This is a genomic window from Comamonas aquatilis (genome assembly GCF_965139575.1).
GTDB classification, from domain to species: domain Bacteria; phylum Pseudomonadota; class Gammaproteobacteria; order Burkholderiales; family Burkholderiaceae_C; genus Comamonas; species Comamonas aquatilis.
The window spans coordinates 131,717-243,883 of sequence record NZ_CBCSIW010000003.1 but is presented as its reverse complement, the minus strand read 5'-3'; the positions used below and the strand labels follow the sequence as shown (position 1 = coordinate 243,883).

At 62.0% G+C, this 112,167-nt stretch carries 102 protein-coding genes, 2 tRNA genes and 1 pseudogene (1 of these 105 running past the window's edge); 46 read left to right on the top strand and 59 right to left on the bottom strand.

The window, feature by feature from the left end:
• Positions 1-25 precede the first annotated feature (25 nt).
• The 8 genes from ACNAZA_RS06175 to ACNAZA_RS06140 form a co-directional block, all read right to left on the bottom strand.
• Positions 26-766, bottom strand: a complete 741-nt coding sequence (locus ACNAZA_RS06175) for a lysophospholipid acyltransferase family protein (protein ID WP_415795589.1) — start codon at positions 764-766, stop codon at positions 26-28.
• A gap of 177 nt (positions 767-943) precedes the next feature.
• A complete protein-coding gene (locus ACNAZA_RS06170; protein ID WP_415795588.1) occupies positions 944-1,519 on the bottom strand; it encodes a D-glycero-alpha-D-manno-heptose-1,7-bisphosphate 7-phosphatase in 576 nt (191 codons plus the stop codon).
• Between the two features lie 153 nt (positions 1,520-1,672).
• Positions 1,673-2,896, bottom strand: a complete 1,224-nt coding sequence (fabB, locus tag ACNAZA_RS06165; protein WP_415795587.1) for a beta-ketoacyl-ACP synthase I — start codon at positions 2,894-2,896, stop codon at positions 1,673-1,675.
• Positions 2,893-3,417, bottom strand: coding sequence for a bifunctional 3-hydroxydecanoyl-ACP dehydratase/trans-2-decenoyl-ACP isomerase (gene fabA / locus ACNAZA_RS06160; RefSeq protein ID WP_120971602.1), 525 nt, complete (start codon positions 3,415-3,417; stop codon positions 2,893-2,895). Before fabA ends, fabB begins: the two co-directional genes overlap by 4 nt.
• A 225-nt stretch (positions 3,418-3,642) precedes the next feature.
• Complete coding sequence (gene lnt, locus ACNAZA_RS06155) at positions 3,643-5,244, bottom strand: apolipoprotein N-acyltransferase (protein WP_415795586.1); 1,602 nt, start codon at positions 5,242-5,244, stop codon at positions 3,643-3,645.
• A gap of 129 nt (positions 5,245-5,373) precedes the next feature.
• On the bottom strand, positions 5,374-6,255 hold the full coding sequence (locus tag ACNAZA_RS06150) for an HlyC/CorC family transporter (protein ID WP_415795585.1): 882 nt from the start codon (positions 6,253-6,255) through the stop codon (positions 5,374-5,376).
• Between the two features lie 181 nt (positions 6,256-6,436).
• Positions 6,437-7,159 (bottom strand): GNAT family N-acetyltransferase, encoded by a 723-nt coding sequence (locus tag ACNAZA_RS06145; RefSeq protein ID WP_415795584.1) that lies wholly within the window; start codon positions 7,157-7,159, stop codon positions 6,437-6,439.
• Positions 7,160-7,299: 140 nt separating this feature from the next.
• Positions 7,300-7,782: an Lrp/AsnC family transcriptional regulator gene (locus tag ACNAZA_RS06140; RefSeq protein ID WP_120971605.1), complete on the bottom strand. Its 483-nt coding sequence runs from the start codon at positions 7,780-7,782 to the stop codon at positions 7,300-7,302.
• A 259-nt stretch (positions 7,783-8,041) separates the two neighbouring features.
• Between ACNAZA_RS06140 and hppD the strand changes: the two genes are divergently transcribed.
• From hppD to ACNAZA_RS06120, 4 genes are all read left to right on the top strand, one after another.
• Positions 8,042-9,157 carry a 4-hydroxyphenylpyruvate dioxygenase gene (gene hppD / locus ACNAZA_RS06135; protein WP_415795583.1) on the top strand — a complete coding sequence of 372 codons (1,116 nt, stop codon included), beginning with the start codon at positions 8,042-8,044 and terminating at the stop codon, positions 9,155-9,157.
• Between the two features lie 113 nt (positions 9,158-9,270).
• Positions 9,271-10,236 (top strand): Bug family tripartite tricarboxylate transporter substrate binding protein, encoded by a 966-nt coding sequence (locus ACNAZA_RS06130; RefSeq protein ID WP_415795582.1) that lies wholly within the window; start codon positions 9,271-9,273, stop codon positions 10,234-10,236.
• 55 nt (positions 10,237-10,291) lie between these two features.
• Positions 10,292-11,143 (top strand): phenylalanine 4-monooxygenase, encoded by an 852-nt coding sequence (phhA, locus tag ACNAZA_RS06125; protein WP_415795754.1) that lies wholly within the window; start codon positions 10,292-10,294, stop codon positions 11,141-11,143.
• Between the two features lie 219 nt (positions 11,144-11,362).
• On the top strand, positions 11,363-13,810 hold the full coding sequence (locus tag ACNAZA_RS06120; RefSeq protein WP_415795581.1) for a DUF3772 domain-containing protein: 2,448 nt from the start codon (positions 11,363-11,365) through the stop codon (positions 13,808-13,810).
• Here the strand turns inward: ACNAZA_RS06120 and ACNAZA_RS06115 are convergent.
• Positions 13,807-14,724 carry an esterase/lipase family protein gene (locus ACNAZA_RS06115; RefSeq protein WP_415795580.1) on the bottom strand — a complete coding sequence of 306 codons (918 nt, stop codon included), beginning with the start codon at positions 14,722-14,724 and terminating at the stop codon, positions 13,807-13,809. The genes ACNAZA_RS06120 and ACNAZA_RS06115 overlap by 4 nt on opposite strands.
• A 212-nt stretch (positions 14,725-14,936) precedes the next feature.
• Here ACNAZA_RS06115 and ACNAZA_RS06110 point away from each other — a divergent pair, with 212 nt between their 5' ends.
• The 3 genes from ACNAZA_RS06110 (at position 14,937) to ACNAZA_RS06100 (ending at position 16,860) form a co-directional block, all read left to right on the top strand.
• Positions 14,937-16,634 carry an AMP-binding protein gene (locus ACNAZA_RS06110; RefSeq protein ID WP_415795578.1) on the top strand — a complete coding sequence of 566 codons (1,698 nt, stop codon included), beginning with the start codon at positions 14,937-14,939 and terminating at the stop codon, positions 16,632-16,634.
• 71 nt (positions 16,635-16,705) lie between these two features.
• Positions 16,706-16,780: transfer RNA gene (locus ACNAZA_RS06105), tRNA-Val, on the top strand.
• 5 nt (positions 16,781-16,785) lie between these two features.
• Positions 16,786-16,860 (top strand) — tRNA-Val (locus ACNAZA_RS06100).
• Positions 16,861-16,903: 43 nt separating this feature from the next.
• Here the strand turns inward: ACNAZA_RS06100 and rrtA are convergent.
• The 9 genes from rrtA to ACNAZA_RS06055 form a co-directional block, all read right to left on the bottom strand.
• On the bottom strand, positions 16,904-17,572 hold the full coding sequence (gene rrtA / locus ACNAZA_RS06095) for a rhombosortase (protein WP_415795577.1): 669 nt from the start codon (positions 17,570-17,572) through the stop codon (positions 16,904-16,906).
• The gene (locus ACNAZA_RS06090) at positions 17,545-17,979 is read right to left on the bottom strand and encodes a YbaN family protein (protein ID WP_415795576.1); all 435 of its coding nucleotides are present in this window, start codon (positions 17,977-17,979) and stop codon (positions 17,545-17,547) included. The genes rrtA and ACNAZA_RS06090 overlap by 28 nt, the downstream gene beginning before the upstream one ends.
• A gap of 3 nt (positions 17,980-17,982) precedes the next feature.
• Positions 17,983-18,822 carry a type II secretion system protein N gene (gene gspN, locus ACNAZA_RS06085; protein WP_415795575.1) on the bottom strand — a complete coding sequence of 280 codons (840 nt, stop codon included), beginning with the start codon at positions 18,820-18,822 and terminating at the stop codon, positions 17,983-17,985.
• A 33-nt stretch (positions 18,823-18,855) separates the two neighbouring features.
• On the bottom strand, positions 18,856-19,503 hold the full coding sequence (locus tag ACNAZA_RS06080; protein ID WP_415795574.1) for a biliverdin-producing heme oxygenase: 648 nt from the start codon (positions 19,501-19,503) through the stop codon (positions 18,856-18,858).
• A gap of 97 nt (positions 19,504-19,600) precedes the next feature.
• Complete coding sequence (locus ACNAZA_RS06075) at positions 19,601-21,493, bottom strand: hypothetical protein (protein WP_415795573.1); 1,893 nt, start codon at positions 21,491-21,493, stop codon at positions 19,601-19,603.
• Positions 21,494-21,537: 44 nt separating this feature from the next.
• Positions 21,538-23,583: a choice-of-anchor tandem repeat GloVer-containing protein gene (locus ACNAZA_RS06070; protein ID WP_415795572.1), complete on the bottom strand. Its 2,046-nt coding sequence runs from the start codon at positions 23,581-23,583 to the stop codon at positions 21,538-21,540.
• A 155-nt stretch (positions 23,584-23,738) separates the two neighbouring features.
• Positions 23,739-26,345, bottom strand: coding sequence for a TonB-dependent receptor (locus ACNAZA_RS06065; RefSeq protein WP_415795571.1), 2,607 nt, complete (start codon positions 26,343-26,345; stop codon positions 23,739-23,741).
• 151 nt (positions 26,346-26,496) lie between these two features.
• Positions 26,497-27,477 carry a FecR domain-containing protein gene (locus ACNAZA_RS06060; protein ID WP_415795570.1) on the bottom strand — a complete coding sequence of 327 codons (981 nt, stop codon included), beginning with the start codon at positions 27,475-27,477 and terminating at the stop codon, positions 26,497-26,499.
• Positions 27,474-27,992, bottom strand: a complete 519-nt coding sequence (locus tag ACNAZA_RS06055) for a sigma-70 family RNA polymerase sigma factor (RefSeq protein WP_415795569.1) — start codon at positions 27,990-27,992, stop codon at positions 27,474-27,476. Before ACNAZA_RS06055 ends, ACNAZA_RS06060 begins: the two co-directional genes overlap by 4 nt.
• A 213-nt stretch (positions 27,993-28,205) precedes the next feature.
• Here ACNAZA_RS06055 and ACNAZA_RS06050 point away from each other — a divergent pair, with 213 nt between their 5' ends.
• Positions 28,206-29,159, top strand: a complete 954-nt coding sequence (locus ACNAZA_RS06050) for an MBL fold metallo-hydrolase (RefSeq protein WP_415795568.1) — start codon at positions 28,206-28,208, stop codon at positions 29,157-29,159.
• 113 nt (positions 29,160-29,272) lie between these two features.
• Here the strand turns inward: ACNAZA_RS06050 and ACNAZA_RS06045 are convergent, their stop codons facing one another.
• On the bottom strand, positions 29,273-30,091 hold the full coding sequence (locus tag ACNAZA_RS06045) for a siderophore-interacting protein (RefSeq protein WP_415795753.1): 819 nt from the start codon (positions 30,089-30,091) through the stop codon (positions 29,273-29,275).
• Between the two features lie 75 nt (positions 30,092-30,166).
• Between ACNAZA_RS06045 and ACNAZA_RS06040 the strand changes: the two genes are divergently transcribed.
• The 3 genes from ACNAZA_RS06040 (at position 30,167) to ACNAZA_RS06030 (ending at position 34,159) form a co-directional block, all read left to right on the top strand.
• On the top strand, positions 30,167-30,625 hold the full coding sequence (locus ACNAZA_RS06040) for a MarR family winged helix-turn-helix transcriptional regulator (RefSeq protein WP_415795567.1): 459 nt from the start codon (positions 30,167-30,169) through the stop codon (positions 30,623-30,625).
• Positions 30,626-30,933: 308 nt separating this feature from the next.
• On the top strand, positions 30,934-33,258 hold the full coding sequence (locus tag ACNAZA_RS06035) for a catecholate siderophore receptor Fiu (protein WP_415795566.1): 2,325 nt from the start codon (positions 30,934-30,936) through the stop codon (positions 33,256-33,258).
• Between the two features lie 208 nt (positions 33,259-33,466).
• Positions 33,467-34,159 carry a Fe2+-dependent dioxygenase gene (locus ACNAZA_RS06030; RefSeq protein WP_415795565.1) on the top strand — a complete coding sequence of 231 codons (693 nt, stop codon included), beginning with the start codon at positions 33,467-33,469 and terminating at the stop codon, positions 34,157-34,159.
• A 138-nt stretch (positions 34,160-34,297) separates the two neighbouring features.
• Here ACNAZA_RS06030 and ACNAZA_RS06025 read toward each other — a convergent pair whose 3' ends face one another.
• Together ACNAZA_RS06025 and ACNAZA_RS06020 are read right to left on the bottom strand one after the other, a co-directional pair.
• Positions 34,298-36,457, bottom strand: coding sequence for a TonB-dependent receptor domain-containing protein (locus ACNAZA_RS06025; RefSeq protein WP_415795564.1), 2,160 nt, complete (start codon positions 36,455-36,457; stop codon positions 34,298-34,300).
• Positions 36,458-36,802: 345 nt separating this feature from the next.
• Positions 36,803-38,782: a lytic transglycosylase domain-containing protein gene (locus tag ACNAZA_RS06020; RefSeq protein ID WP_415795562.1), complete on the bottom strand. Its 1,980-nt coding sequence runs from the start codon at positions 38,780-38,782 to the stop codon at positions 36,803-36,805.
• Between the two features lie 15 nt (positions 38,783-38,797).
• Here ACNAZA_RS06020 and ACNAZA_RS06015 point away from each other — a divergent pair, with 15 nt between their 5' ends.
• Together ACNAZA_RS06015 and ACNAZA_RS06010 are read left to right on the top strand one after the other, a co-directional pair.
• Positions 38,798-39,370, top strand: a complete 573-nt coding sequence (locus tag ACNAZA_RS06015) for a 5-formyltetrahydrofolate cyclo-ligase (protein ID WP_415795561.1) — start codon at positions 38,798-38,800, stop codon at positions 39,368-39,370.
• Positions 39,367-39,654 carry a hypothetical protein gene (locus ACNAZA_RS06010; RefSeq protein WP_415795560.1) on the top strand — a complete coding sequence of 96 codons (288 nt, stop codon included), beginning with the start codon at positions 39,367-39,369 and terminating at the stop codon, positions 39,652-39,654. The genes ACNAZA_RS06015 and ACNAZA_RS06010 overlap by 4 nt, the downstream gene beginning before the upstream one ends.
• Before the next feature lie 118 nt (positions 39,655-39,772).
• Here ACNAZA_RS06010 and queC read toward each other — a convergent pair whose 3' ends face one another.
• Positions 39,773-40,540 (bottom strand): 7-cyano-7-deazaguanine synthase QueC, encoded by a 768-nt coding sequence (gene queC / locus ACNAZA_RS06005; RefSeq protein WP_415795559.1) that lies wholly within the window; start codon positions 40,538-40,540, stop codon positions 39,773-39,775.
• A gap of 121 nt (positions 40,541-40,661) precedes the next feature.
• Between queC and ACNAZA_RS06000 the strand changes: the two genes are divergently transcribed.
• Together ACNAZA_RS06000 and ACNAZA_RS05995 are read left to right on the top strand one after the other, a co-directional pair.
• A complete protein-coding gene (locus ACNAZA_RS06000) occupies positions 40,662-41,345 on the top strand; it encodes a glutathione S-transferase family protein (RefSeq protein WP_415795558.1) in 684 nt (227 codons plus the stop codon).
• A gap of 30 nt (positions 41,346-41,375) precedes the next feature.
• On the top strand, positions 41,376-42,656 hold the full coding sequence (locus ACNAZA_RS05995; RefSeq protein WP_415795556.1) for a multifunctional CCA addition/repair protein: 1,281 nt from the start codon (positions 41,376-41,378) through the stop codon (positions 42,654-42,656).
• 45 nt (positions 42,657-42,701) lie between these two features.
• Here ACNAZA_RS05995 and trxC read toward each other — a convergent pair whose 3' ends face one another.
• The gene (gene trxC / locus ACNAZA_RS05990; protein WP_415795555.1) at positions 42,702-43,136 is read right to left on the bottom strand and encodes a thioredoxin TrxC; all 435 of its coding nucleotides are present in this window, start codon (positions 43,134-43,136) and stop codon (positions 42,702-42,704) included.
• A 106-nt stretch (positions 43,137-43,242) separates the two neighbouring features.
• Positions 43,243-43,443: a DUF2905 domain-containing protein gene (locus ACNAZA_RS05985; RefSeq protein ID WP_415795554.1), complete on the bottom strand. Its 201-nt coding sequence runs from the start codon at positions 43,441-43,443 to the stop codon at positions 43,243-43,245.
• A gap of 294 nt (positions 43,444-43,737) precedes the next feature.
• On the opposite strand from ACNAZA_RS05985, the gene ACNAZA_RS05980 reads away from it, so the two are divergent.
• A complete protein-coding gene (locus ACNAZA_RS05980) occupies positions 43,738-44,730 on the top strand; it encodes a Bug family tripartite tricarboxylate transporter substrate binding protein (RefSeq protein ID WP_415795553.1) in 993 nt (330 codons plus the stop codon).
• Positions 44,731-44,907: 177 nt separating this feature from the next.
• Here ACNAZA_RS05980 and ACNAZA_RS05975 read toward each other — a convergent pair whose 3' ends face one another.
• On the bottom strand, positions 44,908-46,023 hold the full coding sequence (locus ACNAZA_RS05975) for a class I SAM-dependent methyltransferase (RefSeq protein WP_415795552.1): 1,116 nt from the start codon (positions 46,021-46,023) through the stop codon (positions 44,908-44,910).
• 10 nt (positions 46,024-46,033) lie between these two features.
• On the opposite strand from ACNAZA_RS05975, the gene ACNAZA_RS05970 reads away from it, so the two are divergent.
• The 5 genes from ACNAZA_RS05970 (at position 46,034) to ACNAZA_RS05950 (ending at position 49,827) form a co-directional block, all read left to right on the top strand.
• Positions 46,034-46,819, top strand: a complete 786-nt coding sequence (locus ACNAZA_RS05970) for an SDR family oxidoreductase (RefSeq protein WP_415795551.1) — start codon at positions 46,034-46,036, stop codon at positions 46,817-46,819.
• A gap of 30 nt (positions 46,820-46,849) precedes the next feature.
• Complete coding sequence (locus ACNAZA_RS05965; RefSeq protein ID WP_415795550.1) at positions 46,850-47,218, top strand: dihydroneopterin aldolase; 369 nt, start codon at positions 46,850-46,852, stop codon at positions 47,216-47,218.
• Positions 47,212-48,186 (top strand): tRNA 2-thiocytidine(32) synthetase TtcA, encoded by a 975-nt coding sequence (ttcA, locus tag ACNAZA_RS05960; protein WP_415795548.1) that lies wholly within the window; start codon positions 47,212-47,214, stop codon positions 48,184-48,186. Before ACNAZA_RS05965 ends, ttcA begins: the two co-directional genes overlap by 7 nt.
• A 90-nt stretch (positions 48,187-48,276) precedes the next feature.
• Complete coding sequence (locus ACNAZA_RS05955) at positions 48,277-48,951, top strand: DUF4136 domain-containing protein (RefSeq protein ID WP_415795546.1); 675 nt, start codon at positions 48,277-48,279, stop codon at positions 48,949-48,951.
• A gap of 387 nt (positions 48,952-49,338) precedes the next feature.
• Positions 49,339-49,827, top strand: coding sequence for a YjjA family protein (locus ACNAZA_RS05950; protein WP_415795545.1), 489 nt, complete (start codon positions 49,339-49,341; stop codon positions 49,825-49,827).
• A gap of 103 nt (positions 49,828-49,930) precedes the next feature.
• On the opposite strand, the gene ACNAZA_RS05945 is transcribed toward ACNAZA_RS05950, so the two are convergent.
• The 4 genes from ACNAZA_RS05945 to ACNAZA_RS05930 are packed head-to-tail and all read right to left on the bottom strand — an operon-like array spanning position 49,931 to position 55,192.
• Positions 49,931-51,670 carry an ABC transporter ATP-binding protein gene (locus ACNAZA_RS05945; RefSeq protein ID WP_415795544.1) on the bottom strand — a complete coding sequence of 580 codons (1,740 nt, stop codon included), beginning with the start codon at positions 51,668-51,670 and terminating at the stop codon, positions 49,931-49,933.
• Positions 51,671-51,672: 2 nt separating this feature from the next.
• Positions 51,673-52,620, bottom strand: coding sequence for an ABC transporter permease (locus ACNAZA_RS05940; protein ID WP_415795543.1), 948 nt, complete (start codon positions 52,618-52,620; stop codon positions 51,673-51,675).
• Between the two features lie 10 nt (positions 52,621-52,630).
• Entirely contained in the window at positions 52,631-53,596 is a 966-nt protein-coding gene (locus ACNAZA_RS05935) for an ABC transporter permease (protein ID WP_120971637.1), read from the bottom strand.
• Positions 53,597-53,602: 6 nt separating this feature from the next.
• On the bottom strand, positions 53,603-55,192 hold the full coding sequence (locus ACNAZA_RS05930; RefSeq protein WP_415795541.1) for an ABC transporter substrate-binding protein: 1,590 nt from the start codon (positions 55,190-55,192) through the stop codon (positions 53,603-53,605).
• 399 nt (positions 55,193-55,591) lie between these two features.
• Between ACNAZA_RS05930 and ACNAZA_RS05925 the strand changes: the two genes are divergently transcribed.
• Positions 55,592-56,233: a histidine phosphatase family protein gene (locus ACNAZA_RS05925; RefSeq protein WP_415795540.1), complete on the top strand. Its 642-nt coding sequence runs from the start codon at positions 55,592-55,594 to the stop codon at positions 56,231-56,233.
• Positions 56,217-57,401 (top strand): DSD1 family PLP-dependent enzyme, encoded by a 1,185-nt coding sequence (locus ACNAZA_RS05920; protein ID WP_415795539.1) that lies wholly within the window; start codon positions 56,217-56,219, stop codon positions 57,399-57,401. The genes ACNAZA_RS05925 and ACNAZA_RS05920 overlap by 17 nt, the downstream gene beginning before the upstream one ends.
• Positions 57,402-57,538: 137 nt before the next feature.
• Here ACNAZA_RS05920 and ACNAZA_RS05915 read toward each other — a convergent pair whose 3' ends face one another.
• The 9 genes from ACNAZA_RS05915 to ACNAZA_RS05875 form a co-directional block, all read right to left on the bottom strand.
• Entirely contained in the window at positions 57,539-58,912 is a 1,374-nt protein-coding gene (locus ACNAZA_RS05915) for an LLM class flavin-dependent oxidoreductase (protein ID WP_415795538.1), read from the bottom strand.
• Between the two features lie 34 nt (positions 58,913-58,946).
• Positions 58,947-59,807 (bottom strand): ABC transporter ATP-binding protein, encoded by an 861-nt coding sequence (locus tag ACNAZA_RS05910; RefSeq protein WP_415795537.1) that lies wholly within the window; start codon positions 59,805-59,807, stop codon positions 58,947-58,949.
• A 33-nt stretch (positions 59,808-59,840) separates the two neighbouring features.
• On the bottom strand, positions 59,841-60,713 hold the full coding sequence (locus ACNAZA_RS05905) for an ABC transporter permease (RefSeq protein WP_415795536.1): 873 nt from the start codon (positions 60,711-60,713) through the stop codon (positions 59,841-59,843).
• Positions 60,710-61,549: an ABC transporter permease gene (locus ACNAZA_RS05900; RefSeq protein ID WP_415795535.1), complete on the bottom strand. Its 840-nt coding sequence runs from the start codon at positions 61,547-61,549 to the stop codon at positions 60,710-60,712. The genes ACNAZA_RS05905 and ACNAZA_RS05900 overlap by 4 nt, the downstream gene beginning before the upstream one ends.
• Before the next feature lie 5 nt (positions 61,550-61,554).
• Positions 61,555-62,652, bottom strand: coding sequence for an ABC transporter substrate-binding protein (locus tag ACNAZA_RS05895; RefSeq protein WP_415795534.1), 1,098 nt, complete (start codon positions 62,650-62,652; stop codon positions 61,555-61,557).
• 98 nt (positions 62,653-62,750) lie between these two features.
• Positions 62,751-64,259: an amidohydrolase family protein gene (locus tag ACNAZA_RS05890; RefSeq protein ID WP_415795533.1), complete on the bottom strand. Its 1,509-nt coding sequence runs from the start codon at positions 64,257-64,259 to the stop codon at positions 62,751-62,753.
• Positions 64,260-64,618: 359 nt separating this feature from the next.
• On the bottom strand, positions 64,619-65,350 hold the full coding sequence (locus ACNAZA_RS05885) for a phosphoribosyltransferase (protein WP_415795532.1): 732 nt from the start codon (positions 65,348-65,350) through the stop codon (positions 64,619-64,621).
• Positions 65,351-65,358: 8 nt separating this feature from the next.
• Positions 65,359-66,570, bottom strand: a complete 1,212-nt coding sequence (locus tag ACNAZA_RS05880) for a M20 aminoacylase family protein (RefSeq protein ID WP_415795531.1) — start codon at positions 66,568-66,570, stop codon at positions 65,359-65,361.
• A gap of 3 nt (positions 66,571-66,573) precedes the next feature.
• Positions 66,574-67,569, bottom strand: a complete 996-nt coding sequence (locus tag ACNAZA_RS05875) for a Bug family tripartite tricarboxylate transporter substrate binding protein (protein ID WP_415795530.1) — start codon at positions 67,567-67,569, stop codon at positions 66,574-66,576.
• A gap of 296 nt (positions 67,570-67,865) precedes the next feature.
• On the opposite strand from ACNAZA_RS05875, the gene ACNAZA_RS05870 reads away from it, so the two are divergent.
• Positions 67,866-69,671: a lysoplasmalogenase family protein gene (locus ACNAZA_RS05870; RefSeq protein WP_415795529.1), complete on the top strand. Its 1,806-nt coding sequence runs from the start codon at positions 67,866-67,868 to the stop codon at positions 69,669-69,671.
• Between the two features lie 46 nt (positions 69,672-69,717).
• Here the strand turns inward: ACNAZA_RS05870 and ACNAZA_RS05865 are convergent, their stop codons facing one another.
• Entirely contained in the window at positions 69,718-70,059 is a 342-nt protein-coding gene (locus tag ACNAZA_RS05865; RefSeq protein WP_415795528.1) for a hypothetical protein, read from the bottom strand.
• Between the two features lie 35 nt (positions 70,060-70,094).
• Between ACNAZA_RS05865 and ACNAZA_RS05860 the strand changes: the two genes are divergently transcribed.
• The gene (locus tag ACNAZA_RS05860) at positions 70,095-70,310 is read left to right on the top strand and encodes a hypothetical protein (RefSeq protein ID WP_415795527.1); all 216 of its coding nucleotides are present in this window, start codon (positions 70,095-70,097) and stop codon (positions 70,308-70,310) included.
• Positions 70,311-70,530: 220 nt separating this feature from the next.
• Here the strand turns inward: ACNAZA_RS05860 and ACNAZA_RS05855 are convergent, their stop codons facing one another.
• The gene (locus ACNAZA_RS05855; protein WP_415795525.1) at positions 70,531-70,917 is read right to left on the bottom strand and encodes a hypothetical protein; all 387 of its coding nucleotides are present in this window, start codon (positions 70,915-70,917) and stop codon (positions 70,531-70,533) included.
• A gap of 100 nt (positions 70,918-71,017) precedes the next feature.
• Here ACNAZA_RS05855 and ACNAZA_RS05850 point away from each other — a divergent pair, with 100 nt between their 5' ends.
• Entirely contained in the window at positions 71,018-71,737 is a 720-nt protein-coding gene (locus ACNAZA_RS05850; protein WP_415795524.1) for an MgtC/SapB family protein, read from the top strand.
• Positions 71,738-71,746: 9 nt separating this feature from the next.
• Here the strand turns inward: ACNAZA_RS05850 and ruvB are convergent, their stop codons facing one another.
• Positions 71,747-72,853, bottom strand: a complete 1,107-nt coding sequence (ruvB, locus tag ACNAZA_RS05845; protein WP_415795523.1) for a Holliday junction branch migration DNA helicase RuvB — start codon at positions 72,851-72,853, stop codon at positions 71,747-71,749.
• A 130-nt stretch (positions 72,854-72,983) separates the two neighbouring features.
• Here ruvB and ACNAZA_RS05840 point away from each other — a divergent pair, with 130 nt between their 5' ends.
• Positions 72,984-73,523, top strand: a complete 540-nt coding sequence (locus ACNAZA_RS05840) for a peroxiredoxin (RefSeq protein ID WP_415795522.1) — start codon at positions 72,984-72,986, stop codon at positions 73,521-73,523.
• Between the two features lie 23 nt (positions 73,524-73,546).
• On the opposite strand, the gene ACNAZA_RS05835 is transcribed toward ACNAZA_RS05840, so the two are convergent.
• Positions 73,547-75,109: a trypsin-like serine peptidase gene (locus tag ACNAZA_RS05835; protein ID WP_415795520.1), complete on the bottom strand. Its 1,563-nt coding sequence runs from the start codon at positions 75,107-75,109 to the stop codon at positions 73,547-73,549.
• Between the two features lie 49 nt (positions 75,110-75,158).
• Positions 75,159-75,734, bottom strand: coding sequence for a Holliday junction branch migration protein RuvA (ruvA, locus tag ACNAZA_RS05830; RefSeq protein ID WP_415795519.1), 576 nt, complete (start codon positions 75,732-75,734; stop codon positions 75,159-75,161).
• Between the two features lie 50 nt (positions 75,735-75,784).
• Between ruvA and ACNAZA_RS05825 the strand changes: the two genes are divergently transcribed.
• Both ACNAZA_RS05825 and ybeY read left to right on the top strand, forming a co-directional pair.
• Positions 75,785-76,798, top strand: coding sequence for a PhoH family protein (locus ACNAZA_RS05825; protein WP_415795752.1), 1,014 nt, complete (start codon positions 75,785-75,787; stop codon positions 76,796-76,798).
• Positions 76,799-76,847: 49 nt separating this feature from the next.
• Positions 76,848-77,309 (top strand): rRNA maturation RNase YbeY, encoded by a 462-nt coding sequence (ybeY, locus tag ACNAZA_RS05820; protein ID WP_415795518.1) that lies wholly within the window; start codon positions 76,848-76,850, stop codon positions 77,307-77,309.
• Positions 77,310-77,389: 80 nt separating this feature from the next.
• Here the strand turns inward: ybeY and ACNAZA_RS05815 are convergent, their stop codons facing one another.
• From ACNAZA_RS05815 to ACNAZA_RS05805, 3 genes are read right to left on the bottom strand one after another with little or no spacing between them, the layout of a single operon-like run.
• Complete coding sequence (locus ACNAZA_RS05815) at positions 77,390-77,851, bottom strand: DUF6691 family protein (RefSeq protein ID WP_415795517.1); 462 nt, start codon at positions 77,849-77,851, stop codon at positions 77,390-77,392.
• A gap of 2 nt (positions 77,852-77,853) precedes the next feature.
• Positions 77,854-78,300, bottom strand: a complete 447-nt coding sequence (locus ACNAZA_RS05810; protein ID WP_415795751.1) for a YeeE/YedE family protein — start codon at positions 78,298-78,300, stop codon at positions 77,854-77,856.
• A gap of 8 nt (positions 78,301-78,308) precedes the next feature.
• The gene (locus tag ACNAZA_RS05805) at positions 78,309-78,662 is read right to left on the bottom strand and encodes an ArsR/SmtB family transcription factor (protein WP_415795515.1); all 354 of its coding nucleotides are present in this window, start codon (positions 78,660-78,662) and stop codon (positions 78,309-78,311) included.
• A gap of 67 nt (positions 78,663-78,729) precedes the next feature.
• Here ACNAZA_RS05805 and ACNAZA_RS05800 point away from each other — a divergent pair, with 67 nt between their 5' ends.
• The 3 genes from ACNAZA_RS05800 to ACNAZA_RS05790 all read left to right on the top strand — a co-directional run bounded on the left by ACNAZA_RS05800 (position 78,730) and on the right by ACNAZA_RS05790 (position 80,903).
• A complete protein-coding gene (locus tag ACNAZA_RS05800; RefSeq protein ID WP_415795514.1) occupies positions 78,730-79,623 on the top strand; it encodes an MBL fold metallo-hydrolase in 894 nt (297 codons plus the stop codon).
• Between the two features lie 53 nt (positions 79,624-79,676).
• Positions 79,677-79,988 carry a hypothetical protein gene (locus tag ACNAZA_RS05795; RefSeq protein WP_415795512.1) on the top strand — a complete coding sequence of 104 codons (312 nt, stop codon included), beginning with the start codon at positions 79,677-79,679 and terminating at the stop codon, positions 79,986-79,988.
• Positions 79,989-80,114: 126 nt separating this feature from the next.
• The gene (locus ACNAZA_RS05790) at positions 80,115-80,903 is read left to right on the top strand and encodes a sulfite exporter TauE/SafE family protein (RefSeq protein ID WP_415795510.1); all 789 of its coding nucleotides are present in this window, start codon (positions 80,115-80,117) and stop codon (positions 80,901-80,903) included.
• A 100-nt stretch (positions 80,904-81,003) separates the two neighbouring features.
• Here the strand turns inward: ACNAZA_RS05790 and dbpA are convergent, their stop codons facing one another.
• Positions 81,004-82,413, bottom strand: coding sequence for an ATP-dependent RNA helicase DbpA (gene dbpA / locus ACNAZA_RS05785; protein ID WP_415795509.1), 1,410 nt, complete (start codon positions 82,411-82,413; stop codon positions 81,004-81,006).
• Between the two features lie 162 nt (positions 82,414-82,575).
• Here dbpA and ACNAZA_RS05780 point away from each other — a divergent pair, with 162 nt between their 5' ends.
• Positions 82,576-83,901 carry an amidohydrolase gene (locus tag ACNAZA_RS05780; protein ID WP_415795508.1) on the top strand — a complete coding sequence of 442 codons (1,326 nt, stop codon included), beginning with the start codon at positions 82,576-82,578 and terminating at the stop codon, positions 83,899-83,901.
• Positions 83,902-83,931: 30 nt separating this feature from the next.
• Here ACNAZA_RS05780 and ACNAZA_RS05775 read toward each other — a convergent pair whose 3' ends face one another.
• The 3 genes from ACNAZA_RS05775 to ACNAZA_RS05765 form a co-directional block, all read right to left on the bottom strand.
• A complete protein-coding gene (locus tag ACNAZA_RS05775; protein ID WP_415795507.1) occupies positions 83,932-85,713 on the bottom strand; it encodes a dipeptidase in 1,782 nt (593 codons plus the stop codon).
• A gap of 56 nt (positions 85,714-85,769) precedes the next feature.
• On the bottom strand, positions 85,770-86,219 hold the full coding sequence (dtd, locus tag ACNAZA_RS05770; protein ID WP_415795506.1) for a D-aminoacyl-tRNA deacylase: 450 nt from the start codon (positions 86,217-86,219) through the stop codon (positions 85,770-85,772).
• Positions 86,220-86,297: 78 nt separating this feature from the next.
• The gene (locus ACNAZA_RS05765) at positions 86,298-87,251 is read right to left on the bottom strand and encodes a cation diffusion facilitator family transporter (protein ID WP_415795505.1); all 954 of its coding nucleotides are present in this window, start codon (positions 87,249-87,251) and stop codon (positions 86,298-86,300) included.
• 114 nt (positions 87,252-87,365) lie between these two features.
• Here ACNAZA_RS05765 and ACNAZA_RS05760 point away from each other — a divergent pair, with 114 nt between their 5' ends.
• Genes ACNAZA_RS05760 through ACNAZA_RS05750 form a run of 3 tightly spaced genes read left to right on the top strand, consistent with a single transcriptional unit; the run spans position 87,366 to position 92,161 of the window.
• Positions 87,366-89,435 (top strand): putative bifunctional diguanylate cyclase/phosphodiesterase, encoded by a 2,070-nt coding sequence (locus ACNAZA_RS05760; RefSeq protein WP_415795503.1) that lies wholly within the window; start codon positions 87,366-87,368, stop codon positions 89,433-89,435.
• Between the two features lie 12 nt (positions 89,436-89,447).
• Positions 89,448-90,941, top strand: coding sequence for an AMP nucleosidase (locus tag ACNAZA_RS05755; protein ID WP_120971670.1), 1,494 nt, complete (start codon positions 89,448-89,450; stop codon positions 90,939-90,941).
• An 11-nt stretch (positions 90,942-90,952) separates the two neighbouring features.
• Entirely contained in the window at positions 90,953-92,161 is a 1,209-nt protein-coding gene (locus ACNAZA_RS05750) for a GGDEF domain-containing protein (RefSeq protein ID WP_415795502.1), read from the top strand.
• Here ACNAZA_RS05750 and ACNAZA_RS05745 read toward each other — a convergent pair.
• Positions 92,158-93,670 (bottom strand): annotated as a pseudogene (locus ACNAZA_RS05745) (GMC family oxidoreductase). The gene ACNAZA_RS05750 and the pseudogene ACNAZA_RS05745 sit on opposite strands and share 4 nt — an antisense overlap.
• 471 nt (positions 93,671-94,141) lie before the next feature.
• Here ACNAZA_RS05745 and ACNAZA_RS05740 point away from each other — a divergent pair.
• The 5 genes from ACNAZA_RS05740 (at position 94,142) to ACNAZA_RS05720 (ending at position 98,233) form a co-directional block, all read left to right on the top strand.
• Positions 94,142-94,990, top strand: a complete 849-nt coding sequence (locus ACNAZA_RS05740) for a 3-hydroxybutyryl-CoA dehydrogenase (RefSeq protein WP_415795500.1) — start codon at positions 94,142-94,144, stop codon at positions 94,988-94,990.
• A gap of 75 nt (positions 94,991-95,065) precedes the next feature.
• On the top strand, positions 95,066-95,881 hold the full coding sequence (locus tag ACNAZA_RS05735; protein WP_415795499.1) for a crotonase/enoyl-CoA hydratase family protein: 816 nt from the start codon (positions 95,066-95,068) through the stop codon (positions 95,879-95,881).
• A 21-nt stretch (positions 95,882-95,902) separates the two neighbouring features.
• Entirely contained in the window at positions 95,903-97,231 is a 1,329-nt protein-coding gene (locus ACNAZA_RS05730) for a serine hydrolase domain-containing protein (protein WP_415795497.1), read from the top strand.
• Positions 97,232-97,236: 5 nt separating this feature from the next.
• Positions 97,237-97,635 carry a hypothetical protein gene (locus ACNAZA_RS05725; RefSeq protein ID WP_415795496.1) on the top strand — a complete coding sequence of 133 codons (399 nt, stop codon included), beginning with the start codon at positions 97,237-97,239 and terminating at the stop codon, positions 97,633-97,635.
• 181 nt (positions 97,636-97,816) lie between these two features.
• The gene (locus ACNAZA_RS05720; RefSeq protein ID WP_415795495.1) at positions 97,817-98,233 is read left to right on the top strand and encodes an organic hydroperoxide resistance protein; all 417 of its coding nucleotides are present in this window, start codon (positions 97,817-97,819) and stop codon (positions 98,231-98,233) included.
• On the opposite strand, the gene ACNAZA_RS05715 is transcribed toward ACNAZA_RS05720, so the two are convergent.
• Positions 98,182-98,910, bottom strand: a complete 729-nt coding sequence (locus ACNAZA_RS05715) for a 2'-5' RNA ligase family protein (protein WP_415795494.1) — start codon at positions 98,908-98,910, stop codon at positions 98,182-98,184. The two genes, ACNAZA_RS05720 and ACNAZA_RS05715, sit on opposite strands and share 52 nt — an antisense overlap.
• Before the next feature lie 132 nt (positions 98,911-99,042).
• Here ACNAZA_RS05715 and ACNAZA_RS05710 point away from each other — a divergent pair, with 132 nt between their 5' ends.
• Complete coding sequence (locus tag ACNAZA_RS05710) at positions 99,043-100,083, top strand: serine/threonine protein kinase (RefSeq protein WP_415795492.1); 1,041 nt, start codon at positions 99,043-99,045, stop codon at positions 100,081-100,083.
• Between the two features lie 24 nt (positions 100,084-100,107).
• On the opposite strand, the gene ACNAZA_RS05705 is transcribed toward ACNAZA_RS05710, so the two are convergent.
• Positions 100,108-100,581 (bottom strand): hypothetical protein, encoded by a 474-nt coding sequence (locus ACNAZA_RS05705; RefSeq protein WP_415795490.1) that lies wholly within the window; start codon positions 100,579-100,581, stop codon positions 100,108-100,110.
• A gap of 322 nt (positions 100,582-100,903) precedes the next feature.
• Here ACNAZA_RS05705 and ACNAZA_RS05700 point away from each other — a divergent pair, with 322 nt between their 5' ends.
• Positions 100,904-102,115, top strand: a complete 1,212-nt coding sequence (locus ACNAZA_RS05700; RefSeq protein ID WP_462936550.1) for an MFS transporter — start codon at positions 100,904-100,906, stop codon at positions 102,113-102,115.
• Between the two features lie 9 nt (positions 102,116-102,124).
• On the opposite strand, the gene soxR is transcribed toward ACNAZA_RS05700, so the two are convergent.
• Complete coding sequence (soxR, locus tag ACNAZA_RS05695; protein WP_415795489.1) at positions 102,125-102,616, bottom strand: redox-sensitive transcriptional activator SoxR; 492 nt, start codon at positions 102,614-102,616, stop codon at positions 102,125-102,127.
• 152 nt (positions 102,617-102,768) lie between these two features.
• On the opposite strand from soxR, the gene ACNAZA_RS05690 reads away from it, so the two are divergent.
• Together ACNAZA_RS05690 and ACNAZA_RS05685 are read left to right on the top strand one after the other, a co-directional pair.
• Entirely contained in the window at positions 102,769-103,230 is a 462-nt protein-coding gene (locus ACNAZA_RS05690; RefSeq protein ID WP_415795488.1) for a RidA family protein, read from the top strand.
• 82 nt (positions 103,231-103,312) lie between these two features.
• Positions 103,313-104,518, top strand: a complete 1,206-nt coding sequence (locus ACNAZA_RS05685; protein ID WP_415795487.1) for an MFS transporter — start codon at positions 103,313-103,315, stop codon at positions 104,516-104,518.
• A 175-nt stretch (positions 104,519-104,693) separates the two neighbouring features.
• Here the strand turns inward: ACNAZA_RS05685 and ACNAZA_RS05680 are convergent, their stop codons facing one another.
• Complete coding sequence (locus tag ACNAZA_RS05680) at positions 104,694-106,085, bottom strand: aminotransferase-like domain-containing protein (protein ID WP_415795486.1); 1,392 nt, start codon at positions 106,083-106,085, stop codon at positions 104,694-104,696.
• 176 nt (positions 106,086-106,261) lie between these two features.
• Between ACNAZA_RS05680 and ACNAZA_RS05675 the strand changes: the two genes are divergently transcribed.
• Entirely contained in the window at positions 106,262-106,498 is a 237-nt protein-coding gene (locus ACNAZA_RS05675) for a hypothetical protein (RefSeq protein WP_120971685.1), read from the top strand.
• Positions 106,499-106,752: 254 nt separating this feature from the next.
• Here the strand turns inward: ACNAZA_RS05675 and ACNAZA_RS05670 are convergent, their stop codons facing one another.
• The 4 genes from ACNAZA_RS05670 to ACNAZA_RS05655 all read right to left on the bottom strand — a co-directional run.
• A complete protein-coding gene (locus ACNAZA_RS05670; RefSeq protein WP_415795484.1) occupies positions 106,753-107,067 on the bottom strand; it encodes a hypothetical protein in 315 nt (104 codons plus the stop codon).
• A gap of 214 nt (positions 107,068-107,281) precedes the next feature.
• The gene (gene htpG, locus ACNAZA_RS05665) at positions 107,282-109,231 is read right to left on the bottom strand and encodes a molecular chaperone HtpG (protein ID WP_415795483.1); all 1,950 of its coding nucleotides are present in this window, start codon (positions 109,229-109,231) and stop codon (positions 107,282-107,284) included.
• Between the two features lie 204 nt (positions 109,232-109,435).
• On the bottom strand, positions 109,436-111,571 hold the full coding sequence (locus tag ACNAZA_RS05660) for a pseudouridine synthase (RefSeq protein WP_415795482.1): 2,136 nt from the start codon (positions 111,569-111,571) through the stop codon (positions 109,436-109,438).
• 108 nt (positions 111,572-111,679) lie between these two features.
• Positions 111,680-112,167: the 3' portion of a Crp/Fnr family transcriptional regulator gene (locus ACNAZA_RS05655; RefSeq protein WP_415795480.1), read on the bottom strand. 244 nt of this gene lie beyond the right edge of the window; 488 of the gene's 732 nt are visible here — the last part of the coding sequence; its start codon lies beyond the right edge, outside the window; its stop codon occupies positions 111,680-111,682.

The window sequence follows — 112,167 nt, the reverse complement described above, 5'->3', positions numbered from 1 at the left end:
GCTCAATGGCCTGAATCGACTTGGCTTACTTGGAATAAGCCTCGGGATCCAGGCGTCGCATCTCGGCCTCGATCCAGGCTTGCACCTCAGCCATCAGCTCGTCGTGCTTGCGGCCCGCCGAGGGAATGGGCTTGCCCACGGAAACATCCACCACACCGGGAGTCTTGATGAAGGCCTTGCGGGGCCAGCATTTGGCCGAAGTGACGGCCACCGGCACCACAGGCACACCAGACATGATGGCCAGGCGCGTGGCACCCGTCTTGTAGTCGCCTGTTTCGCCACGGGCGATGCGCGTTCCTTCGGGGAACATGATGACCCAGGTACCCTTGTCCAGCAGACGCTTGCCTTGCTCCACCACCTTGTGAAAGGCGCGGGAGCCTTGCGAGCGATCAATATGGATCATGTCCATGGCGCCTATGGACCAACCAAAAAAAGGCACCTTGAGCAGTTCCTTCTTGAACACATAGGCCAGCGGACGCGGCATGATGGCCGGCATGAGGAACGTCTCATAAGTGGACTGATGCTTGACCAGCAACACCACGCCTTGATGTGGATCGGTAGGCAGGTTTTCCATGCCCTGCAAGCGGTACTGAATCCCCAGCAACGGGCGGGCGCTGTCCACGGACAGCTTCAACCAGGAGCGCGCCACCGCATAGACCTTGGCAGGAGAGCCACCCAGCCATTTGGTCAGCAAAACCGCCAGGGTGAAAGGAATCACGGTGATAGCCATCCACAGCATGTGAAGGACGGAGCGAATCAAAGGCATGGCGATCAATCAGGCTAGGCAAGATCCGTGCACACGGCAGCGGATCCAGGGAATGAAAACAAGCAGATGGTGAGAGTCACACCAAATAATAAACATAGCAGCTCGCGCATATTCTGCAGGGGCTTGAGGCTATTTTTGATTGAAATACCGTCCTGTGCAAGCGGCCGAGGCCAGCGCTCAGGGCCGCGCATCCTCGCCCGCCGCCTCAACGTCCCTCAAGGATAGCAAGGCGCTGACCGCTGCTTCCAGGTCGGTAAAGCGCTGGCTGCCTGCGGGCAAGTTCTGCACATCCTGCCCCTCGGGGCGCCCCGAGGACTCGACGAACATCAGATGCGCGCCCAGCGACTGCCCGGCTTGCAAATGCTCCAACCCGCTGCCAATGGCCCAGACTTCAGCCCCTTCGGCGCCATAACGCTCGGCAATCTGCTCGAACAGTGCGGCGCCAGGCTTGCGGCAGCTGCAAACTTCCTCCGGTGCATGAGGACAGTAAAAAACCGCTTCCACCCGCGCCCCGGCCTGCGCCAGTTCGCGGTGCATCTTGGCATGCACGGCATTGAGCTCGATCACGTCAAACAGTCCTCGACCCAGCCCCGGCTGATTGGTGGCAAGCACCACATGCCAGCCGGCACGATTCAGGCGCGAAACCGCCTCGAGTGCGCCCGGCACGGCGACCCAGTCCTGGGGCTGGCCGATAAAGCCCTGGTCAACCCACTGATTCAGAGTGCCATCGCGGTCAAGGATTGCTAGCTTCATGGGGTGGTAGGCAAAAACGGTGAACGAAGTTTGACAGTGTGAGCCTGTCCCTGTGCAGATGTCGTCAGCGCGGCGGCAGCCGCGCTGCAAGCCTGGTCAGCAAAAAGCCCGCGCCTACCCCAAGGTAGCGCGGGCCTGTGGCAAAGCCTGAGCTTACTGGCCTTCCCAGCGCTTGAGCACCAGAGAAGCATTGGTGCCGCCAAAGCCGAAGCTGTTGGAAAGCACGGTCTTCAACTCGGCATCGCGCGTCTGGGTCACCAAAGGCATGTCGCCCAGCAAGGGATCGGGCGTTTGCACGTTGGCCGAACCGGCGATAAAGCCCTTGTTGAGCATGATCAGGCAGTAAATTGCCTCTTGCACGCCGGTGGCACCCAGGGAGTGACCGGTCAGCGACTTGGTCGACGAGAACGGCGGCACCTTGTCACCGAACAGTTCGCGCATGGCTCGCACCTCCTGCATATCGCCCACAGGAGTCGACGTGCCGTGCGTGTTGATGTAGTCGATGGGAGCGTCGATCGTCTCCATGGCCTGCTTCATGCAGGCAATGGCGCCGTCGCCCGAAGGAGCCACCATGTCTTCACCGTCGCTGGTGGCGCCAAAGCCCACCACTTCGGCCAGGATGTTGGCACCGCGAGCCAGAGCATGCTCCAGGCTTTCCAGCACCACGGCGCCGCCGCCGCCGGCGATGACAAAGCCGTCACGGTTGGCGTCATAGGCACGCGAGGCGATTTCCGGCGTCTCGTTATACTTGCTGGACATGGCGCCCATGCCGTCGAACAGCAGCGACATGCCCCAGGACAGCTCTTCGCCGCCGCCGGCAAACATCACATCCTGCATGCCCCAGGCGATCTGCTGGGCCGCAGCGCCAATGCAGTGGGCCGAAGTGGAGCAGGCCGAGGTGATGGAGTAGTTGATGCCCTTGACCTTGAAATTGGTCGCCAGACAGGCCGAGACGGTGGAGCTCATGCAGCGCGTGACCTGGTAAGGCCCCACGCGGCGAATGCCCTTCTCGCGCAGCGTGTCCGCCGCTTCGATCTGGTTGGCAGGCGAGCCGCCGCCAGAGCCCATGATCAGGCCGGTACGCGGGTGGCTGACCTGCTCGGGTGTCAGACCGGCTTGCTTGATGGCGTCTTCCAGCGCGATCTGCGAGTAGGCCGCCGCATCGCCCATGAAGCGCAGTTGCTTGCGGTCAATGCGCGCTTCGATGTCGATCTCCGGCACACCGGCCACCTGGCTGCGCATGCCCAGCTCGGTGAATTTGGGGACGGCCTTGATGCCGGAGCGGCTCGCGCGCAGCGATGCCTCGACCGTATCCAAGTCGTTGCCTATGCACGAGACAATGCCCGCGCCGGTGATGACTACCCGTTTCTTGCTCATGCTGGCTTTCCCTGGCCGTCGCCTTCACGCAGAAACAGACCTACGCGCAGGTCATTGGCCACATAGATTTCCTTGCCATCGGCCAGCAAGCGTGCATCGCCAATGGCCATGTTCAGCTTGCGCTTGATGACTCGCTTGATATCAATTTCATATGTCACCCGTTTGACATCGGGACCGACTTCACCGGTGAACTTGACTTCGCCAGCGCCCAGAGCACGGCCGCGACCGGGCAGACGCAGCCAGGTCAGGTAAAAGCCGATCAGCTGCCACATGGCATCCAGGCCCAGGCAGCCGGGCATGACGGGGTCGCCCTGGAAGTGGCACTTGAAGAACCACAGATCGGGGTTCACATCCAGCTCTGCCACGATCTTGCCCAGTCCATGGGCACCACCGTCTTCAGAGATGTGGGTGATGCGATCGAACATCAGCATGGGAGGCAGGGGCAGACGCCCGCTGTCGGCGCCAAAAAGCTTGCCTTCGCCGGAAGCGATCAGTTGTTCGTAGGAAAAAGAATCGGCCATTATCTAAATTGCTCCACGGCAGCCTGGGCTGCCTGTATCTCTGAAATTCTGGGTCGGTTCAGCCCGCAAGTGGGCCAACAATATAAGCGGGCATTATCAAGGCTGGCGACTGCGCCCCTGCGACAAAAACCCGTAGAAAAACCCCAAACTCTGCCACAAATGCCGCGCCAGCCTGTGCTGGCACAGCTTAATCCTGACCATCTAGTAAGTCACTACCGAAGTATTTCAGGCTTTGCGAGGTGTTCGGCGACCACACCACCAGGCCAAGGCCAACAGGCCAAAACACAGCGCCGCCAACGGCACCAACCCCAGGGCGTGTACCCAGCGGGCATAGGGGGTGAGCCCTTCTCGCCCCTTGACCTCGGCGTGCAAAACAGCACGTTCAAACGGCGCCAGCGCCTTGACCACAGCCCCCTTGTGGTCGATGACCACCGTGGCGCCGGTATTGGTGGCGCGCAGCATGGGGCGCTCGAACTCCAGTGTGCGCATGCGGCTGATGTTCAGGTGCTGGTCGATGGCGATGGAGTTACCAAACCAGCCGATATTGCTGAAATTGACCAGCACCGTAGGTGCTGTGGCCCCATCGCCGAAATTGGCACCCAGCTCCTCGCCAAACAGATCTTCGTAGCAGATATTGGGTGACAGACGCTCGCCGGCCCAGTGCAGCGAGGGCTGCGCCAGGGCACCGCGATTGAAGTCGCCCAGCGGAATATTCATCAAATCGGTAAACCAGCGGAACATGGGCGGAATGAACTCGCCAAAAGGCACCAAATGGTGCTTGTCGTATGCATAGGGCCGGGTCTGGCCGGGCGCCCAGCCTTCCACCGTGTTGGTAAAGCCTTGATCCCAGTTACCCAGGGGAATGCCCACCATGGCGGCCTGCTTGCCGCCTTGCTGCACAAAGGGCTGACGCACAAAGTCCAGATAGCCTTCGGGCAATTGCTGAGGCAGCAACGGAATCGCCGTCTCGGGTGCCACCACCAGTTGCGCCGTGGCGGCATGCAGCTGTCGCGCATACCAGCCCAGGGCCACGGGAATACCTGAGCCCAGTTCGAATTTTTCGTCTTGCGGAATATTGCCCTGCAGCAGCTCCACGCTCATGCCGGGCAGACCGCTGTCGCCACGGGTGCTTGCGTTTTGCAGCCACCACAAACCGCCCCAGCCCAGCAGCAAGGCCAGCGCCGAAGGTACGGCCCATTTCAAGACCGGCAGGGGCTGAGCGTTCTGCCTGCGCCACAGCAGGACTGCCAGCCAGGCCGCCAGCCAGGCCGCCACCCAACCCGTGCCATACACACCCACCCAGCGCGGCAGCACGTCAAGCGGCCCCTCTACATGGGCGTAGCCGCCGGCTCCCCAGGGGAAACCGGTCCACAACCAGCCACGCGCCAATTCCGCCAGCGCCCACAGCGAAGCAAAAACAATAGCTACCTGCGCTTTATCTGTATTGGCTAGGCGTTTAAAACACCATGATACGAAGGCGTAATAGCTACCCAAAAATGCGGCCAGCGCCAGCACGGCCGCCACGGCCAGCGGCGCAGCCAGCCCGCCATAGGTATGCATGGAGATAAACAGCCACCAGAAGGTAGCGGCCAGCCAGGCGGTGGCAAACACCATGGCTTTGCCCGCCGCCGCCAACGGGCTGCGCGCGGCCAGCAGTGCATGGACCAGCACGGCCAGAGAGAGAATTTGCAACCACCACAGTGGGCGGCCATAGCCGCCGACCAGTGTCAGCCAGCCATCGCCCTGACCGCGCGCCCAGGGCCAAGCCAGAGAGAAGGCCTGCAGCCCTCCGGCCACAGCCACCAGCAGCCAGCTTGTCCACCTCATCCGGCCGAAGCGTTGGGTCTTGGAAGCAGAAAGAGCTTGGCTGGCTTGCATTGCTAAGGCGAGAAGTGAGGGGCGCGAACAAAACACCCAACCGATGGGTTGGGTGCAGGAAGGACGGATGACGCAAGCTTAACTGCGCACCACACTGTCTGGCGAGGGATCTCGGACGACCTTGAACCAGCGCACCGCACCGCCCTTGGTGTGCAGCACGGTAAATTCCAAGCCGCCCAGGTGAATCTGCTCGCCACGCTTGGGCACATGGCCTATTTCGTGGGCAATCAAGCCGCCAATGGTGTCGAAGTGCGCCTCATGCACGCTGGTGTGCAGCGTGGTTTCGAACTCTTCGCTCACATGCTCGATGGAGGCATCGCCCGACACGCGGTAGCTGTTGTCGGCCAGGGCAAAGATATCGCCCTCGTCCTCGGGAATATCGAATTCGTCCTCGATCTCACCCACGATTTCCTCCAGCACGTCTTCAATCGTCACCAGGCCGGCCACACGGCCGAACTCGTCAATGACGATAGCCAGGTGATTGCGGTTGGCGCGGAACTCGCGCAGCAAATCATTAAGGTTCTTGCTCTCGGGCACAAACACGGCCGGACGTAACAGGGCGCGCAGATTCAGGCTGGGAGAGCGCTGCAGCTTGAGCAAATCCTTGGCCATGAGAATGCCAATGATGTTCTCGCGCTCGCCCTGGTAGACCGGAAAGCGCGAATGCGCCGTGGTGATCACCTGGTGCAGGATTTCCTCGAAGGGGGCGTCGATATTCAGGAGATCCATGCGTGGCGCAGCCACCATGACTTCGCCGGCGCTCATATCCGCCATGCGGATGACGCGCTCCAGCATGACGCGAGAGTCGGTACCTATGACCTGGTTGTCTTCGGCTTCGGCCAGGGTTTCAATCAGTTCATCGGCGGAATCCGGTCCCGGATGGATGAACTCAGCCACCTTTTGCAGGAAGCTTCGCTTGTCTTCCCTCTCGGAAAGTCGCACTGGATGGGGGTCGGACACTGTCTTGGAGTGCAGGACGTGCGGTAGTCAAACAAGCCTAGAAGAATAGCGGATTGTGTTGACGCACGGCTTTCAGTCCTGAAAAAGCCATGAGCTGCTATCTTGGTGCTGGCAAAATAACTACAAATTCGATAGCGCTAGATGCAATCAAATAAAGCGCTACAAGCCAATCAAGCCGTTATCACTCTGCGGACTTGTGCCGGCCTTCCTGCACACCTTTGCGCACTTCCTGCACGCCGGCAAGAAAAGCCCAGAAGTTGTTGGCCTGCTTTTTGAGCTGGTAATCCACCTCGCCGAGGTGCTCGGTCATCAAGGTGCTGACATGGGTGTCCAGCCCGGCAGGAGGCAGCTCCAGATAGGCTTCGGATTCCGAGCCGTCGCGCTTGACGGTGGCACCGGCCTTACGTGCAATCTTGAGCATGGCCGTGTTCTCGGACAGTGCATGAATGAACATCATCGACACATCCTTGGTACGGGCGTGCAGCACGGCGCGGTCAAACAGCCTTGAGCCCAGCCCCTTGCCGCGGGCGGTCTTGAGCACCGAAACGCCAAACTCCGCGCATTTCTCATGCTCTGGGTGACCGGCAAACGCCAGGTGCGCCATCGCAATCAGCTCCAGACGGCGATTGAAGATGCCGAAGATGTCGTCGCGCGAAAAATCCAGATGCTCAGCATAGCGGCGTACCTGCTCGTCGCTGGCCGCATAGCCGAAGCGCAGATAGCGGTCGCCTGCATCGAGCTTGAGCAAATGCAGGGTTACGCGCTCTCGGTGGCGCTCACTCAGCGTACGAATGGGAACCAAGGACGGCGAGCGACGCTCGGCGTCATGGGACTTGCCCATGCCACGCAGCCAGCTTGCGCCGGCCTGCCAGGGCGATTTCAACCAGTCTTTGGAATCGTTCATAGCTAGAAATATAAGTACAAACCCGAATATCGGCAAGCCCCATGCTGCAATGCAATATTTCCGTAAGGATTTTGCGTTAATTCAACACCTTAGCTCTGTATTTGCACTAGATCATGGTCCAGATGAAGCAGGTAAAAAACCTATAGCGGCACGGCCGTTGTCACCTTGACCCTGTCCATTACAAAGCTGGTCTTGCAATCTTGCACGCTGGGGTGCTTGAGCAGCGTATCCATGATGAAACGGCTGTAATGCTGCATGTCGGCCACCACCACGCGCAGCAGATAATCCATCTCTCCCGTCAGGGACACGCACTCCACCACTTCGGGCCAAGTCTGAACGCTGGCGCGAAACACGTCCATAGGGTTGCGCTTGCTGGTTTCCGTGTATTTTTCCAAACGCACATTGAGGTAAGCCGTCAGGCCCAGACCCACGGATTCGGGCTGCACCAGCGCCACATAGCGGTCGATGACGCCGCCTTCCTCCAGCCGCTTGACGCGGCGCAGCACGGCACTGGGCGACAGGCCGACCTGCTCCCCGATGACGTCATAGGTTTCTCGGCCGTTGGCCTGCAATCGGCGCAAAATCGCCTTGTCCAGTTTGTCGATGGTGTGGGTAACGTTCATGGCGGGGCAGTATAAGAAGCAAGCAATTTTTCTTCCGGGTTAACCCTTGATAACCATTTAAATTGCAAGAAATTAAAGTTTTGCGCAATTTTCATGCAAACAACGTCTTTTGCACACCTCGAATTTGCAAAAACACTGCCATGGGCCTGTCCTACAGTGAGAACAACATCGACACGCTTTCGAAGCGGTTGACACGCGCTTGAAACGAGGCGCTGTGTGAACGGCATGGCTGTCGTGCATTCACTGGCTGGAGAACTCTATGAACGCCCCTCTGCAAAAAGACAACACCACCGGCTTCCAGACCTGGGACAACCCCATGGGCACGGACGGCTTTGAATTCGTCGAGTACGCCGCCCCCGATCCGGTGGCCATGGGCGAGTTGTTCGAACGCATGGGCTTCAGTGCCGTGGCCAAGCACCGCCGCAAGAATGTGACCCTGTACCGCCAAGGCGAGATCAACTTCATCATCAACGCCGAGCCGGACAGCTTTGCCCAGCGCTTTGCCCGCCTGCACGGCCCCAGCGTCTGCGCCATTGCCGTGCGTGTGGACGATGCCAAGTTTGCCTATGAGCGCGCCATCTCCCTCGGAGCCTGGGGCTATGCCCAGCACGCCGCACCTGGCGAGCTGAACATTCCTGCTATCAAAGGCATCGGCGATTCACTGATCTATTTCATCGACAAATGGCGCGGCAAGAACGGTGCCAAGGATGGCGAGCTGGGCAACATCAGCTTCTTCGATGTGGACTTCGAGCCACTGCCCGGCGCCGACCTGCACCCCGCAGGCCTGGGCCTGACCTATATCGACCACCTGACCAACAACGTCTATCGTGGCCGCATGGCGGAGCTGGCCGAGTTCTACGAGCGCATCTTCAATTTCCGTGAAATCCGCTATTTCGACATCGAAGGCCAGTCCACCGGCGTCAAGAGCAAGGCCATGACCAGCCCCTGCGGCAAGATCCGTATCCCCATCAACGAGGAAGGCAATGACAAGGCTGGCCAGATTCAGGAATATCTGGACATGTACAAGGGCGAAGGCATTCAGCACATCGCCCTGGGATCGACCAATCTGTACGACACCGTGGACGGCCTGCAGCTGAACGGCATCAAGCTGCTCAGCACCAGCGAAACCTATTACGAGCTGCTACCCAAGCGCATTCCCGAGCTCAAGGAGCCCATCAGCGAACTGATGGCGCGCAACATCCTGGTGGACGGCCAGCCCGACGAGTTGCTGCTGCAGATCTTCAGCGAAAACCAGCTGGGCCCCATCTTCTTCGAGTTCATTCAGCGCAAGGGCAATAGCGGCTTTGGTGAGGGCAACTTCAAAGCCTTGTTCGAGACCATGGAGTTGGACCAGATGCGCCGCGGCGTACTGTAAGCCAGAGCCCCAGCGCCACAGGGCGGGATTTCTTTCCTGAACTGGATTGGCACGGCAGCCAGGCTTTCTATACTCCCGAGCGCCAGACAACGGCAGACAAACCGGAAACCATTGTGAAACGCTCTCTCGTACTCGCCGCCCTGCTGTGTGGATCGGCTTTTGCCGCCCTGGCGCAAAACGCCAGCCGCCCCCTGTCCTTCGTGGTGCCCTACCCGGCCGGTGGGCCGCTGGATATCTCCGCGCACTTGCTCGCCCAGGGCGCACAGCAGGCGCTGGGGGCCATCACGGTGGCCAACAAGCCCGGCGCCGGCGGGGCGACGGGTGTCGATCTGATTGCCAAGGCCAAGCCTCAGGACAATTTGGTGGTCATGGGCGCCGTGGCGACTCACGCCATCCTGCCCCATCTGGGCACGCCCCTGCCCTATGACGCACAAAAAGATTTCAAGCCGCTGATTCTGGTGGCGAGAGTTCCCAACGTGCTGGTGCTGACCAAGGCCAGAGCCACGGAATTGAAGCTGCAGACCACGGCCAATCTGGTGGCCTTTCTCAAGGCCAATCCCAACGGCCTGAAGATGGGCTCGGCCGGCAACGGCAGCGTGGGCCATATTGCCGGTGAGATGCTCAAGGCGCTGGCCAATCTGCGCATGGTCAACCAGCAATACGCCGGGGCGTCGGCGGCACAAAAAGCCTTGCTCGGCGGCGAGGTGGATCTGGTGTTCGACAACCTGGCCTCGGCTCTTCCGTTGATCCAGTCGGGCGAGCTGCTGGCCCTGTCGGTCACCACGCCGGATCGCAATATCGCGCTGCGCGACGTGCCCAGCATGAACGAAGCGGTTCCCGGCTTTGACGTGGCGACCTGGTTTGGCGTGTTTGCCCCCGTCAGCCTGCCCGACAAGGATGCGCAGAACTATGCAAGGGCTTTTCAGGCCGCACTGGCCGACCCCAAATACAAGGACCAGTACCGCAAGATGGGCATTGCCCCGGAAGATATGCGTCTGCAGGAATTCGCAGACTTTGTGAAACGCGAAAACCGGAAATTTCAGTTTTTGATTAGCGCAACCAAGATCAAGGCCAGCTGAGCCCTTGCAGCGAGCGAGCGGCTTGGCCGGTTTGTGAATGCATCAGGAGAACATGATGGGACAAGCACCCGTGGTTTATGGCCAGTCCGACCGCCCGCCGCGCGGCGATTACAGCCGCGCCAAAGAAGACTACACCTGTGCGCAGGATTACGCGGCCTACACCGAGGCAGATCACGCCACTTATCACCGCCTGTACGAACGCCAGAGTGCGCTGCTGCCCGGCCTGGCCAGCCAGCACTTCATTGACGCCCTGCCGGCGCTGGGCGCCAAGGAGCGCATTCCGCGCTTTGAGGAAGTCAACGAGCGGCTGTACAAGGCCACGGGCTGGGAGATCGTGGGCGTGCCCGGCTTGATTCCCGAAGTGCCGTTCTTCTCGCTGCTGGCCCAGCGCAAGTTCCCGGTCACGGACTGGATTCGACGCCCGGAGGAATTCGAGTACATCGTCGAGCCCGACATCTTTCACGACTTGTTCGGCCATATCCCCCTGCTCTTCAACCCGGTGATTGCCGACTTCGTTCAGGCCTACGGCCAGGGCGGGCTGAAAGCGGCCGAGCTGGGCGCTTGCGAGATGCTCTCGCGCCTGTACTGGTACACCATCGAATTCGGGCTGATTCGTGAAAGCGGCGGCGTGCGCGCCTATGGCGCCGGCATTCTGAGTTCGGCCGGCGAGCTGAACTACAGCGTGACCAGCCCCGAGCCCCATCGCCTGCCACTGGAGCTGGAACGCGCCATGCGCACGCTCTACAAGATCGACACCTACCAGCAGACCTATTTCGTCATCGACGACATGCAGCAGTTGCTGGACCTGGCCAACGCCGACTTTGCCCCGCTGTATGCACAGCTGCGCCAGCAACCCACCATAGGCGCCAAGCAACTGCTAGCGGGCGAGCAATTGATTCCGGTCTGAGCCGCGCACCCGGCGCTGGCGATGGAACTCAAGCAAAATTCGGCTCTAGTGGCTATGAATAAAGCGCATAAAGCTATCAAATAAATAGCTTTTACCGCAAGCCGCCGCCATTGCAACTACGCAGCGCATGGCGCTGTGCTACAGATTGAAACCCTGACGGCCTCACACACCCTATAGTGGCTGTGGCCGCGCCATCAGGCGCTCACTTCTATTTGTCACATGCACCAAAGCCTTACCCGCTTGCTGCGCTGGTTTCTGGCGCTGCATCTCTGTATCGGCATGGCCTTCGCGGCCGAACCCTCTTTGCTGGCCGAAGCTCAGACCGAGCCCTCCGAAAAAATCAGCAGCGCTGTCGCCGCCATGGAGCAGATCCGCAAATCGCTGGATGATGCAGATGCGCCCGAGACACTGCAGGCGCTTTCGGAAAAATCACTCAAGACCAAGCGCGATGCTGATGCTGCCGTGACGGCGCTGGAGCCCTTGCTCAAACAACTGGACGCCCGCATTGCACAGCTGGGCCCGGTGGCCGAGGGAGTGGTGGAGGACAGCGAAATTCGCGTACAGCGCAAGGAGCTGGACGCGTTGCGCAGCGATCTGGACTCCTCCATCAAACGCGGCAAGCTGTTGTCCATAGAAGCGCAGCAGACCTCGGACTCCATAGAGAAAATGCGCACCCAGCAGTTCAATGCGCAAATTGCCCGCAAGGTCGCCTCCCCCTTGTCTCCCTCGCTATGGAAACAGTTTGCCGAACATGTGCCCGTGGACCTGCAGCGCGTCGCCGGCCTGTACCGCCAGGGTCAGACCAGCTTCGCTGCGGCCATCGAAAAACAGGGTTGGTCCACGCCATTGCTGGGCCTGCTGGGTGCCCTGGTGCTGATGTTTCCTCTGCGCATGTGGCTGCGCCATGCCGGGCGTCAGTTTGCGATGTCGGAAAAAGCACCGGACGCCCGTTTGCGCCGCACCGGCCTGGCCGTATGGTTGCTGCTGGTCGGCACGCTGCTGCCCGGTCTGGCCAGTCTGGTGTTCATCGAATGCCTGCGCTCCATTGATGCCATTGCACCGCGCCTGGAAAGCGTGGCGGACGCCTGGATCAAATCCTCGTTTGTGGCGGCCTTCTTCCTCTCCGTCAGCGCCTGCATGCTGACCCCCAAACACCCCTCATGGCGACTGCTCAACATCGACGATGTTGCCGCACCCGCCCTGACCCGCTTTGCCTGGGGTGCAGCCTTTATGACCTGGTTTGCCATGCTGCTCAATGCCCTGAGCATTGCGGCACGTACCAGTGCCGTGACCACGGTAGCCCTGGATGGACTGATTGCCCTGACCTATGTGGCCCTCATCGCGACGGTGCTGGTCACCCTCAAAAAGCAGCGCCAGCGGCACAACGCCATGGCAGAGGAAAAAGCGCAGAACACCGAATCCGGTCACCCCGTGCAGCGTGGCGGCTGGCTGATGCTGGCCTGGCTGGGCGGTCACATCACGGTGCTGGCCGCCCTGATTGCAGCGCTGCTGGGCTATCTGAACTTCTCGGTGTTCGTGGCCACGCAAATGGTGTGGATCACCGTGGTGGTACTGGCCACCACGCTTTTCATGAAGTTTGCCGATGACTTCTTTACCTGGCTGCTTTCGGCGGAGAGCCGCAGCGGACGCGCCATCGCCCAGGGCACGGGCATTCGCGCCGCACGTGTGGAGCAAGCCGGCGTGCTGCTCTCTGCCCTGGTGCGTGTGGCACTGCTGCTGGTCGGCCTTGCAGCACTGACTGCACCGTTTGGCAACTCCAGCAGCTTGCTGAGCATGGGCGACTCCGTGGCCCAAGGCTTGACCATAGGCGGCACCGTGCTCAAGCCTTTTGCCGTGGTACGTGCCATCGTCGTGGCCGTGATCGGCTGGACCATCTTCAGCACCTTGCAGCACTGGCTGGTGGAAACCTACCTGCCCAGGACCGAGCTTGACATAGGCGCACGCAACTCCATCAGCACCGTGGCCCGCTATGTGGGCATCACGCTGGCCGTGCTCTGGACGCTGGCTGCCCTGGGCATAGGCTTTGAAAAACTGGCTCTGGTGGCAAGTGCACTGTCCGTGGGTATCGGTTTTGGTCTGCAGGCGATTACGCAGAACTTTGTCTCCGGCCTCATCTTGCTGGCCGAGCGCCCCGTGAAAATCGGCGACCGCGTGCGAATCGGCGACCAAGTGGGCGATATTCGCCGCATCAGCGTGCGCGCCACCGAGATTCAGACCGATGACAAGTCCACGCTCATCGTGCCCAACTCCGAGCTGATCACCAAGTCCGTGCAGAACCTGACCATGGACGGCGCGCTGGGCCGCATCTCCATGGCATTTTCCGTGCCTTTGAGCACTGACATCGTGCGCCTGAAGTCCATTGTTCTGGGCATTTATGCGGCACACGAAGCCGTGCTGGAGAACCCCGTCCCCGCCATGTATGTGGACTCCATCAACGGCAGCGTGGTGAACATCACCAGCTTTGGCCATGTCTCCAGCCCGCGCAATGTCTACGGCACACGCAGCGATCTGCTGTTCGAATTGCTCAAGCAGACCGCCGAGCAAGGCATTGCCCTGGTGTCTGCCACCGATATCCACCTGATCCGCGATCCGGTTGCGGCAGCCGCTCCTATTTCGGAAGTGCAGACCAAGTCAGATCCTGTTTAAACAGCCTCCTGCAGACACAGCTGCGCATGGGTTTGCAGGCAAGCTCTCCACAGCCGCTCGTCAAATAGCAGCTGCATATGGGCAACATCTTCCAACAGATGCTGCTCGGCACCTGGCAGCAGGGCCAGATCAGGCGGAAAAACAATGTTGTCGCTGCGGCTGGCCCAGCAGCTAAAGCGCACAACGTCCGGCGGCCAGCCCTGCCTGTCGATCCAGTCACTGCCCTCGTGCATATCGCGTGCCGGCAAGCGACGGGCAAAGCGGGCCAGCCATGCGCCCCGATGCGGAGTCGCCACCGTGATCACATGGGCGGCCTGGGCCGCTTGCTGCTCGGCAGTCAAGGTATTGAGCCAGGCCCGCACCACCAAGCCACCCATGCTGTGCGCAACAATCAGCGGCGCTCGGCCGGTGGCCTTCACCATGCGCTGCACGCCGGCCGCCAGATCGGCCACCATGGCATCCATGGGCGCACCCTGCGCTGGCTCCAGCGTCACGGCGGTGCAGGCAATCCCCTGCTTCTTGAGCTTGCGCAGCCACGGAGCCCAGACGGCGCGGTTGCAAAAATAGCCATGCACCAGCACCAGACCGACCGGCTGCTGCGGTCCGCAACTCCAACCATCGGCTTCAGCCTGTACCCTGAACGGCATGCGCCAGCCAAACACCTGCAGCGACAAAAGCCACTCATTCGCCCAGGCGCGCACCAGCACCACAGCGGGTGGCACAAGCAGGCCGCGCTGTGCGCAGACACGGCGCATCAGCAGCATTTGCGAGCCCAGGTGCAGCGCCACGACCACGAACGGCCAGACAAAACCCGCCAGCGCCAAGACTGGCGAGTGCGGCCAGCACCGGAGACTCCATCCCAGAGCCAGCATGGCGTTGCAAAGTACGACGGCTTGCCAGATTCTTGCGTTCACAGATTCCATCTCCTGCTCGCACGCTACCAGAGAGTCGCCCAGGCAGCAGTCCCTAGGACAAGCCCCGGTAGACCCTGAAAAACTCCCTGACAGAATCTGCGCAACAGCTGCATCCACAGGGGCAGCACGCAAATTCAGGGCTCTCTTGCTATCTCTTTGTATGCAATCAGCCAAGCGGTGATTCAGGCCGGGTGGCTTAACCAGGGATCTTTATGGACGCAGCACCGTGGCTCAAGAACTATCCACCCAATGTGCCTCATGAGGTGCATCCGGAGCAGTACCGCTCCCTGGTGCACTTGCTGGAAGACTCTTTTACCCAGCATGCAGAGCGTCCATTCTCTGTCTGCATGGACCGCTGGATGAGCTATGGCGAGCTCAACCAGCTCTCCAACCAGATGGGAGCCTGGCTGCAAAGCCTGGGCCTGGAGCCTGATGCCCGCGTGGCCATCATGCTGCCCAATATTCCACAGTTTGCCGTGAGCATGGCCGGCGTTCTGCGCGCAGGCTTCACCTGCGTGAACGTGAACCCGCTCTACACGGCGCGCGAGCTGGAGCATCAGCTCAAGGACTCGGGTGCCACGGCCATCATCATTCTGGAAAACTTTGCCCACACCCTGGCCGATGTGCTGGAACGCACCTCCATACGCCACATCTGCCTGAGCGCCATGGGCGACCAGCTGGGCGGTGCGTTCGGCAGCTGGATCACCTTTGCCGTGCGCAATCTGGCCAAGATGGTGCCGGCATTTGACCTCCCTTTGGGCAGCGGCCCTAGCAGCCGACAGGTGACCCCGTTCAAGCAGGCACTTGCCCAGGGAGCGCAGCGCACGCTCAAGCCCAGCACCGCCACCCTGGATTCCGTGGCCTTTCTGCAGTACACGGGCGGCACCACAGGCCTGTCCAAAGGTGCGGTGCTCACTCACCGCAACATCGTGGCGGCGGCATTGCAGGCCCATGCCTGGTTCACGCCGGCACTCGACGGCAAGGTCAAGGGCAACGAAACCCACATCATTGCCGCGCTGCCGCTCTATCACATCTTTGCGCTCACCGTCTGTCTGTTTGCCATGCGGCTGGGCGCCAGCCTGAGCCTGGTACCCAACCCGCGCGACATTCCCAAGTTTGTGAAAGTACTGGGAAAGCGCCCCTACCACATACTGCCGGCCGTCAACACCTTGTTCAACGCGCTGCTCAACAATGCGCAGTTCCGCCAGCTCGATTTCTCGCAGCTGCGCATTTCGCAGGCCGGCGGCATGGCCGCATCGGAAGGCACGGCCCGGCAGTGGCAGCAGGTCACCGGCAGCGCCATGATCGAAGGCTGGGGCATGAGCGAGACTTGCGCCATAGGTACCAACAATCCGGTGACCAACGATCACTTCAGCGCCACCATAGGTCTGCCTCTGCCCGGCATTTCCGTGGCCATCAAGGATGACGAGGGCAACAGCCTGCCCATAGGCGAGTCAGGAGAGCTGTGCATCAAGGGGCCGAATGTCATGCGCGGCTACTACAACCAGCCGGTGGAAACGACCAAGGCCTTCACGGCCGACGGCTATATGCGTACCGGCGATATAGGCGTGCTCGATGACGAAGGCTATACCCGCATCATTGACCGCAAGAAAGACATGATGGTGGTCAGCGGCTTCAACGTTTATCCCAACGAGCTGGAGAACGTGATCTCCTTGTGCCCCGGCGTGCTGGAATGCGCGGCCGTGGGCGTGAAGGATGAGCACCAGGGCGAATCCATCAAGGTCTATGTGGTGCGCAGCGATCCGTCCCTCACCGAAGACCGGGTCATGCGCTACTGCCAGGAGCAGCTCACGGGTTACAAGCGCCCCCGCTTCATCGAATTCCGTGACGAGCTGCCCAAGACCAATGTGGGCAAGATCCTGAGACGCGAGCTGCGCGACAAGCCCTGAATTCGGCTTTTTGAGAAAAAACGCGATTTTCCCCAAAGGTCAAAAATAATGCTGCTAGAATAGCGTTCTTCGGGTGATTAGCTCAGCGGTAGAGCACTGCCTTCACACGGCAGGGGTCACATGTTCGATCCATGTATCACCCACCATTTTTGCGCGATTAGCTCAGCGGTAGAGCACTGCCTTCACACGGCAGGGGTCACATGTTCGATCCATGTATCGCGCACCAAATAAAAGCCTCTTGAATCAACGATTCAAGAGGCTTTTTGTTTTTACTTCACCTGAGTTTCATCCGGTGGAGCACCGGCTGAAGACTGTTGCGTCAATTCACGGCCACGCAACTGACGGCTACAGCCTGTCAGCACACCCAAGATGCCGCCAAGAACGCCAAACCAGTGCGCCTGGGTGACGATGTACCCACCGATCAGCCTTTGCTCGCGCAAATCGGGGCCGACCCAGGACTGCCAGCCCAGCCAGCCCATGACAACAAGCAGCACCATGGCGGCCATGCCATCGCGATGCAGCAGCACCGGGGGCAGGAGCATCCAGACAATCAATCCGTAAAGCACGCCGGACAGACCAACATAGTCATTGACCTGGGGCGAAATGGCCCACAGCAACAGTGAGACCAGCGCACCAAGCACTGTCATGCGCATGAGCAATCGCCGCGCCGTCCACGTGGCATCCGCCAGCGAGCAACACAACAACAGGCCGCAGGCATTGATTGCCAGGTGAGCCCAGCTCAGATGCACCCAGTGGGCCGTCAGCATCCTCCACCATTGCCCTAACGCCAGAGCCTGTACCTCATAGCGCAGCAGCTCTCGCCAAGACAGTGGCAAAGCCTGCAACACAGCCATCAACAAACACAGCACCAGCGCGCGCGGCCACAGCGCCGAAGGACCGGGCCTGGGCTTCATGCCTCGGGCTCGGGCCTCAGCCATAGCCAAACCAGCACACAGGCCATGACAGCCAGTGCCAAACCGGTCAGCCATGGTTTTTCGGACAGATGAAAAATCAGCGCAGAGCTGAACAGCATACTGACGCTTGCAGTCCATTTGACACGGCGACTCACCTGCCCTCCCTCATCCCAGTTGCGCAATATGGGGCCAAACGTGGAATGGGCATAAAGCCAGCCATGCAGTCTTGGCGAGCTGCGCATTGCAGCCCATGCCGCCATCAGGATAAAGACGGTTGTGGGCATACCGGGCACCACGGCACCAATCAAGCCCAGCACCACGCACAGCACGGCAAACGCCATCAAAAGGCAGCGCAAAGGCAGAGACAGAGGCCGTGGACTGGCAGCTTTTTCTGCGGATGACGTTTCGGGCGAGGAAGAAGGATCTGTCATGAGTCAAGGAAGCTGAGGGCGCACGATGCTCCACGCAATATCTCCGCCACGGTTTCCTATTAGGTTCAATATATTGGCCAGCGCCGCATCTTGCCCAGGTTCTGCCTGAGCCTGCCCCTGAAAGCGCCAATGACCCGCAAGCTGCTGGCCTTTTCCGCTCAAGCGCAATGCACCTTGCAATGTGTCCAGTTCAAACCCCAGACCCGTTCCAGATTGTGCGCCCTGAGCATCTAGGATCATGCGATAGCTGCCCAAAGGGCGCAGGGTGGAGAGCCGAGACGAAAGCGACAAAGCCTTCAGCTCCAGGCTGCCGCGCATGGACGCCGCATCCAGGCTTCTTGACCATTGAAGAAAAGACGAAGACAGCTGAATACGGCCTTCCAAGCTCAAGGTATTCCAGGGCGTACCCAAGCCCGCAAGAACCTGGGCCGGTAATTGCCAATCCAGAGCCGACAGCTGAAACCGCTGCTGAAAAGGCAGCCAGAACAGCTGTAGCCGCTGCTTCTGGCAGCAGGCATGCTCCACACTGACACCCATACCCCAGCCGCGGCCTTGAGTGCCTGGTACCGCAGCGCTGCGTCCAGCATGCAGTTGCCAGCCCAACCGTCCCGGCAATGCCTGGGCGTCCCGACTACCTGCCCCGCCCGCCAGAACCAGCACCGCAGATCCCTTCCATATCGAGCCGCGCGCGTCCTGCAGCAAGACGTGCCGCCCGCTCGCAGACGCAACGGTACCGGCAATCCAGCGCGCAGGAAAAAACACCAGCAGACACAGCAGCCCGCCAACCAGGGCACCCGCCAGAGCCCAGCGCCAGGGTGCACCGGCTATTGCAGGCTTTGCCATCTCAGTACTGCGCCATCGCATGCCAGCTATGGTCTAGAGTGCTGCTTCATGGGCTTCGCTGAGACCGGCAACCCGGCTTTCGGCAGGAGAAGGAAAGTGCTGCTCTAGCAAGCTGCCAAAACGGTCATAGGCCGCGTTGGCTCCGGCGATCACCCGGTCTTGCGTCGCCGTATCGCTGAGCACCGGCGCATCCAGCGACGCCACAAATGCGCGCCAGGCCATGGCTCTGCCCTGCGGGTAGGCCGCCAAATTGCGAGCACCAAAAGTTTCGGACAGGCCCAATCGTTCCCTGGCCTCCTTGAACAGAAAAGCCGCTCCCAAGGTCGAGCCTTCCGACACATAGAGCCAGCCCAAGGCCTCGGGCATGCCAACGCCTTCACTGGCCAGCGCGCTTTGAGGCACTGCAGCACCCAGATCGGCAAGGTCCGCCAGAGAAGCCTCTTCACGCCCGCGCGCCTCCAGATCGGGAACCGCCTTCTTCACGGCGGCGTCATGAAACAAATACTCCACATCGCGTTGAAACAGATACTGAGCCGCCACAAAGCGTGCATAGCTGCCAAGGTCCGCAAACGGGTTGCCCTGCGCCATCAACTCGTGCATGCGCTCATGCTGCTGCACCGTCTCGGTCTTGAGCCGTTGAGACAGTCTGGATCCACTCACCAGGTCGGTTTGAGCATTCATATGATTTCCTTGCTTCCATTCCATCGATGAAGCGCCCCCAAAACCATTGCAGCTCTATGCAACCGGCAAGGCAAGCGCTGGGCAGATCTACGTCGCCTCAGGTCTGCGACGGCTGCGATGTGCGGCGGCGTGCCCAGGCCAGAGCGGCCAGTGGCGCCAGCAACAGCGCGCTCAACGGCCCGCCACCGCCGCCATTGCTGCCGCCGTCATTGCCGGTATTTCCTGTTCCCGTTTCCGGCTTTGTCACGGCCGTGGCCTGCACGCTGACTTTGCTAGTCACGGGCTGGCCGTCGTTCTGGCTGCTGCAAGTCAGGGTGTAGCTGTTCTCCCCCTCGGCTGCCAGCACCACGGGCACCTTGCTGCCGCTGGTTTGCTGCGCACCACTCCAGGCGCCGCTGGCGCTGCAGCTGCTCGCCTGGCTGGTAGCCCAGCTCAGCTCAATAGTGGAGCCCACGGCAGCCGTCGTCACAGAGGCCGTCAGCGCCTGGCTGAATGCCGCAATGGGCAATGGCACATCTATGGAGAAGATCGTGCCGTTGCCGGGCGCGGTCGTCGTCGTCACTGGCTGACCGTCACCACCGACGTTGGCCGCGCCATAGAGCTTCTGCACACCGCCTGCGACCGCGCCCGCGCTCAGACCGGTCAGAGTTCCGCCTTCGCTACCCATGTCGAAACGGTGTAGAACTTCGTAGCTGTCGTCGGCGTGATCGGCAGCGGCTCCGACCTTGATACGGTACAGCGTGCCCGCGCCATAGGGAGTAGCCAGGCCAGTTGCGGGCTTGCTCATGGTCGAGCCATCAGTGGCCGTTGTGCCGTAGATATTGCCGTCTGCGGCCAGCACCAGCGGGCCGGACGGTGCGCTGCCGTCGGCCAGTGCCGTGCCATCTTTCGCCACGGTGTCGCTGCCGCGGAAGTAGTGCACCACGGCGAAGCTCTTGGGGTCGGACTTCTTCACACGCCAGATCGTTCCGCCGTAACGGTTGTCCATCGTGCTGCCCGCAGTGGGCGCGTTGAATTGCGTCGTGCCGTAGAGCCATTCGCCAACCTCGATCATGCCGACGATGCGCTGCCCCTTGGCAGTGGGCTCGCCGTCGCGCGCACGCATGAAGGTGTGCAACAGCTCGACCTTGGATGCATCGAGCGTGCCGTTATCGGCAACACCTTCCTCGATGGCCGCCTTGCTCAGCTTGACCAGCGTGCCGACCGAACGGCCCTGGTAGTCGGTGGCCAGTGCGCTGTCATAAACGCCCAAGGCCGAAACGCCGGTCAGCACATAGAGCGCCTGGTCGGTATAGCTCCAGACGCTGGCGACGGGCGCTCCGCCCTTGGGATGCAACTGGTTGCTGCCCTGTGCCTGCATGTACTGGCAGAAGTCGACCACCTTGGAATAGGTCTTGTCGACATTCATGCGCCATAGCGTGTTGTTTGCCGTACCCGTGTTGCAGAACGATGCCGATTCGCCCGGACCCATGTAGAGATTGCCGGCAGTATCGAGCGCCATACTACCCAAGGGCTTGAAGCTGGGCGCGGGCAGCGCCACAGCCTTGCCGCCCTTGATACTGAAGACTGCAGCCGCAGTCTCCCAGAAATTTCCCCCCGGGGGAACGGCACCATTGCCAGCCACAAGAAAGCCGCCATCGGCCGTGGGCACCAGCGGAGTCGACCCCTGGTAGATGCTGCCCAGCAGTTCGAAGCGGTGGTTGGCGCCCGTGGTGTCGAGGCCATAGACCGTGCCCTGCCCCCAGAACGCACCAGCACTCGGCGAGGCACCTAGGAAGGTGTGGCCATAGAGACGACCATCAGCAGCCAGCACCGGCGGTACGGCCGGCTTGGCACCTCCCTTGTTCTCGCCACCAAACTTGTGCAGCACCGTGGGCTTGAAGGCGGCTGGCAGCGTCTGAGCCACGGCATGCGCCAAGGATAGAGCCAGTGCCAGAGCGGGAAATGCGACACGTGCAACACGCCGCAGAGCGGGTTGGATTGAATTCATGGCCATTGACCTTCCTGGTGTAAAAAGATGAAAAAAGGACACGCTCATCCGAGCGCCTGGGAGTTGCGTGCTGCGCAGCGCTGTGTGCGACGGCGGTACACCGCCAAGCCCGCCAAGGGGGCCAAAAGCCACAAAGCCAAAGGCCCGCCGCCGCCATTGCCGTAGGACACCTGATTGCCGTCTTCAGCGGTTGCCGGGGTGCTGACATAGACCACCGTGGAGGCGGATACTTGAGCGCCGCTGGCCCCTCCTGCCACATCGCAGGTCAGGGTGTAGCGGTAAGTGCCTCGGGCCGGGCGCAGTTCGACGCTGCCTTGCGCGGGCACGGAGCCCACCCAATCGCCTGCCGTCGATGCAGCCGAGCACTGCTTGGCGTTGTTGGTGATCCAGGTCAAGGAAACGGTTTCACCGGCCTTGATCTCTCCGGCACTGGCCACCAGGCTGGCATCGGCGCTGGGGGTCTCGGCCGAATCCACAGCCAGCTGGAAGACGGTGCCGAAGTCGGTGGCCACGGTAAGCCCCGCACTGTTCAGGTAGTGGCCACCCATTGCCGTCGCGCCATACAAGCGCCCATCGCCACCGGCACGCACACCCACCGGCTTGCGACCGTCCTTGCCGGAGAAGGAGTGCACCAGCTCGAATCCGCTCTGCGTCACCTGACCATCGCCATTCACCACCATGCTTGTCGGCCGGATGCGGTAGATCGCACCGCAGCCGACTTCGGAATTGGCCGCAGCACTGGACGGCGCGCACAGATTGGCACCGCCGGACATGGTCGTGCCGTAGATGGCACCATCGGCCCCAAGCGCCATCGGACCACGCGGTGTGGCGCCGTCGATATTGCTGAAGGTATGGATGATCTGCAAAGGCCCGCCGGCCTTGGCAATGCGATACAGCGCGCCATACGGCTTGGGCCCGTCATAGTAGGGCAGATCCTTGACGTAGCTCAGGGTGGCGCTAGGCGCCCATTTGCGCGATCCGCAGGACGGGTTGTCGCGCGAGACGCTCTTGATCCAGGTACCGGTGATGGTGCTGTTGGCATGTACATAGCAGTCCCCTACCGAGGTCCCGCCGTACAAATAGCCGTCGCCGCCATCGATCAGCGAAGACAGGCTGTGCTCCTGCCCGGAGCCCATGGTCCGGTTGGTCACATCGCCACCCGCCGTCACTCCCGCTTCGTACGGAATTCCGCTGGGATAGAGCACAAAGCCTTCGCTGTTGGCGTTGTCATGGATGTTGATTTCGCCTTCGGCCAGCGTGAAGGTGTGCAGCACGGCAAAGCCCGAGCCATCGGCCGCATTGATGCGGTAGAGCGTTCCCGTCGGCGTGGTCGTGGCGGTCGGAGTCGAAGGTGCCAACGGCAGTCCGCGGTTGTATGCAGTCACGCCGTACAACACGCCATCCTTGCCCAGGATCAGGTCGTTTGCGGTCTGGCGCATGCCCGAGGGGCCGACGGCAAACTCGTGCAACGTGATCACGCTGCCGGAAGCGATGTTGAGCTTGAAAATCCGCCCCTGCCCCTTGGGCCCTTTGTCGATGCCGTACAGATTGTCTTGCGCGTCCATGACCAGTGCGCCGTTGGGCGAGTACAGCTGGCCGCGCGTAGCCTGCACCGGAGCGGAATTGGCACCGTCGTAGTCGGTGCGGACAATGACGCCCTGGCCCACGGCTGGGGAATAGGAGATATCGCTGGGCTTGTTCTTGCCGGCGTTTTTCTCGCCGTTGATGGTCGTCATCACCGCATAGAGACTGCCATCGGACGCTCTCACAGGTGTGCCCGAAATACGCCCATGCAGATCGTTGTCTGCGTTATAGGCCACGCGCTCGTAGACCGAGACCCCGGCCCGCATGGTGTACATGCCGAACGCGGTGTACATCTGTGTGGACAGAACCGATGGCCCGCCACCGTTGAAGCCACCAAACAGATAACCGGCACTCGAACCGGGTCGCACCGCATACAAGGGCGGCGAGGAGGGAAAGCGCGCACCAGGCCATCCAATCGTGCCGTCGGGCGTGGTCACGTCATCCCCTGCTGGTCGCAGCGAGGTTAGCGTGGTCAGCTTGACGTCGCCGACCTTGGTTTGGGCCATGGCCGGCAAAGTGGTGCACAGCGCACTCGCTGCAACACATGCAGCGGCACCCCAATGCCAGGGCGAGCCGTGGGAAATTGAAAAGGACAGCAAGCGGACCTCCAGGAAGCGATGGATGGGTTCGAACGACAGCAGGCGCAGACACGCACCGCGACTCAGAACTGGATGGACAAGGTGGCGGTGGCCGTGCGGCCCGGGCCGATGAAGTAGCTGCCGCCCTGCATTTCGGAGTAGTTCAGGTCGCGCAGGTTGTTGATGGCGAGACGCAAGATGGCGTTCGAGGAAATCTCGTAACTGGCCCACAGGTCGAACAGGCGCCAGGACTTCTGGTTGTAGCGTTCGCCCTGTGCCGTCCAGACACTGCTATTGGTGCTGGGCGACTGAAAACGCATGCGACCGCCCAGCGTGAGCTTTTTGTCGAGCAATCGCACGCCTGCGCTCAGGCTTGCGGTTTTGTTGGGCGGCAGCACATACCAGATGTTGGCATCGCCTGCCTGGCCCAGATTGTTGTTGGGGTAGCCCGTCAGGCTGCCCAAGGGAAAGGAGTCATACCCGCCTTTGCCGGTATTGACGAGCATGTGGGTGTAGTTGAGGCTACCGAAAACGCGACCGTTGTCATAGTCGCCCTGCAGCTCCAGGCCTTTGCTGCGGAACGGGTCCTGCAGATTCACATAGGCGTACGGCCCCAGCAGGCCGCCACCGGCAGTATCTATGGGCGACATGATGCGCGCCAGGGTCACATAGTCATTGACCTTGTTATTGAACCAGGCCACCTTCACGCGCAGCTTGTCGCCTTTACTGAGAACGTCGTCAAACATGCCGTTGGCCCCCACCTCCCAGTTGCGCGAACGCTCGGCGCGCAAATCCGGATTGGGGTAGTAAGGGAAGAGGCTGCCCGTGTGTTGACCCCACATCAGCGCTTCCGTCAACGCCGGCGGACGCATGCCGCGTCCTACGCTAGCAAAAAGCTGCACGGCCTCTATAGGCTTGAGCGCCAGTGCTAGGCGAGGTGCAAAAGCGCCATCGTTGCGGTCAGCCTTGAAGCGTGTGTACAAGGCCGTGGAAGGCGGGCGCACGCCCGGAGGATTGATGAGAGATCCCACACGCATGCGTCCATCGCCCTGCATGCCATACCAGTCGTAACGCAAGCCGCCGGTCAGCTCCAGCCAGTCGCTGTGCATCCAGTTGACTTCACCAAACAGGCTAGCCACGGTGCGCTTGCCTTTGGGGGTAGAGCCCGAATACAAAGCCGTCGTTCCCGCATCTGCGCCCACGGACAAAGCCTGTGCCTGCGGATCGGTCCAGTCATGGAAGAACTCCGCCCCGGTCTTGACCAGGGCCGCATTCTTCGCTCCCCATTGCAGACGTGATGTGTTCTCCAGCGTGCCGCCCACGGTGCTGGTCTGGTATTGCAGGTCGTAGGCATAGGGGTCCAACGTGCCGCCCGCGTAGCGGTGGGCCTGATTGCGCGTGCGGGTGTAGTAGAGGCTGGACTTGAGATCCACCAAGGCGTTTTCAGACGGATTCCAGGCATAGTTGGCCAGCAAGGTGTCGGTGCGTACATGATTAAGAATGCCGCCGCCGCTGGCCGACTGAGGCTTCTCGCCGAACTTGGCATCCATGCCGATATAGCTGAACTTGATCTGCTGTTCGGGCGCAAAGCGCCAGGTGCTCTTGAGCAGGACCGAGGTCTGATCCTGGGAAGTCAGCTGGCTCACGCCATGGGAGCTCCCATCCCTTTGACTCGAAGCCGATTCACGTCGCCCTTTTTCAAATTCGCCCACTTTTTTTCGGCTGACCAGCATCACCATATCGAGGTCTTCGCTGGGCTTGAGACCCAAGGCCGCACTGCCGGCAAAGTGATAGCCGTTGCTGCCGCTGGACAGGTTCAGGCGTGCCCCGCGAGTCTGGCCGTCCTTGACCAGATCGTCGGCCTCCAACGTGCGAAAGTTGACGACCCCGGCAATCATTCCCGCACCGCCCGCCGTCGAGGTCGGACCTTTGGAGATGTCCACGCCGCCCAGCATTTCCGGATCCAGGTACACCGAGCCATTGGAACCGTGGCCGCTTTGCTGGTAGTTCTGGCGCGTGCCGTCAATCATCACGTTGACGCGGCCAAAGTCCTGCATGCCTCGGATATTCACCGAAACGCCAGGGTCCATGCGGCTTTGCGAGGTGTACACCCCGGGCACCTCGGCAAGCACATCGGCGGTGTTGCGCGGCGGCAGCCGGTCTATCTCTTCGCGTGTGACCACAGCCACCGAACCGGCCGTTTCAAACACCTGCTGGCGGGCATCCTTTTTGGCAACCACGGTCACCTCGCCCATGTTGCGCTCCTGTGCTTGGGCTCGAACACCGTCTGGATTTTTCAGCACGCGTGCCGGAGCCGATCGGATGCGCCATGCGCCCTGCCCTTCGCTTTGCGCTTGCAGAGGATGACTCTCCAGCAGCGAATCCAGCACGCCTTGGATCGTGGCCACGCCCTTGAAACCGCGGCTTTGCTTGCCCTGAACCAGTTCGGGGTCGTAGGCAATCATGATCTGCGCCTCGCGAGCCAGCTGGTTCAGCGCAGTCTCCACGGATGCAGCCGGAATCGAGAACGAGCGCAAGGCCTTGTCGGAAGCTTGGGTGGCAGGCTGGGCATTCGCGACCAGCGGCAGCAGCGTGCCCGAAGCCAGGCTGACGGCAGCAGCAGCCATGGCGAGCACGGTGGGGCGCCAATGGGCAGGAGCACGCATGCGCGGCAAGCGACGGGAGGGCATTGACAAGTCCTTTCATGAAAGCCGCCGCATCAGACCGACCGAACGACAAGTCTGTTTTGAGGCGCTACTGTCAACAAGGACGAAGCAATTCGCCAAACCCGTAATGCTTTTATAAAAATTTTTGATGTCAGCTGTACCGAGGCGTACCAAGTCAGCCGCGCGGCATCAGCGTGACCCAGTAGCGCGTGCGTCGGCGCAGCTCTATGGGCCAGGTTTTTTGCAGCAAGTCCAGGCTGCGCTCGGTGTCCTTCAAGCTGAACACTCCGGAAATGCGCAGCTGCGCCACACGCTCATCGCAAGCGAGATGACCGAAGCGGTAGCGCCCCAGTTGCGCCACAAACACCGACAGCGGCATGCTGCGCGCCACCAGCACGCCATCCGTCCAGGCGTCGCCATCGCCATCACTGTCCTGCAGCTCATAAACCTGGCTGGTATCAAACCAGGCTTGTTGGCCCTGGCGCAGAACTCGTACTTCGGCAGAACCATGGGGCCGCAGCTCGACCGCATCGCTTTGCACCTGTACCCGGGTACCGTCTTCCTGAAGATGGGTTTGAAACCGGGTTCCCAGCGCTCGCACCCGGCCATGCGTCGTCTGCACCATCAAAGGCCTGTAATGCTGCGCACCGGCATCAGTACCCGAACTCAGAGCGATCCGCCCCTTGAGCAAGACCAGGCGGCGCTCGTTCTCATCAAAGCGCAGATCCACCGCCGTAGCGGTATCCATCAGCAGCACAGAGCCATCGGCAAGCACCACGCGGCGCACTTCGCCCACACCGGTACGCAAATCGGCAAGCAAGGCGCTGTCGGACCAAGGCTGGCGCAGCAACAACGCCGTACATCCCGTGCCCATGGCAACAGCCAACAGTCCCATGGCCTTGCGTCGCCCCATGTGCTTGCGGGCTGCATCCATGGTTTGCTGCGCCAGGGCTGCCGGCACGGGCGGCATGGAGGCGAAACGGCCTTGAATGCCCTGCAACCGCTCCCAGGCCAGGGCATGCTCGGGCGCGGCCTCTCTCCAGCGCAGGCACTCATCCCAGGCAGTTGGCGAGGCACTGCCGGACTGAAGCCGCACCATCCATGCAATCGCCTGCTGAACGACGGCGGGCGAAGGCTCACGGGCAAAGCCGCTCATGCCACAGCATCCAGATAAACGATGCGATAGCAGTGGGCAAAAGCCGTCGCCATGTATTTTTCGACGGAGCTCAGGGACACACCCAGGCGTGCGGCCACCTCCTTGTAGGTCAGCCCGTCGAGCTGAGCCAACAAAAAGGCACTGCGTGCGCGGGCACCCAGGCCGTCCAACATGCGATCAATCTGCTCCAGGGCCTGCAACACCATGGCGCGCTCCTCGGGCGAAGGGCTCACCGGCTCGGGCATCAGCGCCAGAGTCTCCAGATAGGCACGCTCCAGCGACATGCGTCGGCAATGGTCGATGAGCACGCTGCGCGCCACGGTGGCAAGAAAAGCTCGCGGCTCCTGCAGCTCTGGCGGGCACTGTTTGAGAAGGCGCACAAACGTGTCCTGTGCCAGATCCGATGCTTCCTGCACGCAATGCACACGCCGGTGCAGCCAATGCACCAACCATCCATGGTGGTCGCTATAAAGCGTATGTAAAAGCGAAGAGGAACTAGCTTGCGCACCAGCCATGACTCATGATTTCCGTAGAGCTTTCAGCAACATTACTGAGAATCGTTCTCAATTTTATTTGAATGTTGCCATCCGATACGAGGGCATGACATATCCCTGCGAAAGCTCTGGAAAAGATCGGGCCATGCGCCTGCACCCGCCCGCGACACGGTGTTGGCCGGCGCTCTGCTAGTCTTGCGCCAAACAAGACACAAGAGATGCGAGACAAGTCCCATGCACCCAAGCCCTATCTCTCTGCCTGCAGGCATCACCGTGCTGGAGCGCGGCTGGCTTTCGGCCAACAACATCGTGTTCGCGGCCCAGCCCGGCGATATGGAAGGGGCTGCGGTGGTGGACACGGGCTATGTGGCCCATGCACAGCAAACCGTGGACCTGGTGGCCGCCACTTTGCAAGGCCAGCCGCTGGCCCGCATTCTCAACACCCATTTGCACAGTGATCATTGCGGCGGCAATGCGGCGCTGCAGGCCGCTTATCCACAAGTGCGGACTTTCATAGCGCCCGGACAAGCGGTCCAGGTTCATGACTGGGATGAGGCGGCACTGAGCTACCAGCCCACGGGCCAGGAATGCCCGCGCTTTGCCATCAGCGGCGTGCTGCAGCCGGGCCACACGGTGCGGCTCTCGGGCCTGGATTGGCAGATCCACGCCGCGCCCGGACATGATCCGCATTCCATCGTGTTGTTCGAGCCCGCCAGCCGCACGCTGATCTCGGCCGACGCGCTCTGGGAAAACGGCTTTGGCGTAGTCTTTCCCGAAATCGAAGGGATTGCAGCTTTCGACGAGGTGGCGGCCACGCTGGATGTGATCGAGCAGCTGCAGCCCTTGAACATCGTTCCCGGTCACGGCAGCGTATTCACCGGCGTGGAGGCGGCGCTGGCGCTGGCCCGCAAACGTCTGGATGGCTTTGTGCAATCACCCGAGCGCCATGCCAGCTATGCCGCCAAGGTGTTGCTCAAATACAAGCTGCTGGAGTGGCAAAGCATTGATCTGGACGATCTGCAGACCTGGCTGCAGAACACCGCTTATTTCGGCATGCTGCATCGCCGCTATTTTGGCGTTCAGACCCTGCAGCAATGGCAGCAATCGCTGGTGGAAAGCCTGGTCGCCAGCGGCGCAGCCCACGTACAGACGCTGGCAGAGAATCGCCAGATTCTGCATAACGCCTGATTCATAATTAAATAGCAGCAAGCGCTTTTATTGATTGAGTTGCAGCCGTTTTACACCTAGACCGTGGCGGCAACTAGAGGGAGGCGGCAGCTCTGAGGAAACCTGCCGCGCACTCAGTTGCCTGCGCCCAGTTCCTCGTGATGCCCGGACTCCCCTTGTTTCCAGTACGAAGCAATGCGCATGCGCTTGGGATTGGCGCCGGGCTTGCTCAGCATGCGCTTGCGCAGATCGGCCATGGCGCGGTTCTCGCCCGCCGCCCAGACAAAGCCTTCGCCCTGGGGCAGCTCCAGCGCATCCACGGCATCAGCCAGCGAAGCCACCCATTGCAAATCCAGTGCGGCCTGGCTGCTCCAGGCACGCTGATCGGCGGCATTAGCCAGTTGCACGCGCACAATGGCGCGGCTGCCTGCGGGCAGTTCGGCCAGGCGGCGCTCAATGGCGGGCATGGCGGTTTCGTCGCCCAGCAGCACATGCCAGGGCAGGTCCGCCGCAATCACCAGACTGCCGCGCGGGCCGGCCAGGCCCAGCCACTGGCCCACGGGAGCGTTTTGCGCCCATTCCACCGCCGGGCCGGTGCCGTGGACGGCAAACTCCAGCTGTAGCGTGTTGCGGGCGGCATCAAAGTACAGCGGCGTGTAGTCGCGCATGGTGGGGCGCTCGCCCTCCACATGTGGGCGGCCGTCGACGATTTGGGGCAAGTTGGGTTTTTCCAATCCGGCCTGCGGCAGGATGAGCTTGGTGTGATCGTCAAAACCGGCACTGACAAAGCCTTCCAGCTCAGGACCTCCCAAGGTCAGACGAATAAAGCCGGGGCTAGTCTGCTCGCGCGCCAGCACTTGCACATGGCGGGAACGGAAAGGATGGCGCACGCGCTGCATCACGAAGTCTGTGCCATGGCTGGCGAGGGCGCTGTTTGTCTCGTTGGTGGACATAGGAGTGAGTTTGTTGATAAAGTCCACTAAATATCCAAGATTAAGTTGACTTTGTCAACAATAAATTCCCACACCATGAATTCATCCTTGTCTGCCGACGTGTTTGACGCGCTGCATGAACTGGTTCGCCTGTTTCGTGCGCGCATGCGCAAATCCATGGAATCCGTACACCCGGAGCTGACCTTCAACGAGATTCGCGTGCTGGTCCACACGGGCCGACGCCCGGGCCTGACGCAAAAGGACATGGTGGAACACAGCCATGCCGACAAGGCGCAGATGGCGCGCACCCTGGCCCAGCTAGAGGAAAAAGGCTGGCTGCTGCGCACGGCCAGCGAGAGCGACAAGCGTGTGCGCTGCCTGCAGCTGAGCGAGCAAGGCCAGGCGCTGTACGCCCAGCTGCGCCAGCTGCGCGACGGCGTGGCCAGGGATTTGCTGCAGGACTGCCCAGAGCCTCAGCAAGCCCAGTTGCTGGCCTTGTTGCAACTGGCAGGCGACGATGCCAGACAACGCGATAAAGAATTTCAGCAGCCTTGACAAGACCGCAAATCAACTGAAAAACGATGATCAACTAGTAAGCACTTACGCTTGCCGCTGCGCATTTGATAGCAACCTTATGGGCAACATGAACGCTCACTTGTTGCAGTGCAGCAACAACCCATGAAGCCATGGTAAATATTTGCAAAGAAACAAGTAGGAATCATTATCATTCGCAGCGTTCCGTATCCGCGTACGGCCTCAGCCAGCCATGGACTATGACCTGCACCGAAAGCGTCTGCACACTTTCCGGAGGCAAGCAAAAAGATATTCCTCGCCAGCCAGCAGTCTTCACCCAAGTCTTCATCATGGCGAAACCCAACACATATATTCAAAGCCGTAAACATACCCAGGCGGGCCTGAAATCACCCGTCAGCCTGCTGGCGGCGGCCACCGCTCTGGCGGCCCTGGGCCTTCCGGCCCATGCCCAGTCCACAGACACCGCTCCCGTTCTCAAGGAAGTGAAGGTCGAAAGCGCTGCCGATACGGGCTACACGCCGGGCACGATTTCCTCACCCAAGTTCACCCAGCCCCTGGTCAACACCACGCAGACCGTCTCCGTCATCAAGGAGCAGCTGCTGCAGGAACAAGGCGCCACCACACTAACCGAAGCACTGCGCAACGTGCCCGGCGTCGGCACCTTCTACGCGGGCGAGAACGGCAACACCAGCACGGGCGACGCGGTGTACATGCGCGGCTTTGACAGCTCCAGCAGCATTTATGTGGATGGCGTGCGCGACATAGGCGCCATCTCGCGCGATATGTTCAATATCGAGCAGATCGAAGTCACCAAGGGTCCGGCCGGTACCGACTACGGCCGCAGCGCCCCCACCGGCGCTATCAATCTGGTGAGCAAGCAGGCCAATCTGACCAACAGCTTTGGCGGCTCCCTGGGCTTTGGCTCGGCCAGCTACAAGCGCGGCAATGTGGACCTGAACCGCGTCATCAATGCAGAAACCGGCACGGCCGTGCGCCTGAATGCCATGGTGCAAGACTCCGGCGTGGCCGGTCGCGACCGCGTGGCCAACGACCGCTGGGGCATTGCACCCTCGTTCGCCTTTGGCCTGAACTCTCCCACCCGCGTGTTTGTGAACCTGCTGCACGTCAAGCAAGACAATGTGCCCGATGGCGGCGTGCTGACCATGGGCATGCCCGGCTATAGCTCGCCAGATCCCGTCAATCGCCCTTACCTCACCGGTGCGTCGCGCGTCAACAGCAAGAACTTCTACGGCACGGCCTCCGACCGCGACAACGTGACGGCCGACATGGCCACGCTGCGCGTGGAGCATGATTTCTCTGCCACCACCAAGCTGCGCAACACCACGCGCTGGGGCCAGACCAAGCAGGACTATCTTCTGACGGCCTTCATGGCGGCGGGCACCGGCACCAACAGCATCCAGACACCCAACGCGAATGATCCCTCTACCTGGAGCATGGCGCGCAACATCAATACCAAGGATCAGGTCAACCGCATCCTGACCAACCAGACCAATCTGAACACCAGCTTTGCCACCGGCACGGTACGCCATGATCTGAGCACCGGCCTGGAACTGACGCGCGAGGAACAGACCAATTACGGCCTGGCCACCGCCGGCGTCGTGCCCCGTGTCAGCGTGTACAACCCCGACTCCAGCATCTATCTGCCTGCCTATCTGCGCAACGGCGCGGACAGCAAGGGCACGACAGACACGGTAGCCCTGTATGCCTTCGACACGCTCAAGTTCAACGAGCAATGGCAGGCCAATGTGGGTCTGCGCTGGGATCACTACAAGTCTTCCTACAACGCCAGCGCCGTCTGCACGGCGACTTCCACCACCCAGCCTTGCGGCAGCAATCCTGTAGGCACCGTGGTGCGCACCACTTCGGACGGTCTGTCCAAGACCGGCAATCTGCTGAGCTGGAAGGCCGGCCTGCTGTACAAGCCTGCACCGAACGGCAGCGTGTACCTGAACTACGCCCTGTCGCAACAGCCACCGGGCGGCAACAACTTCACGCTGTCTGCCGTGGCCAATAACTCGGCCAACCCCAATATGGATCCGCAAAAGGCCAAGACCGCCGAAATCGGAACCAAGTGGGAGCTGCTGGACAAGAACCTGCTGCTGACCGGCGCACTGTTCCGCACCGAAGTCACCAATGAAATCGTGACCAACCCCGACGGCAGCGTGAACCAGACCGGCAAGAAGACCGTGCAAGGCCTGGAGCTGGGCGTGATCGGCCAGATCAACAAGGCCTGGGGCATGAGCGCCGGCTACACCGTGCAAAACACCAAGGTGGCCAACGGCGCCAATGTGGCGGCCGATGCCAGCAGCGGCCTGACCTACACCCCCAAGAACGCCTTCAGCCTGTGGAGCACGTACCAGTTGCCCTTTGGCCTGACGATCGGTGGCGGTGCACGCTACTCCGGCGGCCTGAAGCGCGGCACGGACGGTGCCGTGGGCACGCCCAACTTCACCGAGTCGTACTGGGTGGTGGACGCCATGGCCAGCTACCGCGTCAACAAGAACCTGGACATTCAGCTGAACGTCTACAACCTGTTTGACAAGAGCTATGTGGCAGCCATCAACAAGAGCGGCTACCGCTACTTCCCCGGCATTTCGCGCTCGGCACGTCTGACGGCTAACTTCAGGTTCTAAGCGGCGAACACCCCCTGAGCCGCTTTGCGGCTTCCCCCTCTCTCGCTTTGCGGGAGGGGGACGCAGCCTTGCTGCGGGGCGGCCCTTGCTCGGCTGCCCTCACACAGAGCATGCTGCTTCAAGCGTTCCACCTCCGGCCATTTAAGGGGGTCGAACCACATTTCTGCCCCGTATCCGCGGGGCTTTTCCGTTCAAGGAAATTCGCAAAATGATGCTGCATATCCCCAACGTACTCTCACGCGAACAAGTGACCGCCATGCGTGCCGCCATCGATGCGGCCGACTGGGTGGACGGCCGTGCCACTGTGGGCAGCCAGGGAGCCCAGGTCAAGCGCAACCGCCAGCTGCCCGAGGACTCCTCCATCGCCTTGCAGCAGGGCCGCATCATTGAGCAGGCGCTGGCTGCCAACGGCTTGTATTTCAGCGCCGCCCTGCCCGCGCGCACCATGCCGCCGCTGTTCAACCGCTATAGCGACAGCGAAACCTACGGCTTGCATGTGGATGGCGCGGCTCGCCGCGTGGCCGGTGCGACCATGGGCGGACCCCAGTGGCTGCGCACCGATCTGTCCTGCACGCTGTTTCTCTGCGATCCCGAAGACTATGAGGGCGGCGAGCTGGTGGTGGTGGATACCTACGGCACGCACGAAGTCAAGCTGCCTGCTGGCGATCTCATTCTCTACCCCTCGTCCAGCCTGCACCGCGTCGAAGCCGTCACCCGGGGCGAGCGTGTCTGCTCCTTCTTCTGGGCCCAGAGCCTGGTGCGCGACGACAGCCGCCGCGCCCTGCTGTTCGAGATGGACCAGGCCATTACCCGCTTGCGCGCCCAGTTGGGCGAGACGCCGGAAACCGTCAGCCTGACCGGCAACTATCACAACCTGCTGCGCATGTGGGCAGAGACTTAAAGCGCACATAAAAAAGGAGCTGCTTACGTTGGCTCAATCATGGTTTCAAGCCTGAGTTGACTTGAAAGCCCATTATTGAAAGCGTAAGCAGCTCCTGATTCAGAAGCAATCAAGCCTCTGAATCATGCCCAATCAGCATCAGAATTTCAGGTTTGCCGTAATCCAGAAAGTACGACCGGCCTGCGTCACGCCCGAGACGGAAGAGCCGCCCTGGAAGTAGCTGTTGACCCAGGTCGGCGTGCCGTTGATGTTGACCAGGCTGTACTTGCGGAAGTCCTTGTTGAACAGATTGAAGATGTTGGCGTTGATGCTCAGGTTCTTGTTGACCTGGTAGCTGCCGCCCAGATGGAACAGCTGGTAGCTCTTGATATCGCCCACTGCGTCAAACACGGCCTTGTTGGCATTGCTCAGGTTGGCGTAGGAGCCGCTGAAACGCGGGCTCTTGCCGCGCAGCTCGCCGCGCAGCCACAAGCGCCACTGGCTGTGCGGCGTCCAGTCCAGCTGTGCGCTGCCGATGTGGCGAGCGGTATTGGCCAGCTGGCCGTTGCGCACACCGCCTTCAATCACTTCGCTGTCGGTGAAGGTGTAACCGGCGCGCACTGCCCATTGCTTGTTCAGCTGGGCGCGGGTGCTCAGCTCCAGACCCTTGGTCTTGGCCTTGTCCACGTTGATGGCGTAATCGGCAGTGGGGTTGAAAGCACAACTGGAAATCGCCACCGATGCGCAGCTGCCACCGCTGCTGATCTTGTCCTTGATGTCGTTATGGAACAGTGTGGCTCCGGCCGTCCAGCCCGCCTTGTTGTCAAACAGGGCCGACAGCTCGATGCTGGTACTGACTTCAGGCTTGAGGTTGGGGTTGCCGATGTTGATGGTCGTACCCTGGCCGCTGACGCCGCTGACGCCGTCGATCAGCTGGTTCAGGCGCGGTGCCTTGAAGCCCTTGCTGACGCCGCCCTTGAGCGTCCAGTTGGTGGTTGCATCCCAGACCATATAGGCACGCGGGCTGAAGTGGCCGCCAAACGCGTCGTGATGGTCATAGCGGCCGCCCAGCGTGGCGGTCAGGCCTTCGCGCAGACGCCATTCGTCTTCGGCAAAGAACGACCACATGGTCTGCTTGTGGCTTTGAGGCAACAGTCCGTCCTTGAGCTTGGCATCCCAGAGCTGACCGCCCACGGTCATGATGTGCTTGTCGCCCAGAGGAGCTACCAGCTTGGTGTCCAGCACCACATTGGTGGTCTTGAGCTCGCGGTCGCTGCCGCTGCGCGGATCGCCCTTGGGCACGGCGGCGCCGGGAATGGTGCGGCCGATGGTCTCGGTTTCCGTGTGCATCAGGCTGCTTTCCAGCAAGCCAAAGCCCAGGCGGCTGGCATGACCGATGGCGACCTGGTCACGGTTGAAGCGCAGAGCGTCCTTGTAACCGGGCGGGTTGTTGGGTGTCAGCGCATCACGGCTGCCCAGACGACCGTCTTCGTTGTTGTACCAGGTGCGGGCCTGCTCCACGTCCAGCCAGATATCGTGCTGGCGATTGGGCGTCAGCGTCAGGCGTGCGCCCAGATTGTGCTGGCGGCTTTCAGCTGGGGCCGGGTTGCGGGCCTGGGTAGGCTGGTTGGCATTGGGAGCCAGCACCCAGTCCGAAGCCTCGCGGCCACTGTAGCTACCGCGCACGGCTAGGCCCAGCAGATCGGACTTGATGGGGCCGTTGATGTAGATATTGCTCTTGTACTGGTTGCCCCATTCGCTGTCCTGCGGAATACCGGCACCGATGCTGACTTCGCCGCCCCACTCCTTGGCCACCTTGCGGGTGATGATGTTGATCACGCCGCCCATGGCGTCCGAGCCGTAGAGGGTGGACATGGGGCCGCGAATGACTTCGATGCGCTCGATGGCCGATACCGGCGGCATGAAGCTGGTCAGTGCCGCGCCAAAGCCGTTGGGCGTGACGTCGCCGGCCACGTTCTGGCGGCGACCGTCGATCAGGATCAGCGTGTAGTCGCTGGGCATGCCGCGAATGCTGATATCCAGGCCGCCGGTCTTGCCCGTGCCACCCATGACGTCAATGCCTTCCACGCCCTGCAGGGCTTCGGCCAGATCACGGAAATTCTTGCTTTCCAGCTCTTCGCGGGTCACCACCGAAATCGAGGCAGGCGCATTCTTGAGCTCTTGCTCGAAGCCGGATGCCGACACCACCACTTCGCTCATGGTGTGGGCTTCCTGAGCGACTGCGTTGACGCAGGCGGCTGCGGCCAGCGCCAGCAAAGTGGGTTGCAAAAGCATGCGACGTGTCGCAATTTTGGACATGATGACTCCCACGCCAGACAGAAGTTGGCGTTTTTGATATTGAGATTGGATGTGGGCTACGGGGAGCCCGAGGGGCGGCTGGCGGAGCAGCGCAAGTGAGACAAGCCAGTGGTGTGTTTCTATTTGTAGGCTTGACGGGGGCGATTATCAGTCACAAACAAAAACCATTCTCATTCTTGTTATTTATTTGAAGGTCATTGCTGTGTTGCGTGCCTGTCGTGGTATCTGTGCGCGAGCCAGGACAGCGGCTTTTGACCGAACAGGCATAAAAAAAGCGCTCAACCCATACAGGTCGAGCGCTTCAAGCCACCAAAAAGATAGCTAACTAGCAGGCATGGCAGCCAATCAAGGCAGGTCTTTCATGGGCTCGGCCTCATTGCTGGGGCGCGGGCCCACCGTGCCCAGCCGGCTTTTGAGCGACTGCGGCTGACCTGTGATCAAGGCCGCATAGTTGGTAGTGTTGGACAACACTTTTTTCACATAGTCACGCGTTTCACTGAAAGGCACGTTTTCGGCCCAGATGGCGGCATCCAGTACCGGGCCGTTACGCCAGTTGCGCGGCCGGCCCGGGCCGGCGTTATAGCCTGCGGCAGCCATGGCCATGGAGCCGTCAAAGTCGTCCAGCGCCAGCTTCAGGTAGGCCGTGCCTATGGTGATATTGGTATCCCTGTCGTTGATCATGCCCGGTGTGAAGTCGCTCAGGCCAATCTTCTTGGCCGTCCAGCGCGCCGTGGCCGGCATGACCTGCATCAGGCCGGAAGCGCCCACGCCCGAGCGCGCATCCATGATGAAGCGGCTTTCCTGACGGATCAGCCCATAGACATAGGCCGGGTCCAGCCCGATGTTGCGCGACTTGTTGAGCACCGTATCGCGGTAAGGCATGGGAAAGCGCTGGTTCCAGTCCGCAAAGGTCTTGGTGCGTTCGCTGGTGTTGATGCAGCGATCCCACACATGGCGCTCGCAGGCCAGATCGGCTGCGGCATACAGCTCGCGGTCGCCCAGGCCGCCGGGCTGGTGCAGATTGGTGCTGTAGTTCCACTCGCGCACACCTTCGCTGCGCAGGCCGATCTGAATCGCATACAGGCTGCGGGCCAGGCCGGGGTTGGCGCGGGCCGACGCTTTTTCCTGGGCCGTCAAAGGCACGGGGGCCGGGGGCACGCTGATGCGCTGACCGATTTCTTCCAGTGCCAGCTGCTCGTAGAAGCTGGCCGAGCCAGCCGTATCTTCCAACAGCTGGCGGGCTTCGGCTTTTTCTTCGGCATTGGGGCGGCCGGCCAGCATGGCCTTGGCTTTCCAGTAGCTCCAGGTCGGGTCGGTGCGCTCGGGGCCCATGGCGTCAATGGCGCGGTGCACGGCCTTCCAGTCGCCGGCGCGCAAGGCAGCGCGCGCCTTCCAGCCCAGCAGGTCGTCGCTCAGATCCTCGTTGCGGCGCACCTTGCCAAAATAGCTGTTGGCAGCGGGCGAGAGCTTGAAAGCGGCCTGTTTGCCCGCCACCGCCCAGGCCCAGTTGCGCTCTTCTGAGTCCAGCTGCGCCCCCCAGCCGCCTTCGATCTGCGTGGTGGCGGCATCGGGGTCACTGGCCGCCATGCGGATCAGGGCCAGCAAGGCCAGTTCCTTGCGCTCGCGGCCGCGGGATTTGCTCTGCCCCGACAGGTATTTGGCCGGAGAGGCGAACACCTGGGCCACCTGGTCGGCCGCATCTGGGGCCACGATGGCCACGGCATCGCGCGCGGCCTTGGGCCGGTTGGCTTCGGTGGCTGTGCGTGCACGGCGCCAGACATCGGCTTCGCTGAGCTGCTTTTGCGCATACATCTGACCGGCCGCCAGCGTGCAGCCGTCGTCCGCTTCTTTCTGTGCCAGCCACAAATCGCGCACCTGCCGGCCCGCATTGGGCGCGGCGCGGCCCTGCATGGCATCGACCAGCACGGCGTAGCAGGCTACGGATTTGTCGTCGCGCATGCGGAACTGCGGGTAGACGCGGGCAAACGTAGCCCAGTCGCGCTGCTTGCCCAGTAGCAGCAGCCAGTCGTTGCGCATGCGGTCTTCGTGATAGGTGCCGGCATAGCGCGTGAGAAAGGCCTGGATTTCATCGGGCGAAGCCGTCTCAAGACGGCTCTTGAGTTCCCAGTACGCGGCCCAAGGTTCGAGGGGGTGACCGCTGGCCTGCGGCAGCAGCTGCGCCAGCGTGGACCGATCTCGCTTGAGGAATGCTTTTTGCATGTCCAGCAAGACGGCATCTGCCGAGTTTTGCGCCTGAGCCAGCGGAGCGGCTACAGTCAAAAGGGAAGCCGCACAAAGCGGTGTCAAAATCTTCAGCCAGTGCATGGAGGAATTTATCTGATGGACAAAGCAGCTTTACGCCGCAAGTTGATTGACCAGCGCCTTAACCTTTCCGACCGCTTGCAGCGCGCGGAGGCGCTGCAGCAGGTGATGCGCTTTTGGCTGATAGACCGGCCCGATTCCGTGATTGGCGCCTATTGGCCCATCAAGGGAGAGTTCGATCCGCTGCCAGCCCTGCATCGCTGGAAAGAAGATGGCGAGCTACAGGGTACTCCACAACGGCGCAAGATTGGGCTGCCCGTCATCGATAAGCAACGCAAGACGCTGAGCTTTCACGCCTGGTACCCCGGTTGCCCCATGGAAGAGGATGCCTATGGCATCCCCAAACCCAAGGATACCGAGGTGCTCACGCCCACGCTGCTTTTCGTGCCCTGCGTGGGTTATGCCGCCGGCGGCTACCGCCTGGGCTATGGCGGCGGTTTTTATGACCGCACGCTGGCAACGCTGCAGCCCCGGCCCTTCACCGTGGGCCTGGGCTATACCAACGGCTATGTGGATGACTTCAGCCCCGAAGCCCACGATTTGCCGCTGGACGCCATCCTCAACGACAACGGCGTGGTCTGGCCGGTATGAGTCATCCGCGCAAAAACATTCCACAGCGCCGCTATCGGCAGCGTCCGCCGCTGACCGTCATGCAGCAACCGCTGTCGCACGGCGAAGTTCAGCGTCTGCAAGCCCATATGCGGCGCCACGGGCCGCGCAGCCTCACGCCAGCGCAGCACGATGCCATCTGGGATTTTCTGTTCGAGCAGCCTGAAAGCCATGCCTGGATCAGCCAGATGGTCGATCAGATCCATGCCGGCCAGAAAGCCCTGCGCCCCGCAAGCACCCGACAGGAAACCGCTGCAACGGGCTGAAACGGGCTGAAACGCTGCCGGCGCTCCTGATTGGAAAGCTGCTGGCGTAATTACGTCATTGATTTCAATGTGATTTCCATCTGGAATCCATTGGAATCATGCGACAGCTGCTCCTGTTTCAGGACTGAGCGGCGCTGGCGGCGCGCCAGTGCTTCCAGCCTTGCGCGCGCAGCTCGCAGGCCGGGCAGCTGCCGCAGCCATAACCCCAGTCATGCAGCTCCTCGCGCACGCCCTGGTAGCAGGTATGGGTTTCGGTGCGGATCAGCTCGACCAGCGCATCGCCGCCCAGGTCGTGGGCCATTTGCCAAGTCTGGGCCTTGTCCAGCCACATCAGCGGCGTATCGATGCGCAGCCTGCGCTCCAACCCCAGATTCAGCGCCAGTTGCTGGGCCTTCATGGTGTCGTCGCGGCAATCGGGGTAGCCGGAGTAATCGGTCTCGCAAACGCCGGTGACGATGACAGTCAAACCGCGGCGGTAGGCCAGCGCACCCGCCAGCGTGAGAAACAGCAGATTGCGCCCCGGCACAAAAGTGTTGGGCAAGCCGTCGGCCTGCATGGCAAACGCCACGTCATCGGTCAGGGACGAGCCGCCGATCTGCTTGAGCACATCCAGCGAGAGCACATGGTCCTCACCCAGGCGCGGCGCCCACTGGGGAAAGCGGCGGGCCAGCTCCTGGCGCACGCTCAGCCTCACCTCCATCTCCACGCTATGGCGCTGACCGTAGTCAAAACCCAGCGTCTCCACGCGCTCATACATGGCCAGCGCCTGGGCCAGGCAGGTGGTCGAGTCCTGGCCGCCGGAAAACAGCACCAGAGCCGTCTTGTGATGGCCTGCGCCGGCCGGCGAGGAGGTGGGGTGGGGAGTGTGGGACGTAGTTTGGGACATAGGCCTGCAATTAGATCACCGCCCCCACGACCGCAGAGGCCGCCGGGCTATGCCGCAGACAAGGTATAGGCAGCTGCCGCCATTCGTTGCTAAGCTTGAGCCCGCACTGCTGGAGACTGTCATGCTCACTCTTTACATAGGCAACAAAAACTATTCATCCTGGTCTATGCGCCCCTGGGTGCTGATGCGCCAGACCGGGATTGCCTTCGAGGAGCAGATGCTGCGGTTTGACGGCTTCGGCCCGGACTCCAGCTTCAAGCAACGGGCCCTGGCCCTGTCGCCAGCCGGCCGCGTGCCCATCCTCATCGATGGCGGACTGAGGCTGTGGGACAGTCTGGCCATCAGCGAATACCTGGCCGAAAAATTTCCGGAAAAACACCTGTGGCCCCAGCAGCTGCTCAACCGCGCCCGCGCGCGCTGCCTGGTGGCCGAGATGCACAGCAGCTTTAGCTCCTTGCGCAGCCTGTGCCCCATGAATATCGAGGCCCGTCTGCCCGAAGTCGGCGCCAAGCTCTGGGTCGATCACCCACCGCTACGCACCGATGTGCAACTGCTGCAGGATCTCTGGACGCCGTTGCTCGCTGTCGCCAACGGCCCCATGCTATTTGATCAGTTCAGCATTGCCGACGCCTTCTTCGCCCCCGTCTGCATGCGCTTGAACACCTACGCCCTGCCCCTCTCGCCCGCCGTGCAAGCCTATGTGCAGCGCGTCAGCAATCTGCCCGCCGTGCAGGAATGGGTGCAGGCGGCGCGGGCCGAGCACGACTTCCGCCCCTTTGAAGAGCCTTATCGCTCCCAGCCCTGAAAGCGCGCCGATAGCCACTACCATTGCCGGATGAGCGAAGTGAAGGTCAACGAGTTTCAGATCTACAAGGTCGGCGGTGCCGTGCGCGACCAGCTGCTGGGTCTGCCTGTCAACGATACCGACTGGGTGGTGGTGGGCGCCACGCCCGAGCAGATGACGGCCCGCGGCTATGTGGCCGTGGGCAGGGACTTTCCCGTCTTTCTGCACCCAAAAACCCATGAGGAATATGCGCTGGCCCGCACCGAGCGCAAGAACGGCATGGGCTACCGCGGCTTCGTGGTGCATACGGCAGCGGATGTGACGCTGGAAGAAGACCTGGCGCGGCGCGACCTGACTATCAATGCCATAGCAGCACCCGCAGACTGGAAAAGCGCCAGCGAGCTAAAAGACCTGGTAGACCCCTATAACGGCCAGCAAGACCTGCGGGACAAGGTGCTGCGCCACGTCACCGAAGCGTTTCGCGAGGACCCGGTGCGCATACTGCGTCTGGCCCGTTTTGCGGCGCGCTTTACCGCGTTTTCCGTGGCCCCCGAAACCCTGCAGCTGATGCGCGAAATGGTGGCGGCCGGCGAGGTCGATGCCCTGGTGCCCGAGCGCGTGTGGCAGGAAATCAGCCGCGGCCTGATGGAGGAGCAGCCTTCGCGCATGTTCGAGCTCTTGCGCGAATGTGGGGCTCTGGCCGTGCTGCTGCCCGAACTCGACCGTCTCTGGGGCGTGCCCCAGCGCGCCGAATACCACCCCGAAGTCGACAGCGGCGTGCACGCCATGATGGTGCTGGACATGTCGGCCCGGCTGCAGACGCCGCTGACCGTGCGCTTTGCCTGCCTGTGCCATGACTTTGGCAAGGGCACAACGCCCGCCGACGTGCTGCCCCGCCATATAGGCCATGAGCAGCGCAGCGCCCGCCTGCTCAAGGACGTTTGCGAGCGATGGCGCGTGCCCAACGAATGCCGCGAGCTGGCCGACCTGGTGGCCCGCGAGCACGGCAACATTCACCGCAGCCATGAACTCAATGCGGCCGCCCTGCTGCGCCTGCTGGAGCGCTGCGACGCCATACGCAAGCCCGCGCGTTTTGAAGAAGCCTTGATGGCCTGCGAATGCGATGCACGCGGCCGTCTGGGTTTTGAAGATGCCGCCTACCCCCAGCGCCAGCGCCTGGGAGGTGCCATGCAAGCCGCTTTGGCGGTGGACACCGCCCCGGTAGCCCAGGCAGCCGCCCAGCGCGGGCTCAAAGGCAAGGCTATTGGCGAAGCCGTGAGCAAGGCCCGCGAGCAGGCGATTGCCGTCTGGCTGACCCGGCAGAGCATTTGATTGCTGCAGCTGATGCGCCCGGGCGCGAAGCAACGCAGCAGGATCTCAAATCACCGACTGCACCCAGCGCACGATTTCTCCGGGCGGCAGCGCGCCCGAGATACGGCCCAGCTCCCGCCCTTCCTTGAACACCACCATGGTGGGAATGCTGCGGATGCCAAAAGGTGCCGAGGCCTGGGGATGGGCCTCGGTATCGAGCTTGGCAAACTGGGCCTGGCCCGCCAGGGTCTGCGCCGCCTGGGCAAAGCCCGGAGCCATCATGCGGCAAGGCCCGCACCAGGGTGCCCAAAAATCCACCACCACCGGCAACTGGCTGCGGCCCGTGTGCCTGGCAAAGCTGTCCGCATCCAGAGCCACAGGCTCACCCGTCACCAGAGGCTTGTGGCAGCTGCCGCAGTCCGGGCTGTTCGCCAGCTGCTCCTTGGCAATGCGGTTGGTGGTGTGGCAGTGGGGGCAGACGTAGTGCAGGGATTCGGACATGGGCAGAACTTTCGGCAAGCGTTTCGGGTGATAAGGCCTGACGGCCTTGTGGCAGCCTGATAGTTGCAGCCACGGCGGCAAGATTCAAGCCCGCGCAAATCGCGGCTCAGAGTTTCACAAAGCGTGCGATCAAGGCGGCGACCAGACTCAGCAGCACGGTGCTGGCCACGGGCAAAAACAGCTGGCGCCCGAACAGCCGGAAGCGGAAATCGCCAGGCAGACGGCCCAGGCCTATGCGCTCCAGCCAGGAGTGCAGGCCGTTGATCAACAACAAGGCCAGGAAAATAACAATCAGCCAGCGAATCATGATGGCCCAAGTGTACGGGCGTCGCGAGTCAAGCGTCTTACATGAAGAAAAGACTGCCCGGCCTCCAAGTCGCTCTTAGCCTGATCGCGGCCACGGGCCTGGCCTGACATTCCGCCCGGGAATGATCGCCTTCCAAAAGATTGATTGACGCCAGATGCACCGCCTGCCCACCATGCGCACAGCTTTTTGGCGCTGGCGGCTTCTGTACCCACGCCATCGCTGGGTCAGGTGGCAAGCCCGCTTGCCCGCAGGCGCCGGCGAACAAGCGCTCAATTCATAACCAGGAGACATGACATGCCCACATTTCTATCGCGCCAGCAATTTCTGCGCTCGGCCGCACTGCTGTGCGCCGCCGTTGCCATGCCGGCCATCGCCGCTGCCGATGCTTTTCCCGCCCGCCCCATCAAGCTGGTGGTGCCCTTCGCTCCCGGCGGCAACACCGATGTCGTGGCACGCCTGCTGTCGCAAGGCATGTCGGAAACCCTGGGCCAGCCCGTGGTGGTGGAAAACATTGCCGGCGCCAACGGTGCCATAGGAGCTAGCCGCGTCGCTGCGGCCAGCAACGACGGCTACACCTTGCTGTTCGGCACGGCCGGCACGCAGGCCATCAACCTCAGCCTGTACAAGAATCTAAGCCAGAAAAACCTGGCCGACTTTGAATACATCGCCTTGGTAACCTCCATTCCCAACGTGCTGGTGGTCAATGAGGCCAAGACACCCGTCAAGTCGGTGGCCGAGTTGGTGGTGCGTGCGCGTGAGCAGCGTGCCGGCATGAGCTACGGCTCGCCCGGAACCGGATCGACCGTGCATCTGTCGGGCGAGCTGCTCAAGAGCGCCGCGCGTCTGGATCTGGTCCATGCCCCCTACAAGGGCAGCGCGCCCGCACTGACCGACCTGATTGGCGGCCAGATCGACTTCATTTTCGAGAACATCACGCCCGCCCTGCCTTTTGTGCAAGGCGGCAAGCTCAAGGCACTGGCCGTCACCTCCTCCGAGCGCCTGCCTCTGCTGCCCCATGTGCCCACCATGAAGGAAAGCGGTTTTCCCTCCTTCGTGACGGCCACCTGGAACGGCGTGCTGGCACCCAAGGGAACGCCGGCAGCCGTCGTCAAACGCATTGAGGCCGCCGCGCTCAAGACCGCCGCCAGCACCGAATTCAAGACCAAGGTGGCCGCTCTGGGCGGAGAACCCCGCCAGTTGGATTCCGCCGCCTTCCGCAACTTTACCCAGAACGAATTCAAGCACTGGGAAGGCATCATCCAGGCCGCAGGCTTGCAACGCCAGTAATTGCGCGCCCTGCTTTAAGGAGCTGCTTGCGCATGCTGCGGCTTGATTTCAGATGGTTTTTATCTTGAAACCTAATTGAATCAAGCGTCAGAAGCTATCAAAAAGTGAATGGCAATCCCTCATCAGGGACTGCCATTCGTCCTCAGCCATGCAGTGGCTTGCTCGGAAAGCCTGGCCTTACAGCCGGTGCGTTCTATCGCCCTGCACAAAGCCCAGCGGCCCCCAGGGCTCGACGCCCTTGGACAGGGCCACGACTTTGAACAGCTCGCCCATCTCATGCTCCATGATCAGCTTGGCGGCCATGACGCGTTCCTTGAGGCCGGCGGCATCCATCTTGGCGGGCAGGCCGCAGTTGATGAGAAAGTGGGCCTGGTTGGTGTAACCCAGCACGTCAAAGCCCGCATCCTGCGCGGTCACGGCGGTGCCGGTGAAATTGACGTGGGCCGTGATGTCCTTCAGGCCCACCTGCACCAGCGGGTCGCTGTCGACCTGATGCTGGTAGTGGCAGACCAGCGTGCCCATGTGGCGCTGCACATGGTAGTACTCGTTCTCGCCAAAGCCGTAGTCGATGAAAAAAGCAGCACCTCGGATCAAACGCTCGCCCAGGGTGTGGACAAATGCCTCGCCCTGGCGATGAATTTCGGTCAGATAGTCATGCGGACCGTCAATGTCCACCGGCGGGCGCAGCTCGGTGGGCCGGTCTTCCCAGGCAAAGGCTTCACCGTTCATGACCACGCCGCGCTCATGCCACCGGCCCTGGGTGCGCTGCAGCAGCTGCACGGGCATGGCATCCAGCACTTCGTTGCCGACGATCACGCCTTCCATGTTCTCGGGCAGAGCATCCACCCAGCGCACCAGGCTCTCATGCTGGGTCAGCTTGAGCTTCTGGCGCGCGCGCAGCGTGCCGGAGAGATCGACGATGGTATAGCTCCTGGGCAGACGGCCCAGGGCCGCCAGCTCATCGAGCAGCTGCAGTGCCAGCGCTCCGGTGCCCGCGCCGAATTCCCAGATTTCGTCGGTGCCGGTGCGGTCCATGGCCTCGACCAGCTGGGCCGCCACGACCTGCCCGAACAGGGGCGAGATCTCCGGCGCCGTCACAAAATCGCTGCCGGATTGGGGCAATGACCCGAATTTGGCCGATTCATTGGCGTAATAGCCCAGGCCCGGCGCATAGAGCGCCAGCTCCATGAAACGGTCGAAAGGCAACCAGCCGCCCGCGGCGGCAATTTCCTTGGCAATGCGCGATTGCAAGGTGCTCGTTAAACTTAAGGGTTCTGTCGTCACAACCCGCATTTTTCCACGAATGTCCATCCCTGCCCGAACACGTACTGTTTTGGTGACCGGCGCCGCCCGTCGCCTGGGACGCGACATGGCGCTTGCCTTGGCCCGTGCGGGCTGGCAAGTGGCTGTGCACTACCGCGATTCGCGCGAAGAAGCTATGCAAACCGTAGCTGCTTGCGCAGAACTGTCGGGGGTTAGCGCCGCTTTTGACGCTGATTTCTTTGACGAGAACGCGGTGCGCGCTCTGGTGCCGCGTGTGGTGGAGCACTTTGGCCGCATCGACGCCGTGGTCAATAACGCCTCGCTGTTCGAGCATGACGATGTCAAAAGCTTCAGCTATGTGGCGCTGGAGGCCCATCTGCGCAGCAACACGGGCGCGCCCATCTTGCTGGCCCAGGCCCTGCATGCCCACCTTGTCGAGCGGGCGGCCGCAGGCCAGGCCGAGACCGATGCTGCCGTGGTCAATGTGCTGGATCAAAAGCTCTGGAATCAGAATCCGGACTTTTTGAGCTACACCCTCTCCAAGGCAGCGCTGGAAGCGGCCAACACCATGCTGGCGCTGGCACTGGCCCCGCGCGTGCGCGTGGTGGGCGTGGCCCCGGGACTGACACTGACCAGCCATATGCTGAGCCAGGAAAAGTTCGAGGCACTGCATGCGCTCAGCCCGCTGGGCCGCTCCTCCGCCCCCGAGGACATTGCTGCCGCCGTGTGCTTTGCACTGGAGAACCGGGCGATGACGGGAACCACCTTGCTGGTCGATGGCGGCCAGCACTTACAGCGCTTCGAGCGCGATTTTTCGATGATGTGAGCGCCTGCCAAGGCCTCGCACACGCTTGCAATGACCACCTCCGGACAACAGATACTCACGCTCAACGGCCTGCGCTTTGACGCCAGCCTCGGGATTCTCGCGCACGAGAAACAGGAGCCTCAGCCGATTCAGGTCGATGCCGAACTCAATCTCGGCCCCCAGCCGCTGACTCCGCGTGATGACGACATCCTGCATGTGCTGGACTACCGCAAGGTGCGCCAGATCATCATCGACGAATGCACGGCCGAGCATGTGAATCTGCTGGAAAGCCTGATCGGCAAGCTGGCCCAGCGCCTGCTGCTGCTGCCCGGCGTGCGCGGCGTGCGCGTGAAGATTGCCAAACTTGAAATTTTTGACGACTGCGAAGTAGCCATTCGCATCGAAACCGGACAATGGTGAACCCCATGAACGCAGTGACCGAGAACACCTGGATTGCCGAAGAAGGCAACGCTACCGAAGCCGAAGCGACAACGCCCGGCAAGATCAAGATCGAACGCGAGCAGCACAAGCTGGAAAAGCGCCTGTGCCGCGAAGTGGGCCGTGCCATCACCGACTTCAACATGATTGAAGAAGGCGACAAGATCATGGTCTGCATGTCCGGCGGCAAGGACAGCTACACCATGCTCGACATCCTGCGCAAGCTGCAAAAGCGCGCGCCGGTGAAGTTCGAGCTGGTGGCCGTGAACCTGGACCAGAAGCAGCCCGGCTTTCCCGACCACATCCTGCCCGAGTACTTCAAGAGCCTGGGCGTGGACTACCACATCGAAACCCAGGACACCTACAGCGTCGTCAAGCGCGTCGTGCCCGAGGGCAAGACCACCTGCGGCCTGTGCTCGCGCCTGCGCCGCGCCATTCTGTACCGCGTGGCCGACGAGCTGGGCTGCAACAAGCTGGCCCTGGGCCACCACCGCGACGACATCGTGCAGACCCTGATGCTCAACATGTTCTACGGCGGCCGCATGAAAGGCATGCCGCCCAAGCTGGTCAGCGACGACGGCAAGCATGTGGTGATCCGCCCTCTGGCCTATGTGCCCGAGAAAGACACGGCGCGCTGGGCCCAGTACCAGAACTTCCCCATCATTCCCTGCAACCTCTGCGGCAGCCAGGACGGCCTGCAGCGCGTGGCCATCGGCGAGATGCTGCGCGAATGGGAAAAGAAGTTCCCCGGCCGCATCGAGAGCATGTTCCGCGCCATGGGCAATGTGGTGACCACGCACATGATGGACCCCAATCTGCACAACTTTAAAGACGCCAAGGCCACCGGCATTGCCGACCCCAACGGCGACATGGCATTCGACCACGAGGAACTGCCCAGCGCGCCCACGCTCGCTGGCCTGCCCGGCGTACAAGTGGTACAACTATCCTGAATTAGGCATCGCTGTTGAACTAAGCAGCACGCAAGCAGTCAAAGCAAGGCCCATTTCCATGGGCCTTTTTTTGTACAGGAGAGCAACACCATGAAGATGCGCTGGATAAATGTCCGCTGGGTGGGCGCGCTGGCCCTCGCAGCCACAGCCTTGCTCACAGGCTGCAGCACGATCCGTGAAGTCAACAGCACGGTGCAAAGCTATTCCTCGATGAGCACCCTGCCTCAGCCGCCCACATACCGCCTTGAGACCCTGCCGTCCCAGCAGGATCAGGTCCATTTCCCCGCCATCGAGGTGCAGGCCCAGCAGGCGCTGGCCCACGTGGGCCTCAGACGCGACGACTCCAACCCCAGCCTGGTCGTGCAGATCAGGGCCACGGCCAAGTACGCGCGTGACTATGCCAGCTGGCCGTATTACGACCCCTACTGGGGCCCACGCTGGGGCTGGGGTGTGGGCTATGGTCGCGGCTGGGGCATGGGTTTTGGCGGCAGCATGATGTTTGACGGCCCGCCCCTGGAGTACTACCGCGCCGTCAGCATCGTGATGCGCGACATCAAGACCCAGCAAATCGTCTACGAAACCTCGGCCCAGCGCCAGGACGTGTGGACGGACGACCCGGCCATCTTCGGCATCTTGTTCGATGCCGCGCTGACGGGCTTCCCCAAGCCGCCGCAAGGTGCACGCACGGTTCGCACCGTGATCCAGCCTCCGGCCCCGGCCGCCGCACCCGCTGCAGCCCCCGCACCAGCCACGCCGGTACGCTGAGTTGCAATCTTCCACAGTTGTGCCGCATTGGCCCGTGCTAATGTGCAGCCCTCTTATGGAAGTCATGGTCTGGCCTGCAGCGGTGTTCGCTCAGGTAGGCCATAGAACGTGTTTACGATCTCTACGCAGCCGCGTTGAGGCGCAATCGGGATGAGTTCGAAGCGATGTGGAGCAGCTTGCACCGGGGTGCAAGCAAGCCGCAGCGCGAAGAAATCGCCCGATTTCGCCTCAACCCTTCGGGCCAGTACCTTTGCGGGCGGTCTGCGGTGTTGCGAATCCTCGCAATAGCACGGCTATTGCTGCGGTATCGCGCCTAGCATCCCATCCCGCAAAGGTACTGACGCGGCGCCGAGGAAATCGTCAACACGTTCTTAAAAGGAAGATGCCATGAAAAAATTTGCCCTCTCGGTTCTGGTCTGCGCCACGCTGAGCACCACCGCCTTGTCCGCCAACGCCTCGAGCTGGGGCGATGCCCTGCGCGACAAGGTCGGCGGCGGCACTGCGGAAAGCACGACGGGCGCCTCCTCGGGTCTGGGCGGCATGCTGAGTGGCGCCGGCGGCGCTTCGGCCCTGTCGGCTCTGGGCCTGGGCGGCCTCAGCAGCTCGGCCACGGCCAGCAATGCGGCAGGCGTCATCACCTACTGCATGAAGAACAACTATCTGAATGCCGACAAGGCCGCCCAGGTCAAGGACCAGCTGCTGGGCAAGCTGGGCCTGGGCCAGAAAGAAGAACCCAAGGACCAGGGCTACAAGAACGGCCTGATGGGCATGGTCACCGGCTCCAACGGCCAGACCTTCAGCCTGGACAAGATCAAGAGCAATCTCAAGGAGAAAGCCTGCGATTACGTCTTGGACAACGCCAAGTCCCTGCTCTGATCACCACGCGATTCATAGCAGTTAGCGCTTGATCCAAAAGCGTTAGAAGGCAAAAAGGCTTGCATTTTCAGCAAGCCTTTTTTTGTTGCTGCCCGATCAGCGCTCAGGCATGCGTATGGCTGATATCGGGAATGGCCGCCATCAGCTCGCGCGTATAAGCATGCCGGGGGGCATCCAGCACGGAAGCGGCTTCGCCCGACTCCACCAACTGGCCGCGCTGCATCACACCGATGTCGTCACACATATGGCGAATCACCGCCAGGTTGTGGCTGATGAGCAGATAGGTCAGGCCGAACTCGTCCTGCAGGTCGCGCATCAGATTCAGCACCTGGGCCTGTACCGACACATCCAGCGCCGACGTGGGTTCGTCACAGATGATGAATTCCGGCTGACTGGCCAGGGCCCGGGCCACCGCAATGCGCTGGCGTTGGCCGCCGGAAAACTGGTGCGGGTACTTTTTGACATCGTCAGGCTTCATGCGCACGCGGCGCAGCGCCTGCTGCACGCGCTCTGCCGTTTCCTGCTTGCCCGATGTCAGCCCCAGCACCAGCAAAGGCTCGGCAATCAGCTGCTCCACCGTCCAGCGCGGATTCAGGCTGGCATAGGGGTCCTGAAAAATCATCTGAAAACGACGGCGCATGGCCACGGTCTGAGCCGCAGGGCTCCATTTGTCCACACCGTCAAACCAGATGCGGCCGCTGGTGGGCGGCGTCAGTCCCGCCACCATGCGCGCCACGGTGGATTTGCCGGAGCCGGACTCGCCGACCAGTCCAAAAGTCGTGCCCTTGCGGATGCTGAAAGACAGCTGATCCACGGCCTTGAGGATTTTTTTCTCCTCGTGCGCCAGCAGCCGGGCCAACCAACCGCCGGACAGCTCATAGTTCTTGCACAGATCCCTGACCTCCAGCAACGGCTTCGCGCCACTGCCGCCTGCGTCGGCGGCTATCGGCTTGGGAGTCCAGGGCACGGCCTGGGTCACCGTGCCGCTGCCCACCTCGGGCACGGGCAGGCGCATCAAACGCTGGTGCACGCTGGGGATGGCGGCCATCAGCACCTGGGTATAGGGCTCGCGCGGCGCATCCAGCACCTGGCGCACGGGCCCGGTTTCCAGCACCCGGCCTTGGTACATGACCATCACCCGGTCGGCCGTCTCGGCAATCACGCCCATATCGTGGGTGATCAGCATGGCAGCAGCACCGCGCTCTTTGCAGACGCGGCGCAGCAAGGCAATGATCTGCGCCTGCACCGACACATCCAGCGCCGTGGTGGGCTCGTCGGCAATGATCAGCTCGGGCTCGGCGCACAGCGCCAGCGCAATCGCCACACGCTGGCGCATGCCGCCGGAAAATTGGTGCGGGTACTGGGCCATGCGCTGCCTGGCATGGGGAATTTCCACTTCCTGCAACAGCGCCAGCGCACGGGCTTCGGCTTCGCTCTCGCTGACCGGCAAGTGGGTGCAAATGGTTTCCACCAAATGCCGGCCCACGGTGTAGACCGGGTTCAGGCTGGTCAGCGGGTCTTGAAAGATCGTGCCTATGCGTTTGCCGCGTATGCGGCGCAGGTCTTCGCCGGTGAGCGTGTCTATGCGCTCGCCGAACAGCTCCACTATGCCACCGGAGATGCGGCCCGGCGGCTCGATCAGGCCGGTGACGGCCGAGCCCGTCATGGACTTGCCCGCGCCCGACTCGCCCACCACGCCCAGGATTTCGCCACGCGCAATGTCGAAAGACACGTCATGCAGCACATGCACCGGGCCTTTGTAGGTGTCGAAGGTGACGCTGAGATTGCGCACCCGAAGTACGGGGACAGCGCCAGCCACGTCGCTCTGAATGTCAGTGTTCATGTTCATTGCAGCTTGGGGTTCAGGGCGTCGCGCAGCCAGTCCCCGACGAGGTTCACGGCCAGGGCCAGGGCCAACAGCACCAGCGATGGGAACAGCAAAATCCACCATTCGCCGGAGAACAAAAAGCTCTGGCCGATACGGATCAACGTGCCCAGCGAAGGCGAGGTGGGCGGCAGGCCCACACCCAGATAGGAAAGCGTGGATTCGGCCACGATGGCATGGGCAAAGCTGATGGTGGCGATCACCAAAATCGGAGCCAGAAGATTGGGCAGGATGTGCTTGGTCAGGATGGCGGTCTGCGAGCGACCTATCAGCTGGGCTGCCAGCACATAGTCTTTCTGCTTTTCCACCATCACCGCGCCGCGTACGGTGCGTGCGTACTGCACCCAATCCGAGAGACCGATGGCGACAATGATCACGAACACCGCCATATCGTCACGGTAGCCCTCGGGCAGCAGGCCGCGCGCAATGCCGAAGATCAGCAGCGCCACCAGGATCACCGGAAAGGTGAGCTGAATGTCGGCGATGCGCATCAAGAGCGTGTCGAACCAGCCGCCGGCATAGCCGGCAATCAGCCCCAGCGGCACGCCGATGACCAGGGACAGCGCCACGGCAGACACGCCCACGAACACCGACATGCGCAGGCCGTAGAGGATGGCGCTGAACAAGTCGCGCCCCTGATCGTCCGCACCCAGCGGGTAGAAGGCATCACCCAACCCCTGGCTCCAGGGCGGCGTGAATGCATCCATCAGATCCAGGCTGGCGGGATCGAAAGGGTTTTGCCAGGCCAGCAACGGCGCAAAAATCGTGGCCAGCACGATCAGCAGCAGCGTGCCGCAAGCCAGCTGCACCAGGCGCGACTTGGCAAAAGCGCGCTTGACCGGCGAATCGCTGGCCTTCCAGCCGCGCGGCAGCTCGGCCACGGGGTCTTGTTTGACTATCTCTGTCATAACCGCGCCCTTATTTCTTGCGCAGGCGGGGGTCCACCAACACGTACAAAAAGTCCACCAGCAGATTGATCACCACGTACAACAGCGCGATGAACATCAGATAGGCAGCAATCAGCGGCACATCCACGCCCTGGATGGAGGAAATGAACAGCAGACCCACGCCCGGCCACTGAAACACGGTTTCGGTGACGATGGCAAACGCGATCAGCGAACCGATCTGCAGGCCGGCAATGGTGATGACGGGAATCAGCGTGTTGCGCAGCGCATGACCGAAGTACAGGTCTTTCTCCTTCAGGCCACGTGCGCGGCCGAAGCGTATGTAGTCGGAGCGCAGCACCTCCAGCATCTCGGCCCGCACCAGCCGCATGATCAGCGTCATGTTGTAAAAGCCCAGCGTGATGGCCGGCATGATCAGGGCGGCCAGACCGGATGCGGTCAGCAAGCCGGTTTCCCAGCCGCCGATCTTCACCGTCTCGCCCCGACCAAAGGACGGCAACCAACGCAGCTCCACCGCAAACAGGTAAATCAGGCCGATGCCTATCAAAAACGTGGGCAGGGACACGCCGACCAGCGACACCGTCATGATGGCGCGGCTGAAAAAACCGTCCTTGCGCAGCGCGGTGTACACGCCCAGCACGATACCTATGGCCAGCGCGAACACGGCCGCGGTCAGCGCCAGCTCCAGCGTGGCGGGCAGACGCTCGAAGATGATGTCGGCAACCGGGCGCTTCAGGCGATAGGAAATGCCCAGATCGCCTTGCAACACCTTGCCCACATAGTGCAGATACTGCAGGGGAACGGATTTGTTGAAGCCCAGCTCTTCGGTGAGCGCTTCGCGCTCTTCGAGCGTCGCGTCCTCACCCAGCAGGCTGATGGTGGGATCGCCGATGTGGCGAAACACCATGAAGGAAATAAAGGAGACGGCCAGCAGTACCAGGACTGACTGGCCCAGTCTGCGCAGCAGATGGACCAGCATGGGCGTTTACTTCACGAACTTCACGTCTTTGAACAAAATCGTGTTGTCGGGGTGGACCGGCACATTGATCTTCTTGACCGAGGCAAAGTGGATCACCTGATCGTGCAACGGAATGTAGAAACGCTCTTTCTGCACCACGCCCCAGATCTGCTTGATCGAGGCATCGCGCTTGGCCTTGTCGCTTTCGGAGGAGAGCGAAACAATCTTGGCATCCAGATCGGCATTGCTGTAGTGCGTGGCGTTCTGCGCGCCACGGCCTTCCTTGCCCCGGGTGGCCACCAGAAAGTCGAATATATAGGCCGAGTCATAAGTGGGCACGCCCCAGCCATAGAGGTAGAGGTCGCTTTCCGCCTTCACGATGGCCACGCTGTGCATGGCGATGGGGCGGGCCGAGACTTCGGTCTTGATACCTACGCGGCCCAGGAAACCGGCCACGGCCGTGCTGATGGCCTCGTCGTTCACATAACGATCATTGGGCGTATGCAGCGTGATGGTGAAGCCATTGGGATAGCCGGCCTCGGCCAGCAGCGCCTTGGCCTTGGCCACATCGGCCTTGGGATAGGCGGCCATGGCCTTGTCATAGCCGTTGACAAAGGACGGAGCCATCACTCCCGAAGGAATGGACAGGCCGCGCATCACCGAGCGCCGGATGGCGTCGCGGTCTATGGCCAGCTCCATGGCCTGGCGCACCTTGAGGTCGGCCAGCGGGTTCTTGCCCTTCACATTGCTGCTTTTGAGCTCGGCAGCGCCCACGTTAAGGCCCAGAAAGATGGAACGATTTTCCGGCCCTTCGTTGATGCGCAGCTTGCTCTCCTGCTTCAGGCGTGCCACATCCTGGGCGGGAATATCCTGGGCAAAGTCCACTTCACCCGAGAGCAGCGCGGCCACGCGCGTGGCGGGCGACTTGATGGGCAGATAGACCAGCTCGGTCACCTGCAGCGGTGCCACCCCCTTGCCCCAGTAACCGGGGTTGAGCTTCATCACCGTCCTGGAATCCACTTCACGGCTGGCCAGCACATAGGGGCCAGTGCCGTTGGCAGCGCGGGTCGCACCGTTTTCGGTCTTGGTGGTGGCGTCCTGCGTGTCCACCGCGCCGTTGTCCCTGGCCCACTTCTCGCTCATGATGAAGAGGTTGGTCAGGTTGTTCGGAAAGATCAGGTTCGGGCCCTTGGTCTTGACCTGCACTGTCAGATCATCCACGGCCTTGATATCTTCCACCGAGGCCAGCAGCGACTTGACCTGTGCATTCGGTCCCTTGGCCCGGTTCAGCGAGAACACCACATCCTTGGCGGTGAACGGCGTGCCGTCATGGAACTTCACGTTGGGGCGCAGCTTGAACTCCCAGACACTGGGATCGCTGGTCATCTTCCACGAGGTGGCCAGCAGCGGCACCAGCTTACCGTCCGCACTGCGGTTCACCAGCGTCTCGTACATCTGGTGCATCAGCACAAAGTTGGTGCCGGTATTGAATACATGGGGGTCCAGCGTGGTCACGTCAGACGAGCGTGCCCAGCGCACGGTTTCGGCCTGGGCCAAGCCCGCAGCAGTCAACAGGCCAGCGGCCAACAGGGCAGAGCCCAGGGTCTTCAAGGTCATGGAGGTCTCCAACAAAGAGGAATCTTCAAACGCCGCGATGGCATCTTGCAAACCTGGCGTGTAGTCGTCTTTTTATAACCAGAAGTTTTTTATATCACTTAAATAATTACAAAAAGTTATTTTTAAATGAGTGAAACCTGCGCTTGGCCTGTCTCAGGCTATAGGGCAAGCAATCGGCGTACCAAATTCCCCGAGAAAGCTAAGGCCCATCTCCAAAGGAAAAAACCGGCATCCGGCCTCCGGAACGCCTTGCCCATCAATGGGCGCGGCCGCTTTGCCGACTCGGCATCCGATGTTTCCCTTGTGAGCACCAAACAACGCCCGCCTTGCCAACAACAGGCTTTGTTTGCAAGACAATGGCTTCCGATACCAACTACCCACGCCGTCTGCGCTTCCGCCATGCACGTCACGCGCCTCATTGCCATCCGCCACGGTGAGACCACCTGGAACGTCGATGGCCGCCTTCAGGGTCACCTGGACGTACCGCTCAACGACATAGGTCTGTGGCAGGCCCAGCAGGCTGCCAAGGCCCTGGCCGATGAAAGCATTTCCGCCATCTACAGCAGCGACTTGCAGCGCGCCTATGTCACGGCGCAGGCCGTGGCCCAGGTCAGCGGAGCTCCGTTGATGGCCGATGCCGGCTTGCGCGAGCGCAGCTTTGGCGAGTTTCAAGGCCAGACCTTCAAGCAGATCGAAGTCAGCCATCCCGAGGTTGCCCATCTGTGGCGTACCCGCGATCCGCACTTCGCCATGGGCGGCAGCGGCGAATCGCTACTCGCCCTGCGCGAGCGCATTGCGCAGACGGTCAATCGCATCGCCAGCCAGCACGAAGGCGAGCAAATCGTGCTCGTGGCCCATGGCGGCGTGCTGGATATTCTTTATCGGTTGGCGACGCGCCAGGAGTTGCAGGCTCCGCGCAGCTGGGAGCTGGGCAACGCCGCCATCAACCGCCTGCTCTGGACACCGGAAGGCCTGACTTTGGTAGGCTGGGCCGATACTGCACACCTGAACCAAGGCAGCCGCGATGAAATCCATTCCTGAACACCTTCAAGCCCTGGTGGGCCAGGCCGTCAAGCGCATCGATACCCCGGCGCTGGTGATCGACCTGGACGCCATGGATCGCAATATCGAGCGCATGGCCCGCTTTGCCCAGCAGCACGGCGTGTTCTGGCGCCCACATGCCAAGCTGCACAAATGCGCCCATATAGCCCTGCTGCTGGAACACGCGGGCGCCTGCGGCCACTGCGTGCAAAAAGTCTCGGAAGCCGAAGCGCTGGCCGAAGGCGGCGTGAACAATATCTTCATCAGCAACGAAGTCATCGCCCCCCTCAAGCTGGCACGTGCTGCCCGCCTTGCCCAGTGGCTGAGCACGCGCGGCGGCAGGCTGGCGATTGCTGTGGACGGCCTGGAGGGCGTGGCAAGGCTGGCACAGGCCATGAAGGATGCTGGTGCGGCCGAATCGGCCATCGATGTGCTGGTGGAAATCAATGTGGGCCAGAACCGCTGCGGCGCCGAACCCGGTGCAGCCGCCGTGGCGATTGCCCAGGCCATACAGGCCGAGCCCCGGCTGCGCTTTGCAGGCCTGCAGGCCTACCACGGCGGCGCCCAGCATCTGCGCACAGCCCAGGAACGCAAGGCGGCGATTGCCGAAGTGCTCAGACTGGTCAAGCTCTGCAGCCATGAATTCGGCCGCGCCGGCATGGCCATCCCCCTGATTACGGGAGCAGGCACCGGCACCATGGTCAACGAAGCCGGCAGCGGCGTGTATGGCGAGATTCAGCCCGGCTCGTTTCTGTTCATGGATGCTGACTACGCAGCCAATGAACGCGACGCGGCCCAGCCCGTGTTCGAGCATGCGCTGTATGTGAAAACCCAGGTCATGTCGGTCAGCAACGACCATGCCGTCTGCGACGCCGGCCACAAGGCCCACGCCATTGACTCGGGCCTGCCCAGACTGCATGCCCTGGCAGCCGAGCATGCGCTGCGCTTTGCCAACGGCGGCGACGAGCACGGCGTGCTGCACCCGGACAACGCCGCAGGCAATACCAGCGGCTGGCTGCCGGCCCTGGGCGAGACGCTATGGCTGATTCCCGGCCATTGCGACCCTACCGTCAATCTGCACGATTTTCTGATCGGCGTACGCGGCGGACGTCTCAAAGGCGTGGTCGAGCGCATCTTCAGCGTGGATGGACGCGGCGCGCTGACTTGACGCGGAAAGCCCCGGGTCGGGGCTTTGACGGCCTTCCTGGGTGCAGCAGGCCTGACAGGCTGCGGGTAAAAAGGAGGAGAGCCATCCGCTTGAATGAGCTCTCACGCATCCTAGTGACACCTTGCAAAGGCCTGGCCTCAAGCCGCAATTTTTTGCGGCAACTGGGATTGCAAACGGCGCAATGCTGCGGGGTGCTGAGGCCTCTCAAGACCCAGGTGCTCACGCAACGTTCGCCCCTCGTACTCGGTGCGAAACAGGCCACGACGGCGCAACTCGGGCACCACGAGTTCGATGAAATCATCCAGGCCGCCCGGGAACCAGGGGCCCATGATGTTGAAACCGTCGGCACCACCCTCTTCGAACCACTGCTGCAGCTGGTCGGCAATCGTCTGCGGCGTACCCACAACCTGCTGATGCCCGCGTGCACCAGCAATCTTCAGATACAGCTGGCGAATGCTCAGCCCATCGCGACGCGCCAGATCGATCAGCAAACGCTGACGGCTTTGCGGGCCTTGAGTGGGTGGAAGCTCGGGCAGCGGCCCGTCAACCGGGTAGGCCGACAAATCCACCTCGCCCGAGATACCGGCCAGCAGTGAAAGACCCACCACGGGATCGATCAGCGCCTGCAACTGTTCAAACTTTGCATCGGCTTCCTCCTGCGTGCGACCGACGACAGGAAAAATGCCAGGCATGATCTTCACATCATCGGCATTGCGCCCATGGTGCTGCGCTCTGGCCTTGATGTCAGCGTAAAAGCTCTTGGCCTCGTCAAAAGTCTGGTGGGCCACAAAGATGACCTCGGCGGTGCGCGCAGCCAGTTCGCGCCCGTCCTCCGATGCGCCGGCCTGCACTACCACCGGCCTGCCCTGAGGAGAGCGCGCCACATTCAGCGGCCCTTTCACCTGAAAATGAGGCCCTTTGTGGTTCAAGGTGTGCAGCTTGTCGGTATCCAGATAAATGCCTTGGCTTGGGTCACGCACGAATGCATCATCTTCCCAGCTGTCCCACAGACCTGCCACCACATCGTGGAACTCTTGGGCCCGGCGATAACGATCTGCATGCGCGAACTGAGCCGTGCGACTGAAGTTGAGTGCTTCGGCGTTGGTCGCCGAAGTCACCAGATTCCAGCCTGCCCGACCACCGGAAATCTGATCCAGCGAAGCGAATTTCCGGGCCAGGTTGTAGGGCTCGTGATAGCTGGTGGAGGCCGTGGCAATCAGCCCTATGCGTTCAGTCACCGCGGCCAGCGCAGACAGCAGCGTCAGCGGCTCGAACTGATCGCTGCGCGCAGTACGCGACAGTGCCGCCAGGTTTTCAGAGCGTACGGCCACCCCATCGGCCAGAAAGACGGCATCGAATTTGGCGGCCTCGGCTTTTTGCGCCAGCTGTACATAGTGGCGAAAGTTGACTCCCGCATCGGCCTGTGCCTGCGGATGACGCCAGCCTGCAATATGGTGGCCCGTCTGCATGAGAAACGCACCGAGCTTGATCTGCCTTTTCTTGGTTGTCATGAATGGCTTTCAGTTGGAAGAATGAACACGAAAATCACCAGGCAAAGCGGACAGGCTCGCCGAATGCGAAAGAAGGCAAGGGCAGGCGTTCGGCCGGCGGCACGTCTGCCGGGCCGCGCCTGTCGGGCCCCAGAAAATCAGCGAGAACATCGTCGCGAATGCAGATGAATTCGGGATCGCTGCGATTGCGAGGGTGGGCCAGAGGAACTTCAGCGATGCGCCGGACACGGCCGGGATGCGGCTCCATCACCACCACCCGATCGCCCAGAAACACGGCCTCTTCCACGTCGTGGGTGACCAGCAGCATGGTGATGCCTTCCTTTTGCCAGATCCGCTGCAGCTCGCCTTGCAAACGTGTGCGGGTCAGCGCATCCAGCGCGCCAAACGGTTCGTCCAGCAGCAACACCCGAGGGCGATTGACGAGACCGCGCGCGATCGCCACACGCTGCGCCATGCCGCCGGAAATCTGATGCGGAAAGGATTTCTCGAAGCCTTCAAGCCCCACCAGGGCGACATGCTCTGCAATCAGCTCGCGCTTTTGCGCTGCAGAGAAAGCGGCATTGCGCAGACCCACGCCTATGTTCTGCTCCACCGTGAGCCAAGGGAAAAGACGGTGGTCTTGAAACACGATGCCTCTATCCAGGCTGGCGCCGGTGATGCGCTCGTCGCCCAGTTCGATCTGGCCGTCGTAGTGGGTATCGAGCCCCAGCACCAGGCGCAGCAGCGTGGACTTTCCGCAGCCGCTGGCCCCCACAATGCTGACGAATTCGCCAGCGGGAATATGCAGATCGATGTCCTTTAACACCTGCAGACTGCCATCCTCGGATTGCCTGCTGTCGAACTGCTTGGATGCGACGTGAATACGCAGATCATCTTCGGTAATCGTTGTGACCATGATGCTTTGCTTTCTTGAGAATTGAAGCCGATGTCAGCGGCCCAGGCGCCGGGCCAGAGCGCGTTCTAGCGCGCGAGCGCTGGCATTCATGAGCCAGCCTACGAAGCCGATGGTGAGCATGCCGAACAGCACCAGATCCATGCGGAAATGCTCGCTGCCTTCGATCAGAAAATTGCCCACGCCACGGCCTGCCACCAGCAGATACTCCGCACCAATGGTGGCCAGCCAGGAATACACCAGCGCCAGATAGAGGCCGGTGAAAATCGACGGCGCCGCCGATGGCAGCACCACATGCCAGATCGTCTGCGCACGCGTGTAGCCATAGACACGTGCGACCTCCAGCAAATGCAGCGGTGTGTTGCGTATGCCATCTGTCGTATTGACCACCACCGGCACCAGAGCCGCCAGCGACAGAAACACCACCTTGGCGACATCGCCCAGGCCGAACCAGACCGAAATCAGCGGAATCCAGGCAAACAGCGATATTTGCTTGAAGGTGTTGAAGCTGGGCCCGACCATGCGATTGAAGCGAGGCCACAGGCCCAGCAGACCGCCCAGAACCAGGCCGCCGGAAGTACCGATCAAAAAACCCGTCAGCTCGCGCAGCAGACTAGCCCTGAGGTTGAGCCATAGCTGCCCGCTGGCAATCAGTTCCCAACCCGTCTCGAACACCTGGGCGGGAGACACCAACAGTGCCGAGTTCACCAGCTCCAGCCGCGATGCCAGCGACCACAGCAGCAAGGCTGCAACGGGAACCACCAGGCCGCGCCAACGCGTAAACCTTGTAGTGCTGCTGCGCGGTTGGGCGGATTCTTCACAGCTGCTGCACTGGGCAGCTGACTGCGCGTCAACAGCAGCCGACGGCAGCCGTCCGACGGTCTGCAGTGAAGTCAATAGGGTGCTCATAGTGCAATCCTTGAGGTGGCAGGCACGGCGCCATGGCGCGCAGCAATACGCCGCTCGGCGTAGTCCAGCAGACTATCAAAGGCATAACCACCAGCGCCCACGATGATGACTGCCGCCATCACCAGATCCAGCTGGAACAGTTGACGGCCGTAGACGATGAGGTAGCCCAGACCTTCGCTGGAGGCGACCAGCTCCACCACCACCAGAGACAGCCAGGCTTTGGTGAATCCCAAACGCAGCGCCGTGAACAAGGTGGGCAAGGCCGTGGGCACCACGATCTCCAGCACCTGCTGGCGCTTCGAATAGCCGTAAACCTGCCCGACCTCGAGCAAGGTGGCGGGCGCCTGGCGAAAGCCCTGCAGCGTGCCCAGCGTCACCGGCACCAGAGCCGCCTTGGCGATGAGTATGTATTTCAAGGGCTCGCCAATGCCGACCAGCAGCAGCACAAAAGGCATCCAGCCCAGAACGGGGATCTGCACCAGCGCGTTGAAAGTCGGGAGAAGATAGGCTTCCACCGTTTTCGACAAACCCATGGCCGCACCCAGCAACAGTCCCAGCAGGCTGCCTGCCAAAAAGCCCACCAGCACGCGCTGCAGACTGGCTTGCGCATGCAGCCACAGGTCGCCACTCGTCGCCAGCTCGCACAGCGTCTCCCAGACAAACTGCGGCGGCGGCAACACCTGGGCAGAAATCCAACCCTGGGCTGCACCCACTGCCCACAGGGCAAACAGGGCAAGCGGCAGCCAGAAAGGATCGACCGCTTGCAGCAGGCTTTGCAAGCGCCAGCGGCTGTTCACATCCAACGCTCCCAACGGTAAAGCAAGAGTCTTTGCCATGCTATTCAGCGCTGAGCGACCGGTGTGGAAGCAGAGGACTTGGCCTGACCCTTGGCGTCAAAGGCCACCCAGCGCTTTTCCAGCCCTTGCTGTTTGAGTGCGGCCTGGAGATAACGCGGCTCAAACCAGCCCTCCAAGGCCACCGGGCGGCGAATCAGCTTGAGCTTGGCGGCATCGCTGGAAACCGCCTTGTAGCGCGCCACGAGGAATTCATCGAGCAACGGTGAGTTGCGCACGGCCAGCGATTGCCTGTCCAGCTCGGCTTCCCAGGAGGCTAAGGGGGTTCCGCTGTGCGCCCAGATCTGGAACAACTCGGCCCGGTTCTTTTCATCTGACGACCAGTTGGCGGCACGGACGAATTGATCCACGACCTTCTGCACCTGCTCCGGGTTCTCTTTTTCGAAGTCCTCGCGCACCAGCAGCGAGGCCTGGCGGGTCAGTGCGGGGTCCTGCCCCTGCGTGGAATAAATGACTTTTGCCAAGCCTTTGTCACGCACCTTGAACCACTCATAGCCGCCGAAAGCGGCATCCACGCCGCTGGACACCAGGGCCGCCTGAGAGCTTCCGGTGTCGAGATTGACCACTTTCAGGTCTCGCTCGGACAGCCCCACGCTGCCCAATGCGTTGATGGCAACCAGATGGCCGTTCGTGCCACGGAAGATGGAGACTTTGCGCCCCTTGAGATCCTCGATACTCTTGAGATCCGACTGCGACGGAGCCACCACATACAGGTTGTTGCGCACCCCGCTGGCTAGCAGCAGCTTGGTTTTCAGACCGTTGGCGCGGCCCACGATGGAGGGCAGATCGCCCTGGTAGGCAAAGTCGATCTGCTTGTTGGACAGCGCCTCATTCACCGCCGGCCCGGCACCTTTGAAGAACAGCCATTCCACGCGACTGCCCGAATCCTTGAAAGCCTCCTCAAGCCACTGGTTGGCACGCAACACGCCACCCGGGGAGCCGCCCCAGGTGACGGGTTCGCCGCCACCGGCGGTAGCCACACCGATGCGGATGACCTGGGGCGGGGCCGCGTAGCTGATGGCGCCGTAAAACAGACCAAATGCCAGCAAGGCGGTGCGTCTGGCGCGCGTGAAGGTGTGTGTCATATGAATTCCTTGGGGCAAAAGAGTGCCCGGGCCGCACGCGCCATGCGTGCGGCCTTCGGCGGGCAATGGGATAAAGGAAGGAAAGCGCCGAAGCGCGTTCAGCGCTTGGCCAGCTTGTCTGCGATGGCTGTGCCGGCGAAGAATTCGGGGTTGGCCTCGGTGTAGAAGCGATAAGGGTTCTCGAAGACCAAAGCCCGGAAGTCATCGGCGGTGATCACACCTTGCTCCACCAAGTCCCAGCTCTCGGCCAGCGGTTCGGTCAGATCGGGAACATCCCAGTGCCCGATATCGGAGGACCAGATCGCATTGATCCGAGTCTCCAGCGGGTTCACCTTGGTGTTGAAGGCGGCGGCAACGGTTCGATCATCGGCTTCCGAGCCGAAGTAGAACGGTTTGACCCAGCGGTCGCGGATATCGCTCACGCTCTCGATGCCCGCTGCCAGGAAGTCATCGAGCTCATCTCCTTGCGGATCCCGGCTATGCGGCAGCGCCGAGATGCCCAAGCTGTCTCGCAGCAGCGTCTGCGGGTTCACGGGCTTGCCCTTGGTCAGATCCGCACCGTACTGTTCGAACAGCGCTGCCAGCAACTCGATATCCGCCTCGGCCGGGTTGTAGTTCTGCACCGCATGGCGGTTGCGCTTTTCGAAGCGGTCCACCAGATGGGTGAACACATGCGAGCCCCAATCCGCACCGCCTTCGAGCAAGGCCACGCGCAGCCCCGGGAAGCGCCTGGTCACCCCGCCAAAGAACAGTGCCTTGGCAAAAGCCTGCGAACCATCGGCAAAGTGACCGATGTGATTGAACATGTAGTTGCTGATCGACTGCCGCCCCGTCCAGCCCTGGCTGCCGTAGTGCGTGGTCACCGGCACACCCAGCTCCACCACCTTGGCCCAGAAGGGGTCGTAGTCATAAGGGCTGTCTATGCCGTAAAAATCGGTATAGCTGGCATGACGGGCAACCTCCGGATGCTCGGCCTTGGGATATTTGGCCGCAATGGCAGCAATCGGCCTGCGCACGCCGCCCGCGATATTGATGACCTTGAGCCCCAGGGTCTTGACCGCAAACTCCAGCTCCTCGATACCTTCCTGGGGCGTATTCAAGGGAATCCCCGCCACAGGCGTCAGCCGGTGCGCATGCTTGCGGTAGAGGTCGGCATGAAAGTGGTTGATGGCCCGGTGCAAAGGCTGGCGAAACTCGTCACCGGCAGCGGCCGGTGCCAGCACATCGTTGGGGAACAGCACCGAATAGTCTGCGCCTTGCTCCTGCAGTCGCTCTGCCAGCAGATCGGGCAAGGTGTAGGTCGCCAAATCCAGCGTGTTGCGCGTGACCCGCGCCCACCACGGCGAACGCAGGGTGCGATGGTGCTGGCGCTCCTCAGGCGTCTGCTGGTACCAGTCCTTGCCTGCGGCAGAGCGCGTGGCAAAGCGTCCACCCAAGGCTTTCCTCAGGGCATCCACCAGCGCCGAGCTACCGTAATGCTGCACGTAATCCTCCAGCGCGGGCGTGTAGTCATTGACATGCACGTCGGTGTCGATCACGGGGTAATCCAGCCGCGATTTCACGGCAACGGAGCGTGAGGATTCTTTGTTTGGAAGTCGGTTCGTCATGGCTGTTTTCCTTCGTGGACTCGTGCAGCCAGAGTACGAAATCACGAGAGAAAACAGAACGAATAAAAAATGCGTTTCTTATTCGTTATTTAGCTTAGATGTTTGCGTCATTCCTCCATGCCAGCAGACATATGCAGGCCTGGAAACCAGCGCCAAAAGAAATGCCAGGCGAGCAGCCTGGCATCTGTGGTCTGGCATATGTGATGTGGCGCAACTTCAGCCTAGTTGAATGCCCCGCAACGGCTTAAAATTCAGCTATTAAAACGAGAGCATCTTGCGTTTGATTTTTATCGATTTCAGATGAATTCATCTCTGAAACCCAAATCACAAAATCGCCAGCCGCTCTGTTTTTTTATAGCTCACATCGCTTCAGGCCACCAGCCGTCGGAGCGGCGCTCCATGCGCGGGCAGTCGTAGGCGCCGACCACGGGAATGGCGGTGCCATCGGCGCGCACCAGCTTCCCCTGCCACTGCGTGCCCTGGCGCATGGCCACGGCAATCGAGGCCACCTCGGCGCCGCAGCGCTCCAGCAGCTTGATCCCCGAGACCATGGTGGTGCCGGAGCTGACCGCGTCATCGACCACCAGCACGCGCTTGCCCGTGAGCAGCGGCAGCTGGTTGGGATCCACATACAGCAGCTTGCCCTTGCCCGGCGTGGTGATGGAGCTGACGGGCTCGGCCAGTTCTTCGCGATACCAGTATTTGCGCGAATAGCCCAGCGGAACGTAGCGGCTGCGGCCCAGCTGCTTGGCCACCAGCGGTGCAAAAGCCAGGCCAAGCGTGGGCAGGCCGACTACCACATCAAAGTCATGTGCCTTGGCCGCTTCGGCCATGTGCAGCGCCAGTTGTTCCACCACGTCGATCGACGCCTGGTTGGCGATCAAGGACGCCACGCAGCGATCCGGACTGGAAGGCATGCCGCGCAGCGGCAGCACCAAATAACGGCCGTCGGGCAGGCGCGCTGGATAGCTGCGTGCATAAGGCGGCAGCAGCGACTGGGTCAGCTCGGCTTTGCTCACCGTGGCTTGCCAGTAGTCGGTGGTGGCGTCAAAGCCGGGCAGATGCTGGCCGGTCAAATCAATGGGATGCATACAAAAACTCAGTCGCGACGCAGATAGGCTTCGGCCAGCTTGACCCAGTAGGAAGCGGTGACCGGCAGCAGGTTGTCGTTGAAGTCATAGGCCGCGTTGTGCACCATGCAGCCGCCCTCCCCCATGCCGTTGCCGACGATAAAGTAATTGCCGGGCACGGCATTGAGCATGATGGCGAAATCATCGCTGGCCTGCAGCGGCTGCAGATTCGGGATCAGCCATTCCTCGCCCAGAAATTCGCGGGCCACGCCCACTGCAAAATCCGTAGCGGCCACATCATTGATGACGGGCGGGTAACGCCATTTGTATTCCACCTCGGCCGTGGCGCGGTGTACGGCGGCCTGGGCATGGGCCATGGCTGTGATGCGTTCGCGCAGCAGTTCGCGTACACCGGGATGGCGCGCACGAATGGTGATGCGCAGCTCGCAGGTTTCGGGAATCACATTGGGCGCATCGCCGGCATGGATGGCGCCGATGCTGACCACGGCCATATCGTTGGGGTCGATCTCGCGCGAGCGAATGGTCTGCAGCGCCAGCACCAGATGCGAGGCCACGACAATCGGATCCACCGCCACATGGGGCATGGCACCGTGGCCGCCTTTGCCGCGAATGGTGATGATGGCCGTGTCCGAGCTGGAATACATCACGCCAGCGCGAAAACCGAACTGACCGGCCGGGTAGCCGGGCTCGTTGTGAAAAGCGTAGAGCGCGTCGCAGGGAAAGAGATCAAACAGACCTTGATCGACCATCTTCTGCGCGCCGCCATGGCCTTCTTCGGCGGGCTGAAAAATCAGATTCAGCGTGCCATTGAGCTGGTCCTTGCGCCGCGCCAGCACCTGGGCCGCCGCCAGCAGCGTGGCCGTGTGGCCGTCATGACCGCAGGCGTGCATCTTGCCGTCATACCGGCTGGCATAGGGCAGACTGGTGGTCTCGCGGATAGGCAGTGCATCCATGTCGGCGCGCAGGCCCAGGCGCTTACCTGAGTCGCCGCAGCGCAGCGTGCCGACCACGCCGGTATCGCCCAGACCGCGATGCACCTCGTAGCCCCATTCAGCCAGCTTGGCGGCCACGATGTCGCCCGTGCGGTGCTCCTCATAGGCCAGCTCGGGGTGGGCGTGCAGATCGTGGCGCAAGGCCAGCATGGCAGGCGCAATGGCCGCCACCTCGGGCAAGACCGGCGGGTGGATTTCGGCGTGAACCGGGTTGAGCGGTGTAGTCATGGCTTATTCCGCCTGGATATGGGCAGACTTGACGATCTGGGCGTAGCCCTGCTTTTCCTTTTGCAGAAACTGGGCAAAGCTGACCGGCGTGCCAGAACCCGGCGTGGCACCGCCGTCTTCCAGGCGCTTTCTCACTTCGGGCAGCTTGAGCACGGCATCCAGCTCGGCGGCCAGACGCGTCACCACCGCTGGCGGCGTTTTGCTCGGGGCAAACAGTCCGGTCCAGGTATTGAGGTCAAAGCCTTTGAGTTCGGGGGTCTCGCCAAACGTGGGCACCTGGGGAATGGCCTCTATGCGCTTGGCCGAGGTCACGCCCAGGCCTTCCAGCTTCTTCTGCTGGATCATGGGCGTGGCGCTGGTGGTCACCAACATGCCCACGTCAACCTGGCCGCCCATCACATCGCTGGTGATCTGGGCCCCGCCACGGTAGGGCACGTGCACCAGCTTGATCTTGGCGTGCTCCTGCAGCATTTCCATGGACAGATGCAGCATGGTGCCCACACCCGAGGTGGCATAGGTCAGGCTGCCGGGCTTGGAGCGGGCCAGAGCAATCAGCTCGCTCAGATTGTGCGCAGGCAGACCCGGACGGGCCACGGCCACCACGGGGGCGATGGTGACCAGCCCCACGGGAATCAGGTCTCGCTCGGCGTCATACCTCACGGCGGAATTCACCAGTTGGGCAATGCTGATGGGGCCGTCAAAACCCATGAGCAAGGTATAGCCGTCGGCCGGTGATTTCACGGCCTTGCTCACACCCAGCACACCGCCGGCACCGGGCACGTTGTCGACCACCACGGCTTGCTTGAGTCGCTCGCCCAGCTTCTGGCCGATCAAACGGGCCGTGGTGTCCACATTGCCACCGGCACTGAAAGGCACGATCAGGGTGATGGGCTTGGCGGCCGGCCATGCATCTGGAGCAGCCAGGGCGACAGGAGCGGACAGGGTGGCGGCCACCATCAAGGCGGAGCTGGCGACAAAAGTGCGACGTGAAGTGAGCATGGGCTGGCAGCGTGATAGCGGAGTCGGGGACAAAGGTACAAGCGTCACAGTGCGCACCATCGCGATGGTGCCTCTGCAGCTTGCAGCTGAATGCACAGCCGGGGAGGCAGTCCACTGCGCATTGCAGCGATCCCCCGGCCTATGGGCCTGGCTGCGATTATCCCAGTGCACTGAACCGCTTTACATAAAAGGAACTACTTAGCAAGCGTAGTTCACCTTAGGCAAATGGGTCAGTCTTTGGCATTGGGGAATATGCGGGGCGGGCGCGGTATGGCGACTGATGAGAATCAACAGCCATGCTCACACCCAGTCAAGTCATTGTTCTCGCCACACCGGTGTTCTTCGGGCTGATCGCCATCGAATGGTGGATCAGCCTGCGACGTGGGCGCAATGCCTATGCCCTGGCCGATGCCATCAGCTCGCTCAATCTGGGCGTGCTGAGCCAGACCAGCGCCGTCTTCACCAAACTGCTGACCTTGGGTATTTACACCGCCATCGCCAGCCATGCGGCCCTGTGGAGCAACGATGCCTTCTGGCTGAGTCTGCCCGGCTGGCTGCTGGCCCTGGTGTTCTACGATTTTTGCTATTACTGGCTGCACCGCATGGGCCATGAGGTCGGCGCACTCTGGGCGGCACACGCCGTGCACCACCAGAGCCAGGCCTACAACCTCTCCACCGCCCTGCGCCAGACCAGCTCCGGCGCCTTGCTGGGCTGGATTTTCTATCTGCCCATGGCCCTGGCCGGCGTGCCGCCTCTGGTGTTTGCCGTGGTCGGCCTCATCGATCTGCTCTACCAGTTCTGGGTGCATACCGAGCAGGTCAAGAAGCTGGGCTGGTTTGACCGCTGGTTCTGCTCACCCAGCAATCACCGGGTCCACCACGCCGTCAACGACCGATATCTGGACCGAAACTACGGCGGTATCTTCATCTTCTGGGACCGGCTGTTTGGCACCTTCAAGGAAGAAGACGAGCGCGAGCCCTGCGTCTACGGCACGCGCGGCCTGCTCAACAGCTGGGACCCGCTGTGGGCCAATACCACCGTGTACCGCCAACTGGCCCATGACAGCTGGCACGCCAGAAACTGGGCGGACAAGATCAGGATCTGGCTCAAGCCACCGGGCTGGCGGCCGGCCGATGTGGTGCAGCGCTTTCCCAAGCCGGACTTTGATCTGGACGCCCACCGCACTCTCTTCGCTCCCGCCATGAGCCAGCGGCTGCGCTGGTTTGCCAGCCTGCAGTTTGTGGCCCTGGTGACAGGCACCTCGGTTTTTCTCTGGAATGCGGACCAGTCGCCGCTGGCCAACAATCTGATCTGGTTTGGCGTGCTGCTGACCAGCCAGTGGGCGCTTGGCGCCGTCATGCAGGCACGCATAGGCGCATGGATGGCGTTAATGCTGCAATCGGGCGCTCTGGCCACTGCCACGGCAGCCCTGGGCTGGCAGGAATGGCACTGGCTGTTCAAACCGGCGACCATGGTTTTTGCTATTTTTTATGTAGCTAAATGCGCTGAATTCAAAAAGGAATCAGTGCAAAAACATGCCAAATCTGCAAAGCACTGGCTGCTGGCAGCACTGGCGCTCTCCATGCTGGGCGATGTCTTTCTGATGCTGGACGGGCTGTTCATTCCAGGGCTGGTGAGCTTTTTACTCGCCCATCTTTGCTACATCACCTTGTTCAAGCAAGACGCCCCCTGGTTTGCCAACCGCAGCGCGATGGTTGTAATTGGATTCATCGCCCTGACCATGTACGGCTATCTGTGGCAAGGCGGCCTGCCCGCCGAACTGCGCATTCCCGTGCTGGCTTATGTCGGCGTAATTGCCACCATGGCAGCCCAGGCCTGGGGCTGCTACCGGGTGCAGCCAAATCACGGCACTTTGCTGGTCGCCCTGGGGGCCAGTTTTTTCATGCTTAGCGACTCGATTCTGGCCATCAACCGCTTTGTGCAACCCCTGCCCTGGTCTGCCATCTGGGTGCTCAGCAGCTACTACCTGGCCCAGACCTTGATTGTGCAAGGCAGCTTGAAAAAGCGCGAATCGACCTCATCCAATGAAGAAGCGGGCAGCACATCGACGGGCATGGCATCTCCCTCGGGATTGACCTGATACCGGTGGCGAAGCGATAATCGCCGCTTCGCAATTCAAGGAGTCCCTACGTGGACAGTGCCAGTTCAACCAGTGATTTAACGCAAGCCGCAATGGCTGCGCTGCTGGCCGTCTGACAGACTCCCCCGGACCGGGAGCCTGCACCGGCAGCCCCGCTCCCTTGCCCTGCGATTTTTCGCAAATCCCCTGTTTTTCTCCACAGAGATGCCTGCGCCTTGCTGCGCAAAATTGCCATCGCTGCGGCAGCCATGGTGCGCTCGTATCTGAAGCGCACAGAAAAACCGATGCGGCTTTGCCATTTCACTGAGATTTTTAGCGCCGATGTCTGAGCCTCGCCTTGCTGTGCGTGGAACATGACCGCGCTGAAACGTTTGCGCTGCATTGCCATTGGGTCACTCCCCCAGCCTCAGCCAGGAGAACGCCATGACCTATCGCATCGCCCATTCGCTACGCCAGCTGTTGCCCCGTTCGAGCACCGCCGGCAAGCCGCATCGCAGGGATGAAGCCAGCCGCTGCGCGACAAGCACCACCAACCCAGACCTTTGCATCGACAGCCTGTCCTCGACCCAGGTACTTGATGCGCAAACCAGCTGGCCCACGCACCGCATTCGCAGCTTTCTGAGCGCCAAGCACCGCTGAGCGCTGCACGCTTTGTGCAGCGGCTTATTCCCCCTTTTGAAAGGAACACGTATGGACCCCGATCCGAGTCGATCTAGCGGCGCGCCCGTGATGGCGCGTACTCCCGCCTGCGTGCTCACCTTTGGGCGTCACGCAGCTCTCCCCTCTGCAACCCGCAGCGATCACAGCAACTGATGCGTCACGCCAGGTGCTGAACTCCTGCGGCTGCGCCCCAAGGAGTTCACCCATGCAAGCCCTGCATTTTTTGAACCGACACCAGCACGCCACCTCGGCCCCCACAGGCTACGGCGCTGTCCACCACAACCTGCCATACGCTCTCAGCACCGCGCTTGCCGGGCGTCGCACCGACGTGCTGCGTCATCTGGCACAGCGCCATGACAGCGCCCTGATGGCCCAGGCACTCACCTGCTTGAATTCGCGCCAGCGTGCCGATCTGCTTTCGCTGCTTAATCCAGAACAGCGCCGCAGCATCCATGCCGCATTGCCACGCCAAGCCCAAAAGCAGTGGAACTTGACGCAGCGCCACGCACGGCCGGCCCGGCGTCCGCTTTTTCAGCGTTTCATGACACTCAAGCACCCATGACGTCAGCCACCAGCGGCATTTCAAGGCCTGCGGTCATCCTGCTGGCCTATGCTGCTCTCACTACTTTGGCCAAGCGTTACTACATCCGCCGCTTTGGCTGGCAATAAGCAACACACGACATCTCATGCAATCTCTACAAAGCTTTCAGTTGGCGGCCACCATGAACACGGTGCTGTGCCTGTTCGTCGCCTTTGTCTGCGGCGGCATCATTGGCCTGGAGCGCCAGATACGCCAGCGCACCGCCGGTCTTAGAACCAACACCCTGGTGGCCCTGGGCGCCGCCGTGTTTGTGGATCTGGCCATGCGCCTCGCGGGTGCAGAGGGCGCAACCCGCGTGATCTCCTATGTGGTATCCGGCGTGGGCTTTCTGGGTGCGGGCGCCATCATGAAGGAAGGCGCCAACATCACGGGACTGAACACTGCCGCCACGCTATGGGGCTCGGCCGCCGTAGGCGCCTGCGCCGGCTCTGGCCTGCTGCCCGAGGCTGGTATCGCCACCTTGTTCGTTCTAGCCAGCAACACCTTGCTGCGTCCGGTGGTCAACTACATCGACCGCCACCCGGTGGCAGAGCATGCTGGCGAAGCCACTTACTACTTCTATGCAATTTGCCAGCAAGACGCGCAGGCGGATGTGCGCGAACAGATTCAGGAGCTGCTGGAGGCGGCCAACTATCCGGTGCGCACGGTGGAAAAGCACGACATCCAGCCCAACAAAACAGAAATCGAGGCCGAACTGTTTGCCACGGCTGTCCATGCACAGGAGCTCGATCAGGTCATCACCCAGATTGAAGCCCTGCCCGGCGTGCTGCAGGCGTTCTGGAACGCAGGTCCGCAGAACAATTGATCGCCGGGCTCAGGGCGTAGCATCGTCTTTTGGAGCCTGCAAGCCCAGATGCAAATAGGCGGCCTTGGTCGCCATGCGCCCGCGCGGCGTGCGTTGCAAAAAGCCCTGCTGAATCAGATAGGGCTCGATCACATCCTCGATGGTGCCGGATTCCTCACCAATGCTGGCGGCGATATTGTCCAGCCCCACCGGTCCGCCATCAAAGCGATGCACCACGGCTTCGAGCAGCTTTCGGTCCATCACATCAAAGCCTTGCGGATCCACATCCAGCATGGCCAGGGCCAGGTCTGCAATCTCGCGGGTGATGCGGCCATCGCTTTTGACATCGGCATAGTCGCGCACGCGGCGCAGCAGGCGGTTGGCAATACGCGGCGTGCCGCGCGAGCGGCGGGCGATTTCAAAACAGCCTTCGTCGTCAATCGGCGCCTTGAGCAGGCCTGCGCTGCGGCGCACGATGCGCGACAGCTCCTCGGAGGTATAGAACTCCAGCCGCGCCACGATGCCGAAACGGTCGCGCAGCGGATTGGTCAGCATGCCGGCCCGCGTGGTGGCGCCTACCAGCGTGAAAGGCTGCAGATCGAGCTTGATGGAGCGCGCCGCCGGGCCTTCGCCAATCATGATGTCGATCTGATAGTCCTCCAGCGCCGGGTAGAGAATTTCCTCGACCACGGGGCTCAGGCGATGGATTTCATCGATGAAAAGCACATCGTTGGCCTCCAGATTGGTCAGCAGTGCCGCCAGATCCTTGGGTTTTTCCAGCACCGGACCGCTGGTCTGGCGCAGATTCACGCCCAGCTCGGCCGCAATGATGTGGCTCAGCGTGGTCTTGCCCAGGCCGGGAGGGCCGAACAGCAACACATGGTCCAGCGCTTCGCTGCGCTTTTTGGCAGCGCCGATAAAAATCTCCAGCTGCTCGCGGGCCTTGGTCTGACCCACATATTCATCAAGCAGCTTGGGACGCAGAGCACGTTCCAGCGCTTCCTCGCCCACGGACGAATGCCCAGCCGACACCATGCGCGGCGCAGCGGCTTCGGGTTCGGCGGCCGCGCCACGGGCCTTGCGTGCGGGTTGTCCAGGGGCGGGGCTGGCCGCAAATTCGTCCACATGAATCGTCATGCCGCAGATTGTGCCCTAAGCGGGTATTACCACTGATTAAAAATACAGGTGAAAACCAAACCCACAGTTCCCCGACCCCGAATCGTCCGGGTTTGCGCACAATGGGCGGCAACCACTTTCAGGAATCTGCATGCCGACTTCCAGCCTACGCACTCTGATCTGTACCGCCGCCCTGCTCTGCACTGCCACCGTGCAAGCCGCTTTGAAGGTGGGCGATGTCGCCCCCACGTTCAGGACGCCTGCCGCCGTGGCGGGCAAGGCTTTTGATTTCGACATGACGGCTGCCCTGAAGAAGGGGCCGGTGGTGCTGTATTTCTTCCCCAAGGCCTTCACCCAGGGCTGCACGTTGGAAGCCCACGCTTTTGCCGAGGCTACGCCGCGGTTTGCGGCCATGGGGGCCACCGTGGTGGGCATGTCGCACGACGATATAGACACCTTGAAGCGCTTTTCCACCGAAGCCTGCCGCGACCAGTTTGCCGTGGCCTCCGACCCCAAGGCGACCACCATCAAGGCCTATGACGCAGCGGCTGCGGCCAGCCCCGAGCGGGCCGACCGTATCTCCTATGTGATAGGCCAGGATGGCAAGGTGAAGTTTGCACATACCAGCGCAGATCCGCTGGAACATGTGGCCCAGACCCAGGCGGCCGTCAAGCAACTGACCGGCAAATGACGACCTGCACAGGTTATGCAGAGCTACTGCGCCAGCCAGTTGCCTATGGTGTCGCTGAAGGCCCGGTCAAAGCGGCTATAGATATCGGCGCCGCCTTTCACCGAGCAGGCACTGCTGCCGCCGGATAAAGCGCCAACCACACGGCCGTTGACAAACAGAGGCGAGCCGCTGCTGCCGCGCTCGGTAATGCCTTGGCTCCAGACTACGTCCAGAAAATTGCTTTGCGCATTACCGTCACTGCAGCTCACGCTACCGCCGCCCACCGTGCAGTTGCGGTAGCTCTGCGCCTGGCCTTCGGCGTATTTGAGCCAATCGCCTTGCGGCTGGTGCAGGGTATAGACAGCAGCCCCCTTTGCGGTCGGGCCGCGCGCATCCCAGCCGGCCAGAGTCACACCGGCCGGTGGGCTTTCATTGAGCAGCAGCAACGTGGCATCGGTCACCGAGGTGGCATAGAGCAGTCTGGCGCCTTGCTGGCGTGTTGCGGCCTGGGGATGGGGTTCAACGCTGTTGCAACTGGCCGAGCGAAAGAACCAGTCCGTGCGCAGCGAGCTGGCTGCGGCCTGCGTGGAGATGCAGTGGTTGGCCGACAGAAAATACGGCGTGTAGTCGAGCTTGGTATTGTTCAGCAGCGAACCCGTGCAGTAGTAATAGAAGCGATCCGTGTCCACATAACTCATGCGCGCCACGGCATTGCGCTCGGTGGCGTACTGGTCGGCACAGCTGGCATCCAGCTCGCACGAGGCAGCATCGCCCACATTCCTGGTGTCATAGCGTGCCTGCAGATCCGCCTCGATAGGCAGCGAGAGATTGACATAAGCATGCGTCAACCGGGGAATGGAGATCCGCAACTGCGAGGCGGGAACGCCGGCCGGCAAGCCGATTTCCAGCGTGACCTCGTCCGCACCCAGATCGGGGGACCACCAGGTTGCTGCGGCCTGGGTATTGCCGTCTACGGCACGGTTGCGGGCCAGCACCTCATTGATGGCCTTGCCCGTGGTTTCAAAGCCGGTCTGGCTGCGGTCCTGTCGATACAGATGAATCCGGGCGCTATCGGGCAAGCCCTCGACCACCAGACCCAGGCGCAGGCCGAAAGCGCCGATGGAGGTAAAGCTGATGGCACCGACCTGGCCGCCGTCGGGCGCCGGCGACCAGTGCAGCACCTGCGCCATACCGCCCACCGTCTGGGTGGAAGTCAAAATTCGCGGCGCACCGATCTGCATGGGCACACCCGGCACCGGCATGGGCACCGGCGGGGCATCGTTCCATTGCGGCAATGTCAGCAGCGCAGGTTTGGGCCTCACGGCTGCCGAAGGCTGCACCGTATTTCTGGCTGATGCTGCAGCCGCTGCCGGCAAGACCAGAGAATCAAGCACATAGGCCTTGGGCGGGCCCGTGGGCGTGGTGAGCTCAACATCTACGGTACTGCCGCCTCCGGTGGTGCCACCTGTGCCAACCGCACCTCCTCCGCCGCCGCCCCCATCTCCGCCTCCGCTGCCTCCACCGCCGCCACCGCAAGCGGCCAGCAGCAACACCACCACACTCGCATACCGGGGAGCCATGCGTCTGCCTTGCGTCAACCAATTCATGTCGTGTTCTCCGTCAAGTCGCAATAGCTCTGGCTCCTGACCAGCAAGACTATTTGCTCAATGCCTTCAGCGCGAGCTTGATACCCTCACTCACCCCCACATCAGCGGGAAGCTTCTTGAGGGCGGCCGACGCCTCCTTGTCTGAATAGCCCAGCGCCATCAGCGCCTGCTGAATATCATCGTGTTCGCTATTGATAGAAAATAGTGATAGCGCACCTGTATCAGAGCCGATTTTTCCCTTGAGCTCCAGCAACAGACGCTCGGCCGTCTTTTTGCCTATACCCGGAACCTTGACCAATCGCCCTGCCTCCTGCTGCGATACCGCATCCGCGAGATCATCAATGCTCATTCCACTCAAGACTGCCAGCGCCATGCGCGGGCCTATGCCAGTAATCTTGATGAGTTCGCGAAAGGTCTGACGCTCGCGGGCTGTGGCAAAGCCAAACAGCAGCTGTGCATCCTCACGCACCACAAAGTGGGTGAGCAAGGCAACCTTGGCTCCGTTGGCCGGCAGGTTGTAGAAGGTGCTCATGGGTACTTGCACCTCGTAGCCGACACCGCCGCAGTCCACCAATACCTCAGGCGGGTTTTTTTCCAGCAGCGTTCCAGTCAATTTGCCTATCATTGAAGTCCTTTGCCGCACTGTGCGGCCATTCTTTGCGAGAAATTATCCGCGTGATCCTGCGCCACACATTCACACCACACAACAACAACCGTCTGACGCACCTGTGCGGCCCGGCCGACGCGCACCTGCGCACCGTTGAAATTGCGCTTGCCGTCAGGATTGCGCACCGACATGAACAGTTCAAGATTGACGGCCCCAAGGCCAAGGTCAATGCCGCATTGGAATTGCTGCAGGCTCTGTATGAGATAGCCGACAATGTGATCCCCGACGACACCTTGCAGCTGATGCTGGCCGGCGATACCGAAATGCTGGAAGCGCCCCTGGATGCCCCTCAGCTGAGCACCCGCCGCGCCGATCTGCGGGCGCGCACGCCCAACCAGGCCCTGTACCTGGAGAACATCGCTCAGCACGACATCACCCTGGGCATAGGCCCGGCAGGCACGGGCAAGACCTATCTGGCCGTGGCCTGCGCCGTGGATGCGCTGGAGCGCAACAATGTGCAACGCATCGTGCTGACCCGCCCGGCCGTGGAAGCCGGCGAGCGCCTGGGCTTTCTGCCCGGCGACCTGACGCAGAAGGTCGATCCTTATCTGCGCCCGCTCTACGACGCGTTGTACGACCTGATGGGCTATGACAAGGTGCAAAAGGCCTTCGAGCGCAATGTGCTGGAAATCGCCCCCCTGGCCTTTATGCGCGGGCGCACGCTGAACAACGCTTTTGTGATTCTGGACGAAGCTCAGAACACCACGCCAGAGCAGATGAAGATGTTTCTGACCCGCATAGGCTTTGGTGCCAAGGCCGTGGTCACCGGCGACGTCAGCCAGATCGATCTGCCCAAGGGCGCACCCAGCGGGCTGATCGATGCCGAACGCGTGCTCAGGCGCGTCAAAGGCATCTCCATCAACCACTTCACCAGTGCCGACGTGGTGCGCCACCCGCTGGTGGCCCGCATTGTGGATGCCTACGAAGCGCGCGGCCGCGTGTCCGAAGGAACAACAGCACCCAAGGTGCGCGCCACCAGTACCCGAGTCGCCCGTCCCCTGCCCAACAGCAACGAGCTCTAATCAAAATTCATAGCTGATTGCGCTTATTGCATAAGCACTACAAGCCAAAATGTCTTTAAATCAACTGCAACTGTCCCTGCAATTCGGCCGCTTTCCCGAAGCGGCTACCCACCGCGAGCTGCTGAGCCGCAGCAAGGTCACGCGCTGGATTCGCCATGCGCTGGCCGTGGATGCCGAGATCACCGTGCGCATCGTCGATGCCGAAGAAGGCCAGCGCCTGAACCGCGAATTCCGCAAAAAGGACTACGCGACCAATGTGCTGACCTTTGACTACCAGCAAGAGCCCACGGCGATGGCCGATCTGGTGCTGTGCGCCCCGGTGGTGGAGCGCGAAGCCCAGGAGCAGAACAAGTCGCTGGAAGAGCATTACGCCCATTTGCTGGTGCACGGCACTCTGCACGCCCAGGGCTGGGATCATGAAACCAGCGATGAAGATGCCGAAGAGATGGAGTCTTACGAGACCGACATCATGCAAGAGCTGGGTTTTGCCGACCCCTACGCCAAGGACTGACGGACACACGGCCCCAACAAAAAAGACTCCCCAGGGAGTCTTTTCTTTTGATAGCAAGCAGCGCAATCTAATCAAGCGCTTCAGTCTTGTTCTGCCCTGTTTGGCTCATGGCTGCAAGACGGACGCCTGGCCCATGCATGCTGGGCCAGCATGCCCACCACCATGGCCGCTACAAACAGCCAGACTTCGGAGCGACCCGTGGCCAGATTCATCAGCGCCGGCCCGGGGCAAAAACCGGCCAGACCCCAGCCCACGCCGAACAATGCCGCGCCGCTCAGCAGCCTGGCATCGATGCGACTGGCCGTGGGCAGGTCCATGGGCTCGCCCAGCAGCGCGGTCTGGCGCTTGCGAGCCCAGGCAAACGCCGGCAAGCCCACGACAATCGCCCCGCCCATGACCAGGGCCAGAGACGGATCCCAGCGGCCGAAGACATCCAGAAAATTCTGCACCTTGGCCGGGTTGCCCATGCCCGAAAGCAACAGCCCCAGACCAAACACCAGACCGGAAATCAAAGCCACCATGGGAGTGACAACAGCTTGCATCTTCAGCCTCCCAGGACGTGACGCAGCACAAACACGGTGGCAGCACCCGCAGCCATGAACACCAGGGTGGCGGCCAGCGAACGCGGCGACAGACGCGACAGCCCGCAAACACCATGGCCGCTGGTACAGCCCGAACCCAGGCGCGTGCCAAAGCCCACCAGCAGACCGGCGGCAACAATCAGCAGCGGGTTGGAAGGCATGTCCATCGCCGGCAAGGGGGCGAACCGCAGCCACACCCAGGGCGCCAACAACAGGCCCAGCACAAAGGCGGCACGCCAGCCCCATTGGGCAGCGCTGCCCCAGCCGCTGGCTTGCAACAACTGGCCCACGATGCCGCTGATGCCGGCAACACGCCCCAGCAAGACCAGCAACAGCGCAGCGGCCAGACCGATCAGCAGGCCGCCGGCCAGCGAGGCGAAGGGCGTGAACGCCTCCCATGCAATCCCCATGCCGGTAGTCATGCCTGCTCTCCTTCACAAAACAGCTGGTGCACCAGCTCCATCAACTGCAGCGCACGCGCATCGGCGGCCTGGTAGCGTATGAATTTTCCTTCGCGCTCGGTGCTGACCAAGCCTTCGCGACGCAGCACGCCCAGTTGCTGCGACAGCGTGGGCTGGGCGATGCCCGTAAGCAGCTCCAGCTCGCCCACGGTGCGCGGTTGCTGCGCGATCTGGCACAGCAGCAGCAGCCGGTCCTCATTGCCCAGCACCTTGAGCATGGCCACCGCCTCGCCCGCATGGGCGCGCATGGCGGCCAGGTCCAAAGCCGGTGCCTGCTCGCTGTCATCACTCATGGTTTTAAGATCTTTCATGACACTTCAAATTACTTCTATATATTATATTTAAAAGTATATTGACTGCCATCCCAAGAGATTGAACATGCAGACCATGCACATCGAACCCTTCTTCGATACCGTCACCGGCACGGTGAGTTATGTGCTGGCGGACACTGCGGCAGGCCAGGCCGCCGTGATCGATCCCGTGCTGGACTTCGAAGCCCAGTCCGGCACGCTGACCAGTGCCTCGTCCGACCGCATCATTGACTATCTGCGGGCACAGGGCTGGCAGCTGCAGTGGATTCTGGAGACCCATGCCCACGCCGACCATCTCTCGGGCGCCCAGCACATACGCCACCATCTGGGCGGCAAGATTGCGATTGGCGAGCACATCCAGGCCGTGCAGAAAATGTTCAGCCGCATCTTTCACTTCGAGCCCGGATTTGCGTCCAATGGCAGCCAGTTTGACCATCTGCTGCACGACGGCGAATGCTTTCAGGTGGGCAACCTGGAGGTAACAGCTATGCACCTGCCCGGCCACACGCCGGCCGATATGGCGTTTCAGGTCCAGGACGCTATGTTTGTGGGCGACACCTTGTTTCTGCCCGATGTGGGCACGGCCCGCGCCGATTTTCCCGGTGGCGATGCGGCCAGTCTGTACCGCTCCATCCAGCGCATCCTGTCCCTGCCCGAGAACACGCGCCTGTTTGTCTGCCACGATTACCCGCCCAACGGCCGTGCCCACGACTGCATGTGCCGCGTGGCCGATCAAAAACAGCGCAGCATCCATGTCAGCGAAGGCATCGGCGAAGCCGAGTTTATCGCCATGCGCAATGCGCGCGATGCCACGCTGGCCATGCCCACGCTGATCCTGCCTGCGGTACAGGTCAATCTGCGCGCCGGCAAAATGCCGCCGGCAGCCAGCGATGGCCGCAGCTATCTGCAAATCCCCATCAATGCCTTTCTGGGCGATAAGAAGCCTGCTGACGGTGTTTGATACGGCAAGCGGCATGATGCCGTCTTTGTGAAACTCAACGGAATGCCCAAGCCATGACCACCGATGCTCTGAAAATCCTGCTGCATGCCACGGATGCCGAAGGCCTGCAACGCGCCCGCATGAATGCCGTCAACGCCCTGCGGGCCGAGCCTGCCACCCAAGTTCGCATCATCACCAACGCCGGCGGCGTGGCTGCAGCCCTGGATGCGGTGCACGAAGCCACCGACGGCCTGACCTGGCTATGCCCCAATACCTTGCAGAACCTGCAGCGCGAGCTGCGCGCACCGCTGCAAAAACTGGACGGCCCGGCCGTGCTGGCACTGGCACGTTTGCAAACCCAGGGCTGGGTCTACCTGCGCTCCTGAGCACCGACACCGCGCACGGCGCCTTCCTCACCCGGCAGTGCTTTGTCTTTTGCCCATGCATCACGCAGCTGTCCAGCCACTAAGATCGCTCTCTTGCAAGCATAAAAAACCGAGGGAGAGACAAAAATGGACATCCTGGCCACCCTGGGCATGGGCCCGTGGACACATATTGCTTTGCTGCTGGGCGCAGCCTTTGTCGCCGGCGCACTCAATGCCGTGGCAGGCGGCGGCAGTTTTCTGACGCTACCGGCCCTGGTCTTCACCGGCGTGCCCCCCGTGGTGGCCAATGCCACCGGCACCGTGGCCCTGCTGCCCGGCTATATGGCCGGAGCCTGGGGCTTTCGCGAGGACATGCGGCCGCCACCAGGTCTGTCGACCTCGAAAATCGTATGGCTTTCATTGGTGGGCGGCTCGGCCGGTGCGGCCCTGCTGCTGTTCACGCCAGACGCCATCTTCCGCAAAGTCGTGCCCTGGCTGCTGCTGGCCGCCACCGCCATGTTCGCTTTTGGCCCGCAGCTGCGCGCCTGGGCCGCAGGCAAGAACGCCGCCCACCAGGCACCCGGCACCGCCAAAGCCGCTACCGGCATGTTGGCCGTGGCCGTCTATGGCGGCTATTTCAACGGAGGCCTGGGTATTTTGCTGCTGGCCTTGTTCGGCCTGCTGGGCCAGACCCAGCTCAACGCCATGAATGGCATGAAAAATCTGGTCTCCGCCCTGCTCACCGCCATTGCCGTGGTGATCTACGCGGCGGGCGGCATTGTGCAATGGAAGCTGGCCCTGCTGATGATGATCGCCGCCACCGCAGGCGGCTACGGCGGCGCACGCGTGGCACGCAAGATTCCCGCACCTGTTCTGCGCTGGGGCATTGTGGCTACGGGACTGGTAATGGCGGGGCTGTTCTTCGCCAAGGGCTGAGCGCGGCCCCAAAGCAAAAAGCCTTCTCAAATTTGAGAAGGCTTTTTTGTGAGCACTCTGCGCTTAATACATAAGCGCTACAGGTCAATTTGGCTTGTTTTTAGAGTAGACGGGCTTTGACCGTCTTGCCCTTGACCTTGCCGCCGTTGAGCTTGGCGCAGGCCTGGGCAGCGATCTTGCGGTCCACCGCCACATAGGTGGAAAAGTCGTTGACGCTGATCTTGCCGATCTGGTCGCGGCTGTAGCCAAAATCGGCGCACATGGCGCCCATCACGTCGCCGGCACGGATTTTCTCCTTGCGCCCGCCGATGATCTGGATGGTCATCATGGGTGGCAGCAGCTCGCCACCGGCGGCGGGCGTGAGTTCTTCCACGGGGAAGAACTCGGAGGCACGGCCTTGCAGCTGTTCGATCTTGCCCACGCTGCCCATCTCGTCCATGGACACCAGATTCAGCGCCAGACCTTCTGCATCGCCGCGGCCGGTGCGGCCGATGCGGTGAATATGCACCTCGGAATCGGGCGTCACGTCCACATTGATCACGGCCGACAGATCGGCAATATCCAGGCCGCGCGCGGCCACGTCGGTAGCCACCAGCACGCTGCAGCTCTTGTTGGCAAACTGCACCAGCACTTCGTCACGCTCGCGCTGCTCCAGTTCGCCAAACAGCGCCAGCGCGCTGAAGCCCTGGGCCTGCAAGGCGTTGACCACGTCACGGCACTGCTGCTTGGTGTTGCAAAAGGCAATCGTCGATTCGGGACGGAAATGCGCCAGCAGCTTGGCAACCGTCTCCACTTTTTCGCGGGCACCGACTTCGTACCAGCGCTGCTGGATCTTGCCGGCGCTGTGCTGGGCCGCCACCTTGACCATTTGCGGATCGCGCATGAAACGGTTGGCCAGTCCGGCAATGCCTTCGGGGTAAGTGGCCGAGAACAACAGGGTCTGGCGATCGGCAGGGCACTGGCGCACCACGGTTTCGATGTCGGACAGAAAACCCATGTCCAGCATGCGATCGGCCTCGTCCAGCACCAGGGTCTTGAGATTGGCGATATCCAGCTTGCCGCGCTCCATCAGATCCATCACGCGGCCGGGCGTGCCGACCACGATGTGGGCGCCGTTTTCCAGGCTGGCGATCTGATTGCGCGAGGGCACGCCGCCATAGACGGTGACGACCTTGATATTGTCCTGGGCACGGGCCAGACGGCGGATTTCGGTGGCCACCTGATCGGCCAGTTCGCGCGTGGGGCACAGCACCAGAGCCTGTACGGCAAACCAGCGCGGGTTCAGGCGGTCGACCATGGGCAGGCCGAAGGCCGCGGTCTTGCCGCTGCCGGTGCTGGCCTGGGCGATCAGGTCCTTGCCCTGCAGCGTCAACGGCAGGCTGGCGGCCTGAATCGGCGTCATCTGCGTGTAGCCCAGCTGCTGCAGGTTGCCCAGCATTTCAGGAGACAGGGGCAGCGCCGAGAAAGCGGTGGAATCATTGGCCTTGGCGGCGCTGGTGGAGGTATTCATAGGAGCGGATTATCCCGGGCCTGCGCCGGAAAAGCCTTGTGCCATCGCTATTCACGGTGCCATTTGCGGGTTGCCCCTCTTCAATCCGGGCCGGCCATGCTCCTAGTCTGAAAGCACGGTCTTCAATGGCCGCTTCTGTTTGATGCCAACCACAGACCCCATATGCACCCAAGCCTCACTCGCAAGTTCTGCATCACCGCCGCGCTGGCCGCCAGTCTGACCTCGACCCAGGCTGCGGAACTGGACCCCCAGCCGCTCAAGCCCCAGCTGCAGCAGCTGATCGCCCAGATGTATCCGCAGATGCGCGACATCTACGAAGACTTGCATGCCAACCCCGAGCTGGGTTTCGAGGAAACGCGCACCGCCGCCAAGCTGGCGGCCGAGATGCGCAAGCTGGGCTTTGAAGTCACCGAGGGCATTGGCAAGACCGGCCTGGTCGCCATCTACCGCAATGGCGCAGGCCCCGCCGTCATGGTGCGCACCGAGCTGGACGCCCTGCCGATGGAGGAAAAAACCGACCTTCCCTATGCGAGCAAGGCCAAGGCCCAGTACAACGGCAAGGAGAGCTTTGTCGCCCATAGCTGCGGCCACGACATGCATATGACCAGCTGGCTGGGCACGGCGCAGGCGCTGCTGGGTCTGAAGAAGCAATGGAAGGGCACGCTGATGTTCGTGGCCCAGCCCTCCGAGGAAACCGTGACCGGTGCCAAGGCCATGCTGGCCGACGGCCTGTTCCAGAAGCTCGGCAAGCCCGACTACGCCTTTGCGCTGCACACCGGCTCCATGCCTTATGGCACGGTGGGCTATGTGGCCGGGGCGGCGACCTCCAATTCGGACTCGCTGGACATCACGTTTCACGGTCGCGGCAGCCATGGCTCCATGCCCGACAAAGGCATAGACCCCGTGCTCATGGCCTCGCGCTTTGTGGTGGATGTACAAGGCGTGGTCAGCCGCGAGAAAGACCCCATGGAATTCGGCGTGGTCACCGTGGGTGCCTTCAATGCGGGCAGCGCAGGCAACATCATTCCCGATCAGGCACGGCTGCTGGGCACGATACGCACTTACAAGAGCGAGGTGCGCAGCAAGCTGCATGACGGCATAGAGCGCAGCGCCAAGGCGCAGGCCGCCATGTCCGGTGCGCCGGCCCCCGAGATCAGGCTGACCAAGGGCTCGGACGCCGTGGTCAATGATGCGGCTCTGGTCAATCGCACGGTCAGGCTGTTCAAGGCTGCGCTGGGCGACAAGAACGTGCTGCCCATCCCTCCGGCCACGGCCAGCGAGGACTTCTCGGACTTCATCAACCAGGGCGTGCCGTCCATGTTCTACATCCTGGGCGTGTCCGATCCCCAGAAGGTGGCGCAGGCCAGCCAGCCCGGCGGCAAGCCGCTGCCCTTCAATCACTCGCCCTTCTTCGCCCCCGAGCCAGAACCCACATTCAAGACCGGCGTCGAAACCATGACGCTGGCCGTCATGAACGTGATGCAGTAAGCAGCGCCAGCCCCGCCATCGGGGCTGGCGTCACTGCATCTGCTGCAGATTGCCGATGCGCACCAGCATCTCGGTGAACATCTGCATATCGGTGCGCAGATCCGGCAGCTCCTGGTATTCCAGCGCATTGTGGGCCGTGTATTTCTTGCCGGGCATGGCCGGACCGAAGTTGATGGCGTTGGGCATGAGCTTGGCCGTGGTGCTGCCTGCGGTAGGCACGGGCCTGGCGTCCAGCCCCGTGGTGTCACCAAAGATATTGAGCAAGGTGCTCAGCCATGCACCCTTGGGATCGCGGGCCATCCAGTTGCCTTGCGTGTACTGCACGCTGACCGGCACCTTGGCCGCCTCACTCCAGCGGGCAATGCCCTGCTCCACCTCGGCGCGCAGTTGCTCTGGCGTCCTGCCTCGCGGCATGCGCGCATTGGCCGTCACCTCCAGCTTGCCGTCCACGGACTTGATGAGATTGGGCGACAGCGTGAGCGGCCCCATGAAATCATCGGCATAGGCAATGCCCAGCTGCCGGCCCAGATAGTCCAGGCCAAATACGCCATTGATATAGCGCACGGCCTGGCTGTACTGATTGGGCTGCAGCAGCGCCGCGCCCTGCTCCGGCATCAGGCTCTGCTGCAGGAACAGCGCCAGACGCGGCACGGGATTCACCCCTTCCTCAGGACGCGAGCCATGAGCGGATGCACCGCTGACCTTGACCGTGGCCATGCCCTCGGCGCGCTGCACCTCGATGGCGAACTTGCCCTGCGCCTCGTGCCGACGCACAAACTCGTCCTTTTCCTGAGACAGCCGCTGCGCAATCTGATCCAACGCAGCCGCATCGGTGGCGGAGACGGTGGCGGAAGCCGTCTGCGCAATGGAGTTGGCCGAGGCGGCGCCGGTCATGGCGGTGATGGCGGGCTTGGCGGCATCCACGGCCACCTCCGCAAACAAGGCCTTGAGCGCACCCGTGCCCTTTTCTGCAACCACGGCCGGGTACTTGCTGTCCAGCACGATGTTGTAATGCGGCAGCGAGGTCTTGCTCTGGTAGTACTTCATGGCATCGCCGCCGGTTTCCTCGGTGGTCTCTATCATCAGGCGAATGCTGCGCGAGAGCGGCAGACCACTGTCCTTGACCGCCTTCATCGCATACAGCACGGTGGCGATAGAGCCCTTGTCGTCAATCGTGCCGCGCCCATAAAGCCGATCGCCCACACGGGTGACCTGGAAAGGGTTGATCTGCTTGCCGTCCAGCACCCACTCGGCAGCCACCACCGGCACCACATCGGCATGGGTCAGAATGCCGAACTCGGTCGCCTCGCCGGCGCGGCTCGCCGCATTGGCAGGCAGTGTCACTTCAAAGATGCGGTTGTCCACATTGCGAAAGCGCAGCCCGAATTCGGCGGCCATGGATGCAACGAGCTTACCGAAGTCCAGGATGGCCGGACTCTCATGCGAAGGAACCTTGGGATCGCGCACCGTGGGCAGCGCCACCATGCGCTGCAGGCTTTCCAGCACCGCCGCCTCCTGCGTCAGACGGTTGTACACCCCCAGCAATCGGGCGATATCCGCGAGTTCGCCCTCCGACAGGGTCTGGCCGCGCGTATAGCGCTGCACGGCTGTTACCACACTCGGTTCTGCCTTTGCGGCCTGTTGTGCAAAGGCCTTGAAGGATTCGGCCGGGGTCGGGGCGGACGATGCGATCAGTGCGTCCAGCGCGGGTTTCTTCAAGGTCTGCGCCTGGATGGGCAGGCTGGCACCTGCCAGACCCAGAATCAGGCCGGCGGCTATGAGGGACAAAGAGGGCTTGCAGGATGGCTTCATGGACAGCTCTTGTAGGAATCGTGGTGACGGATGGGGTCGCAGACCGGGCCCCTTGCCTAGGCCTGCGGCTCCATGCGCACAGGAATGGTGACGGGCCCGTCGTTGACCAGATGCACCTGCATGTCGGCGGCAAATTCGCCGGTCTGCACCAGGGGATGGGCGGCGCGGGCCTGATCCACGAAGTAGTGGTACAGGCGACGGCCTTCATCGGGCGCGGCGGCGCCGGTGAAACTGGGACGGTTGCCGCCTCGGGTGTCGGCGGCCAGAGTGAACTGGCTGACGATGAGCAGGCCGCCGCCCACATCCTGCAGGCAGAGGTTCATCTTGCCGTCCGCGTCGCTGAAGATGCGCAGCTTGAGCAGCTTGGCCAGCAGCTTGTCGGCCTCGGCTTCGCTGTCGCCACGCTCGGCACAGACCAGCGCCAGCAAGCCTTGCTCGATCTGGCCTATGACCTGGCCGCCCACCTGCACCTGCGCGCTTTTCACGCGCTGTATCACGCTCATCATGAAGAGAGACTTTCGAAAATTAGCTATTTATTTTGAATGCCAACCGTATACCAACAATGGGTTGCAGGCGATTTTGACTCAAGTCTCTGACTCACAGACGGCGCGAGCATCGCCGGCTTCGCTATGGGTTTCCATGCCCATGGGCAACAGCTCTATGCGGGCATACAGGCCGGGCACGGCTTGCAGCAGCGCCGCCTCGATCTCGGCACGCAGCTGCGCCGCCTGGCGCACCGTCCACGCCTCCGGCACATGCATATGCAGATCGACAAAGCTGCGCTCGCCGGCCTGACGGGTGGTCAGATTGTCGAACTGCACCTCATGCGCTGTCGCATGCTGCTGCAGCACGGCGTGAATACGTTCAATGGCGTCTGCATCCAGTGCCTTATCCATCAAGCCCTGCGATGACTGCCAGACCAGCTGGGCACCTTGCACAAAAATATTGCACGCCACGGCCATGGCCACGGCCGCATCCAGCCACAGCCAGCCCGTCCACTGGGCGGCCAGCAATCCCAGCACCACGCCCACCGAAGTCCAGACATCGGTCAGCAGATGGCGGGCATCGCCTTCCAGCGCCATGGAGCGGTGCAATTTGGCCGAGCGGAGCATGACCCAGGCCAGAGCGCCATTGAAACCGGTGCTGATCAGCGACAGCAGCAAGCCCCAGCTCAGCTGCTCCAGCGGCTGGGGATGCCACAGCCGCAGCGCCGCCGCCCACACAATGGCCACGCTGGCGCCCATGACCAGAATGCCTTCAAAGCCCGCAGAGAAATACTCGGCCTTGTGGTGACCGTAAGGGTGGTCTTCGTCAGCCGGACGGGCGGCTATCGTCACCATGGCCAGGGCAAACACCGCGCCCCCCAGGTTGACAAAGGACTCCAGCGCATCCGACAACAAACTGACCGATCCAGTCAGCCACCAGGCCAGGGTCTTGAACACAATGGTCAACAATGCCACGGCTACCGATGCGCGCAGCAGCTGGCGCGGCTGCAACCAGGCTGAAGCATGGACCGCAAACCATGACGATGAGCTCATACCCTTTTTTCCTCGCTGTGGTAACAATGCCGCTTGCATCAAGCTGGGCAACGCTCTGGCGCTGTCAAATTTGCACCGATTCGGCTATAACCTCTGGCAAAAACAGGGAGGCGAATGCCTGAGATTTTCAACGCGCAGCAGTCAGACAGCCCGGACGCCTTGCTACGGCTGATCGCCGACACCGTTCCTGCCATGCTGGCCTATTTTGATGCAGCCACCATGGCCTGCCGCTTTGCCAACGCCCGTTACGCCGAGTACTTCGGCTTCTCTCAGCAGGAGATTGTAGGCAAGACCGTGCGCGAGATTGCAGGGGAAGCGGTCTGGAACGAGATCCGTTCGTCCCTGCCCTTGAACAATCCTTCGGTCACCGACTCCGTGCGCTATAGCCGCCAGGTGGTAAGGCCCGACCACAGCATTCAGCACATAGAAACCGTGCTGCGCCCCCATAGCGAAAACGGCGTACTGCAGGGCATGGTGGCCCTGGTCACCGATGTCAGCCATCACCACCAGGTCATGCAAAAACTGCAGGCCAGCGAGGAGCGCATGCGCCGCTTTGCCTCCGTGACGACGGAAGCCATTGCCATGCACCGACAGGGCCTGGTCATCGACGGCAACACGGCACTGACGCAGCTGCTGGGCTACAGCCTGCCCGAGCTGCTGCAAAATCCCATCCTGGACTATGTCGCCCCGGAATATCAGCTGTCTGCGCTGCAGACCATGCGCAACGAACGCGAGGAGCGCCACGAGTCGGTACTGATCCACAAGAACGGCCAGCGCATTCCGGTGGAAGTGCAGGCCAAGAGCATGCCCAGCGACGAAGGGGATTTTCGCCTCGTCGTGTTTCGCGACATGACGGCCAGCCACCTGGCCAGAGAGCATATGAACTTTCTGGCCCAGCATGACTTGCTGACCCAGCTACCCAATCGTGCACGGCTCAACGAGTTGATGACGCAGGCGATTGCACAGGCCGGCCAGCAGCAATCGAGGCTGTCGGTGCTCAGCATTGATCTGCATCAGTTCAAGGCCATCAACGACTCGCTGAGCCACCAGGCCGGCGATCTGGTGCTGTGCGAGATCGCCAGGCGGCTGCGCAGCAGCACCGGCAAGCTCGATCTGGTGGCGCGGGTGGGCGGCGATGATTTCGTGGTGGTCCTGACCGGTAGCCCCACACTGCTGGAGACCGAGGCCCTGGCCGCCAGGCTCAGGGCCGTCATTGAAGCACCTTGCGAGATCGAAGGCACGCAGCTGATCGTCTCGCCCAGCATGGGCATTGCCATCTACCCCAAGGATGGCGAAAGCCCCGAAGTTCTGCTGAGCAATGCCGAGGCCGCCATGCACATGGCCAAGTCCGAGGGACGCAGCATGGTGCAGTTCTACACCCCCATGCTGGAAGGCCGTGCCACGCGCATGCTGATGCAGGAGCAGATGCTGCGCGCCGCGGTGGAGAACGGCGACTTCGAGCTGCACTACCAGCCCCAGACCTTCACGGCCAACGGCCAGTTGGCGGGGTTCGAGGCCCTGGTGCGTTGGCGCCATCCGCACCGGGGGCTGGTGCCGCCCGGCGAGTTCATAGGTTTTGCCGAGAACCGCGGCCTGATTGCGGCAGTTGACCGTTGGGTGATGCGCCAGGCCTGTATTCAGGCCAAGGCCTGGCAGCGCGAAGGACTTCCCGCCGTGCCGATTGCCGTCAATCTCTCGCCCCAGGAGTTTCGCGAGCGAGATGTGGCGCGCGAGGTGGCCGAGGTCTTGCATGAAACAGGGCTGGAGGCCCGCTACCTGCACATCGAGCTGACCGAGACCACGCTGATGCAGTCCAGCGGGCAGATGCCTGAGACGCTGAAGGCGCTGAAGGCGCTGGGCGTAGGCCTGGCCATCGACGACTTTGGCACCGGCTACTCCTCGCTGGCCTATTTGCGCCGCCATCCCATAGACACGCTCAAGATCGATCGTTCCTTCGTCACCGACATCTCGCACAACCCCGATGCCAGGGCCATAGTCAACGCCATCATTCAGATGGGACGCAGCCTGAACCTGAACATCGTGGCCGAGGGCGTGGAAACCGCTGCCCAGCTGGCTTTGTTGAGGCAACTGGGCTGTGCCATGATGCAAGGCTATCTGGTATCGCTTCCGCTGCCGGCAGAACAGGCCAGGGCCTGGATGTCGCAGCACTGTCACTTGCTATAAAGACAATAGTGCATGGCCTCGAATTTCTCTACCTCTTCCCATAAAACGAGCACAAGCTTGCACACGGATGCCCAGCAGGCGCTGGCCCATATCCAGCAGCTTTACCGCGAACAGATCGAGCATTTGCGCGCTGCCATGCAGCGCTTTGTGGCGGGAGAGACGCCAGCGGTACCCACCCATGCCTACTACCCGTTTGTGCGCATCAAGACCACCACCGTGGCGCGTGCGGACACCAAGCTCACCTACGGCTTTGTGGAAGGCCCCGGCATTTACGAGGCCACGCTGACTCGGCCCGATCTGTTTGCCGACTACTTTGGCGAGCAGCTGCGCCTGCTGATTGCCCACCATCAGGTACCGCTGGAAGTGGGCTTGAGCGAAAAACCCATTCCCATCCACTTCTCGTTTGCCGATAACGACCACATCGAAGGCTCGCTCTCGCCCGAGCGGCGCCTGCTGATGCGCGATGTGTTCGACCTGCCCGATCTGGAAGCCATGGATGACGGTATCGCCAACGGCACCTGGCGCCCCCAGCCCGGCGAGGCCCTGCCGCTGTCGCTGTTCACCGCGCCACGGGTGGACTATTCGCTGCACCGCCTGCGCCACTACACCGGCACGGCGCCCGAGTGGTTTCAGAACTTTGTGCTGTTTACCAACTACCAGTTCTACATCGACGAATTCATTCGCCTGGGCCACGCAGAAATGGCCAAGGAAGACAGCGACTACATTGCCTTTGTCGAGCCTGGCAATGTGGTCACGCGCCGCAAGGGCCTGCCTGCCGAGGCGGTGGATGAGCTGGGCAATGCCCCGCCGCGCCTGCCCCAAATGCCCGGCTACCACCTGGTGCGTGCCGACACCAGCGGCATCACCATGGTCAATATCGGGGTCGGCCCGGCCAATGCCAAGACCATCACCGACCACATCGCCGTGCTGCGCCCCCACGCCTGGATGATGCTGGGCCACTGCGCCGGCCTGCGCAATAGCCAGCAACTGGGCGACTATGTGCTGGCCCACGCCTATGTGCGCGAAGACCATGTGCTGGATGCCGAGCTGCCGTTGTGGGTGCCGATTCCGGCCCTGGCCGAAATCCAGCTGGCGCTGCAGCAGGCTGTGGCCGACGTCACTCAGATGGAACATTCCGAACTCAAGCGCATCATGCGCACGGGCACGGTCGCCAGCACGGACAACCGCAACTGGGAGCTGCTGCCCGACAATCTGCCGCAAAAGCGCTTCAGCCAGAGCCGTGCCGTGGCGCTGGACATGGAGTCGGCCACCATTGCGGCCAACGGTTTCCGCTTCCGCGTGCCCTACGGCACCTTGCTGTGCGTCAGCGACAAGCCCTTGCACGGCGAAATCAAGCTGCCCGGCATGGCCAACCACTTTTACCGGGAACGCGTGGACCAGCATCTGCGTATCGGCATGCGCGCTGTGGACATACTGCGCGAAGGCGGCACCAATCGCTTGCACAGCCGTAAGCTGCGCAGCTTCGACGAAGTCGCCTTCCAGTAACTCTTTGCCACATGCCCGGGCCGGATTTTTTTACCATTGCCATGGTGGTGGCCATCAATCTGATGGTCATCGCCATCGCCCTGCCCTGGCTGCTGGATCAGAAACTCACCTATGGCGCCCGCCATGCGCAGCGCTATTTTCTGCTGCAAGGCCTGGCCTGGCTGGCCGGCATTGCCGAGCTGTACTTTGACACCAGCGTCTGGGGCAAGCTGCTGTCAACGATTGCCATACTTTGCGCCACGCTAGTGCAGTGGGAGCTCAGCCGCTCCTTGTCGGGCTGGCTGGGCCCACGCCACCGGGCCCTTGACCATGGCTTGCGCATACTGAGCGTGATCGGTGTGCTGGGCTATCTGATCACCATCCATTCACCGGCACAAAGACTGGCCTGGTTCAGCACCATCAATGGCATGTGTGCCGTGCTGGTCGGCTGCATGGCACTGTTCCCCCGCAAGCCCCAGACCCGGGTTTGGCGCTACATCGTATTCAGCATCGAGGTATCTCTGGGCTTGGCCGTGATGTCGGCAGGCCTGACCCAGCCTTACGAGTCCTGGTCTCAGATGCTCACGGCAGAGTCCGGCCTGCACCCCGCCCTGGGCCTGATGACTCCCATCTGCGGCAGCTTGCTGATGCTGGCCACGCTCTGGGCGCTGCGCGAGGAGCTCAAGCGAAATCAGAACAGCCGGCCGGATGACTGGGCAGGCCTGCCCCAGCGCAAGGCACTGGAGCGCCAGGGCCAGGCCATGCTGGAGCGCGCCCAGCGCGACAAGCTGCCGCTGGCCTTGGTGATGCTGGACATGGACCACTTCTACCGCGTCAACCAGGAGCGCGGCTATGCCCTGGGCGATGAAGCCCTGCAACTGCTGTCCAGAATCCTGCAAAAGCATATTCGCAGCAATGAAGTGATAGCACGCTGGCAGGGCCAGGCCTTGTGCATGCTGCTGCATGCCGATGGGGCCGGCGTGCAGTCGCTGTGCGCGCGCCTGCAATCGGCCATGCAGCTGGGCGCGCAGTATGAATTGCAGGTGGATCTGAGCTTTAGCGCGGGCTGCGCTCTGGTGCCCGAGGTCTGGGAACAACTGAGCATCGAAGATCTGGCCCGGCATGCCGAAACGGCTTTGCAAGACGCCAAGCGTCTGGGCCGTGGCCGCTGGGAATTCGTCACCCTAAGGGCCGCCGAAATGCCTTTGCCTATGCCCCTGCCTTTTGGCGGCCGAGCCTAGCGCCAGTCTTCGCGGATCAGATCGGCCGCCTTTTCCGCCAGCATGATGACCGGCGCATTGGTATTGCCGCTGACGATGCGTGGCATCACCGAGGCATCCACCACCCGCAGGCCCTGCATGCCCTGCACGCGCAGCCTGGCATCCACCACATCCAGCTCCCCCGGGCCCATGCGACAGCTGCCCACCGGGTGGTAGATGGTGTCGGCGTAGTTGCGAATGAACTGCTCGATCTCGGCCTCGCTGTGGGCCTGGGCTGAAGCTGCGTATTCCTTGCCGCCCAGGCCGGCCAGCGCCGGTTGGCCCAGGATGTCGCGCATGCGCTGCACGCCGCGAATCATGCGCGGCATGTCCTCCTCATGGCTGAAAAACCCCGGATCTATGAGCGGCAGCGCCCGCACGTCGGCAGTTGCCAGCCGCACGCTGCCCCGGCTTTGCGGCTGCAGCAGACAGACATGGCAGGAATAGCCGTGGCCTAACACCGTCTTGCGTCCGTGATCCACCAGCTTGCCCACCACAAAGTGCAGCTGCAGATCGGGCGCAACCTCCTGCGGCTGGCTGCGGATAAAACCGCCGGCTTCGGCAAAATTGCTGGTCAGCATGCCGCGTCGCTCGCGTCTCCACTGGGCCATACCCCGGCAAAGATGCCTGATGCCGGTCAGTGAGATACCAAAGCTGTCGGTGAGTTGCGGCGCATCCACCACCTGCACCACATCGGGGTGATCGTGCAGATGCAGGCCCACACCCGGCAGATGGTGAGCCACCTTGATGCTCAGCGGCTGCAGATGCTCGCCCGGCCCTATGCCCGAAAGCATGAGCAGCTGCGGCGATTGCAACGCCCCGGCACACAGCAGCACCTCGCGGCGGCAACGCAGCTGTCTGACCTGCCCGCCCTGTTCGTACTCCACCCCCACCGCCTGACGGTCTTCCAGCAAAATGCGCAGCACCCTGGCATTGGTGACGACCTCCAGATTGGGGCGCTGGCGCACCGGCGTCAGATAGGCTTTGGCGGCGCTGCAGCGCTCGCCGTGGTGGTGGGTAACCTGGTACAGGCCCACGCCCTCCTGGCTAGGGCCGTTGAAATCCCGGTTGTGCACCTGCCCGGCTTGCACACCTGCCTGAACAAAGGCCAGGGCCAGAGGATTGGGGTCGCACAGGTCGGACACATGCAGCGGGCCCTGGCTGCCATGCAGCGCATCCGCAGCACGGGTGTTGTGCTCGGCCTTGATGAAATAGGGCAAAACATCGCTCCAGCCCCAACCTGGATTGCCTTGCGCGCTCCAATATTCATAGTCCTGGGGCTGGCCGCGCATGTAAATCATGGCATTGATGGAGCTGGAGCCGCCCAGCACCTTGCCGCGCGGCTGATAGCCCTGCCGGGCAGTGGATCAGCACGCTGCGGTCTTCACCCCCGGCCTCCAGCAGGGTGACGCTCACCTCGGGGTCCTCGCTCAGCCTTGCTGCCAGCACCGAGCCCGCCGAGCCCGCACCAATCACCAGAAAGTCACGCATACCTGTGCTCCCGTTTGAGAACGTGTTGACGATCTCTACGCAGCCGCGTTGAGGCGCAATCGGGATGAGTTCGAAGCGATGTGGAGCAGCTTGCACCGGGGTGCAAGCCAGCCGCAGCGCGATGAAATCGCCCGATTTCGCCTCAACCCTTCGGGCCAGTGTCTTTGCGGGCGCTCTGCGGTGTTGCGAATCCTCGCAATAGCACGGCTATTGCTGCGGTATCGCGCCTAGCATCCCATCCCGCAAAGACACTGGCGCGGCGCCGAGGAGATCGTCAACACGTTCTGAGAGCCACATTCTGGCCGCCCGCCAGCGCCGCCAACAGACGTGTAAACGCCAGCAGAGGGCCGGGGCCAGTCGCCGGTTTTACCCATATCACGCCAAGCATGCCCGACTAGGCCGAAAGTGCCGCCGAACCCGGCTAACATTTTCGGGTTCAACGAAATTGGCAAACTAGGAGACTCAAGCGTTATGGCAATTCAAACTGTAGGCATCATCGGTGCAGGCACCATGGGCAATGGCATCGCACAAGCCTGTGCGGTATCGGGCATCGATGTGGTGATGGTGGATATTTCGGAAGCCGCCGTGCAAAAAGGCCTGGCTACCGTCTCCGGCAGCCTGGACCGCCTGATCAAGAAGGAAAAGATCAGCGAAGCCGACAAGGCCGCCGCTCTGGCCCGCATCAAGATCTCGACCAGCTATGACGACCTGAAGCCGGCACAGCTGGTGATTGAAGCCGCTACCGAGAACTTCGACCTCAAGGTCAAGATCCTCAAGCAGCTGGACGGCATGCTGGGCCAGGACGTGATCGTGGCGACCAATACCTCGTCGATTTCCATCACCCAGCTGGCCGCCGTGACCCAGCGCGCCGACCGCTTCATCGGCATGCACTTCTTCAACCCCGTGCCCATGATGGCCCTGGTGGAGATCATTGTCGGCCTGCAGACTTCGGACGCCACCCACGCCGCCGTCAAGGAAATGGCCGAGCGCCTGGGCAAGACGCCCATCACAGTCAAGAACGCCCCCGGCTTTGTGGTCAACCGCATTCTGGTGCCCATGATCAACGAAGCCTTTTTTGTGCTGGCCGAAGGCCTGGCATCGGCCGAAGACATCGACGCCGGCATGAAGCTCGGTTGCAACCAACCCATTGGCCCGCTGGCTCTGGCCGACATGATCGGTCTGGATGTCTGCCTGGCCGTGATGGAGGTGTACCTGAAGGAATTCGGCGACAGCAAGTACCGCGCCTGCCCGCTGCTCAAGGAAATGGTGGCCGCCGGTCGTCTGGGCCGCAAGACCGGACGCGGTGTTTACACCTACTAAATAGCGCCTCCACAGGTCTTCTGCGCGACTGCGGCATTTTTCGCCGCCCTCTAAGGTTGCGGCAGGAGACCTGCCATGCAAATCGAAATTCCCAGCCCTCCGCCCGAGGGCTGTATTCATTGTGAAGTTCGCGGCCATGTGCTGCTGATAGGCATCAACCGCCCGGCCCGGCGCAACGGCTGGACGCCGGCCATGTTCCAGCAGCTGGGTGAGGCCTATACCCGGCTGGACGACGAACCCGGCTTGCGCGTGGGCGTGCTGCACGCTTTTGGCGAGCATTTCACCGCCGGCCTGGATCTGCCGGCGATTGCCGAGTTCATGAAAGCCGGTCAGAAAGTCATTGCGCCCGGTCTGGTGGAACCCCATGACTTCGGCCTGCCCGGCTATCGCCGCCGCAGCAAGCCCATGGTGGCTGCCGTGCAAGGCATTTGCTTTACCGTCGGCATCGAGCTGATGCTGGGTGCCGATATCGTGGTGGCCGCCGACAACTGCCGCTTTGCGCAGATGGAGGTGCAGCGCTGCATCATGCCCACGGGTGGCGCCACGCTGCGCATGGCAGAGCGCGCAGGCGTGGGCAATGCCATGCTGCACATGCTCACCGGTGACGAGTTCGATAGCGCCGAAGCCTATCGCTGCAACTTTGTGCAAAAAGTCGTTCCCGCCGGACTGCAGCTGGACGAAGCCCTACGCATTGCCGAGCGCATTGCGGCCCAGGCACCGCAGGCCGTGGTGGCCACCCGCTTGAATGTGCTCAAGGCCATAGAGCTTGGCCAGGCCGCCGCCGTGGCCGACTTCATTCCCGTGCAACAGCGCCTGGCCCAGAGCGAGGACGCGGCCGAAGGCGTGCGCTCCTTCATAGAAAAACGCCCCGCACGCTTTACCGGCCGCTGAATCCATTCCAGGGAGTGCACGATGAAACACAAGTCTTTTTCGCTTCAGACCATTACACCTATTGCGCTGGCAGCTCTTCTTTCAGTAGCAAATATACAGGTGATGGCGCAGACCGCCGCCCTGCCCGATCCGGCCAGCACCACAGTGCAGGCCCTGGGCTGGATGCAGGGCTTTCCGCCGCCGCCGGACAAGCAGATCACTTTTGACAACCCCGTGGGAAATGTCTTCCCCCGCATACGCTGGACCTTCTCTCATATCCGCGAGCTGGTGCCCACGGCCAATGTCTGGCGCGGCACGGGCGCACCCAGCCCGCTGCGCGCCGCACCGGTGAATCTGGACGGCGTGCGCCTGAAAGTCATGGGCACGGGCGAGGAGCTGACCTTTGCCCAGTCTCTGGAGCGAAATTACACCGACGGTATCGTGGTGCTGCACAAGGGCCGCATCGTCTACGAGAAATACTTTGGTGCACTGACGCCCGAGCGCCCGCATCTGGCCATGTCGGTGACCAAATCCTTTGTCGGCACGCTGGCCGCCCTGCTGGCCGAAGAGGGCACGCTCCAGCCCGATGCGCCCGTCACCCAGTACCTGCCAGAGATGAAGAACACGGCCTATGGCGATGCCACGGTGCGCCAGGTGATGGACATGACGATTGGCGTGAAATACTCCGAGAACTATGCCGACCCCAAGGCCGAAGTCTGGGACTATGCCCGCGCCGGCGGCATGATGGCCCAGGGCAAGGACTATGCAGGACCCAAGAGCTTTGACCTGTTTCTGCAAGGTCTGCAAAAAGAAGGCGAGCACGGCCAGGCCTTTGCCTACAAGACGGTGAACGCCGAAGTCCTGGCCTGGCTGGTACGCCGCGCCAGCGGCAAATCGCTGGCCCAGCTGATGAGCGAGCGCATCTGGAGCCGCATCGGTGCCGAGCAGGATGCCTATTTCATGGTCGATCGCATAGGCACGGAATCGGGCGGCGGCGGACTCAACACCGCGCTGCGCGATCTGGCCCGCTTTGGCGAGATGATGCGCAATCAAGGCCGCTACAACGGTCAGCAGGTGCTGCCCAAGGCAGTGTTTGAAGACATTCAGCGCGGTGCAGACAAGGCACAGTTTGCCAAGGCCGGCTACACCACCCTGCCCGGCTGGTCCTACCGCAATATGTGGTGGGTCTCGCACAACGACCATGGCGCGTATATGGCGCGCGGCATTCACGGCCAGGCGGTCTATATCGATCCCAAAGCCCAGATGGTGATTGCCCGCTATGCCTCGCACCCGATTGCAGCCAATGGTGTCAATGACCCCATCAGCCTGCCCGCCTATCAGGCTGTGGCCAATGCGCTAATGAAAAAATAGCGTGCATGAAGATCCGACCTCAATACCATCTGCGCTCCGGCCCGCAAGGCCTGCAAGCCTGGGATGTTCGCCAGCTGATTGCGCAGGCCGCCGCCCTGGGGCTGCAGCCCCATTGGGTGGCGCTGGCCGAGATTACCGAACTCGGCCAGCGCTACTGGTTTACCGATCCCGGCGACGAACCCACGCCGCGCGCGGTTGCCGAGCACCTGAAGCTGGTGGAGGCAGCAGACACCCAATACCCCATCTTGCTGGATGCCGAAGGCCGGTTGATGGACGGCATGCACCGCTGCGTCAAACGCCTGAGCCAGGGCCACAGCCATGTGCTGGCCCTGCGCTTTCCCGATACGCCAGCGCCGGACTTTGTGGGCATTGCCGCCGACGACCTGCCTTACGAGGAGGAATGAGGTTGGTTGTTTGAGAGAGTGCTATCAAAAACCATAGCTTCATGTGCTTTATCTGAAAGCGCTTTACGGCTTTTCGATGCTGATTATTGTCTTCCAGGCACAACAGCCATCACCCCTGCAGACCGCAGCCGTCATCGGCTTGCGTTAGCGTGTGAGATTCATCAACCCCCAGGAGATAGCCATGGCCCAGCTCGACAAAGTTCTCTATACCGCCCGCGCCCACACCACCGGCGGACGCGAAGGCGCATCGCGCACCGATGACGGCCGTCTGGATATCCAGCTGACCTCGCCCGGCGGCGCCGGCAAGGGCACCAACCCCGAGCAGCTGTTTGCCGCCGGCTATTCGGCCTGCTTTATCGGCGCCATGAAGGCCGTGGCCGCCCGCCAGAAGCTGACGCTGCCCGCCGATCTGTCGGTGGACGCTGAAGTCGATCTGGGCCCCGTGGGCGAAGTGTTCGGCATTGCCGTGCGCATGACCATCAAGCTGCCCGGCATGGACAAGGCCCAGGCCCAGGAGCTGGTGGATGCAGCCCACCAGGTCTGCCCCTACTCCAACGCCACGCGCGGCAACATCGACGTTGCGCTGACGCTGGCCTGAGCCTCGCCCAGCTCCGCCCATAAAGCCCCGGGCGCGGCGCTGTAGCGCCCGGCGGCCAGATCAAAGCAGCCTTCCAGCACCAGCGGCCCCGCCATATCGGCGCTGGCATAGCGCACCAGGGCCAGTTGGCCGACCGGCTGGGGCGGCAGCCCCTGCCCCAGCTCTTGTTGCTCCTGGAGTTTTTGTAGCGCCTGGGCCAAGGGCAACTGCCGCCCATAGTGACCCAGCGTCACATGGGGCACATAGCGCCAGCCGGGTACAGGCTGCTGCGGCACCAGGGCCGCATGCAGAGCCGCCAGCGCCTCGCCGCCTTCGGCCACGGCCAGATATGGCGCGGAGGTAAAACTGCCCACGCCACGCAGCTGCAGCGCAAAAGGTTGTTGTGCCAGGCTTTTGAGCAAGCCCAAATCGCGGCGCAAGGCCTGCAGTCCGAACTCCCCTGCTTCATGTGCATCACCGTCGGCACACAGACCGCGATAGGCCACGGTGATATGCGGCTGGCGCGCATAGCGCGGCAGCAGACAGTCGCCCAGGGCCGCACGGCCGGCCGCCACCGCCTGGCGGGTCGCCGCATCGTCCAGCCACACCACCCAGACCGCGCACCAAGGGCAGCCCTGGTGCCACTCAGAAAAGTCGCGGTCATCGCAGGGCAGGGACAGTTCGGCGCTAGCATGCATGGCCGCCAGTGTGCCAGTGAAAAATCAGCGATTCCCTGGACCCGCCGGGGCAGATGGCCGTCACTTTGAAAACAAATCTTTTGCCAAGGCCATCTGCGTCATAGCAATGCATTTGCGCATGACAATGCAGGCATGAGCCATCTTCCAGACACTGCGCCAGACCACCCTTATGCGGCCCTCACGCCCGACTGCGTGATCGATGCCCTGTGCAGCACCGCGCTGGTGCCAGACGGGCGCTTTACGGCGCTGAGCTCCTACGAGAACCGCGTTTACCTGGCCCACCAGGATGTGGGTGACAGAGTGGTGGCCAAGTTCTACCGCCCCGGCCGCTGGAGCCGGGCGCAGATAGAGGAAGAGCACAGCTTCTCGCAAGAGCTGGTCGAAAGCGAGGTGCCGGTGGTCGCCCCCCTGGTGCTGCAGGGGCAGACCGTGCATGAGCATGCCGGCTTTCTCTTCAGCGTCAGCCCCTGGCGCGGCGGGCGCAGGCCCGAGCTGGATGACTGGGAGGTGCTGGAATGGATTGGCCGCTTTCTGGCCCGCATTCACACCGTGGGTTCGACCCAGTCCTTTGCCCACCGCCCGGCGCTGGATCTGCAAAGCTTTGGCCATGAGCCCATGAACTACCTGCTGGACAACGATGTGGTGGCACTGGAAGTGCGCAGCCGCTGGCTGCTGGCCTGCGAGCGCGCTCTGCACCTGATAGCACCTGCCGCAGATGGATTAAGCCATGCAGGTCATTTCGGCCTGCACAGTGCAACCCAGATTCGCTTGCACGGCGACTGCCACCCCGGCAATATCCTGTGGACGCCGCTGGACGACCAAGGCCATGGCGGCCCGCACTTTGTGGATCTGGACGACGCCCGCAGCGGCCCCGCCGTGCAGGATTTGTGGATGCTGCTCTCGGGAGAACGCAGCCAGCAGACCCAGCAGCTGTCGGCTCTGCTGGAAGGCTATGAACAATTTCGCCCCTTTGACCGGCGCGAGCTGGCCCTGATCGAGCCGCTGCGCACCCTGCGCCTGCTGCATTACAGCGCCTGGCTGGCCCGGCGCTGGCAAGACCCGATTTTCGCCATCAACTTTCCCTGGTTCGGCACCCTCGACTACTGGCAAAGCCAGGTGGACATGCTGCATGAACAGATAGAAGCCATGCAGCGAGAGCCGCTGTACGCCTGAGCGCGAAGACAGGGGCTGGCCGCTTCAGCAGCGGCCTTCGGCTCTGCAGGCCGGCACCGGCTGGCCGCGCGCATCGCGCCACTGCATCTGGCCGGCATTTTGCGCTGGCGCCGGCGCTTCATAAGCCGTGGCAGGTGGCGCTTTCTCCTCCTGGGCTGGCTGCCGATTGGGATCATGCAACACGGTGGAAGTGCCAACGCCTACGCCCACGCTGGCACCGCCCACGCCCGTGGATGCGCCCACGCCGGCACTGCCCAGCACCTGGCCGCGCTGGTTGACGCCCACTCCCACGCCCACCGGGCCCAGGCCCGTGCCCACACCGGCGCTCAGGCCGCCGCTGCCCATGCCCACGCCTACCGAGAACGGCCCCACGGGAATACCGATTCCCACACCCGCGCCCACAGAGCCGCAGCCCGCCAGCGCCATGCAGGCGAGCAGGACCGCGCAAGCAGCGGTTCGCAGAGACAAAGCGGCGGGGGTGAATGGGGTATGTAGCATGGCGGGACTCCGGTTCCTGGCGGTACAGGCCTTATTTTCCTCTTCTGGGCGATTCCCTTACCGGCCTGGTCTCTGAAGCGGCCAGCAAGCTTGCACAGCAAGGCGCCCCAGCCCAGCGCCGCCATAGATGACCGGGTCTGCACCAGGGGCACGCACGGGGTGCACCACCGGCGGCAAGCAGGCTTTCTAGAATCGGCCCACTGAGCTGCCAGCCATTCAGCCAAGCACCCCTGCCTGCTGGCAAAGTCTTAGAAACGCGTGGATGGTCCAGTCAACGCCGCCTCCAGCGGCATCCACCCGCTCCCACACCAAGAAATTCATCATGCGAACTCAATGGACACCCTATCCCTGGGTGTGCTTTTCCATGTGCGTGGGCGTCATGGGCACCGCCCTGGCCAGCCCGCTGTACCCGCTCTACCAGCAGGCCTGGGGACTTCAGCCCAGTCACATCACCCAGATTTTTGTGGCCTATATGTTCGGCGCGCTGGCCAGTCTGCTGTTTCTGGGGCGGCTGACCGACCGCTTCGGCTTTCTGCCCGTGCTGCGCAGCGGTCTGATCCTCATGACGGCCGGCGTGCTGGCCTCGGCCCTGGCATGGAATGTGGCCAGCTTTGCCGTCTGCCGCTTCATCATCGGCATTGCCTCGGGGCTGATCACCACCTCGGCCTCCGTGGGCATGACCCGGCTCAACAACAGCGGCGATCTGCAGCGCGCTGCCGCCACCACCAGCCTGACCATCGCCTTCGGCTTCGGCCTGGGGCCCGTGGTTGGCGGTCTGATGGCGCAATGGCTGCCCGCACCGCTGCAGACGGCCTATATGCCCTCGCTGCTGCTCAGCCTGCTGGGCATTTATGCGCTGTTCCAGTTGCGCCTGCCAGAGTCGGCCAATACCGTCATCGCCCCGGACCAGCCCTTGTCCCTGCGGGACGTGCGCCCCAGCATCTCCCAGCCGCGCAAGCCGTTTCTGGCCCACTATGCCCTGGGCTGCATGGCGGCGTTTTCGGCCTTTGGCATGTTCAGCCTGTTTGCCTCTCTGGCACCCAGCTTCATGGAACATATGCTGCCCTGGCACGGGCCGGCCGTCTCGGGCCTGTCCATAGGCATCATTCTGTTTCTCTCGGCCGGCGTGCAGCTGATTGCGCGGCCCTACGCCACCAAGAGCGTGATCATCACCGGCTTTTTTGCGCTGACGCTGAGCAATCTGCTGCTCATGGTCAACACCTTTGCGGGCTCGCCCTGGCTGTTTGCGCTCAGCGTGCTGACCACGGCCGCCGGCCATGGGCTGTGCAATCTGGCCGGGCTGTCCGTGGTCAACAAGGTCTCCAAACCCGTCTCCCGCACCGGCCTGCTGTCCACCTATCTGGTGATTGGCTATCTGGGCACGATTGTTCCCATCCTGGGTCTGGGTTGGCTGTCTGACTCCATAGGCCTGACCCGCGCCCTGGTGGCGTTCTGCGTCTGCCTGGGCATTCTCACGACTTTTCTGGGCCTGATGTGCATGCGCGCCCGCGTCCTACCCATACCACGCCAGTAATCTCCGGCATCAACGAAAATGCGGCCCCGGCCCGGCCTGGGCCAGGCAGTCCTCGCCATTGCGCAAGGGACAGGCCTTGAGCGAGAGGCAGCCGCAGCCAATGCAGCCATCGAGCTGATCGCGCAGCTGCGTCAGCCCTTCGATACGCTGATCCAGTTGCTGCCGCCACTGGGCCGACAAGGCGGCCCAGTCGGCCTGGCTGGGCAGCTCGCCGGGCGGCAAAGCGCTCAACGCCTGCGCAATTTCGGCCAAGGGCACGCCCATGCGCTGCGCCACCTTGATCACGGCCACCCGCCGCAGCACCGCACGCGGGTAGCGGCGCTGGTTTCCCGCCGTGCGCGCACTGGCAATCAAGCCCCGGCTTTCATAAAAGTGCAGCGTGGACACCGCCACGCCGCTGCGCCTTGCCACATCGCCCACGCTGAGCTCCTGCAATGCCGGCCCCGTAGCGGCTGCGGTCTCGAACACAGGGGTCTGGCCCGCAGGCTTTGTCGATGGCATGAATCTTCCTTTGGCTGTTGAACCCCGCCATGCCCACATTCCGTGCAGGCCCACTGGCACTGAATGCTTGACCTCAAGCTTGGTTAAGGTTGAAGAATAACCCACAGTTTCTGGCAAACCACGCCAGCGTCACGGCCCATCCAAGGATTTTCATGCCCAGTGCGAACTCGCAGCACACATCGCCTCATCTCATCATTCAACCCGCCGGCCTGTACGACAGCAGCCCCAACGGCTACAGCCATGTGGTGGCGGTTCAGGAACCTGTACGCTGGCTGTTCGTCTCGGGCCAGGGCGGCGAAAACGCCGAAGCCGAGCTGTCCGACTGCTTTGCCGAGCAGGCCGCACAGGCCCTGGCCAATATCAAGACCGCTCTGGCGGCAGGCGCTGCAGACATGGGCCATGTGGTCAAGCTCACGGTGCTCATCGTCGATCACTCGCTTGAGCGCTTCGGCCACTGGCAGCACAGCCTGCGCCAGCACTGGGGCAGCGGCGCGGCCGATGACCCTCGCCCCCGCTTTCCGGCCTGCACGCTGATTCCCGTCTCCAAGCTGGCCCTGCCCGGCATGCTGATTGAGGTGGAGGCGACGGCTGCCGTTCCCGTGTATGCCGCTTGACCCAAGCCAAACACAGCCTCCCTCTAGGCCGCGGCCCCAGGCCACACCTCCCTTGCGCCCTTTTCAGCTCCACCGATTGCCCATGACAGCCACGTCCCCAGCGCAACCCATACTCAAGACCCCCACCCTACTGCTCATGGCCACCGCCTGCGGCCTGTGTGCCGGGGCCAATTACTTCAACCAGCCTCTGCTCAACTCCATGGCCCAGCATCTGCAGATCAGCGATGCCAAGGCCTCGAGCACCGTCACCATGGCCCAGGTCTCCTACGGCCTGGGCCTGCTGTTTCTGGTGCCGCTGGGCGACATGCTGGAGCGGCGGCGCCTGGTGCTGGTCCTGATGCTGCTGGCCGCCGGCGGCATGCTGCTGTCGGGTCTGAGCGGACTCACCGGCAGCTTTGCCCTGCTGGCAGCCGGCACGCTGATGGCCGGCGTGTTCTCAGTGGCTGCGCAGGTACTGGTGCCCATGGCCGCCAGCTTTGCCGCGCCCGGCAGCAGCGGCCGGGCCGTGGGGCTGGTGATGAGCGGGCTCTTGATCGGCATCCTGGCCTCGCGCAGCGTGGCCGGCATTCTGTCGGAGCTGGGCGGCTGGAGCACGGTGTACTGGGTGGGCGCAGTCTGCACCGCGTTGATGGCCGTGATGCTGGCCCGCGCTCTGCCCAAGGCCGCACCGGCAGCACCCGTGGGCTATGGCGAGGTCATGAAATCTCTGGCCGCCCTGCTGCGCCAGCAGCCGCGCCTGCGCAGCCGTGCGTTGATTGGCGGAGCCGGCTTTGCCACCGTGAGCGTGCTGTTTTCCAGCATGGCGCTGCTGCTGGCGGGGCCGAATTTTCAGCTGTCCGATCTCCAGATCGGCCTGATAGGCATTGTCGGTATCGCTGGCGCACTGATGGCCAATGTGGCCGGGCGCCTGGCCGACAAGGGCATGGAACAGGCTTGCACGCTGGCAGGCGCCGTGCTGATGCTGCTGGGCTGGCTGGCCCTGTGGCAGGGCGGCAGCAGCCTGTGGTGGTTTCTGGTCGGAATGCTGGTGGTCGATGGCGCGCTGCAGGCGCTGCACATCAGCAACCAGAACGTGATCTACGCCCTGGCACCGCAGGCCCGCTCGCGCATCAACGCCGTGTACATGACCACGTATTTCATGGGCGCATCGGTGGGCTCGGCCCTGGGCTCCTGGGCCTGGCTCAGCCATGGCTGGAACGGCACCAGCCTGATGGGCGGCCTGCTGGGCCTGATCACGCTGGGCGCGGTGATCTGGGATCGGGCTGGGCGAGAGCTTAAAAACTATTGAATTGATAGCTGCCAGCGCTTTACAAATAAGCGCTGGCAGCTGTTTTTATATGTTTTATGGCTGTGAGTGCTTAGACCTTGCGAACCAAGCAGTGATTGGCCTGGGCTGGCAGGCTTCGTCCCATCTGCGACCGCAGTGAGAGAACTCCTGGAGATGCGCCGTGTTTCCTGGCCCGCTAAACCACGGCAGCACTGAACGACTCGGGACGCCGCGCAAGCAGATGAGACAGCCGTTGAAGACCTGCCTGCAAGCGTCCACGGTCCTTGATGCTGCCCAAAGAGATGCGAATGGCATTCACGGACCCGCTGCTGGTGGTGTCCGTTGTGAATGCCTCCGCCGGCGTGACGGCTATGCCCTCGCTGTCGGCAGCACGCGCAAGCTGTGCGGAGCTCCAATACCCCGGCAACTCAAGCCATACATGCAGACCGTCTCCAGAGCCGCTGTACCGCCCCGCCAGAATATCCCTGGCCATCCAGTGGCGCAGACGCGCCTCCTTGCGTACGCCTGCCATCAATCCGGCCGCCGAACCGTCGAGGATCCATTGCGTGGCCAGTGCGGCCGTCAGAGGCGCAACCATCAGCGCAAATGACCTGAGCGCGACCAGAAAACGTTCGCGTTCCTGCGGGTCACGTATGAGCACGAAGGCGACACGCAGGCCGGGCGTCAGGCATTTCGACAGGGTTGAGATGTAGTACACCTGCTCCGGGGCATACGTGGCAATCGGTGGTGGCGGGGCATCGGCCAGCAGCCAGTAGGGATCGTCCTCGACGATGCGCACATTGCAGCGCTTGGCGATGCGGGCCAGCTCCTCGCGCCGGCGTTCCGGAATGGTGATGGCGGTCGGGTTCTGCAAGGTCGGGTTGAGATAGACCAGTCCAGGCCGGTGCTGGCGGCACGCTTTCTCGAGCATCTCAGGCCGCATCCCGTGCTGGTCCGCTGGCACCGCAATGATGTGCCGACCAAATTGGGTCGCTGCGGTGCGCAGGCCGGGATAGCTGGTCGGCTCTGCCAGGATCACATCGCCAGGCTCCGTCAGCGCCAGGATCAAGGCGGCGATCGCCGCTTGCGCCCCCGGACAGACCAGCACCTGCCCCGCATCCAGAGTTCCAAACATAGGCTCAAGCCATTGGGCTCCAGCTTTGCGGTCAGAGTCGCTTCCCCCGCCCAAGTGATAAGTCATCAGCAATTCAGCATCTGTCCTCATCAAGACTTGAGACAGACCTTGCTTCAACATATCGTCGAAGTCCACGCCATCCGGCGGCGGCGGGGTATTCATGCTCAAATCGAGGACCGTGGTCAATTCGACTTTCGGCGCCGCGACATAAGTGCCTCGAGCACCGCGGCCCTCCAACAAGTGGCGGCGTCTGGCTTCGTCGTAGGCGCGCGTGACTGTCGTCAGGTCAACGTCCAGCTGTGCTGCCAGGCGGCGCTGCGGAGGCAGGCGGTCGCCCGGGGTCAAAGATCCGTCGGCCACCGCCGCCTGCAAGGCATCCGCGATCTGCAAAAAACGGGGTCCGCCCTGCACGGCCAATCGCGGCAACCAGATTGGCAAAGTGTCATCTTGCATGGATTTCAACGGCGACGTTTCTCTCAATGTATGGAAATTGCTTTTAAGTAATATGCCTCAGAACGTACAGTGACACTATTCTTGTATGGCTGTCGCTGACGTTTTCGCCTCTCTCATCTGGGAGGTGGTGTTCCTCACTGTAGACAGTGTCAAGTCATAGGCTGGAAATTCTCAAAATGATCGATTGGGTCCCTGTAGTCTTCGTTACGTTCAAGGTTCTCATCTTCGGCACGTGCATGTTTTTCGCCATCAAGTGGCATTACGACCAAGGCAAAAAGAAGGGGGTGAGCAAGGGTGCGTTGCTGCGCACAGTCGCCAAGGTGGCGGCCCTTTTCCTGCTGGGACTGCTGGCTGTGCTGCTCTTCACCTTCGGCATTGCCAAGATGCTTGGTATGGATTTGAGCCTCCCATGATGGCAAAGGCGGGGCCAACGACATCCAGCCAGGCGATGAATCCTGCATTCGTCGAACAACCATCAGCTGCAACCCCATCGAAGATGGCAAGCCGCCTCGCATCGCTGTTGCAGATGACAAGGTTGAAGCCGTGAATGTCGAACGGAAACCTTGACGTGGGGAGAGGTCTGTTTTTGGCCGATCTGCGACTGTCGCTGACCGACCCGTTGCGGTCTCTCGGAAGGTCTGCTCTAGTCACGTGCTCCAAGGCCGCATCACCCACCTTCAAGGTGGGTGACCGCAAGTCGCGCATAAATTGCAAATACAAAGATGGCGAAGGGAATCAGCAGACCAAGAACCACAGCGTGCCAATACGGAATCCGTTTGCGTAGCCAGGGTTTGGAAGCGCGCCAGAACGACCAGAAGAACAGAGGCAAACCCACAAGCCAGAAGAATAGAGCAGGATGACCGAGCCGCTCTGATGCGCTGCCGCCGAATAGAAGAAGCAGCGGATACAGCCAAGCAGCTAGGTACTCGCGCCAAAACAAGCGCACAGTTTCGAAAAGTGGATGAGTCAACGTGCCTGACATAGCGACCTTACGAAGATATGACGCCCAGAGTCTAAGAGCTAGAGGCCGCCGCCACCCCCTCCAAAAAAAACGGGGGGGCGAAATGTTCGCTTTCAATCCAAGCAGCGAAGGACCGCTTCTGGCCGGCTCCAGCCCTCCAAGCCCGTCGCCATCCATAAAAAAAATCCCCGCAGAGCCACCACTCTGCGGGGATTTTTATTGGGAGCTAAGCCGTTTAGGCCAGCAGCGCATTCACGCGCTTGACGTAGGAGGCAGGGTCTTCGGGCAGACCGCCTTCAGCCAGCACAGCCTGGTCAAACAGGATCTGCGCCAGATCGTGGAAGTGGACTGAACCGTCCAGCTTCTTGACCAGCGGGTGCTCGGGGTTCACTTCCAGCACGGGCTTGGATTCGGGCGCAGCCTGACCGGCCTGCTTGAGCAAACGGGCCAGCTGCAGGCTCATGCCGCCGTCCTGTACCACCAGGCAAGCGGGAGAATCGACCAGGCGGCTGGTAGCGCGCACATCGTCGGCCTTGTCCTTGAGAGCGTCCTTGAGCTTGGCCAGCAGAGGCTTGAAGGCTTCGGCTGCCTCTTCGGCGGCCTTCTTCTCGTCTTCGTTCTGCAGCTTGCCCAGATCCACCGCGCCCTTGGCCACGGATTGCAGCGGCGTGCCGTCAAATTCATTCAGATAGTTGAGCGCCCACTCGTCCACACGGTCGGTCATCAAGAGCACTTCAATGCCCTTTTTCTTGAACACTTCCAGCTGCGGGCTGTTCTTGGCCGCAGCCAGAGTGTCGGCCGTGATGTAGTAGATCGCGTCCTGGCCTTCCTTCATGCGGGCCTTGTAGTCGGCCAGCGAGACGGTCAGACCTTCGTGCGTGGTCGAGGCAAAGCGCAGCAGCTTGGCAATGCGCTCCTTGTTGCCAAAGTCCTCGCCCAGACCTTCCTTGAGGACGGCACCGAACTCGTTGTAGAACTGGCTGTACTTGCCTTCCTTGGCCTTGTCTTCTTCGCTGACCACGTCTTGCACGCCGTCCGCGCCTTCGGCAGCGGCTTCATGCTTGTCGTGGCGGGCCAGGTCTTCGAGCATGGAGAGCACGCGCTTGGCCGAACCGTCGCGGATCAGCTTCACATCGCGGCTTTCCTGCAGCAGTTCGCGGCTGACGTTCAGCGGCAGATCGGCGGAATCGATCACGCCCTTCACAAAGCGCAGATAGTTGGGCATCAACGCTTCGGCGTCGTCCATGATGAAGACGCGCTTCACATACAGCTTGATGCCGGCGCTCTTGTCGCGCTGGTACAGGTCGAACGGAGCCTTGGCAGGGATGTAGAGCAGCTGCGTGTACTCGGTATTGCCTTCGACGCGGTTGTGGCTCCAGGTCAGCGGATCTTCGAAGTCATGGCTGATGGCCTTGTAGAAGTCCTTGTACTGCTCTTCGCTGATGTCCTTCTTGGCGCGGGTCCACAGGGCGCTGGCCTTGTTGACGGTTTCCCACTCGCCGGTCTTGACCATCTGGCCGGGCTGATCGTTCTCGCCGTCCTTCCACTCTTCCTTTTCCATCAGGATGGGCAGGCTGATGTGGTCGGAGTACTTGGCGATGACCTGCTTGAGCTTGTAGCCGTTGAGGAATTCCAGGGCGTCGTCACGCAGGTGCAAGATGATGCTGGAACCACGCTCGGCGCGCTCGATCTGCTCGACTTCGAAATCACCCGAGCCGCCGCTGATCCAGCGCACGCCTTCGGAGGCCGGGGCACCGGCACGGCGCGATTCCACGGTGATCTTGTCGGCCACGATGAAGCCGGAGTAAAAGCCCACGCCGAACTGGCCGATCAGCTGCGAATCGGCCTTCTGGTCGCCGCTGAGCTTGTCCATGAAGGCCTTGGTGCCGCTCTTGGCAATCGTGCCCAGATTGTCAATGGCTTCCTGCTGGCTCATGCCAATGCCGGTGTCGGTGATGGTCAGCGTCTTGGCCTTCTCATCAAAGGACACACGCACTTCCAGATTCGGTTGGTCGCCATAAAGGCTGGAGTCGTTGAGCGCCTCGAAACGCAGCTTGTCGCAAGCATCAGACGCATTGGAGATCAGCTCGCGCAGAAAGATCTCTTGGTTGGAATACAGCGAATGCGTGACCAGATGCAGCAACTGGGCCACTTCGGCCTGGAAGGAATGGGTTTGCTTTGTCATGTATTTGTGAGCGAAAAATGAAGAAAATCAAGCCGCCACAAGAGGCACTCATGGCGATGCTGGCCAACACTTAAGGACAGAGCCCGGGATTTCAAGAGCCGTAGCTCTATGAAAAAAGCGCAAGCGCCATTCAAAAAGAATAGCTGCTTGCGCTTATATGCAAAGGGGTTAGAGCAGATTAAACTAAAAATCTGCTTCAAAGCCTCAGAACTGCTCGTGAGGGGCAAGGTAACGCCACTGACCCACGGGCAGATTGCCCAGCGTCACGCCACCGATGCGGATGCGCTTCAGACCCACCACGCGCAGACCCACCAGTTCGCACATGCGGCGAATCTGGCGCTTCTTGCCTTCGGTCAGCACAAAACGCAGCTGCTCGGGGTTTTGCCAGTCCACCTTGGCGGGTTTGAGGGGCTCACCGTCCAGCTCCAGGCCGTGGCACAGCAATGCCAGCTGTTCTGCCGGGAAAACGGACTGCACATCCACATCGCGGTCGCCAAAGGTCACGCGCACCAGGTATTCCTTGTCGACTTCCGAGTCCTCACCAATGATGTGGCGGGCCACACGGCCGTCCTGGGTCATCACCAGCAGACCGACGGAGTCGATGTCCAGACGGCCGCAAGGCGCCAAGCCCTTGAGCTGACTGAAGTTGAAGCGCGTCTTGCTGTGATCCTGGTTCCAGCGGTTTTCCGGCTTGACCAGCACCACGGCGGGCTCGTGACCGTCTTCAGCCTGACCGCTGACATAGCCCATGGGCTTGTGCAGCAGGATGGTGACTTGCTGGTCCTGGCGGTCCTGTGCCTTCTGGTCCACGTCGATGCGGTCGCCCGGCACCACGTTCTGGCCCATCACGGCGACTTCGCCATTGATCTTGACCCAGCCGTTTTCCACCCACTCATCGGCCTCGCGGCGCGAGCACATGCCCATATCGGCAATGCGCTTGTTGATACGGATCGCACCGGGACGATCGTCCTGGTTCACCGCAACTTCGGCACGCTTGACGGGAATGGCACGGTCCGAACCATCGGATGCGGGACGGTAGGTACGAATGCCTGTCGTAGGACGGCGTTCGGATTCGGAAACAAAGGAGCCAGGAATATGGCGCGGTTCGCCACCACGGCTGCCGCCACGGTCATCGCGCGAACCACCACGGAAGTCCTTGCGATCACCACGATCGAAGGAACGACCTTCAGGACGCGCTGGGCGATCACCTCGGTCATCGCGACGGGGGCCGAAGCCACGGTCATCACGACGGCCTTCTGGACGGTCGCCCGAAGGACGGAAGTCACGGCGCTCGCCATCAGGACGGCCAAAGCCACGGCCTTCTGGGCGTGCATCACCACGGTCGCCACGGTCATCGCGACGAGGACCGAAACCACGGTCGTCACGACGGCCTTCTGGGCGGTCGCCATCACGGCGGAAATCACGGCGCTCGCCATCCGGACGACCAAAGCCACGGCCTTCGGGACGTGCATCACCACGGTCGCCACGGTCATCGCGACGGGGACCGAAGCCACGGTCGTCACGACGGCCTTCAGGGCGGTCGCCGTCACGGCGGAAGTCTCGGCGCTCGCCATCCGGACGACCAAAGCCACGGCCTTCGGGGCGTGCATCACCACGGTCGCCGCGGTCATCGCGACGAGGGGCGAAACCACGGTCGTCACGACGGCCTTCTGGACGGTCGCCCGAAGGACGGAAATCACGGCGCTCGCCGTCGGGACGGCCAAAGCCACGACCTTCTGGACGCTCACCGCGATCGCCACGGTCACCGGAGCTTTCGCCGTAGGGGCGGAAACCACGGTCACCGCCGCCAAAGCGACGCTCGCCTTGCTCGGCCGGGCGCTCGGCACGGTCAAACTGGGAGCGTTCAAAGCGGGGGCGATCGGAGTAAGCACGGTCCGAACGGGGACGGTCGTTGTGCTCGTTGCGTTCGAAACGCTCGCGCGGCTGTCCGTCGCGCTGCGAGAAACCGCCACGACGCTCGCCGTCTTCGCGAATCGGGCGATTGGCATCACGGGCCGGACGGCCTTGATCCGGACGACCGAAGCCCGAGGTGCGGGCGGGTCGCTCGTCACGCTGGGGGCGGTTGTCTCGGAAATCACGACCACCGCTGCGCTCGGCGCGATCGCCACCACGGGGGGCGTCACGGCCGTCACGGCTATCTCGGGAACCTCGCGCATCACTGCTGCGGCCTCGGCCTGCATCGCGGCCTGCTGGCGCGCCGCGAGCGGGCGCGGGCTTGGCAGGAGCACGCAAAACAGGGCGCGCCGAAGAAGAATCAGACGACGCGGAGGACTTGCCAGCGCCTGGGGCGCCGGAATCTTTAGGGGAATTGGATGACATCAGGCCGCTATTGTCGCGCGACAAGCCCTTTTAAATCAGCGACTTGTCCACAATTCCAGCGTGGTGCCGGGTTTTATTCAGGATTCCTTGCCGCCCGCGTCAATTGCGCTAAGCGACTGCCTTGCGCGCCGGGCTGAATTCTCCACGCCTCAGGGCAGCCAGATCCAACACGCGCAAGCCGCCGTATTCGACCTGAATCACGCGCTCATGCTGGAGCACGGCCAGGGCTTCATTGACACGCTGGCGCGACAGGCCGACTAGGTTGGCCAGCTCCTGCTGGGTGATGCGCAACACCTGACCCACGCCGGGATAGAGCAAGGGGTTGAACAAGGCCGCCAGACTGCGCGCCACACGCAGATCAGGGTTGCTCATGCGGTCGATTTCGCGCGCCGCAATGAACTGGCCCAGACGCTCGTTGAGCTGGTGCATGACAAAGCGGTTAAAGCCTATGGAGTGATCAAGCAGCCAGTGAAAAGTGTCGATGTGCAAGCCACCCACCACGGTTTTACGCAGGGCCTGCACGTTGTAGCGATAGGGCTCGCGCTTGACGGCCGTGCCTTCGCCAAACCAGCCCCCGGGCGGCAGGCCTGCCAGCG

Excerpts from the sequence above, each read along its gene's own strand:
- ACNAZA_RS06175 (WP_415795589.1), bottom strand. The coding sequence starts at position 766 with ATGCCTTTGATTCGCTCCGTCCTTCACATGCTGTGGATGGCTATCACC.
- ACNAZA_RS06170 (WP_415795588.1), bottom strand. The coding sequence starts at position 1,519 with ATGAAGCTAGCAATCCTTGACCGCGATGGCACTCTGAATCAGTGGGTT.
- fabB (WP_415795587.1), bottom strand. The coding sequence starts at position 2,896 with ATGAGCAAGAAACGGGTAGTCATCACCGGCGCGGGCATTGTCTCGTGC.
- fabA (WP_120971602.1), bottom strand. The coding sequence starts at position 3,417 with ATGGCCGATTCTTTTTCCTACGAACAACTGATCGCTTCCGGCGAAGGC.
- lnt (WP_415795586.1), bottom strand. The coding sequence starts at position 5,244 with ATGAGGTGGACAAGCTGGCTGCTGGTGGCTGTGGCCGGAGGGCTGCAG.
- ACNAZA_RS06145 (WP_415795584.1), bottom strand. The coding sequence starts at position 7,159 with ATGAACGATTCCAAAGACTGGTTGAAATCGCCCTGGCAGGCCGGCGCA.
- ACNAZA_RS06140 (WP_120971605.1), bottom strand. The coding sequence starts at position 7,782 with ATGAACGTTACCCACACCATCGACAAACTGGACAAGGCGATTTTGCGC.
- hppD (WP_415795583.1), top strand. The coding sequence starts at position 8,042 with ATGAACGCCCCTCTGCAAAAAGACAACACCACCGGCTTCCAGACCTGG.
- phhA (WP_415795754.1), top strand. The coding sequence starts at position 10,292 with ATGGGACAAGCACCCGTGGTTTATGGCCAGTCCGACCGCCCGCCGCGC.
- ACNAZA_RS06120 (WP_415795581.1), top strand. The coding sequence starts at position 11,363 with ATGCACCAAAGCCTTACCCGCTTGCTGCGCTGGTTTCTGGCGCTGCAT.
- ACNAZA_RS06110 (WP_415795578.1), top strand. The coding sequence starts at position 14,937 with ATGGACGCAGCACCGTGGCTCAAGAACTATCCACCCAATGTGCCTCAT.
- rrtA (WP_415795577.1), bottom strand. The coding sequence starts at position 17,572 with ATGGCTGAGGCCCGAGCCCGAGGCATGAAGCCCAGGCCCGGTCCTTCG.
- ACNAZA_RS06090 (WP_415795576.1), bottom strand. The coding sequence starts at position 17,979 with ATGACAGATCCTTCTTCCTCGCCCGAAACGTCATCCGCAGAAAAAGCT.
- gspN (WP_415795575.1), bottom strand. The coding sequence starts at position 18,822 with ATGGCAAAGCCTGCAATAGCCGGTGCACCCTGGCGCTGGGCTCTGGCG.
- ACNAZA_RS06080 (WP_415795574.1), bottom strand. The coding sequence starts at position 19,503 with ATGAATGCTCAAACCGACCTGGTGAGTGGATCCAGACTGTCTCAACGG.
- ACNAZA_RS06075 (WP_415795573.1), bottom strand. The coding sequence starts at position 21,493 with ATGAATTCAATCCAACCCGCTCTGCGGCGTGTTGCACGTGTCGCATTT.
- ACNAZA_RS06070 (WP_415795572.1), bottom strand. The coding sequence starts at position 23,583 with ATGGCCCAAACCAAGGTCGGCGACGTCAAGCTGACCACGCTAACCTCG.
- ACNAZA_RS06065 (WP_415795571.1), bottom strand. The coding sequence starts at position 26,345 with ATGCCCTCCCGTCGCTTGCCGCGCATGCGTGCTCCTGCCCATTGGCGC.
- ACNAZA_RS06060 (WP_415795570.1), bottom strand. The coding sequence starts at position 27,477 with ATGAGCGGCTTTGCCCGTGAGCCTTCGCCCGCCGTCGTTCAGCAGGCG.
- ACNAZA_RS06055 (WP_415795569.1), bottom strand. The coding sequence starts at position 27,992 with ATGGCTGGTGCGCAAGCTAGTTCCTCTTCGCTTTTACATACGCTTTAT.
- ACNAZA_RS06050 (WP_415795568.1), top strand. The coding sequence starts at position 28,206 with ATGCACCCAAGCCCTATCTCTCTGCCTGCAGGCATCACCGTGCTGGAG.
- ACNAZA_RS06045 (WP_415795753.1), bottom strand. The coding sequence starts at position 30,091 with ATGTCCACCAACGAGACAAACAGCGCCCTCGCCAGCCATGGCACAGAC.
- ACNAZA_RS06040 (WP_415795567.1), top strand. The coding sequence starts at position 30,167 with ATGAATTCATCCTTGTCTGCCGACGTGTTTGACGCGCTGCATGAACTG.
- ACNAZA_RS06035 (WP_415795566.1), top strand. The coding sequence starts at position 30,934 with ATGGCGAAACCCAACACATATATTCAAAGCCGTAAACATACCCAGGCG.
- ACNAZA_RS06030 (WP_415795565.1), top strand. The coding sequence starts at position 33,467 with ATGATGCTGCATATCCCCAACGTACTCTCACGCGAACAAGTGACCGCC.
- ACNAZA_RS06025 (WP_415795564.1), bottom strand. The coding sequence starts at position 36,457 with ATGTCCAAAATTGCGACACGTCGCATGCTTTTGCAACCCACTTTGCTG.
- ACNAZA_RS06020 (WP_415795562.1), bottom strand. The coding sequence starts at position 38,782 with ATGCACTGGCTGAAGATTTTGACACCGCTTTGTGCGGCTTCCCTTTTG.
- ACNAZA_RS06015 (WP_415795561.1), top strand. The coding sequence starts at position 38,798 with ATGGACAAAGCAGCTTTACGCCGCAAGTTGATTGACCAGCGCCTTAAC.
- ACNAZA_RS06010 (WP_415795560.1), top strand. The coding sequence starts at position 39,367 with ATGAGTCATCCGCGCAAAAACATTCCACAGCGCCGCTATCGGCAGCGT.
- queC (WP_415795559.1), bottom strand. The coding sequence starts at position 40,540 with ATGTCCCAAACTACGTCCCACACTCCCCACCCCACCTCCTCGCCGGCC.
- ACNAZA_RS06000 (WP_415795558.1), top strand. The coding sequence starts at position 40,662 with ATGCTCACTCTTTACATAGGCAACAAAAACTATTCATCCTGGTCTATG.
- ACNAZA_RS05995 (WP_415795556.1), top strand. The coding sequence starts at position 41,376 with ATGAGCGAAGTGAAGGTCAACGAGTTTCAGATCTACAAGGTCGGCGGT.
- trxC (WP_415795555.1), bottom strand. The coding sequence starts at position 43,136 with ATGTCCGAATCCCTGCACTACGTCTGCCCCCACTGCCACACCACCAAC.
- ACNAZA_RS05985 (WP_415795554.1), bottom strand. The coding sequence starts at position 43,443 with ATGATTCGCTGGCTGATTGTTATTTTCCTGGCCTTGTTGTTGATCAAC.
- ACNAZA_RS05980 (WP_415795553.1), top strand. The coding sequence starts at position 43,738 with ATGCCCACATTTCTATCGCGCCAGCAATTTCTGCGCTCGGCCGCACTG.
- ACNAZA_RS05975 (WP_415795552.1), bottom strand. The coding sequence starts at position 46,023 with ATGCGGGTTGTGACGACAGAACCCTTAAGTTTAACGAGCACCTTGCAA.
- ACNAZA_RS05970 (WP_415795551.1), top strand. The coding sequence starts at position 46,034 with ATGTCCATCCCTGCCCGAACACGTACTGTTTTGGTGACCGGCGCCGCC.
- ACNAZA_RS05965 (WP_415795550.1), top strand. The coding sequence starts at position 46,850 with ATGACCACCTCCGGACAACAGATACTCACGCTCAACGGCCTGCGCTTT.
- ttcA (WP_415795548.1), top strand. The coding sequence starts at position 47,212 with ATGGTGAACCCCATGAACGCAGTGACCGAGAACACCTGGATTGCCGAA.
- ACNAZA_RS05955 (WP_415795546.1), top strand. The coding sequence starts at position 48,277 with ATGAAGATGCGCTGGATAAATGTCCGCTGGGTGGGCGCGCTGGCCCTC.
- ACNAZA_RS05950 (WP_415795545.1), top strand. The coding sequence starts at position 49,339 with ATGAAAAAATTTGCCCTCTCGGTTCTGGTCTGCGCCACGCTGAGCACC.
- ACNAZA_RS05945 (WP_415795544.1), bottom strand. The coding sequence starts at position 51,670 with ATGAACACTGACATTCAGAGCGACGTGGCTGGCGCTGTCCCCGTACTT.
- ACNAZA_RS05940 (WP_415795543.1), bottom strand. The coding sequence starts at position 52,620 with ATGACAGAGATAGTCAAACAAGACCCCGTGGCCGAGCTGCCGCGCGGC.
- ACNAZA_RS05935 (WP_120971637.1), bottom strand. The coding sequence starts at position 53,596 with ATGCTGGTCCATCTGCTGCGCAGACTGGGCCAGTCAGTCCTGGTACTG.
- ACNAZA_RS05930 (WP_415795541.1), bottom strand. The coding sequence starts at position 55,192 with ATGACCTTGAAGACCCTGGGCTCTGCCCTGTTGGCCGCTGGCCTGTTG.
- ACNAZA_RS05925 (WP_415795540.1), top strand. The coding sequence starts at position 55,592 with ATGCACGTCACGCGCCTCATTGCCATCCGCCACGGTGAGACCACCTGG.
- ACNAZA_RS05920 (WP_415795539.1), top strand. The coding sequence starts at position 56,217 with ATGAAATCCATTCCTGAACACCTTCAAGCCCTGGTGGGCCAGGCCGTC.
- ACNAZA_RS05915 (WP_415795538.1), bottom strand. The coding sequence starts at position 58,912 with ATGACAACCAAGAAAAGGCAGATCAAGCTCGGTGCGTTTCTCATGCAG.
- ACNAZA_RS05910 (WP_415795537.1), bottom strand. The coding sequence starts at position 59,807 with ATGGTCACAACGATTACCGAAGATGATCTGCGTATTCACGTCGCATCC.
- ACNAZA_RS05905 (WP_415795536.1), bottom strand. The coding sequence starts at position 60,713 with ATGAGCACCCTATTGACTTCACTGCAGACCGTCGGACGGCTGCCGTCG.
- ACNAZA_RS05900 (WP_415795535.1), bottom strand. The coding sequence starts at position 61,549 with ATGGCAAAGACTCTTGCTTTACCGTTGGGAGCGTTGGATGTGAACAGC.
- ACNAZA_RS05895 (WP_415795534.1), bottom strand. The coding sequence starts at position 62,652 with ATGACACACACCTTCACGCGCGCCAGACGCACCGCCTTGCTGGCATTT.
- ACNAZA_RS05890 (WP_415795533.1), bottom strand. The coding sequence starts at position 64,259 with ATGACGAACCGACTTCCAAACAAAGAATCCTCACGCTCCGTTGCCGTG.
- ACNAZA_RS05885 (WP_415795532.1), bottom strand. The coding sequence starts at position 65,350 with ATGCATCCCATTGATTTGACCGGCCAGCATCTGCCCGGCTTTGACGCC.
- ACNAZA_RS05880 (WP_415795531.1), bottom strand. The coding sequence starts at position 66,570 with ATGACTACACCGCTCAACCCGGTTCACGCCGAAATCCACCCGCCGGTC.
- ACNAZA_RS05875 (WP_415795530.1), bottom strand. The coding sequence starts at position 67,569 with ATGCTCACTTCACGTCGCACTTTTGTCGCCAGCTCCGCCTTGATGGTG.
- ACNAZA_RS05870 (WP_415795529.1), top strand. The coding sequence starts at position 67,866 with ATGCTCACACCCAGTCAAGTCATTGTTCTCGCCACACCGGTGTTCTTC.
- ACNAZA_RS05865 (WP_415795528.1), bottom strand. The coding sequence starts at position 70,059 with ATGGCAATGCAGCGCAAACGTTTCAGCGCGGTCATGTTCCACGCACAG.
- ACNAZA_RS05860 (WP_415795527.1), top strand. The coding sequence starts at position 70,095 with ATGACCTATCGCATCGCCCATTCGCTACGCCAGCTGTTGCCCCGTTCG.
- ACNAZA_RS05850 (WP_415795524.1), top strand. The coding sequence starts at position 71,018 with ATGCAATCTCTACAAAGCTTTCAGTTGGCGGCCACCATGAACACGGTG.
- ruvB (WP_415795523.1), bottom strand. The coding sequence starts at position 72,853 with ATGACGATTCATGTGGACGAATTTGCGGCCAGCCCCGCCCCTGGACAA.
- ACNAZA_RS05840 (WP_415795522.1), top strand. The coding sequence starts at position 72,984 with ATGCCGACTTCCAGCCTACGCACTCTGATCTGTACCGCCGCCCTGCTC.
- ACNAZA_RS05835 (WP_415795520.1), bottom strand. The coding sequence starts at position 75,109 with ATGAATTGGTTGACGCAAGGCAGACGCATGGCTCCCCGGTATGCGAGT.
- ruvA (WP_415795519.1), bottom strand. The coding sequence starts at position 75,734 with ATGATAGGCAAATTGACTGGAACGCTGCTGGAAAAAAACCCGCCTGAG.
- ybeY (WP_415795518.1), top strand. The coding sequence starts at position 76,848 with ATGTCTTTAAATCAACTGCAACTGTCCCTGCAATTCGGCCGCTTTCCC.
- ACNAZA_RS05815 (WP_415795517.1), bottom strand. The coding sequence starts at position 77,851 with ATGCAAGCTGTTGTCACTCCCATGGTGGCTTTGATTTCCGGTCTGGTG.
- ACNAZA_RS05810 (WP_415795751.1), bottom strand. The coding sequence starts at position 78,300 with ATGGGGATTGCATGGGAGGCGTTCACGCCCTTCGCCTCGCTGGCCGGC.
- ACNAZA_RS05805 (WP_415795515.1), bottom strand. The coding sequence starts at position 78,662 with ATGAAAGATCTTAAAACCATGAGTGATGACAGCGAGCAGGCACCGGCT.
- ACNAZA_RS05800 (WP_415795514.1), top strand. The coding sequence starts at position 78,730 with ATGCAGACCATGCACATCGAACCCTTCTTCGATACCGTCACCGGCACG.
- ACNAZA_RS05795 (WP_415795512.1), top strand. The coding sequence starts at position 79,677 with ATGACCACCGATGCTCTGAAAATCCTGCTGCATGCCACGGATGCCGAA.
- ACNAZA_RS05790 (WP_415795510.1), top strand. The coding sequence starts at position 80,115 with ATGGACATCCTGGCCACCCTGGGCATGGGCCCGTGGACACATATTGCT.
- dbpA (WP_415795509.1), bottom strand. The coding sequence starts at position 82,413 with ATGAATACCTCCACCAGCGCCGCCAAGGCCAATGATTCCACCGCTTTC.
- ACNAZA_RS05780 (WP_415795508.1), top strand. The coding sequence starts at position 82,576 with ATGCACCCAAGCCTCACTCGCAAGTTCTGCATCACCGCCGCGCTGGCC.
- ACNAZA_RS05775 (WP_415795507.1), bottom strand. The coding sequence starts at position 85,713 with ATGAAGCCATCCTGCAAGCCCTCTTTGTCCCTCATAGCCGCCGGCCTG.
- dtd (WP_415795506.1), bottom strand. The coding sequence starts at position 86,219 with ATGATGAGCGTGATACAGCGCGTGAAAAGCGCGCAGGTGCAGGTGGGC.
- ACNAZA_RS05765 (WP_415795505.1), bottom strand. The coding sequence starts at position 87,251 with ATGAGCTCATCGTCATGGTTTGCGGTCCATGCTTCAGCCTGGTTGCAG.
- ACNAZA_RS05760 (WP_415795503.1), top strand. The coding sequence starts at position 87,366 with ATGCCTGAGATTTTCAACGCGCAGCAGTCAGACAGCCCGGACGCCTTG.
- ACNAZA_RS05755 (WP_120971670.1), top strand. The coding sequence starts at position 89,448 with ATGGCCTCGAATTTCTCTACCTCTTCCCATAAAACGAGCACAAGCTTG.
- ACNAZA_RS05750 (WP_415795502.1), top strand. The coding sequence starts at position 90,953 with ATGCCCGGGCCGGATTTTTTTACCATTGCCATGGTGGTGGCCATCAAT.
- ACNAZA_RS05740 (WP_415795500.1), top strand. The coding sequence starts at position 94,142 with ATGGCAATTCAAACTGTAGGCATCATCGGTGCAGGCACCATGGGCAAT.
- ACNAZA_RS05735 (WP_415795499.1), top strand. The coding sequence starts at position 95,066 with ATGCAAATCGAAATTCCCAGCCCTCCGCCCGAGGGCTGTATTCATTGT.
- ACNAZA_RS05730 (WP_415795497.1), top strand. The coding sequence starts at position 95,903 with ATGAAACACAAGTCTTTTTCGCTTCAGACCATTACACCTATTGCGCTG.
- ACNAZA_RS05725 (WP_415795496.1), top strand. The coding sequence starts at position 97,237 with ATGAAGATCCGACCTCAATACCATCTGCGCTCCGGCCCGCAAGGCCTG.
- ACNAZA_RS05720 (WP_415795495.1), top strand. The coding sequence starts at position 97,817 with ATGGCCCAGCTCGACAAAGTTCTCTATACCGCCCGCGCCCACACCACC.
- ACNAZA_RS05715 (WP_415795494.1), bottom strand. The coding sequence starts at position 98,910 with ATGCATGCTAGCGCCGAACTGTCCCTGCCCTGCGATGACCGCGACTTT.
- ACNAZA_RS05710 (WP_415795492.1), top strand. The coding sequence starts at position 99,043 with ATGAGCCATCTTCCAGACACTGCGCCAGACCACCCTTATGCGGCCCTC.
- ACNAZA_RS05705 (WP_415795490.1), bottom strand. The coding sequence starts at position 100,581 with ATGCTACATACCCCATTCACCCCCGCCGCTTTGTCTCTGCGAACCGCT.
- ACNAZA_RS05700 (WP_462936550.1), top strand. The coding sequence starts at position 100,904 with ATGCGAACTCAATGGACACCCTATCCCTGGGTGTGCTTTTCCATGTGC.
- soxR (WP_415795489.1), bottom strand. The coding sequence starts at position 102,616 with ATGCCATCGACAAAGCCTGCGGGCCAGACCCCTGTGTTCGAGACCGCA.
- ACNAZA_RS05690 (WP_415795488.1), top strand. The coding sequence starts at position 102,769 with ATGCCCAGTGCGAACTCGCAGCACACATCGCCTCATCTCATCATTCAA.
- ACNAZA_RS05685 (WP_415795487.1), top strand. The coding sequence starts at position 103,313 with ATGACAGCCACGTCCCCAGCGCAACCCATACTCAAGACCCCCACCCTA.
- ACNAZA_RS05680 (WP_415795486.1), bottom strand. The coding sequence starts at position 106,085 with ATGCAAGATGACACTTTGCCAATCTGGTTGCCGCGATTGGCCGTGCAG.
- ACNAZA_RS05675 (WP_120971685.1), top strand. The coding sequence starts at position 106,262 with ATGATCGATTGGGTCCCTGTAGTCTTCGTTACGTTCAAGGTTCTCATC.
- ACNAZA_RS05670 (WP_415795484.1), bottom strand. The coding sequence starts at position 107,067 with ATGTCAGGCACGTTGACTCATCCACTTTTCGAAACTGTGCGCTTGTTT.
- htpG (WP_415795483.1), bottom strand. The coding sequence starts at position 109,231 with ATGACAAAGCAAACCCATTCCTTCCAGGCCGAAGTGGCCCAGTTGCTG.
- ACNAZA_RS05660 (WP_415795482.1), bottom strand. The coding sequence starts at position 111,571 with ATGTCATCCAATTCCCCTAAAGATTCCGGCGCCCCAGGCGCTGGCAAG.